The organism is Yoonia sp. JB2-21, assembly GCF_055693545.1.
Genome location: NZ_JBVFUC010000001.1, coordinates 2137611 through 2251584 on the forward strand (window position 1 = coordinate 2137611; position 113974 = coordinate 2251584).

A 113974-nucleotide genomic window follows, 5' to 3' on the forward strand; every position below is an offset into this window, starting at 1 on the left:
TTCCAGCAGTTGCAACGCGATGTGTTTGGCGATGTAGCCCGTGGCCCCGGTCAGTAGGACGGTCTTTGGCATGGGGTGCTCCTGCTAGGTTCTCTTTGGACCTAGCAGGCCAAATACCAAATGCAACTTAGTCGAGCAGACGTCGCGCGATCACTTGCGCCTGAATTTCGGCGGCACCCTCAAAGATGTTCAGGATACGCGCATCGCATAGGATGCGGCTGACCTTGTATTCCAGCGCAAACCCATTGCCGCCGTGGATTTGCAATGCGTTATCTGCGCACGCCCAAGCGATCCGCGCACCCAGCAGCTTGGCCATCCCCGCCTCTAGGTCGCAACGGCGATCGTTGTCTTTTTCATGCGCGCTGAAATAGGTCAGTTGGCGGGCGACCATGATTTCCACCGCCATCATCGCAAGCTTGCCGGCCACACGGGGGAAGTCGATCAGCGATTTGCCGAACTGCTTGCGGTCTTGGGCATATTGCATCCCCACATCCAGCGCAGATTGCGCAACACCAACCGCACGGGCGGCGGTTTGGATACGCGCGCTCTCAAATGTTTGCATCAGTTGCTTGAACCCTTTGCCGGTTTCGCCACCAAGCAGATTCTCGCCCTTGATTGCAAAACCATCAAACGCCAGTTCGTATTCTTTCATCCCGCGATAGCCTAAAACCTCGATCTCCCCGCCAGTCATGCCGGGGGTGGGGAAGGGGTTCTCTTCGGTGCCGGGCGTTTTCTCAGCGAGGAACATCGACAGGCCGCGATAATCCGTTGTGTCGGGGTCGGTCCGGGCCAGCATCGTCATGATGTGCGTGCGGGTCGCGTGGGTGATCCAGGTTTTGTTGCCCGTGACTTCCCAATCGTCGCCTTTCTTGACGGCGCGGGTGCGCAAGCTGCCAAGGTCGGAACCTGTGTTTGGTTCGGTGAACACGGCCGTTGGCAGGACTTCAGCAGAGGCCAGACCGGGCAGCCATTTTTGTTTTTGCTCCTCGGTCCCGCCGCAGAGGATCAGTTCTGCGGCAATCTCGGACCGTGTGCCAAGGGAGCCAACACCGATATAACCGCGCGACAGTTCTTCGGACACCACACACATGGACGCTTTGGACAGGCCAAAGCCGCCGTATTCTTCGGGGATCGTTAGGCCAAAGACACCCAGTTCGGCCATCTCGTCGATGATTTCCAGCGGGATCAACTCATCCTTGAGGTGCCAGTCATGGGCGTCGGGTTCCACGCGTTCAATGCTGAAGCGGCGGAACTGTTCGCGGATCATTTCCAGTTCTTCGTCCAGACCGGACGCGCCAACAGTGATGTTCGCAGATTGCTCTTGCATGAGCTCGCACAGGCGCATGCGGGCGGCTTGCGTGTTGCCGGACTGCGTCAGCGTCATCACGGCAGGCTGCATCAGGGCGCGCATATCATCTTGGGTCAGGCCGATATCTTGCAGGCGCATAATTTCGCCCTGGCTCATCGGGATGCCGCCATAGATCTGCCAGAGGTATTCGCCGAAAGCGATCTGGTGGATCAACTGTTCCACTTCGCCAAACTTGCCATCGGCGTCCAAACGCGCCGCCCAGTCCTGCATTTGGTGCAGCGATTGGGCGTAGGTTGCAAGCCAGGCAAAGCCGTGTGCGGCGGTCTGGTTTTCCTCGATCAATTTGCCAGAGACACGCGCGCCATCGGTCACAGTCGCGCGTACCGCATCTTTTGCACGGGCAAGGACATCGTCGACCGCAGGCAAAGACGCGGCAGTAAGCGCCAGCAGATCAGCCAGAACAGGGGTTTGGTTCAACGTCATATCCTGACCATCATGCGCCATTTCGCGACTCCTATCAATTTGCAGGTGCAGAGATAAGTTGTTTGCAAGTGCAGCGCAATAAATATTCGTGTGAATATCGTATGGCGCACAAAAGTGTCGCATCGAAATATTGACTGGCATGCGCGCGTCAATGGCGTAAGACAAGATATGCCAGAGTTTTCACCCCTCGTTACCCCTGCGATTTTCGCCTTTGCCATCGCGGTGACATTGCTGGGTGGCTTTGTGAAAGGCGCTGTCGGTTTTGCCATGCCACTGATCATGATTTCCGGGATGGGGATATTGATCCCGCCGGAACTGGTTGTTGCGGGGATTGTCATCCCGATCGTGATTGCCAACGGGTTGCAGGTGGCGCGATCGGGCCTTGGGAACGCGCAGGCCGCGTTGAAAGAGCATTGGCGCTATACGCTGGTGGTCTGTGTGATGATTCTTGTGGCGGCCCAATTCGTGCGAAGCATCCCAAGCAACCTCATGTTTGTGGTTCTGGGCGTGCCTGTTGTCGCATTGTGCGTCATTCAATTGATCGGCTGGCGGCCACAGATCACACCGCGTTGGCGGCGCCCGTTTGAGTGGGGCGCAGGGACGCTTGCCGGCACGTTGGGTGGCTTGGCAGGCACATGGGGCCCGCCCACCGTGCTATACCTGCTGGCCCTGAACACCCCGCGCGCGCAGCAGATGTCGGTGCAGGGTGTGATCTATGGGCTGGGCTCTGTGATGCTGCTGGTTGGGCATTTGCAGTCCGGCATCCTGAATGCGCAGACATGGACGTTCTCAGCCGCACTTGTTGTGCCTGCCTTGCTTGGCATGTGGTTGGGGTTTCGGTTGGGCGACCGCTTTGATCAAGAACGTTTTCGCAAGGTAACCCTGTGGGTGCTGATTATCGCAGGTGTCAATCTGATCCGGCGCGGTGTGATGGGTTAGGACAGCAAGTCTTCGTAGTTGCAGACACTTGCAAGTTCCGGCAGCACCCGCGGATCAACTACTTCGAAACTGACCGCGAAGAGCTGCGCGCCATCTGAAAATGCGGTCATCGTCCAGCTGCCACGGACCAATTCATATCTGTGATCGAACGAGTAAAACGTCAAAGACGGATTGCTTCCGTTGATCCTTGTCTGAAACTGCTGTTGCGTGGCGCCGGTTGGTCCCATCGGGGGATGGGTGACAACCATTGTGACGGCTCCGATCCCTTGGGTCGCTAGTGACTGCGATTTGATCCCAAACCCAAGACCCATCACCGCCGGAACCTGATGCCCGCGCGTGGCAAAAGGGGGCTCGTCCAAAATGATATTAGTTGTGCCTGCCAGTGTATCGGGCGCGGGCGCAGTCGCCATGTCATCTGGGGGGCAAATCAACCCCGCTTCGATCGACAAGATCAGATCTGACTTCGTGATTTCAGCGCGCGCAGAATGCGGCATGCAGAGACAGATAAGAAAGAGCGCACGGTAGACCATGCGCTCTATATTAGTGGTTCTTGCGATCAACTAAACCCAAATCTCGATCACGATGTCGGTGATGGGCATTTACCCGATGGCTGCCGCTTTCACATCGTCGTCAATGAAAGGGACATATTTTTCAAAGTTATCGGAGAACATCGTCACCAGCTTTTCGGCCTGCGCGTCGTAACCCGCCTTGTCGGCCCACGTATCGCGCGGGTTCAACAAGCCATCATCGACGCCATCTACTGAAACGGGGACTTCGAAACCAAAATGTGGGTCCTTGCGGAATGTGCTTTCGATCAATGTGCCGTCCAAAGCAGCGGACAGCAGCGCACGTGTTGCCTTGATCGGCATCCGCGACCCAGTGCCATAGGCGCCGCCTGTCCAGCCAGTGTTGACCAGCCAGCAAGTTGCACCGTGGCTTGCGATTTTGGTGCGCAGCAGGTTGCCATAGACCTCCGGCCGTCGCGGCATGAAGGGTGCGCCAAAGCAGGTGCTGAACGTGGGTTCTGGTTCAGTCACCCCACGTTCTGTGCCGGCCACCTTAGAGGTAAAGCCAGACAGGAAGTGATACATTGCCTGCGCCGGTGTCAGGCGGGCAATGGGTGGAAGCACACCAAAGGCATCGCAGGTCAGCATGATGATGTTCTTGGGGTGCCCGCCCAGCGCGCTGTCCGACGCGTTTGAGATGTAGTTGAGCGGGTATGCGCAACGCATGTTCGCGGTCAGACTGTCGTCTTCGAAGTCCAGTTCCAGCGTTTCAGGATCGAAGACCATATTCTCGATCACGGTGTGCGGCATTTCGCAGGTCGCGTAAATTTCCGGCTCCGCCTCTGGGTCCAGCCCAATGGTCTTGGCATAGCAACCGCCTTCGAAGTTGAAGGTGCCGCGATCAGACCAGCCATGTTCGTCGTCGCCGATCAACACGCGGGTTGGGTCAGCGGACAATGTGGTTTTACCTGTGCCGGACAGACCAAAGAAGACCGCCGTATCAACCGGGTTGCCCGGCGCGTGATTGGCCGAACAGTGCATCGGCATGATGCCCTTTTCAGGCAACAGGTAGTTGAGCAGCGTGAAGACGGACTTCTTGTTCTCGCCCGCGTACTCGGTCCCGCCAATCAGGATCAGTTTCTTCTCAAAATTCATGGCGATCACGGTTTCGGACCGGCAGCCATGCTTGGCAGGGTCCGCTTTGAAGGTCGGGCAGTTGATCACCGTGAAATCGGGTGTGAACGTCTCAAGCTCAGACGCATCCGGCCGGCGCAGCATGTGACGGATGAACAAGCCGTGCCATGTCAGCTCGGTCACGACGCGGACATCCAGACGATGCGCAGGGTCAGCGCCACCAAACAGGTCTTGGACGTTATATGTTCCGCCTTTCATATGCGCCAGCATATCTGTGTAAAGCACATCGAAATGTGCGGGCTCCATCGGCGGGTTGTTGTCCCACCAGATCGTATCGACGACATCGTCGGTTTTGACGACAAATTTGTCTTTCGGCGACCGGCCCGTGTGCTTGCCGGTCGAGACGAGGAAGGTGCCGCCCTTGCCTGTCACACCCTCACCGGCTGCGACAGCGGCATCATGCAGTTCAGCCTCAGAGCGGTTGTAATAGACATAACCCAGCCCTGTGATGCCTTGATCCTCAAGTTTCATCGATGGGTTGACCGTACCGTGGTCCATGGGTTCGCTCCTTTTTGAAGTGGCCGTCGTGGCCGGCGATAACCTTCCATAACACCAAGCTTTCAAGGGCCGATACCCCAGTAACCCGTAGTTAGCGCAACCATTTTCATGTTAGCGCAACCAACATGCCGTATGGTGAAACGAGCGCTCCGAATTTCGGGCAAGCTGACAAAATTAACCCAATTAAGGCGAATGTGTGGCGATATCAGAGTTAACTATTGATTCGTCTCAATAAAACAGTGAAAACCTAGTCTCAGCGCCAACAAGAGCGTCGGTACAGCGAATGAAGGGGCTCTTTGATGTCCAGAATTGCACTTGTCGATGATGACAGGAACATCCTTATGTCCGTTTCGATGACCCTCGAAGCGGAAGGCTTTGAGGTTGAGACTTACAATGATGGGCTCTCTGCGCTTGAAGCGTTCAACAAACGCATGCCGGATATGGCCGTCTTGGACATTAAAATGCCACGGATGGACGGCATGGATCTGCTCCAGCGTCTGCGCCAAAAGACCTCCATGCCCGTTATTTTCCTGACGTCTAAGGATGACGAAATCGACGAAGTCCTCGGTTTGCGTATGGGTGCGGATGATTACGTAAAAAAGCCATTTTCACAGCGTCTATTGGTCGAACGGATCAGGGCACTCTTGCGTCGTCAAGATGCGCTGGCCGGTGAAGAGATTGAAGAGACCGAGGATACCAAAGTGATGGTCCGCGGTGAGTTGGTAATGGACCCGCTGCGCCATGCAGTGAAGTGGAAAGGGAAAGACGTATCCCTTACAGTGACCGAATTCTTGTTGTTGCAGGCGCTTGCGCAGCGGCCCGGCTTTGTCAAAAGCCGCGATCAGCTGATGGATGTGGCCTATGATGATCAAGTGTACGTGGACGATCGTACGATCGATAGCCACATCAAACGGCTGCGTAAGAAGATGCGTAACACTGACAATGAGTTTTCCGCAATCGAGACCCTTTACGGCATCGGGTACCGCTACAACGAAGAGTAGCAAGGCATGAGTGCCGCCCCAAAGATTGACGTCCGCGACCTCAAGTCCGTGCGCGCAGCAGCGCGCACGCCCGATCTTGTTTTGGGTGATGATTGGGTCGACCCAGATCTTGTGACCGACGATATCGACGTCGAAGAAGTCCCGGGCGGTCGCCTTTTCGCGCTCAGGCGGTCACCGATTGCCCGCAAGATCGTTACTTTCAATCTGATCGCGCTGATCCTGTTGATTTCCGGTGTGCTTTACCTCAGCCCGTCGCGTGACAGTCTCGCGTTTCAGCGTGCGAACGGTTTGGTCAACGAAGCGCAATTGATTGCTGATGTATTTGAGGCCCAGTTGCCGACCGTTGCGCCCGTCAATCTGGTCACGGCTGATGGGATCAATCCGACCGCGACCCTTGAAGGTCTGAACCTGCGCGGCGGTGTCGAAGTGTCGGTCTTTGCCCCCGATACCACATTGGTAGCGCGTGCCACCGGTGGCTTGAACGAAAGCCAAATCGCAGATCTTGAGGCCCAAACAGGCGGCACGGTGATTTTGGATTTTCTCGTTTCACTTTGGGACGGAATGGTCAGCTTGGGCACATTCGGAGAAGAGCAGCTAAGCGAAGAGCAGGCCTTGATCCAGCTTTCGCAGGAAAACGTGCGCCAGGCGGTCACCGAGGGGACGCAGCTCGAGGCGTCTGAGATCGAGGGTGCCACCAGTTTTGTGGTCACCACACCAATCATGCGCAATGGCGTTGCGGTCGGCGTGATCGCCGTGACAACGGCGGCTGGTGAAGTTGATAGCCTCGTCCGGCGCGAGCGCGAGCAGTTCTTGCGCCTGTTCTTTGTTGGTGTGCTGGTCAGTATTGGCCTTAGCCTTGTGCTGGCTTCAACGATTGCCAATCCGTTGGCCAGACTGGCAACAGCCGCTGAGGCGAGCCAGGAAAAGAATGCGCGCAAGATGTCACCCGGACGGGTCCGCATTCCTGACCTCAGTGGACGGCCGGATGAAATCGGACGTTTGTCCGCCGCATTGCGCAGCATGGTTGCGGCCTTGTATGAACGGATCGAGGGTAATGAACAGTTCGCCGCTGACGTTGCCCACGAAATCAAGAACCCTTTGGCCTCGTTGCGCTCAGCCGTTGGGACTATGCGCGTTGCGAAAAGGGACGATCAACGCGAGCGTTTGCTTGAGGTGATTGAGCATGATGTCAAACGGCTTGATCGTCTTGTGAGCGATATCTCCAACGCCTCTCGCCTCGACAGTGAACTGGTCAAGGAAGAAGAGGAAACCTTCGATCTGATCAACATGCTGGGCAACATTGCAGAGTTTCTGGGTAAAGACGCCAAGCAGCGCGGCGTGGACTTTGTGGCAGATCTGCCCGAAGAGCCGATCCATGTCCAAGGTCTTGAAGGGCGGATGGCGCAGGTATTTGTAAACCTGATCACAAACGCGATTTCCTTTTGTGACAGGGGTGACGCGATCAGGGTTTGGGCGCGCACACGACAAAACCGTGTTCTGGTCGTGGTCGAGGACACGGGCCCCGGCATACCCGACGATGCGTTGACCAAGATTTTCCAGCGTTTCTATTCCGAACGACCTGAAGGCCAGTTCGGTAACAATTCCGGCCTTGGGCTGGCGATCTCGAAGCAGATTGTCGAAGCACATGCAGGTGTCATCTGGGCCGAGAATATTCGCCCGACAGATGCCGATCCAACGTCAGAGCCGCTTGGCGCGCGCTTTGTTGTTGGCCTGCCAATCTAGGGGCGTGGCGTGATAGCGTCGGACACCATGCATGCGACCTGCGTGGCATGGCAGGGCCGCGCAGCATTGATCGTAGGCGCATCAGGTTCCGGAAAATCATCACTGGGTTTGTCGCTGATGGCACTGGGGTGCACGTTGGTCGCCGACGATGGTGTCCGTCTGAGTGCGCATGATGGGGAACTGACAGCGCACTGTCCGGACACAATCGCCGGCTTGATAGAGGCGCGGCGGGTTGGGATATTAAACGCAAGCTACGACATGCAGGCCAGGGTTGTACTGGTTGTCGATCTGGATCGCCCAGAGGCAGAGCGTTTGCCACCCCAGCGCCTTTTCACGGCTTTGGGATGTGATGTGCCCTTGATCTACAGGGTCGATGCGCCACATTTTGCAGCGGCAATTCTGCAAATCCTCAAAGCGGGCTGGAGTGACAGATGACCAAGGCAGGTCGGGACCCTTCAAGATCAGCACCGGCCGTGGTGTTGGTAACGGGTCCGTCCGGTGCCGGTCGCACAACCGCAATCAATGCATTGGAAGACCTGGGCTATGAGGTGATTGATAATCTGCCACTCTCCCTGCTGCCGCGCTTGTTGGATGGTCCGCCGCCCGCGCGACCTTTGGCGCTGGGTGTTGATGTGCGCAACCGTGATTTTGGGACCAACGCGCTGATTGCAACGATTGACAGGCTGACAGAGCAAAGCGGCTTGATGGCGCAGGTTTTGTACATGGACGCCGCCGAAGAAGATCTGTTGCGGCGGTATTCCGAAACGCGGCGCAGACACCCGCTTGCACCTGCCGGGCCACCTTTGGCCGGCATTTCAGCCGAGCGCGAGCTGCTGATCCCGATCCGTGCGCGGGCTGATGTCTTGATCGACACCACAGGTATGTCGCCACACGATGCCAAAGCAGAGGTCGCGCAATGGTTCGGCACAGGCGAAAATCATCAACTTGGTGTCACGCTGCATTCCTTTTCCTACAAGCGCGGGCTGCCGCGCGGCATGGATATCGTGATGGACTGCCGGTTCTTGCAGAACCCGCATTGGGAAGAAGATCTGCGCAAACTGGACGGGCGCGATCCGGCAGTCGCCGCTTATGTCGCCGCCGATCCCCGGTTCGATCTCGTTCTTTGAGCGGGTCAAGTCGCTGGTGGATCTGTTGCTGCCCGCCCACATGGATGAAGGCAAAGCGCATCTTTCGATCGGCTTTGGGTGTACTGGAGGGCAACACCGTTCGGTTGCCCTGACGGAACGTATGGCGGAATCTCTTGCGCAAGATGGGTGGCATGTGTCTAAACGACACCGCGAATTAGAGCGACGTGAAGTGCAATCGAGTAAGGAACAAGTGGTTTGATCGGTATCGTCATCGTGGCCCATGGTGGATTGGCGCAGGAATATCGCGCGGCGGTGGAACATGTTGTTGGTCCTCAGCCCGGTATGATCAGCATCGCGATAGAGCCCGAAGATGACCGCGCGACCAAGCAGACGGAAATCTGCGATGCCGCTGATCGTGTTGATACCGGCGATGGCGTTGTGATTGTGACAGACATGTTTGGCGGATCGCCAACCAACCTGTCACTACGTGCCTGCAGCCCGGACAACCGCCGCATTCTTTATGGTGCAAACCTGCCCATGCTGATCAAACTAGCCAAATCCCGCAATGGCACGGTCCCGGACGCCGTTGAGGCGGCGATCATCGCTGCGCATAAGTACATCAACAGCCACAATGGTGGCTTGCCGCAATGACAACCAAACGTCTGGAAATTCAGAATATCAAGGGACTGCATGCGCGCGCTTCGGCAAAACTGGTTGAAGTGGTCGAGAGCTTTGACGCAGCTGCGATTGTCAGCAAAGATGGCGAAAGCACGAGTGGTGATAGCATCATGGGGCTTTTAATGTTGGCAGCTTCCATTGGAACCTTTATTGACGTTGAAACAAAGGGCTCTCAGGCCGCAGAGCTTGCTGCGGCCATCGAAAATCTCGTCGCTGATAAATTTGGTGAAGGCGACTGATGTGCAAGCGGATCGAATAGGACAAGCGCATTGACCGAAACGACCCCCAAAGCCTCTGTCAGTGCCGTGACCCCAGAGACCCCGCCGCGTGTCTATGATCGTGGCGCGCTGACCTATTCCAACACATTCGACAGCCCCGTTAAGCGGACCATCATCAAGACCATCGAATGGTTTTCCGGCAAGATTCATATCATCCGTATGATCCGCAAGTTTGAAAAACGCGGAAAATTTCATGGTCAGGCATTTTGGCGTGGCGCACTGGATGTGATGGGTATCGATCTGATCACCCCACAAGAACAGCTTGACCGGATCCCCAAAACGGGCCCTGTCGTCGTGGTAGCCAATCACCCGCACGGGATGGTTGATGGCATGGTCATGGCTGACCTAATCGGCCGGGTCCGCACAGATTATCGCATCCTGACGCGCGCCTTTCTGACAGATATTGATGAAGATGCAGGTAATTTCCTGATCCCTGTGCCTTTCCCACATGAAGAAGACGCGCAGGCAAAGATGGTTGAAATGCGCAAGGCCGCGATGGCCCATCTGAAAGATGGTGGCGTGATCGCTATTTTCCCGTCGGGTGTTGTGGCGTCCTCCAATTCGCTCTTTGGTCCGATGATAGAGGATGAATGGAACCTCTTTACCGCCAAGATGATCCGTATGTCCGGCGCGCGCGTCGTTCCATTGTTTTTCCCCGGTGCCAACTCCCGTTGGTATCAAATGGCCAACCAGATTTCAGCGACGTTGCGCCAGAGCCTGTTAATCCATGAGATTGTGAATGCCTGCGGACGGCCGCAAAAGCCGGTCGTAGGTCATCCCTTCGACGAAGAAGAAGTCAAAGAGCGCCTGAAGGATCAGCGTGCCTGCATGGATTGGATGCGTGAGGAGACGCTGAAGTTGCGGGAGTAACCCGCAACTACGCGCTCTCTGGAACTATACCAGCTGCCAACGCCCTTATCCAAAGTCAGGCTCGACCGTTCCCGGAAAACGCTCATCAAGATTGTTGCCAATCGCGCCGTCCGGATTGCCGCGTACATAGAGACGCGTCGGGCCATCAACGCCGTGATAACCGGGGATCTCAATAAGCCCATTGATCATCAGCAGGGCAAGATCGCGGGTTGGATAGGTGCGCCCGTTCGCGAGGTCGAATTCCTGAAATGGACTATCGTACTTTTGATACCACAGCGAACGATAGCGACGGGCGTCGACGATTTCGCTGACAAGTGGGCTGACGATAACTTCCGCAAAGAACGCCATACCGTTGCCCTCGAACCGGGCTGAATCGGTGATGGCATAGCCCTCAATACCTGCAAAGTTGTCAGTGCTGGAAAGTGCACCAACAAGCCGCGCGAGTTGGCTGGTCAATGTGCCGACCAGTCCGCCGCGGACTTTCTCGGGCGCTTCGGACGCATCATCAAGTGCTGGAAACACGATTTGACTGGTGAAGATCATGCCGACGATGGGACCAAGGAGAAATGCAACGGCCGTGAAGAACCAAAGGTACCACGGCAGGTCGACATCAACATCGACCTGATCGGCGTTGGTGATCAGCGTGCTTGATGATCGTCGGAAGCTGAGCGTGATGGGGCCGGTAAAGGTAATGTCCGCGCCGCTTTTTTCGGCACGGCCATCCACATCAATCACACCATCGCCCATTGTCAGGCTGAGGCTTTGGATCTCTGCGCCATCAACGGATTGCCCAACTTGGGCGGCGGCACCTGCGGCAAGTGAGAGGTTGAGGAATGTCTCGCTATACCCAATACCCAGCTCGTTGCCCGATCTGACGGGCGATGTGGTCAGGCCGGGTGCCAACGCTGTGCCGGGCGCCGCCACGAATGCTGCGATGCAAGGCGCAGAACTTGCGTCTCCGGGCAGGAGCTGCGGCAAGGTGGCGTAGTCTTCGGGGTCGGGTGGGGTGGCCGCATCGGGAAATAGTGCCACACCCGCCGCGTCGATCAGATCTTCGAAAAGCGGAAGCTGAAAATCCGCCAAAATGGCTTGCAACTGCGGTGCGCCAATCAAAAGATTGATGAAAGGAGCCAGTTCGTCAGGGATCACAGGTGGTTCGGCCCCGGATGCCTGAAAGCCGATGATAGGGACTGCGTCTGCATCGTTGGTCACCGTTAAATCAAGACGAAGCCCGAGGTCGAGTGGGCGTGTCTCAAGAACCGGGCCGTCTGGGTCGCCAGCCGCGCGAAGCTCCAGCGTACCGACAAGACGCAAAAGCGGCTGAAAGGGTGCATCGACGGTTGTCAGAACCGGGCGATCGAGTGCCGCAGACACATGACGAAGGCCCACATCCGGGTAGGGGAGATCGCCAAGATCGGCGCGCGTTGCGATGCTGCCTTGTTCATGTGCCTCGCCGATAATTTCGTCGAGAAACGGAATAGTAATAAAGAACCCAATAAGGGCGTTGCCAATATCCATGATAAAATTCCTTCTTAAAATAACAGAAGTATATCACAGAATCAGTTGAATTTCACCGTCCTTGTCCCCGTGGCATTTGCTGAACCGGGCTTGTCGCTGTTTGCGGTCGTCTAGCGCGTTGGCACTGGCACATCGCCGCGGTAGTCATAGAAGCCGCGCTGCGACTTCCGGCCCAACCATCCGGCTTCCACATATTTGGTCAGCAAGGGGCAGGGGCGGTATTTGGTGTCGGCTAGGCCATCATGCAAAACATTCATGATCGCGAGGCAGGTATCGAGACCGATAAAATCCGCCAGTTCCAGCGGGCCCATAGGGTGATTTGCACCCAGTTTCAGGGACGTATCAATCGACTGTACCGACCCCACGCCTTCGTACAGCGTATAGATCGCCTCGTTGATCATTGGCATCAGGATACGGTTCACGATGAATGCTGGAAAATCCTCTGCCGTGGCCGACGTCTTGCCCAAGCGTTCGACAACTGCGTGACACGCTTTGAAGGTCGGTTCATCCGTGGCAATGCCGCGGATCAATTCGACCAGCTGCATGATCGGCACCGGGTTCATGAAGTGGAAGCCCATGAACTTTTCGGGCCGGTCTGTGCGTGATGCCAACCGGGTGATCGAAATCGACGATGTGTTCGAGGTCAGGATCGTATCGGGCTTAAGATACGGTACCAAATCTTCGAAAATCGCGGTCTTGATCGTTTCACGCTCTGTTGCGGCCTCGATGATCAAATCCGTCTTACCAAGATCGGTCAGGGTCTGCGTTGTGCCAATACGCTTCAATGCATCGGCCTTTTGCGTGGCGGTGATCAGGTCTTTGCTGACTTGCCGATCCAAATTCCGATCGATCAAGGCAATGGCGGCGTCCAGCGCATCCTGGCTGATGTCAGTCAGCAGCACCTGATAGTCGGCGAGGGCAAAAACATGCGCGATCCCGTTTCCCATCTGGCCAGCGCCTACGATGCCTACTTGTTCAATTGCCATGATCAGCCCCTTGTCGGTTTGCTGCACCATAGGCCTCTGCGGGGGGCGGCATCAAGGCGGGGTTTTGCGTAAAAATTTTAACGAATATGCGCATTAGCGAATTGGCAAAGGATTTCGACGAGATCTGCGTCTTGGGTGAGTAGATTAAAGGGGTCAAAGCCATGAAACATGAGAAAATCGAAACGGGTGATTTGTCGTATTCGCCGTGTCGCTATGGAAATTCGCGGATGCTGTTTCGCGGGCCGCGCAAGCGCCTGGATCTTCCGTATCTCGCGTTCATTGGCGGAACAGAAACATATGGCAAGTTCATTGAAAAGCCGTTTCCAACACTTGTTGAAAAGGCAATGCGCCAGACCTGCGTCAACTTTGGGTGCGTGAATGGCGGCATTGACGCCTTTGTGAACGATCCAACCGTCATGGGTATCTGTGCCGAGGCTGACTTGACGGTGGTGCAGGTTATGGGCGCGAACTATCTGTCAAATCGCTTCTATTCGGTCCATCCGCGCCGAAATGACCGTTTTTTGCGCGCATCAACCGTGTTGCAGGCGATTTATCCGGACGTCGATTTTTCAGAGTTTTCCTTCACTCGCCACATGCTCAGCGCGCTCCATACCAAATCAATCGAACGGTTTGAAACCGTGGTCAGCGAATTGCGAGAGGCCTGGCTTGCCCGGATGCGCAATATGCTGGGGCAAATCGGTGATCGCACCATCTTGCTGTGGTTTTCTGAGGATGAGTTGAGCGATGAACACTGGTCAAAGCGACCAAATCAATTGCAGGTTGATCCCCTGTTCATCACCGAAGCGATGATCGAGGAGTTGCGCCCTCTAGTCAAAGGTGTCGTCGTCGCGAATCCGTCTGACAGTGCAAGGGCGCAGGGGACGCAAGGTATGTATTTTCCCACATCTCAGGAAAAAGCAGCGTCCGAAATGTTGGGTGTGGATTGTCATGCAGAGGCGAGCGCTGCGCTTATTCCCAAGCTTCGCGATACGCTCTATGAGATATGAAAAGGCCCGCGCTGGTGCGCGGGCCCCTCAAATTGTCATTTGGTCCAGATCAGAGCTTGCTGGTCAGTTCCGGCACCGCATCAAAGAGGTCTGCAACCAATCCGTAGTCAGCAACCTGAAAAATTGGCGCTTCTTCGTCTTTGTTGATGGCGACGATGATCTTGCTGTCTTTCATGCCGGCCAGGTGCTGGATCGCACCTGAAATGCCAACCGCGACATAAAGATCCGGCGCAACCACCTTACCCGTCTGACCAACCTGCCAATCGTTTGGCGCATAGCCGCTGTCGACAGCGGCGCGAGACGCACCAACAGCCGCATTCAGCTTGTCGGCAAGTGTTTCGATCAGTGCAAAGTCTTCTTCGGACCCGACACCACGACCGCCGGACACCACCACACCGGCAGATGTCAGCTCTGGACGGTCTGACGCGGCAACTTTGTCTTCGACCCATTCGGATAGACCGGGATCACCGGCTGCACCGATGCTTTCCACGGCGGCAGAGCCACCCATTTCAGCGGCGTCGAAACCCGCTGTCCGGATTGTCATCACCTTCTTTGCATCAGCCGATTTCACGGTCTGGATCGCGTTACCCGCATAGATTGGACGCTCGAATGTTTCTGCGTCAACGATCGCCGTGACTTCCGAAATGACCATTGCGTCCAAAAGGGCTGCCACACGTGGCATCACGTTCTTGGCGTCTGTTGTCCCCGGTGCTGCGATATGATCGTAGTCGCCAGCAAGTGAGACAATCAGGTCCGCAGTTGGTTCTGCCAAACGATGACCAAGGGCCGCATCTTCGGCGCAAAGCACCTTGGACACCCCCGCAATTGTCGCGGCTTCATCTGCTGCCGCTTTGGCAGAGGCACCGGCACATAGAACAGTAACGTCGCCCAACGCTTGCGCCGCAGTGACCGCTTTTGCTGTTGCATCAACAGCCAATGCGCCGTCAGTTACTTCACCAATGAGAAGAACAGCCATTATACAGCCCCCGCTTCTTTAAGTTTCTCGACCAGTTCGTCAACGGATCCGACCATGATACCGGCCTTGCGGGCCTCTGGCTCTGTTGTGCTGACGATGCTTAGGCGTGGTGCGACATCAACGCCGTAGTCGGCGGGTGTCTTTTCATCCAAAGGCTTTTTCTTGGCCTTCATGATGTTGGGCAAGGATGCATAGCGTGGCTCGTTCAGTCGCAGGTCAACGGTGATGATCGTTGGCATCTTTACTTTGATCGTTTGCAGGCCGCCGTCCACTTCGCGTGTGACGGTCGCGCTGTCGCCGTCGATGTCGACTTCGGATGCGAATGTGGCCTGTGACCACCCCAACAGGGCAGATGTCATCTGACCGGTCGCGTTCATGTCATTGTCAATCGCTTGCTTGCCGCAAAGGACCAGACCCGGCGCCTCTTCTTTGACGATAGCGGCCAGGATTTTTGCAACAGCCAGTGGTTCGATGTCGTTATGTACGTCATCTGTGGCCACAACCAAGATTGCGCGATCAGCACCCATAGCAAGGGCCGTTCGCAGTGTTTCCTGGCTTTGCTTCACGCCGATTGATACAGCGACGACTTCTTCGACTTTGCCTGCTTCGCGTAAGCGGATCGCTTCTTCCACTGCAATTTCGTCGAATGGGTTCATCGACATTTTGACATTGGCGAGATCAACACCGGAACCATCCGCTTTGACGCGAACCTTCACGTTGTAGTCGATCACGCGCTTGACGGGTACGAGGACCTTCATCTGCGTTCTTCTCCTAAGAATCTGATCAATTAACTTCTCAGATTGTTGTTATCCTGCGCGGGCGCGCGAAAACAGTGTAAAATCGACGCGCCCATGTCTGGGGACGCCACGTTCTTGACGTGCGCGTCAGGTGCGCGTTTCAGTTTGATCCGGGTTTGCCCTGGTTAGCGGTTCGCGCCCGGCACCCACAGCACGTCATCTTTGCCATTGTCATTGGCGATGCGTGAGGCTTGAAAACACCAGTCCGACAAGCGGTTGAGGTATTTCACTGCCGCCGGGTTCACCGATTCCATCGTCGCCAACTCTACCGTCAGACGTTCGGCGCGACGCGATACTGTGCGGCACAGGTGCAGATGGGCCGCTAAAGCCGATCCGCCCGGCAGGATAAAGCTGCGTAGGGGTTCAACTGCCTTGGTCATTTCGTCGATCTGGCCTTCAAGCCGTTCAACCTGCGCATCGGTCATGCGCAGCACCGGGTATTCGGCCTCTCCATCTTTTTCCATGTCCGGGCGGCACAGGTCCGCGCCCAGATCAAAGAGGTCATTTTGGATCATGGCAAGCTGCGCATCCATGTCACCTGTCGCATGTAGGCGCGCCAAACCAACGGTCGCGTTCGTTTCGTCAACGGTGCCATAGGACGTCACCCGCAAGGAATGCTTTGCCACGCGGCTGCCGTTGCCAAGGGCGGTTTCGCCCGCGTCACCGGTCTTTGTGTAGATTTTGTTGAGAACAACCATAGGTCAGCTTCCTTCACCGCGTAGATAGACAAACAGAACGATCATGATGACGGCAAAGAGTTGTGCGCCAATCCGCCAGCGCATGATCTTGTTGGCATTTTTGCGATTATATTCGCCCCCTTTACCAAAACTGCCCATGCCCCACATCAGGACACCAAGCACAACCAGTACAGAAATTGTCATCAGCCAAAAAAGCGGGTCGTCTGCCATGTCTCGATGTCCTTTAAACTTGTCCTCCGCGATGTAGCAGGGACAGCGGCGAAGGAAACCCTCAGGCCCGCAAAATCACAGCGTCGAGCAGTCGCGTCGGCAATATGCGCCGCAGGAAACCCATTAGATAGGTCGGCGTCGTGACGTAGTAGCGTGGTTTTGGTCGGGGTGATGTCAGCGCGTGAAGCAGTTTCTTGGTCACGGCAAAGGGGGAAGTTCAAACCTGTCGGGGCCGCTGCTTTCGTATAGTCGCTTGCGCAGTTCGGGGTATTGAGCGACCCGCGCAGAGTTTTCCCAATCAATCCATTTTTCAAACTGTGGGATCGCGTTTTGGCGGATATTGGATGTCACTGGCCCCGGCTCTATTAGGATCACCTTGATGGGTGTGTCGCTCATCTCGATCCGCAAAACATCGGTCAGTCCCTCAAGCGCATATTTTGTCGAAACATAAGCCCCACGCCACATCATCGGGATAAAGCCAAGCACGGATGAACAATTGACGATCCGCCCATGCCCCTGTGCCCGCATCACCGGGATCACAAGGCGGGTCAGTTCGTGCCAGCCAAAGACGTTGGTTTCGAAAATGTCGCGCAAAGCTGCGACAGGTAGGTCTTCGACCGCGCCGGGGCAGGCGTAGGCCCCGTTGTTGTAAAGCGCGTCCAGTGTGCCGCCCGTCGCCTCAAGCGTTTCTGCCAATCCGGTCACGATGCTGTCGGGGTCGGTGTAGTCGATGCGCGGGCTCTCGAACCCTTCTGATCGCAAGCGGTGGCAGTCTTGTTCTTTGCGGCAGCTTGCAAAAACGCGCCAACCTGCATCGCGCAAGCCTCGTGCGGCATCAAGACCAATGCCAGAGGATGCGCCGGTGATAAGAATAGTTTTTTGTGTCATAAGCCCTGTCTGCACTGGACAGGGCCTATGTGGCAAGCGTGCTTAGCTGTCAGACAGCAGCCGTGCAGCCATCCAGCCAATCTGACTACCGTCAGTCAGGCGAATTTGTGCCCAACCATCATCATTGGTCGCCACAAGCTCTGCCGCTGTTCCTTGCGCCAATGTATCCAGCACCGAATGGTTTGTACCTGGGCCTTCGCGCAGGTTCACCCGTGTGCCCGCAACATACACCACAGTAAATGCAGGCTCTTCGATCTCGACTGGTGCTGCGGTTTGTTCGACCTGTTCAATCACGACAGCTTCCGCGGTGACGGTCGCAACCGCTGGCAGTGCCTCTGTTTCGACAGTGTTGAACGCGGCATTTGTGACCAAAGGCGCGGCGATTGGGCGTAGCTCAGCGGTCTGTTGATCCGTTAACTTCGCAAACGGCGCTCGCGAAATAACTTCGCGTTCACGCGGCGTAAAGTCAGCGCCCCCTGACATTTCGTAAAAGACCCAAAACAGCAGAAAGCTACTGGCGGTTATCAGTTTTGGCATGTGGCAGTCCCCCCGGACAAAGAAATCGTTAACTTAGCAGCACAAATACTGAACAATACCTGACGTCGCAGCGCACGGGGAATATTCCCCGCTTTACGCCAGAATCGCTCATCGTTACACCATAGCACATGAGTGATGAGACAGATACCGATCTTGGCCCAAACGACGTCACAGAGTCGCTCCGGCGCGCCATTGGCGACCGGTATCTGACCTATGCGCTGTCCACGATCATGCACCGCGCGCTGCCTGATGCGCGCGATGGGCTTAAGCCAGTTCATCGTCGGATACTTTATGCGATGTCGCGGCTGCGTCTGTCGCCGACGGGCGGTTTTCTGAAGTCTGCGAAGATCAGCGGCGATACGATGGGCGACTTCCACCCGCATGGTGATGCTGCGATCTATGATGCGATGGCGCGTTTGGCGCAGGATTTCAACGTCCGTTATCCGCTGGTGGATGGCCAAGGTAACTTTGGCAATATCGACGGCGATAACCCTGCTGCGTCCCGTTACACGGAGGCACGGATGACCGCCGCCGCCGAGGCGTTGCTTGAGGGCTTGTCCGAGGACAGCGTCGATTTCCGCGACAACTACGATGGGCGGCTGACCGAGCCGGCAGTCTTGCCGGCCACATTCCCGAACCTTCTTGCCAATGGGTCCAGCGGGATTGCCGTGGGGATGGCCACGAACATCCCGCCGCATAATCTGCATGAACTGATTGATGCCTGCCTGCATCTGATCAAAACGCCGGATGCACGCGACGATACGCTGCTGAACTACATCCCCGGTCCCGATTTCCCGACCGGCGGCGTGATCGTGGAACCGGCTGACAATATAGCCGAAGCCTACCGCACAGGACGCGGCGCGTTCCGTCTGCGCGCTAAATGGGAGGTTGAGGATCTTGGCCGCGGCACATGGCAGGTTGTTGTGACCGAGATCCCCTATCAGGTGCAAAAGTCCAAGCTGATTGAAAAGCTGGCCGAGGTGATCCAGCTTAAGAAAGTGCCCTTGCTCGCTGACGTGCGCGATGAAAGCGCCGACGATATCCGCGTTGTGCTGGAACCGCGCGCCAAAACTGTCGATCCAGAGGTCATGATGGGGATGCTGTTCCGCAACTCTGATCTGGAGACGCGGTTTAGCCTGAACATGAATGTGTTGATTGACGGGCTGACGCCGAAGGTCTGTTCGCTCAAAGAAGTGCTGCGCGCGTTTCTTGATCACCGCCGCGACGTGCTGGTGCGGCGCAGCAAGTACCGGCTGGAAAAGATTGACCACCGGCTTGAGGTTCTTGAAGGGTTCATCATCGCCTTCCTGCATCTGGACCGCGTCATTGATATCATCCGCTACGACGACGACCCCAAGCAGGCCTTGATGGTCGAGGACTGGGCGCAAGAACATGTGCGCGCAACGTCAGAAGCTGACTATCGTTCGCCCATCGTGCCGGGCGCTGATCCAGAGGTGTCGCTGTCTGAAATCCAGGCCGAAGCGATCCTGAACATGCGCCTGCGGTCCTTGCGCCGTCTGGAAGAGCTGGAATTGATCGCTGAGCGTGACGCCTTGATGGAGGAGCGCGCGGATATCGAGGATTTGCTGGAAAGCGACGATCTGCAATGGGCCAAGATAGCCGAGCAGTTGCGCGAAACCCGCAAGGTGTTTGGCCGCGACAGTGCGGGCGGCGCGCGGCGCACGCAATTCGCCGAGGCCGCCGAAGTGGTCGAGGTCCCGCTTGAGGCGATGATCGAGCGTGAACCGATTACGGTCGTTTGCTCGCAAATGGGTTGGGTCCGGGCAATGACCGGGCATATCGACCTGACGCGAGAGTTGAAGTTCAAGGATGGTGACGGCCCGCGTTTCATCTTCCATGCGGAAACCACCGACAAACTGCTGGTCTTTGGGGCCAATGGTCGTTTCTACACAGTTGGCGCTACCAATCTGCCCGGCGGGCGCGGCATGGGAGAGCCGCTGCGTTTGATGGTTGATTTACCCAATGACGTCGAAATCGTGGATTTCCTGATCCACAAGCCGGGTGAAAAGCTGCTGGTCGCGTCTGCGGAAGGCAACGGGTTTGTCGTGCCAGAGGAAGAGGTCGTTGCCCAAACCCGGAGCGGCAAACAGGTCTTGAATGTCAAAGACACTGTCGCAAAGGTCTGTCACCGCGTCGTTGGTGACCACGTTGCCGTTGTTTCTGAGAACGCCAAGTTCCTTGTGTTTGAGTTGGGTGAATTGCCCGAAATGAACCGGGGCAAAGGCGTGCGTATTCAGAAATACAAGAAAGCGGCCGGTCGGCAAGGCATGCTGGAACTTGACGGTGGTCTGTCCGATATCACGACTTTCACGTGGGATGAGGGCCTGTCATGGCCAATGGGCGGGGGCAAAACCCGCACTGAACCCGATATGACCGAATGGAAAGGCGCACGTGCCGGTGTGGGTAAACGTCCGCCCTATGGGTTCCCAAAGAATAATCGCTTTAGCTGACCATCGTTGAAACGGTGCGCCCGGCGCAAGACACCCCAAGGGCCGATCAGAGCCCGCCGTTATTTCATTGATCGCGACAGTAAAATTGCTTCGGACAGTCAAAGTGCGGACCCCGCGCACCTTTGACTGGATGCTTTAGCTTTTATGGCTCCCATCAGCTGGCCGCTTCAAGAATACTGGCCCAAACGGGACATGCACCCTAGTGGGCGCAAAGGTCGGCTTTGGGGGCAAAGCGGGCCTATGCACGCGCTGCCTGGCTGAGCAACCATCGAGACGCGGACATAGCTGCGGTTCAACATACCGGCATCGGTGTCAGATCTTTGCGCTTCGTTATGGCATTGAAGTACACCGGTCAGAGAACTTGCGGGGATTTCTCAGCTTTCGCAGTAAGTGCAATTGCTGGGGTGAACGTCTGTGATTGTCGTTTCTCGCAAGCGCTCTACAAGACTTGCCTCAATGTCCTGGAGAACTTCGGAGACCCGTGCTTGCAGGCCCGTTTCGACGCTACAATGCGAGGGCTCTGCATCGCCAGTGCTTCCTGCCACGAGCCTTTCGTCCAAGGCCAAATAGACATCTGCAAGTGTGATGTTGTCGGCAGATCTGGCAAGCTGCCACCCACCGGCATGTCCCTTTTCTGAAGACAAGAGACCCGCTTGACGAAGTTTCCCGAGCACACGCCGAACAACAACTGGATTGGTCCCTGCATGGTCAGCGATGTCGGAAGACGTGCGCACACGACCCGGTTCGCCTGCCATATGGCTGAGGGTATGCAGGGCGAGTGACAGACGGCTGTTTCGTTTCATCGGCGGCGTTCCTTCAAGTTGGATATCAATGTAACAATAGATGTTGCATTCGTCTAGTAACTGAGTAAGTTGCGTGACTGTTGCCGTCCTTGCAGGAGATCAAACATGTCAGACACGCGCCTCCCCGTTACCGTCCTCTCTGGATTTCTTGGGGCGGGTAAAACAACGCTTCTGAACCGGGTGTTGAATAACCGTGAAGGTCGCCGGGTTGCGGTCATTGTCAATGACATGTCCGAGGTGAACATCGACGCTGATCTCGTGCGGGCAGACACGGAGCTGAGCCGCACCGAAGAGACGCTTGTGGAGATGTCGAACGGCTGCATCTGCTGTACATTGCGTGACGATCTGTTGGATGAGGTGCGAAGGTTGGCAGCGGAGAGCCGCTTCGATTACCTGCTCATTGAATCCACCGGGATTTCTGAACCGCTTCCCGTCGCCGCCACTTTCGACTTTCGCAACGCAGTCGGCGACAGCCTGTTAGACGTGTCCCGACTGGATACAATGGTAACGGTTGTCGACGCGGTGAACCTGCTGAACGATTACTCCAGTCATGATTTCCTGAAAGATCGTGGTGAGACGCTGGGCGAAGAGGATGACCGGACGCTTGTCAATCTACTGGTCGAGCAAATTGAATTCGCCGATGTGGTTATCCTGAACAAAGTGACCGATGCAGGGCCAGAGCGTACGGACGCCGCGCGCAAGATCATCCGCAGTTTGAACGCCGACGCCAAGATCATCGAAACGGACCATTCCGATGTCGCTGCCGACGCGATCCTTGATACTGGTATGTTCGATTTCGAGAAGGCGCATGAGTATCCGATGTGGGCGAAGGAGCTTTATGGCTTTGCCGATCATACGCCAGAGACCGAAGAGTATGGCGTCGCGTCTTTCGTCTATCGTGCCCGGTTGCCGTTCATTCCAGAGAAGATACTGAGCGTCCTGAACGATGAGTTGCCCGGCGTTATACGTGCAAAGGGGCACTTCTGGATATCAACCAGACCCGTTTGGGTGGCCGAGTTCTCGCTTGCAGGAGCCTTATCGAGCGTCAAGCCGCTTGGCACCTGGTGGGCTTCGGTGCCGAAAGAGAATTGGCCCGATCATGAAAGCGCGCGAAACTACATGCAGCAACACTGGCAAGAACCATGGGGTGACCGGCGGCAGGAGATTGTGTTCATTGGCACCGGTATTGACTGGCCGTCCCTTAAGGCGCGGCTGGATGCGTGCCTGGTACCTGTCACTGCGACAAGTGGGCCAGATGATTTGCCAAACTATCCTGATCCGTTTCCAGCATGGCGACGGCAGGAAGAAGCGGCATGACGATTGCGCGTGCCCTGGTCAGGAATGCGGCAATTGGCGTTGCCGTTGGTGATAAGCCCGAAGACCTCAGGACATTTCAGCAACCCGGTTGCGCTGCTGCGATCTGGCGCAGGCAACCGATGCCCAAGTTCCAGAGCTGGATCAATGCTCTCGACCCATCCATGCTGCCACAAGGACGGATTGTCTTGCGACCCAATGCGGTGCCGTCTGCGCTCAAAGTGCTTTGCGATGTGGCAGAAACGCCAGACTGCGGCGAACGCGATCAACTCATCGGTGATGTCAGCGCTTTGGCCCGGATGTTCACCGAACTGATGAACACGCCCTATCTCCGCTTGCGTCTTCAAGCCGTCACAACAAATGCCTGTCGTAAATTCCATATCGACGCGATCAAAGCACGGCTTGTCTGCACGTATCGAGGTCGGGGAACGCAATACGGGATTTCAACTGACGGCCGGGATCCTGCGCGTGTCTTCTCAGTCGCAACTGGTGCGCCGATCCTTTTGCGGGGTACGCTTTGGCCCGAGAAACCGGCGTCAGGTCTGTTGCATCGCTCACCTCCCATCGAAGGCACGGGAGAGACACGTCTCGTACTCGTCTTAGATGTCGTTGATCGCCCGGAGGGTGAGATTTGACCCGCAACCTCGGATCGACCTCCCTTAATCGTAAACGCCGCGCCGCTGATCCTATGCGTAGCTACGATGCTTTGCCCGCGCCACTTAGAAACTGGCTTGCGCAAGCGACGCTTCCTTGGTCCCCCACCTCAGCCCGCCGTGTATGGAACCGTGCATGTGCGAAGGGTCTCAGTCCCGAAGAAGCACTCACCTTTTTGTCGCAAGCGGAAGCCCGCACCTTGGCGCGCGACCGCTTCGCCAACACCAACCATCTGCCAACACAGTTCTGAAGGAACCTTTATGTCGATATTCACCCGCATGACTGCCGCCGTGCTCATCGCGCTTGGCACCGCTACGCCTGCCGCTGCGCAGGACGATACGCTTACCATTTCCGTCACCTTTGGCCCCACGGCCGAGGTGCCGGACCCGCGCGCTGGTTATAACGGCTGGATGTCCAACCAGACCGGCGTCACGGAAACGCTGATGGGTATTGACTATGATCTGAACCTTTATCCGCGCTTGGCCGAAGCGATCGAGCAGGCTGGACCCACAACCTGGCGCGTGTCTCTGCGCGAGGGGCTGACATTCCACGATGGCACACCCGTGACCGCGCAAGCTGTTATTGATGCAATTGCCCCGATCTCTGACGAGAATGATCCTGCATTCAACAAGCGCATTGCGGGTGTTCTTGATCTTGCAGGCATGTCTGCGGATGGTGACCGTGTTGTGGTTTTTGAGACCAACAGCCCAAATGCCGCATTCCAATGGAGCCTGTCTGATCCCGGTGTCGCGATACTTGGCACGCCGTCAGAGGCCTTCCCGATCAACGCAACAGGCCCTTACATTTTCCGCGAGGCCGTTCCCGAACAGTCGTATCGTGTTGAGGCAAACGCCGACTATCGCATGGGCGAACCGGGCTTTGACGAAGTGCGCGTTGTCGCCTCGCCTGACCCGGCCACAGCTTCCTTGGCTTTTGAAGCTGGTGACGTCGATATGGTGATCAACTACCCCGAGACGGATTTTGCGCGCATCCAAGAAACAGGCGCACAAGGCTTCACGGCACCGACAGCGCGGCTCTATTTCTATTCGATGAACGCGGCCTCTGGACCGCTGGCCAACCCGTTGATCCGACAGGCCGTTTCTCTGGCGATTGACCGGGATGGCATCGTCGAGGCTGTTCTTTCCGGCGTTGGCGGTGTGCCTGCGGGCACTATTTACCCAGCAGGTAAAAGTTGGGCTGCTGATATCGCGCCGACCTATGATCCTGTACGGGCGGAGGAACTGCTGGCTGAAGCTGGAGCGATCAAACAGGGCGGGACGTGGATGCTTGATGGCGCACCGCTTGAGATCGAGATCCTGACCTATTCCTCTCGCGCGGCACTCCCTCCTACGGCGGAGATTACACAAGCCTTCCTGCAACAGATCGGCATCACAGCGTCGGTGCGCGTGGGTGAGTACGGCGCAAGCAACGATGCGCTGAAGGCCGGCGACGGTGACATGTTCCTACAAGCATGGGTGATGCTGCCACAGGGCGATCCTGCCTCGATCCTGGGTTTCTTGTTGGCCAGCGACGGCGGCTCGAACGCTGGGAACTATGCCAATCCAGCGCTTGACGCCCTTCTGGTCAAAGGACAAACCACGTTCGAACAAGCCGAGCGCGAACGGATTTACGATGAGGTTCAGCAGATCATTGCCACCGATGTTGCGCTTATCCCCGTGTTTCATGTCAGCCAAGCCGTTGTGGCGCGTGCCGGTCTGACCGGCTATCAGGTCCACCCGACCGAGACCTACTGGATCACGCACGAGACACGCTTCGCCGAATGACACTTCACGCCCACGGGCTGAGCGCAGAGCGTTCGGGCCAGATCATACTTCATCCCACGAATGTGGACTTTAAGCCCGGCGAACGCGTCGGGCTTGTAGGTCGCTCAGGGTCCGGCAAGTCGACCCTTGGGCATGAACTGGTGGACGCGTTGCGCGCGCGAGGGGTCAGCGTGTCCCATGTCCCGCAAAGCCCGGATGAAGCGCTCGATCCGCTCCGGTCGATGATGTTTCATTGGCAGGAAGCAGAGCGGGCCTTGGGGCTTGCTCCGGACGCTATGCGCCGCGAGATGCTGTTCAAAGCCCTTCAGATCGAGCAAGGAGACTTACGCAAGCGCCCCTGGGGCTGGAGCCGCGGGATGCAGCAGCGCTTTGTCATTGCAATGGCTTTGTTTGGCGCGCCGGACCTGCTGGTTATGGACGAACCGACGTCAGCGCTGGACCCGGTGGTGGCAGCCGGGACCATGGACTTGCTTGATGAATGTCTCACAGACCGACAAACCGCTCTCCTGCTGATCACGCATGATCTGGGGCTTGCTGCGCGCCGCGTATCCAGACTAATGGTGATGGAGGCAGGGCGCATTGTTGAGGATGCACCGACCCGACAGTTTCTCGCATCACCCGAAACACGAGCAGCAAAAGCCCTTTGCGCGCACCGGAATTGGCTGGAACTGCCATGCTGACGGTCGACAATATCTCTGTCAGACGCGGCGTTTCAACGGCGCTCCAGCAGGTCTCTTTCTCACTCGAAGCCGGACGCACACTTGCGGTGGTCGGGGAAAGCGGTGCGGGCAAGTCCACCCTTATAGGCGCAATCCTCGGGCTGGTCCGCTGTTCAGCGGGTAGCGTGTCTTGGAATGGCGCGCCGGTTTCGCTGTGCCGCCCCGCGCTCGTGATGCAGGAACCGCGCGCGGCTTTTAATCCGCGCCTGGAGCTGCGCCGCTCCGTTATGGAACCGGTTGTCGCGCACCAGCTGGCGGTGAACGCAACTCAAGTGGAAAAGCTGTGCACGGCCCTCGAAGTGCAACCTGACCTGCTGGACCGTCGTCCTGATCAGGTCTCCATCGGGCAGGTGCAACGCGTGGGCATTCTTCGCGCTCTGATCGCCGCCCCGCCATTGATTTTGTTTGATGAGCCGCTGTCAGCCCTTGATGCAGTCACGCAAAAGCACACCGCGCGCCTGATTGCTGACATGCAGGCACAGAAGGGGTTTGCAGCGCTGATTGTGACACACGATCTGGGGTACGCGGCGGCTTTTGCCGATGAGATTGCCGTGCTGCGGGCAGGTCAAATTGAAGAATTGGCGTCCGCATCAGCCTTTGTCGACGCACCGCAGACGGCGTATGGGCGAACGCTCCGCGATGCCGCATTTGCCCTCGGCGCGCTGGAGCATGTGGCATGATTGGTGTTTTCGCCGGTCTTATACTACGCGCAATGGTCGTTCTAACGGGGGCGGCTTTGGCGACATTCGCACTATTGTGGCACGCGCCGGGCGATCCTGCTTTAGCGATTGCAGAAGCACGGTATGGCCAGAACGTGTCCAAAGAAGTTCTGGATTTCATCCGTGCCGAGGCCGGATTTGACGACGGGTTCTGGACCGCGTTCTGGGCTTGGCTCGCCCCCCTCATGCAGGGTGATTTCGGGCAGTCCTCTGTCAACGGGCGTGACGTCTGGCCTGACCTCGTGACAGCCATGTCCTACACATTCCCGCTTGCGCTTGTCAGTCTTGGGATCGGTCTTGCTGTCTCGGTGCCCCTCGCTCTGATCGCCACGCGCAGACCCGGCAGTTGGCTGGATCGTGGAGCCGTTGCTCTCGCCTCAGTCGGCGTTGCGATCCCAGCGTTTTGGCTGGGACTGCTGTTGATCCTGCTCTTTGCCGTACAGCTTGGCTGGTTGCCCGCCATGGGGGCCGAGACGACCACGCATAGCTTCCTGCCCGCAATGACGCTGGGGTTCGGTGTTGCGGCCTCGCTGACACGTATCATCCGCTCGGGCATCCTCGAGGCGCGGGGACAGCCGTTCCTGCCCGCCTTCTCCCGGCGCGGGATCACCGGGCGCGACATCGCCCGTGATCATGTTGCCCCCCACGCCGCTGTACCGGTTGTCACGGTCCTTGGACTGGAACTCGCCTTTCTGCTCGAAGGGTTGGTCGTCGTTGAGGTGATCTTTGCGCGCCCCGGTCTCGGAAGCTTTCTCGTCAATGCAATTTTTGCCCGCGACTTCCCGAAAGTGCAGGCTGTCGTGATCCTGACCGCGGTGATCTTCGTGGTGGTGAACCTGACGATCGACCTGATCTACCGCAGCCTTGATCCACGGGTGAGTGAACACAATGCGTAGCGTCTATGTTCTGGTCATCGTTTGCCTGTTGCTTGCGGTATTCGGCCCGATGCTCGCGCCCCATGATCCGACGGCTATCAACATTCCCAACCGGCTAAGCCCACCCGGCGGCGAATGGCTGCTTGGCACGGATGCACTGGGCCGTGACATTCTCTCAAGGCTTCTGCACGGTGCGCGCTGGTCGCTTGGTCTGGCTTTTTTGGTTTCACTGCTGGGGCTGATCATCGGTACAACGATTGGCCTGATCGCGGCCCAGGGGGGCGGTTGGCCGACTGGATTGCCATGCGCATGACGGACACGTTTCTAGCCTTCCCAGAGCTGATCGCGGCTGTGGTGATCGCAGGCGTCCTCGGGGCAAGCACGGGCTCGCTCATCTTTGCGCTCACGGTTACAGGTTGGATGCGCTACGCCCGCGTGGCCCGCGGCATTGGTCTCTCCGTTGGCAACAGGGGCTATGTCGTGCAGGCGCGGCTTGCGGGTCTTTCGCCGCTTTCCATTGCGCGCTGGCACTATCTGCCGTCGCTGCTGCCATCGCTTACGGTGGTCTGGACCGGGATGCTCGCTCGCGCAATTCTGGGCATTTCCACCCTTGGCTTTCTGGGCTTCGGCGTGCAGCCTCCGATGCCGGAATGGGGGACGATGTTATTGGATGCGCGAATTCACATGCGTTCCACCCCATTGCAGATGATCTGGCCCGGACTTTGTGTGGTGATCTCAGTTCTCGCGATTAATCTGGCCGGAGATGTACTGCGCGATGCGCTCGCCGAGCAGGAAGCAAAAACGTGACGCAGCCTGACAATCCATCGTTTGGGATCATGCTGCGTCTCCTGTCGGGTATCTTGTTCACCGGCATGGTCGTCTGCGTGAAGGCGCTGAGCGATGCCGTACCGCTTGGTCAGATCGTATTCTTCCGATCCTTCTTCGCGCTGATCCCGCTGGTGATCTTTCTTATGGTGCGTCATGAGTTCCCCGGGGGGCTGCGCACGACCCGCCCCATCGGTCATCTGGTGCGCTCTTTCTTTGGCGCCGCGGCGATGTTTACGTCGTTCGCCTCGGTTGCCCTCTTGCCTCTGGCTGAAGCAGTCCTTCTCGCACAACTCGCGCCTGTCCTAACGGCAATCACTGCTGTGATCGTTCTGTCTGAAGGGCTTACAAGATGGCGCGTGCTCGGGCTCGCCTTCGGGCTGGCTGGTGTGCTCGTCCTTGTCTGGCCTGACATTGGCGGTGGCATGGTCGATGCGCAACGACTGCTTGGGATTGGTCTGGGACTTTTAACGGCGCTCTTGACCGCCTTCGCTCTGATCATGGTCCGTAGTCTCACTCGGACAGAAAGCCCCGGGGCAATTGCATTCTACTTCGTGGTCGCGTCCATGGCGGGTGGTATAGTGACCCTGCCTTGGGGCTGGGCGCTCCCGGACGGTCAAACGCTGATGCTGCTGGTGCTTGCGGGCCTCTTCGGCGGTTTCGCGCATATCGCAATGACGCTCTCTTTTCGCTACGCCGAAGCGTCCAGACTTGCGCCTTTCGAGTACGTCGCCCTTCTTTGGCCAGTTCTTGCGGATTTGCTCATCTTCGGCCTGCCGTTGGCAACAAGTTTTATATTGGCCTTGCCGCTCGTGGTGATTGGTGCAGCGATTGCAGCGTTAGAGAAAAAAGCAACACCACGCAGCGACTGAAAAGCGGGGGGCATTCATGTTTCACATATCTGACTAAAATTGTCAGATTGACATATCCGAGTAAATTACTCAGTTTACCCCAGACAGCCAGCCACCGAATCTGGGGCAAGCCAAACACCCAGAACCCTGAAGGGGGTGGACTGATGAAGCTCGCCTATGCACATGCTGAAAACACGGGATCGGATTGGCGGGGAACCTTCTATGTTGCTTTCAAGTCGGGTTTTCCAAGCGCCTTCAACATCGAGTGGCTTATCGACAAGGCCGAACGCGGTGAATGGGGTGGGCTATGGTGGTGAGCGTTGCCAGAGAACTCTCTGTCCGTCTCGAGGATACTCTGCCGGTATATGAGGCGACCGACCTCACTAATGGCGGCGACCTTGCTAAAATCAAATTGGAAGATCAGCTTTATACACTTCGCATTACCCGTGCAGGCAAGCTGATCCTGACGAAATGAACGCGATGGTTCCTCATCGTGTTGGTGCGCCTGTCTCTTGGTGGGTTGGCGCAAGACTTTGGCCTCGTACTCAAACGCATGACCATCAAGGCCAAGCAACCGGTCTCAAAACCAACAACACTTCACTGAAGAGGACAATATTTATGAAAATTTTCACCCTTGCCACGTGTGCTTTGGCTCTTGGCCTTGGCACCGCAGCCATGGCGGACGGACATGCCGACAAAGCGGCAGTGCTCGACACCTATGCCGACATCGCAGAAGCCAACTATACAGACAGCCTGATCACCGCGCAGCGTCTTGAAGCAGCGGTGGATGCGCTATTGGCAAATCCTTCGGCTGAAGCTCTGGAAGCCGCTAAGTCAGCTTGGTTGGCCGCCCGCGTGCCTTATCAGCAAAGCGAGGTCTTTCGCTTTGGCAACGCCATCGTCGATGACTGGGAAGGCAAGGTAAATGCCTGGCCGCTGGATGAAGGTTTGATTGACTACGTGGATGCGTCCTACGGCGGTCCGACCGATGAAAATGAAGCTGCAGTGTTGAACATCATCGCCAATGCCAACTTTACGCTTTCTGGCGAAACCGTTGATGCGTCGACCATTACGCCCGCTTTGTTGGAAGACACGCTTCAAGAAGCGGATGGCGTCGAGGCGAATGTGGCAACCGGCTACCACGCCATCGAGTTCCTGCTGTGGGGGCAAGACCTGAACGGCCACGGTGCCGGGGCGGGCGACCGTCCTTGGACCGACTACGCGGTGGATGACGCGTGCACCGGCGGCAACTGCGATCGTCGCGGTGAATACCTGAAAGCTGCAACCGATCTTTTGGTTTCAGACCTTGAATGGATGGTGTCGCAGTGGGGCGAAGGTGGCGCAGCGCGGGCTGACGTTATGGCAGATGCCGATGCGGGCATTGCCGCCATCCTGACGGGTATGGGGTCATTGTCCTACGGTGAAACCGCCGGTGAACGAATGCGCCTTGGTGTGATGTTGAACGACCCGGAGGAAGAGCATTCCTGCTTTGCCGACAACACGCACAACGACCACTTCTTCAACGGTGTTGGCATTCAGTCTGTTTACCTGGGCCACTATACCCGGATCGACGGCAGCGTTGTCGAGGGTCCATCCCTTTCCGATCTGGTCGCGTCACTGGATGCTGATCTTGATGCTGAAATGCAAACCAAGCTCTCGGCGGCGGTTCTGGCACTCGGGCGGATCAAGACCGCAGCAGAGGCCGGGTTCAGCTACGACATGATGCTGGAGCGTGGAAACGAAGCGGGCGAAGCCCTGATCATGGGCGGTGTGAACGGATTGATCGACCAAACCCGTAGCATCGAGCGTGTGGTGGCAGCCCTCGGCACGTCCATTGAGGTCGAAGGGTCCGACAGCCTCGATGATCCCGACGCCGTGTTCCAATAAAGCCAACAAGGGTTCGCCGCCATGATCATATGTCATTGCCAAAATATCTCCGATCACGACATTCACTCGGCCATCGACTGGATGAGAGCGGCGGACCCAGAAACCCTCATCACCCCAGGCAAGATCTATCGCGCTTTGGGCAAAGCCGCCGATTGTGGCGGGTGTGTTCCCTTGTTCCTTGGAACAATGCGCCAGAACCCAAATCTGGAAATCCCAAATCTTCAACCCATGCAACTTCGCGATACCTGCGAAGCCACACAGGAAACCAAAAATGAACGGCGACAAACAAGTAATTCAGTACCTTAACGACGCATTACGTAGCGAATTGACTGCCGTCAGCCAGTATTGGTTGCACTACCGGATGCAGGAAGACTGGGGCCTTGGCCATATGGCCAAAAAGTCCCGTGAAGAAAGTATCGAAGAGATGAACCACGCGGACAAACTGATCGCGCGCATCCTGTTTCTGGGCGGTCACCCTAATCTGCAAAAGCTAGATCCGCTGCGGATCGGGCAGACGCCCAAAGAGACACTTGAATGCGATCTGGCCGCCGAGCATGGCGCGCGCGAGCTGTACACCAAGGCGTACAAGCATTGTGAAAGTGTCGGCGATTTTGTCACCAAAGGCATTTTCGAAGAACTGCTGAATGATGAGGAAGGTCACATTGACTTTCTTGAAACACAACTCGATCTGGTCGCGAAACTCGGTGAAGAAAAATATGCACAGCTCAACGCATCAAAAATGGATGAAGCCGAGTAAACTTGGGCTCTGCGCCATTGTCCTGGGGTCTGCCCTTGTGGCGGGCCCCCTTGATGAACCGCATCTGAACATCATCCCGCGCACCGACGCTGAAGCAACCCGTGTTGCGATGGTGACGGCCTTGGCCACCGAATTTGATGCAGCGCAGCCCTTTGAGAAGAACGCCGCCGGGGCTGCAACAGTGCGGGCCATGGCCACCGCAAACGCGTTTTCCCAGCCATCGGGCAACATCGCGTTTGAGGATGAACTGACCTTTAAGGTGGGGAACGGGTTGTTCCGCAAGTTGTGGGTTTCATCCCCGTCATCGACGTTGGCGTCCGATGGGTTGGGCCCCCTTTACAACGCCCGATCCTGCCAGCGCTGCCACATCAAGGACGGCCGTGGACATCCACCGGAGGGCTCTGACGACAACGCCATCTCGATGTTCCTGCGCTTATCCATACCGGCAGATTACTCGGCTATGACCAAAGAGATCGAAGGCTATCTCGCAACATTGCCCGATCCAACCTACGGCACACAGTTGCAGGACTTTAGTGTGGCCGGGCACCCTGCGGAATACAGCCTTGAGGTTGAGTACGAAGAAATCGAAGTACCGCTTTCCGGCGGCGAAACCGCCTATCTGCGCAGCCCGACATATCACGCTGCCGATCTTGGTTACGGGCCGCTGCATCCAGATGCCATGCTCAGCCCCCGCGTCGCACCACAAATGATCGGGCTTGGCTTGCTCGAAGCAATTCCCGCCGCAAATATTATGGATTTGGCGGACCCCGATGACGCAGACAGCGATGGTATATCCGGCCGCCCGAACATCGTCTGGTCCATTGAGTACGACCAACCCATGCTGGGGCGCTTTGGCCTCAAGGCGGGCAGTCCCACGGTGCGCGAGCAATCCGCTGGGGCCTTTGCAGGTGATATCGGCATCTCTAACCCTCTGTTCCCCACTGCTTGGGGCGAGTGCACCCAAGTGCAGTCTACGTGTCGGGCGGCCCCACATGGCGACGGTGACGACCGCGAATTTGAGATCGACGCCGAAGGGTTGGAATTGGTAACTTTCTATAGTCGTAATCTGGGCGTTCCTGCGCGCCGGGATGTGGATGATCCGGAAGTCCTGCGCGGTAAGGAAGTGTTCTACTCAACAGGCTGTACCTCCTGCCACCAGCCGTCTTTTGTGACCCACCGCCTCGAAGGTCAGCCCGAACAGAGTTTCCAGCTGATCTGGCCCTACACCGACATGCTGCTTCATGACATGGGACCGGGGTTAGCAGATAATCGGCCAGAGGCACGGGCGACTGGCACCGAATGGCGGACGCCGCCTTTGTGGGGTGTCGGTTTGACCGAGCAGGTTTCGGGACATAGCTATTTTCTACACGATGGTCGCGCACGGTCTCTCTTGGAAGCCATGCTCTGGCATGGGGGAGAAGCGCAGGCCCAAAGGGATGCGGTGGTCGAAATGTCACCTGCTGACCGCGAGGCTTTGATTAGATTTGTGGAGAGCTTGTAATGCGCCGATTGCTCATCGCCCTTGTTTTCTTCTCACTACCTGCACAGGCAGATGTGCCGGATGTGCGTGCGATTATTGAGAACCATGTTATGCCGCGCTACCAAATCCTTGTCGCCGAAACAAATGACCTCGCCGAGATCGCATCACAGGACTGCGCATATCAAAACCAAGATCTGATTGCCGCCTTCCATGACGCGTTCGACGCATGGGTGCGCGTCAGCCATCTACGCTTCGGCCCCTCCGAGCAGGATGATCGTGCCTTTGCTTTGGCATTTTGGCCGGACCCGAGGGGATCAACACCACGCGCACTCGGCACGCTGATCGCCGAGCAAGACCCAGCGGTATCAAGCCCCGAAGGTTTTGGCGCGATCTCAATCGCGGCGCGTGGTTTCTATGCGCTGGAGTTCTTGCTGTTTGATGCACAATTCCTCGATCCGGAAAACGCCGACTACCACTGTGCCTTGGTAAGGGCGGTGACGGATGATATTGCCATGAACTCCGCCGCAATCCTTGCAGGTTGGGACGCGGGATATGCTGATTTGATGTCGGACCCCGGGAACGATACCTACCAAACGCCCCAAGAGGCTGCTCAGCAACTTTTCACCGCGCTTTCTACCGGCTTGGAATTTACGTCGCAGGCACGGGTCGGCCGCCCAATGGGAACCTTTGACCGACCGCGTCCAAACCGCGCCGAGGTCTGGAGGTCAGGGCGATCATTGCGTCATGTCATTCTGGCCCTGACGGCGACGCGCGAGTTGGCTTTACTGATGTCGAACGGCGACGAGGCGCTCGACGCAGCCTATGGGGTGGCGATCCAACAGGCGAACAGCCTCAACGACCCCGTCTTTGCCGCGGTCGTAGATCCTCAAGGACGCTTTCGGGTCGAGGTGCTTCAACAAAGCATTGATGCAATCCGAAGTATCCTTGCTGAAGAAGTTGGGCCTTCTTTGGGAATTGCCGCCGGTTTCAACTCTTTGGATGGTGACTGATGGCAACGCGGCGCGCATTCATCGCGGGACTGTTGTCCACCGGGTTGGCGCCCAAGCCATCTTGGGCCGAAGCAGGAAGCCCGGCGTATTTGTCCGCCGCGATGAAACCGGATGGCCGCTTCGTTCTTTGTGGACTAAGCGAAAGCGGCGCGATCACTTTTGAAATCCCTCTCCCATCACGAGGCCATGCAGCTGCCGCGCATCCGTTGCGTCCAGAAGCTGTGGCCTTTGCGAGACGTCCGGGGACCTACGCCATCGTTCTTGACTGTCGAAATAGCGCAGTAAGGGCAATACTGGAGGCACCCCCGGGGCGGCATTTTTACGGGCACGGGACGTTCTCTTCTGACGGTGAACTCCTGTTCACCACAGAGAATGACTATGAGGCAGCGGCAGGTGTCATCGGCGTTTGGGATGCGCGCAGTAATTACCAGCGTATCGGCGAGTTCTTATCCGGCGGGTTGGGCCCGCACGATATCAAGCTGATGCCTGACAGAGACACTCTTGTTGTCGCCAACGGCGGGATCGAAACGCATCCGGACACTGGACGCACCAAGTTGAACCTACCCACTATGCGCTCGAACCTGAGCTATTTGACGCTGGATGGGTCAGTTGAAGCGCAAATACATCTGGGTGCGGCGCATCAGCGGAATTCCATACGGCATCTGGCTGTCTCGGATAGTGGCGATGTCGCATTTGCGATGCAATGGCAGGGTGACTTGAACACAGACCTCCCGCTTCTTGGCGTGCATCATGGCGATACAGAACGTTTGGAGTTGTTAGAGGAAGCATCGGTTAGGGCGATGCAGGGATATCTTGGCAGCATCGCTTTCAACAGCAGCACCAGTCAGATCGCTACGACATCTCCTCGAAGCGGGCTTGTCCAGTTTTTTGGGCAAGATGGCTTGAACCACAGTTCCCATCTGGCTGATGTTTGTGGCGTCGCTGCGAGCCGAGCAGGTTTCATTGTTACAACTGGTACAGGGGAAATCCGCGAAACCACAAACGTCGAAACCAAGCACCAGATGGCTTGGGACAATCATCTGATCGCAATCTGAGGCCGCCAGAGCTGCGGTTGTGCTACAGGGCCACTTTTCCACGACCAATGTCTGCTTGGCGTGCTCTGCGGCCACTTGTGTAATTTGCAGCATTTCGGAGACATGGGCCCAGCACCCACAGTCGCCACATAGACCCGCTTTGGAAGATTGTCTGTCTTCCGATAGGTCTCCGCTGCTTTGTTCGGCGGAGCGGACAGGCACCGTATCCGTTCGGTTCCTCCCTTCCAAACCAATCACCAGCGACACGTTGGCAGAGAGTTTTCATCGTCTGAGGCCAATCTGCCTTCAAGAGCCGACCGACCGCGGCCGTGTTGCATGTGCATTCAGCCGCACTGGGCCCAAAGTGACCGATGCCACTTGCCATTGGTTTGTTAACTGCTGGCACCAGTACCTGCAGCGGAATAGCGATTGACCTCAATTCTTAGTTGGGTCAGCATGGAAGTGTCAGGGGCGCCGCAAGGCTGAGATGCACCCTTTGAACCTGAACCGGATAATGCCGGCGGAGGGAGGCACCATCGGACCCTGAGGGGTTTGGCGCGTCTTTCCGTTTTTGTGAAAAGGAAAGAACGCATGACACCCAATGCTGCTTTTGATGCCTTGCGTGTGCAGGCGCCATTGGTCCATTGCATCACCAACTATGTTGCCATGAACATTGCGGCGAATGTGACCTTGGCCGCGGGCGCGTCACCGGCGATGATCCATGCGCCCGAGGAGGTAGCGGATTTTGTGCCCGTCTGTGGCGCGCTGACGGTGAATATCGGCACCCTATCCGCCCCATGGCTGGAAAGCATGAAAGTAGCTGTCGCCGCGGCGGGCGCGGCCAACGTGCCGTGGGTACTGGACCCGGTTGCTCATTTCGCGACGCCGTACCGGGCCCGCGCCGCGCAGGAGCTGCTGGCGCTGCGCCCGGCGGTTGTGCGGGGCAATGCGTCCGAGATTGTGGCCCTTGCGGGCGGGGTTGGGTCCGGCAAGGGGGCCGATAGCGGTGACAGTGTCGCCGATGCGCAGAGCTTGGGCGTGGGCCTTGCCCGCAGCCAGACCTGTGTCGTGGCGGTTTCGGGGCCTGTAGATTTCATCACTGACGGCACCCGAAGTGCGACGGTTACCGGTGGCTCAGATTTGATGCCCAAGGTCACGGCGCTGGGCTGTTCGCTTACGGCGCTGGTCGGGGCCTATGCCGCTGTGGCGCCGCGCCTTGAGGCGACGCTTGCTGCGTTTGTCCATTTTGCCGAAGCGGGCGCGCGGGCGGGTGCCCAGGCGCGGGGGCCCGGCAGTTTTGAGGTGGCGTTCCTCGATGCGCTGCATACGCTTCAGCCGGGTGATCTGGACGAGGGGCGTGTGTCATGGTTGTAACGCCCGAGCGCCTGCGGCTCTACCTTGTCACCGACCCGCGCCGTTGTCCGGGCCCGCACTTGATTGAGACTGTGGCCGCTGCGGTTCGCGGTGGCGTGACATTCGTTCAGTTGCGCGACAAAGACGCCTCAACCCGCGATCGTATCGCGGTGGCGCGCGCCCTCAAAACCGTGCTTGCCGATACCGGTGTCCCGCTGGTCATCAACGATGATCTGGACGCGGCATTGGAAGCTGACGTGGACGGCGTCCACATTGGCCAAGACGACGTAAGCCCCGTGGTGGCGCGTCAGCGGCTGGGGTGCGGCAAGATCATCGGGCTGTCCTGTGAGGAGCCCGCGCAGGTTGCGGCGGCGGGCGCGGATCGTGCCGACTATCTCGGCCTTGGGACCGTCTTTCCGACCTCAACCAAAGCGGACCACAAGCCGACGGTTGGGATGGCTGGCCTGTCCGAAATGGTGCGTCTGGCGCAGGTTCCGACCGTGGCCATTGGCGGGTTGAACACGGCGCATGCGACAGATGTGCTCAGGACCGGATGTGATGGCATCGCAGTTGTATCCGCGATTTGCGGTCAGCCTGATCCGGAACATGCGGCGCGCGCGCTTGGCCGCGCCTTGCAGTCTGGGAATGAGGCTTCGATATGATCGGGAATGTATTGACTATAGCAGGCTCTGACCCGTCGGGCGGTGCAGGGATCCAAGCCGATCTTAAGGCCTTTGCGGCCAATGGGGTCTACGGGATGGCGGCGATCACAGCGCTGACCGCGCAGAATACGCAAGGGGTAAGCGGGGTCGAGCTTGTCCCGCCGGCGTTTGTGCGGGCGCAAATTGAGACTGTGTTTGCTGATGTGCGCGTTGATGCCGTTAAGATCGGGATGATCGCGACGGCCGAGATAGCGCGCGCGGTGGCCGATGCCTTGTCAGGCCATGCAGGCATTCCCATTGTGTTGGACCCGGTGATGGTCGCAAAGGGCGGCGCGCCTTTATTGCAAGACGATGCGATGGAGGCCCTGCGCACCGCCCTTGTGCCCTTGGCGACAGTCTTGACCCCGAACTTGCCCGAGGCCGCACGGTTGTTGCAACTGCCAGAAGCGCGCGACCGCAATGCGATGGCGCGGCAGGCTCGCGCGCTTGCCGACTTGGGCCCGCGTGTCGCGCTTGTCAAAGGGGGCCATCTCGTGGGTCGCGAAAGTCCCGATGTCTTGTGGGATGGTACCACGCTTCATTGGTTTGAGGGCGCGCGCACTGACACCAAGAATACCCATGGAACCGGCTGCACCTTGTCATCGACGATTGCAGCGCAGCTTGCCCAGGGTCTGACGCCAAGCGCTGCCGTGGCGCGCGCCAAGCAGTACGTGTCCGGCGCGATTGCAGCGGCGGACCTGCAGACGGTCGGGCAGGGCCATGGCCCCGTTCATCATTTCTACGAGCTTTGGAAGGATAAAACATGAGCAAAGCACTCAGCGAACAGACCGTCCTCGTCACCGGTGCCGGGCGGGGCTTGGGCGCCGCCATCGCAAGCGCTTTCGCCCGCGAAGGTGCCAAGGTGGTGATCAACTACCGCAACAGTCAGGTTGCGGCTGAAAATCTCGCGGCTGGCCTTGGGAAACATGCGGTAGCCTTGCAAGCCGATGTGCAAGACGCGGGCGCGGTGGCGCAGATGGTCAAAAAGGCCGAAGCACATTTCGGACCCATCACCACCGTCATCCACAATGCATTGGCCGACTACAGCTTTAACGGCGATGACCGATCCCCCATCGCGGCGCTGACAGCCGCAGAGATGCTGTCGCAGCACAGTACCGCTGTTCTTGGGGCATTGAACGTCATTCAGGCCACGACGCCAGCGATGGCAAGAGCCGGTTTTGGACGGATCGTCACCATCGGTACGAACCTCGTCCAGAATCCGGTGGTGCCATACCATGACTACACCTTTGCCAAGGCGGCCTTGCTTGCATTGACGCGCACGACCGCCGCCGAATTGGGCCCGAAGGGTATCACTGTAAATATGGTCTCAGGTGGTTTGCTGAGGACCACCGACGCCAGCGCCGCGACCCCGGAAGAGGTTTTTGACTATATCGCGGGCGTCACCCCGCTGCGGTCGGTCACTACACCACAAGAGGCGGCGGACGCCGTTCTTTTCTTTGCGAGTCCTTGGGCCCGAGCGGTGACTGGTCAGAACCTCCTGGTCGATGGTGGTCTCGTGTTTGGATGAGACGGGCAGAAGCAGCCATTCAAAGCCGAAGCGTCAATTGCCGCTACTCCAGCTGCGTTGCGCCATACGGTATTTCACCTATGCAGGGGTCTTTACGTTGCGTGTGCGCGCAGCAAAAAATCCGGCCTCACAGGTTGGGCGTCTTCGACACCTTCGCTGCGATCCGAGCGACGGCCTGCTCTGCGAATTGGCTGAATTTGGGTCAGTGTTGTGACGTGAAGATCAGACATATCTGGCGTTCAACACAAGGGTCGGAAGATTGGAGAGGTCTGTTTCCGGATGCACTCAGATCCATCATAAGGCGAAGCCTACCCTGTTCTGCAATCATTGAGAGAATCACGCCGCCCCGCTAGAATGTTTCGACTATCGCAACAATCTGCCGTGATTGCTCGGTTTTACCTAGCCGTTACATGGCTGTCACATCGCTGCAAAAAAGCGTGTCTAGCGTCCGGCAAGTTGCGAACCACCAGCAAGGAGCCAGTGTGATGAAAGACCAGAATACTTACGATCTATCATGGGATGATTGGGACGAACTGCAACGCCCTGCACCCGAACAGACCGATTTTGATGCTGTTGTCGAAGCTGCGATTTCGCGTCGCGGTTTTCTGACCGGCGTGGTGGCCTACGGCTCAGGCGCCGCGGTGATGGGGACCGGTTTGCTGTCCGGTACATCCGCCAAGGCGCAAACCGCCAGCCGCTTTGGTTTCACCCCGATCCCGGTCCAGACGGACGGGACGGTGCATGTACCAGAGGGCTATACCTGGGCACCTGTGGCACGTTGGGGTGATCCGCTGTTCTCGGACGCCGAGGCGCTGAGCCAGGACACAGGTGTTAGTGTCGCAAGCTCTGATCGTGTGTTTGGTGAAAACACCGACGGTATGGAGGCCTTTGTCGTGGGCAACCGTCAGGTCATCGCAGTGAACCATGAATATGTGAACACCAAGGTCAACCTGCCAATGAATGAAGAGGGTGCCGTGACCAGCGCTGACGACGTGCTGACATTGCAGAACATGCAAGGTGTGACCGTCATGGAAGTCGCTGAAGGGCCCGATGGCTGGGGTATTGTCGTCGATAGTGAGCTGAACCGTCGCATCACACAGAATACGCCCATGGAATTGCGTGGTCCTGCCGCCGGTCACCCGTTGCTGCAAACAGCGGCTGATCCTGCGGGAACAACTGTTTTGGGTACAATGAACAACTGTGGTGCAGGCAAAACGCCGTGGGGCACGTACCTGACCTGCGAAGAAAACTTCAACGGTTATTTTGGATCGACAGATGATGCTTTTGCGCTGCCCGAGGATTATGCCCGCTATGGTATCGGCCTTGAAGGGCGCTATGCCTATGAAACCTACGATGCCCGCTTTGACGTGAGCCAAAACCCCAATGAGCCGCACCGCTTTGGCTATATCGTGGAAATTGACCCAACCGATCCCACCTCGACACCGATCAAGCACACCGCGCTGGGCCGTTTCAAGCATGAAAATGCAGCGACTGTGATCGCGCCGGATGGCCGCGTGGTTGTCTATATGGGCGACGACGAACGGGGCGAGTTCATGTATAAATACGTCTCCAATGGCGTCTACACGCCCGGCGGACCGACGTCCGACCTCTTGGATGACGGTCAGCTTTATGTGGCCAAGTTCAACACAGATACCACCGGCGAATGGGTCGCGCTGACACCTGAGGCGACGGCGATGGATGCGGCAGAAATCGCGATTTACACCCGCATGGCGGCGTCCAAAGTGGGTGCGACAACCATGGATCGCCCGGAATGGGTGGCGGTGAACCCGGTCGCGGTTGAGGGTTATTGCTGCCTGACCAACAACTCGCGCCGCGCGCCTGACTTCACCAACGCGGGCGGTGATCCGGCCTATGCTGTTCACAACTCGCCCAACCCGCGCAACGAAAACCGCTATGGTCAGATTGTGCGTTGGCGGCCCGCGAATGACGACCACGCGTCGGATAATTTCACATGGGATTTGTATGTGATGGCGGGCAATCCGACCGTACATGATGATATCTATGCGGGTTCGTCGAACGTGAACGAAGGTAACCTCTTTAACTCACCTGATGGGATGATGTTCGATAGCACTGGTTTGCTGTGGATCCAGACCGATGGCGATGACAGCAACGAAGAGGACTTCGTCGGCATGGGGAACAATCAGATGCTTGCGGGTGATCCAGTCACAGGCCAGATTGAGCGGTTCCTGACCGGGCCAAAAGGGTCGGAGGTCACCGGACTGACTTGGTCTGCCGATAAACGCACGATGTTTGTGGGTATCCAGCACCCTGCCGCACCTTTCCCCGATGGCGACGGGATGCTGCCACGCTCATCCATCATCGCAGTGAAACGCAGCGATGGTGCGATGGTGGGCTAACAGCTACTTTGAAGACGTATGAAAGGCGGGCCGCATTGGTCCGCCTTTCGCTATTCAATTGGCAAGCGACGTCCTAACCAAAGTCGACGTTGTCGATGCAAGAAAAGCCTGACATCGCGAACATGTCGATGAACATCGTGTCAAACTCGGCCCGATCGTCTGTCGAGAAAGTGCCATCCGGTGTGGCGATTGTGCCTTCAAATGCCGTGACGATGTTCAGGTCTGCACCGTCATCCATTGCCTGCATGTCGCCAAAGTCAAACCGGTCAAAGATGCCTTCAAACATCGTGGACAGGTCAACAGGTGCTGGCGTGGGGGCTGCACCCTCCAATGACCCGCCACTGGCCGCTTCGGTCACGGTCTCATCATCATTGGTGGCCGTGCCGCCCGCGGTAAAGTTGCCCTCGCCGTCAACCTCCACGCTCGGGCCGTCGGGACCGGAGGTTGCGGTGACAGTTCCGCTGCTGGTTGTCGTGCCAGTTGTGACAACGGGCACCTCATCTTCTACATCATCAGTGGGAGGGACGGGGGCGGGCTCCTCTACCGCTACATCATCTTGCACTGGCGCGGCTGCGACAACGGGTGCCTCTTCTACAACCGGCTCTTCCTCAGTAGATGCCGGCGCGACGACGGGCCCGTCATTTTCGGACAGGACCAACTGCATACCCTCCTGCTCTGGGGTGTCACTGACGGCGTCCGTACGACCAAAGTTCTGCGTGATCATTACACCATCATAGCCCTGAAAGTCGCCTGTTTCGACGCCGATCCCGATGTCTTCCAGGTCGGGGTTCAGAATGTTGGCGCGGTGGCCGGGGCTGTTCATCAGGCTTTCGTGGATGTCGGCCACGTCGTCGGCGATGCCCGGGGCACCACGTTCACTTTGCCAGCCGATGTTTTCGGCAGTACGCCAGCTGCCCTCCAAACTATAGTCCGAGGCATCAATGCGGTCGTTCGAACTCGATCCGCCGACGCCAGTGTGGCTAAAGATATCGTTATCGAGCATCCAACGGCTGTGATCCTCGCTGGATGCGTTCAGGTCATTGTTAATGGCCAATGGATCGAGACCGCGTGAGGTGCGTTCTTCGTTGATCAAGTCCAGCATTAGCAGTTCGACTTCATTTGCTCGACTCATATTGCTTCCTTTTTCGTTACGCTATGCGTCAAGACGCAGTTAAGTGGTCCGCCAAACGCAGGTTTGGCAGTTAGGTAAGCCCCGAATTGAGTGGGTAGGGCCCGTTCACGACAAACCCTGTTTGGGTCGGTGGGTTGCCGTTGGGCGGACCCTAAAATCCGTGCGCGGCGCGGTTCAAATCACGAACAGCCCCAAAGGGACATCCGGCGGTGATTGGCCGGAATGCCAAATTGGACGGGCATAAATCCTCTTGTCCGACCTTCCGTGCTAGCGATGCTGATCAACCAAAATAGGGTTGCCATCTGGGTCCATCACAACAAAGCTGGCCGGGCCAGTGGTGGCCTCATCGGCTTGCGTCACAAAAGTGATACCCGCTGCCTTCAGCTTTTGCTGAAGAACCCGGACGTCGTCAAACTCATCAAGCTCCTGAATGCTTTGATCCCAGCCGGGGTTAAACGTCAGCGTGTTGGCGTCAAGCATCCCCGCAAAAAGCCCGATCACGGTTTCGCCGTTGCGCAGGATCAGCCATCCTTGTGTTTCGTCGCCACCAAAAGGCTCAAAGCCAAGTTTGGCGTAAAATGCTTTTGAGACCGCAATGTCGTTGACCTTGAGGCTGAGTGAAAATGCTCCTAGTTTCATCTATTCATCCTTTCAAATCCGGGGCTAAGCATACCACAAGCGGTCCCGTTGACGAAGTGTCGGCCTGCGGCAGAGATGAAAAATCGGTGATGGCACCTAAAGCGATCACCGACCCCTTGATTTCCACCGCGTTTCCCAATACATCGCCCGCGATGTTGGACCGGGCCGCTTGTGGCCCCTCAGAATTAAGGGCCCTGCAAAATGGCAAAGGAAAAGTTTGAACGTAATAAGCCGCACGTGAACATTGGCACGATTGGCCACGTTGACCACGGCAAGACGACACTGACAGCGGCGATCACGAAGTACTTTGGTGACTTCCAGGCCTATGACCAGATCGACGGCGCGCCCGAGGAAAAGGCCCGTGGGATCACGATCTCGACCGCGCACGTTGAGTATGAGACAGAAGCACGTCACTACGCCCACGTCGACTGCCCCGGCCACGCCGACTACGTCAAGAACATGATCACCGGTGCGGCGCAAATGGACGGCGCGATCCTGGTTGTGAACGCTGCTGACGGCCCGATGCCACAGACCCGCGAGCACATCCTTTTGGGCCGTCAGGTGGGCATCCCTTACATGGTTGTCTACATGAACAAGGTCGATCAGGTGGACGATGAAGAGCTCTTGGAACTGGTGGAAATGGAAATCCGCGAGCTTCTGTCCTCTTACGAATACCCTGGCGACGACATTCCCGTGATCCCTGGTTCGGCCCTGGCCGCGATGGAAGAGCGTGATGACAACATCGGTAAGGAATCCATCGAAAAGCTGATGGCGGCTGTTGATGAATACATCCCAACACCGGCCCGTGCGGTTGACCTGCCGTTCCTGATGCCGATCGAGGACGTCTTCTCGATCTCTGGCCGTGGTACTGTTGTGACCGGCCGTGTTGAGCGTGGCGTGATCAACGTGGGCGACGAGATCGAAATCGTTGGTATCCGCGACACATCCAAGACGACCTGCACAGGCGTCGAGATGTTCCGCAAGCTGCTGGACAGCGGTGAAGCTGGCGACAACATCGGTGCGCTTCTGCGCGGTGTTGACCGTGAAGGCGTTGAGCGTGGCCAGATCCTGTGTAAGCCAGGTTCCGTGAAGCCACACACCAAGTTCGAAGCCGAAGCCTATATCCTGACCAAGGAAGAGGGTGGCCGTCACACGCCATTCTTTGCCAACTACCGTCCACAGTTCTACTTCCGTACGACTGACGTGACCGGCACGGTTGAGCTGCCCGCGGGCACAGAAATGGTGATGCCGGGCGACAACCTGAAGTTCAACGTCGAGCTGATCGCACCGATTGCGATGGAAGACGGGCTGCGCTTCGCCATCCGCGAAGGCGGCCGCACCGTGGGTGCGGGCGTTGTGTCCAAGATCGTTGAGTAATCACGACCTATCAAAGACGTAAGGTGGATCATGATCCACCTTACACCAAAGGCCGGCGCAGAAATGCGGCGGCCTTTTGGTTTGGCGACGATGTCTCAGTTCAGTGCCAAAGACTTGTTTGCGATAGCTGTACGAAGAACAGCGAGCCTCTCGGTCGAGACGCCTGAAATTGGGCCGAGTACCACAATTACTATTTTCAGTTCAGATGATTGAAGTATGTATCGGCTAGCTAAGTTTGAGAGGGTCTGGTGACAAAGGGTTTTAGAAAAATCAAAAATTGGCTCAAATTGAATGGCCGTAGGTTTTCTCGATACGCGAGGATATATTTTGACCAGTTGAGTGGGATGAACAAGCCACGTGTCTCGGATCGCGGTGTCTTGCCGATTTTTCTGATTTCGTTCAACCGTGGCGAAGTTCTTAAGCAGAGTATCGCGTTCTTTGAACGGCAAAACCGCGAAGTCCAGATCCTGGTGAATGACTTTGGTAGCGATGATCCGGACACTCTTGAAATACTTGATGATTTGGAAGCACAGGGTGTTCAAGTCTTTCGGAGGGAAAAGATCAAGACCCCCGATGATCTCAACTCTGTTGATGATGTAGTTCAGGAATTCATCACCAAAACAAATCATAAAGGTCGATATGGGGTGAGCGATTGCGACATTTGGTTTGACCAATCGTCTCCGGACAGTCTGGACGTATACGAAAGACTATTAGACTGTTTGCCAAGTGTTGATTGTGTAGGTCCTATGTTGCGTATTTCAGATATTCCGCACGACTATCCGTTATACGCACATGTCATGAACCGCCACATTGCCCAGTTTTGGCGGCATAAGCCGCTTTGGCTGAATGTTCACCAAAAAAGAATACCCTGTTTACCCTGCCTGATTGATACCACATTTGCAATCCACAGGGAGGGCAGTCACTTTCGACGTTTGAAGGAAGGTCTCAGGGTTTATCAGCCTTATGACGCGACGCATATTGATTGGTATCTCAGGGGTAATGAGTTTTGGGACTCTCAGTATTCCAAGTCTTCGAACGCTGACATTGCACATTGGAACAATGAAAAGTTCCAAGAATCCAAGCGAGATACTGATCTGATTTATGACAGCTTTTTTGACGTCAGTTGGGACGCGACCACCGGCGAAACGATCAAACGCTCATTGAGGTAGATGACCCATACAGGCTCGGGTGCTTTTGCGATTCACAGTCTGCACAAATTTCCGGCCTTTTACTGTTGATCAGGTCATTCGGGCTATAGATCTGAGAACCCGCAGACTGATTCACTGATTTCTCGTCAAACTAAGTCACAACTCTCTCTTGAATTTACCTATCGTTAACCAAGAAGGTTGCGCCTTAAATGGCGAGATTCAGTGCCGCCGCGCGACAACAGGGAATAGCGCAGCCTTTGAGCGGTCAAGCACTGACGATATGCCAAGAGAAAGTGGGACAGATGGCACATAAAATTGTCGTCGGCCTTGATGGGCATAGTTCGGGCTCCAAAGCTTTGGACTATGCGCAGAACATGGCAAAGCAGATCGGAGCTTGCGAGCTTTTGGTCGTCTACGTAATCGAATGGTCGCCCTTTTCATTCCAGACTGCAGAGGAAAATGCGCAGCGTCACAAGCGCCGTGAAGAAGAGATCACCATCGCGCAAGATCGGGTCTTGGATCCGGCACTGGCGCAAATCAAAGATGCGGGCCTCACCGCAAGTGGCATCGTGCGTCACGGCAATGTCGCTGACACCTTGGATGCCATCGCAAAGGAACAGGGCGCGGATCAGATCGTTGTTGGCCGCTCGGCTGAAGGTGGGATGACAACACGGATCTTTGGCAGCTCAACGGCCAATTTGGTCATGAACGCATCGGTGCCTGTCACCGTGATCGCTTAGGGGGCATCACTATGAATACTTTAACGAAACGCTTGGCTACTGCCGGTGCTGCATGCGCCGCTGCTGGTCCGGCACTCGCCCAAGAGGCGATGACACTTGATGAAAAGGTGAATGCAGGTTTTGCATCTGCCACCGGTTGGTTTGTAAGTTTCATTTTTGCGCCACTGCCATTTCAGATCAATGGATCCGACTTTCCATGGATTGTGATGTGGTTGGTTATCGGTGCGACTGTCTTTACCGTCTATTTTGCGGCTGTGCAGTTCCGCTTTTTTGGTCACGCGATCAGTCTGGTAAAAGGTGACTATTCCGATCCCAATGATGCAGGCGAAGTGAGCCACTTTCAGGCGCTGGCGACGGCCCTGTCGGGTACCGTTGGCCTTGGTAACATTGCGGGTGTTGCCGTGGCGGTCGGTATTGGTGGACCGGGGGCCACGTTCTGGATGATCCTTGCGGGCCTGCTGGGGATGGCATCCAAATTCACTGAATGCACCTTGGGCGTGAAATATCGCAATGAATACCCTGATGGCACAGTTTCTGGTGGCCCGATGTACTATATCTCAAAGGGTTTTGATGAATTGGGTTTGCCGGGCGGGAAAATCCTTGCCGTATTGTTCTCAGTCTTTTGTATCCTTGGGGCCTTGGGCGGCGGGAACATGTTCCAGGCCAATCAGGCACATGCGCAGATCACGCAGATCACCGGTGACTTCCCCGGCTGGATCACTGGCCTTGTGTTTGCCGCCGTGGTGTTCGCCGTTATCGTCGGCGGGATCAAATCAATTGCCAAAGTGACCGAGAAAGTCGTCCCCTTCATGGGCATTCTCTATGTTGGTGCGGCCATTGTCGTGCTGATTGTGAACTACGACATGATCGGCTGGGCCTTTGGGCAGATCTTTGCAGGTGCGTTTACGGGCCTTGGTGTTGCCGGCGGTTTGGTCGGTGCGTTGATCCAGGGCTTCAAGCGTGCGGCCTTCTCGAACGAGGCGGGCGTGGGTTCTGCGGCGATTGCGCACTCTGCGGTGAAAACCAAAGAGCCGATCACCGAAGGGTTCGTATCCTTGCTGGAGCCGCTGATCGACACTGTTGTGATCTGTACGATGACCGCTTTGGTCATCATCATCTCGCAACAGCTGATTATTGATGAAGCGACAGGCAACTACATGCTGAATGAGGCGGGCAGTGCCATTGCAACGGTTGATGGCAACGGCGGTGTTGCACTGACATCAGCAGCCTTTGGTTCGGCGATCAGTTGGTTCCCGTTTGTCTTGGCAATCGCGGTGATCCTGTTTGCCTTCTCGACCATGATCTCCTGGTCGTATTATGGGCTGAAGGCGTGGACCTACCTGTTTGGCGAAGGCAAGGTGACAGAGCTGATCTTCAAGATCATCTTCTGCATCTTCATTGTCATCGGTGCCGCAGCCAGTCTTGGACCTGTCATCGACTTTTCGGATGCTGCGATCTTTGCGATGGCGGTGGTCAACATCTTCTGCCTGTACTTCCTGATGAAAGTGGTGCGGGCAGAGTTGAACTCTTACAGCGCACGTCTGAAGTCTGGAGAGATCAAGAAGTTCAAGCACTGATATAGGTGCCACATGAACGACGAAAGGCCGCCTTTCAGGGGCGGCCTTTTGGTTTGCAGGGGGCGCACCATTGATTTGCCAAACGGCTACGGTATCAGTGAGCAAAAAGGAGCCAACATGCCGTTCCCTAAACCGGATACCCTCCACCCCGTCACTTTTCCCGATGGCACGGTCCATAAAGGCAATGTGTTTCTCAAGGTCGCGATCAAGCATCCAAATTGGGAAGTGGGTGACTACACCTATGCCAATGACTTCAATCCGCCTGAAAACCCCGATGAGTGGGCTGGGCGCTTGGCCCCCTATCTTTTCCCAATGGCAAAGGATCGTGTGATCGTCGGTAAGTTTGGCCAGATCGCAGACGGGGTCAGGTTCATCACGGATGGGGCTAATCATGCCCGCGAGGGTTTCTCGACCTTTCCTTTTGCGATCCATGACCCTGAAAGGTTTTTGGGGTATCCAGCAACGCTGCGTGCGGGACGCGACATTGTCGTCGGTCACGATGTCTGGATTGGGGCCGGTGCGCGCATCATGGCAGGTGCTCAGATTGGCAATGGGGTGATTATCGGCGCGGGGTCTGTCGTAACGGGGTATGTCCCGGACTATGCCATTGTCGCGGGCAACCGTGCTGAAATTCAACGTATGCGCTTTGCCCCCGACGTTATCGCGAAGCTGAATGACATTGCGTGGTGGGACTGGGATATCGTGCGTATTTTGGCTAATGAAACCGCGATTGTCGGTCGGGATATTGATGCTTTGCTGGCGGCGGCGACCTAGGGTCCTTCTGGCAATCCCAACGCCGCATCTGCCTTGCTTGTGGTTTCATGCATCCAGCGTTTCAAATCCGCGCGCAGTGCTTCCAGTTGCGCCGGGTCCATCTTGCGCGGGATGTCATCTGGATACCGCCGAAAGACATATGCCCCTTTGCCAAAAGCCCTTGGCACCAGCATCTGATCCCAAGATTGTAACCGGCGTGATTTTGTCGTCGAAAATGCATAACAAAACACTGGCAGCCCTGTCGTGCGCGCCCAATCAAGCGGTGCATCTTTGAGTTGCAGCGCTGGCCCCAGCGGTCCGTCGCCCGTCATGCCAATGCTAACGCCTTCCTTGACCCGCTTGAGGATGGTCCGCGATGCCGCGCGGTTCGCGGTCTTGCGTGACATCTGGATAGGTTGCAGGCCCGCGCGCCTTTGCAACGCGCCGGACACCCGGCCAATGGGCGATTTGTCATAGAGGCTCGATAGCGGACCATCGCTGACCGGCCAATGCAAAGCACCCATGACGGACCGACTATGCCACATGACCAATAGCACCGGGCCCTTGGCGAGGGCGGCTTGCAGATCTTCCAGCCCTTCGACCTGCCAATCTGTCGTTCGGTTGCAAAATGCCAGATAGCGCCCGGCCAATCCTGCCAACACAGTCGCAAGGAACTCTGATTTCTCGATCTGTTTGCGCAGTGACATGAAGGGCAGGGGCCTTTGGTTTTGAATGACATTCCTGTTGTCGCATGTCTGCATCTGAACACAAGTGTCGTGCGACTTTGGTTGTTGCTACTCTGGCCGGTGGCAAACAGCTTCGATGTTGTTGCCGTCGGGGTCCAAGACAAACGCCCCATAGTAGTGTTCATGATAGTGCGGGCGCAGGCCGGGTTTGCCGTTGTCAGTGCCGCCAGCGTCGATGGCTGCCGCATAGAATGCATCAACATGGTTCCGGCTGCCGGCCTTGAATGCGAAATGGACGGGTGGTTTCTGCGGCCCGCTTTCGTCGATCCAAAAGCAGGGGGTGTCGATGCCAAAGCCACCAACCTTCACGCCGCCGGTATGTTCTGGCGGCACAAGATGCAGAAAGGATGCGCCAAGCGGTGCGAGGGCTTTCTCATAGAACGCTTTGGCCCGTTCAAAGTCGGAAACACTCAATCCGGAATGATCGATCATGGTTTGTCCTGCCGTAAATTTGGACGATGACAAAAAGCGTAGGGTCTGGACGTAGGACAGTCAAATTGCGGATAACCGACCTTCCCTCTTGATCCTGCTTTGGTTTCGGACTAACCCGAGACCCGGTCGTAGGGGTATAGCTCAGTTGGTAGAGCGGCGGTCTCCAAAACCGTAGGTCCCGGGTTCAAGTCCTGGTGCCCCTGCCAGACCAGATCGTAGGCATGAATGGCCAGAGGATCGAACCAATCTCATGACAACTGATCCTTTGACCGTCACATTCCATGTGGGTGCGCATAAGACTGCGACATCGCATTTGCAGCGCTCGTTGAAGCGGGCGAGTGAAGCCCTCGCGGGGCAGGGCGTTCAATACTACGGCCCTGACTATTTCCGTTTGCCGGGGCGGACAATTCAGGCGCTGTTTGGATTTCGCCCCGGTTTGGTTGATGGTGGTGCCAAGCGGCCTGCCGCGGAACAGCTTGCGCTGATGCGCAAGACCGCCAATCGGTTGGTGCTGAGCGAAGAAAACTTTATCGGCCCGTTGAACCAGCCACACGGGCGTGGGACAAAACGGCGCTACAAGTCTGCGGGCAACCGGCTGGCGGCGCTTTCGGACGCCATTGGTCAGCGCGTCGATGTGTTTGTTGCGGTGCGCCGTCCGACGGCTTTCATCAATTCGGCCTATTGTCAGATGCTTCTAGGTGGGCGCGCCCAGCCCGTAGAAGTCTTTCAAAGACGCAACCCGTTAAGCAGCGTGAACTGGGTTGATGTGATCACACGCTTGCGCACCAGTTCGGGCGTCGGGATGCTGACCGTTTGGCAGTACGAACATTACGCCGATCTGTTCCCTGACATCGTCAGCGGCTTGGTTGGCAGCGATGCTGCGCCTCTGGTCGTTCCGCGTCCGCGCCATATCAACCGCGGCCTTTCGACAGCTGCGGTCAACGACGTTCTGTCGCAAGCCAAAGATGGTGCTTGTGAAAAGATTGCCTCTGCGGCGCGGCAGGCGATGCCGGTCGAAGACGGATATGTGCCTTTCGACGGGTTTGCCCCCGAAGAACACGCCATCGGGGATGCGGCTTATGCAACGCAACTCAAGGCGATTGCTCAAATGGACGGTGTGACGGTGCTGCGTCCCAATGCGCTGTGACGTCGTGTTGATGTAGCAATGGGTCTTGCGGGCTTGAATTTGTCTGGCAGAGGCCGTAAGTCGACCTTGTTTCGACAAAGGACGCTGCACCATGGCCATCGCCAACCCCATCAAGTTCTTCCAAGAAGTCCGCGCAGAGATTTCAAAGGTCGTCTGGCCCACCCGCCGAGAGGTGATCATGACCACGATCATGGTGTTTATCATGGCCGCTTTGACTGCGATCTTCTTCTTTTTGGTCGACCTTTTGATCCGCACAGGGTTGAACGGTGTGCTCAGCTACTTTGGCAGCTAATGCGCCAGATTTGCCGCCTGCCTCTTGAAAACCTCAGGGCACGGCGGTAATAGCCAATAACTTCCGAAAATGGCGTGCAGCGAATCGAGCGGCACGCCGCTTTTATTTTCGGGACTGGCGGTTTCGGCCTTCGGTCTTAAATGAAATTCGGCCCACTGGGCCATATGACGACAAGGTGCTCTGACAGATGGCCAAACGTTGGTATTCGGTAAGTGTCCTCTCAAACTTTGAGAAGAAGATTGCAGAGGCGATCCGTCAAAAGGCGGAAGAGCAGGGTCTGGACGATCAAATCGACGAAGTGCTGGTGCCGACCGAGGAAGTCATCGAAATCCGCCGCAACAAGAAAGTGACCGCCGAGCGGCGCTTTATGCCCGGTTACGTTCTGGTCCACATGGATATGTCGGACGAGGGGTATCACCTGATCAACTCCATCAACCGCGTCACAGGGTTCTTGGGCCCTCAAGGTCGCCCAATGCCAATGCGTGACGCCGAAGTGCAGGCCATCCTTGGTCGTGTTCAAGAAGGTGAAGATGCGCCACGCACGCTTATCCACTTTGAGATCGGCGAGAAGGTTAAGGTCAACGACGGTCCGTTTGAGGACTTTGACGGTCTGGTCGAAGAAGTCGACGATGAGAACCAGCGCTTGAAGGTGACAGTGTCTATCTTTGGCAGGGCCACACCGGTAGAGCTGGAATTCACGCAAGTGTCTAAGCAGGGCTAAGTCGACCGGCCGCATTTGGCGGTTGGTGCGATACGACGGAAGTTTGGATTTTGTTCAACCACAACAATATCGAAACGCTTCGTATCTTCGCCACGCTTTTGCTGGTGAGCTACCATGCAATCGGGTATTCGCCACTGACAGGTCTTCAAGTGGATGGAGCCCATCCACTCAGATTGTTTGCTGACTTTTTTGTTGATGTCCGTATGCCCGTGTTCGCCTTTATCTCGGGTTGGGTGTTTGCCTATCGTCCTGTCTCGGCCGACCAGATCAAGACGTTCTATTCGGGAAAAATACGCCGACTGATTGTTCCAGGTCTGATTGCGGCAAGCCTAATGTTGGTCATGACCCGGTTTGTATCAACGCAAGCCTTTGATGGTGATGTCGACCTCTTCAGTACGCTTACGCTATCGTCGTTTCATTTTTGGTTTCTGCAGGTCATTTTCATTCTTCTGGTCTGTATGGGTACGATCGAGGCTGTCATCGGCCGCGTGCTTGGGCCGGTTGCGTTACTGGTGCTGATCGCGGTCATCCTGCTGGCGCCGTCTGTTTCCAATCCATATTTTGAATTGCTTCAAATGCAGTATCTGGCACCATTTTTCCTGTTCGGCATCTTTTGCCACCGCAACATAGCAATGCTTGCGCGCCAATATGGGGTCGTCATCAGCGTTGCCGCGGTATGTTGTATCATCGGCCTGGGCTTGAATGTTCAGGAGTATCTTGCAAGCGGACAGTTCTCGCTTGAGCGGCGAGACCTTCAAAGCGCGCTTGCGTCATTTGGGCTAATCGTGCTGTTGCTGGGCTTTCTGCCGACGGTACCCGCTTTCGCGGCCTTTGGAAGCTTCAGCTTCACAATTTATCTGTATCACGTGTTCGGAACGTCAGGTGGCCGTCGCATCGGCAACCTGCTCGGTATCGAAGACACATCTGCCCTTTTTGTATTATCGCTTTGCTTTGGGGTTCTTGTGCCACTTGTCATGCACTTTGTGTTGATCAGATTTCCGCGACTGAAACTGATGTTTTTGGGGCAAAAGATGACCCCGCAGTCACAGAAGCAGACTTGAAAAAACATCACAAAGGTCTTGCTTTACTGACGTTGCGGTTGTAGGCGCGGGCGTGCTGTAAATACAGCATCCATGTGGGAGGCGAGGCGCACGCGTGCGCCAGACCGGACCACACAACGAAAAGCCCCGCGGTCGCGACCAAGGGGCGTTGCAAAAGGAATAGGCTTATGGCCAAGAAAATTATGGGTACGCTCAAGCTGCAGGTTCCTGCAGGCGCTGCTAACCCTTCCCCACCTGTCGGTCCTGCGCTGGGTCAGCGCGGCATCAACATCATGGAATTCTGCAAAGCGTTCAACGCCAAGACAGAAGACATGGAAAAGAACGCCCCATGCCCAACCGTGATTACCTACTATCAGGACAAGTCGTTCTCGATGGAAATCAAGACGCCACCTGCGTCTTACTACATCAAGAAGGCCGCCAAGCTGAAGTCCGGCAGCCAGACACCTGGCAAGTCTGTTGCCGGTTCGATCACGGGCAAGCAGGTCCGTGAAATTGCAGAAGCCAAAATGAAAGACCTCAATGCGACGTCTATCGAAGGCGCAATGCTGATCATCGCGGGTTCTGCTCGCTCTATGGGCATCGAGGTGAAGTAATGGCAAAGTTCGGTAAGCGTACAACTGCGGCCCGCGCCGCATTCGAAGGCAAGAACAACGTCACTGTTGGTGAAGCCGCATCTTTGGTCAAAGACAACGCCAAGGCGAAGTTCGATGAATCCATCGAAATCGCGATGACGTTGGGTGTTGACCCACGTCACGCCGACCAAATGGTCCGTGGCACGGTTTCCTTGCCCCACGGCACAGGTAAAACAGTCCGCGTTGCTGTGTTCGCCCGTGGTGAAAAGGCAGAAGAAGCCAAAGCAGCCGGTGCAGACATCGTTGGTGCAGAAGACCTGATGGAAACTGTTCAGGGCGGCACGATCGACTTTGATCGTTGCATTGCGACACCTGACATGATGGCCGTTGTTGGCCGTCTGGGTAAGGTTCTTGGCCCGCGCAACCTGATGCCAAACCCACGTGTTGGTACCGTGACGATGGACGTCAAAGAAGCGGTGGAAGCAGCCAAGGGCGGTCAGGTACAGTTCAAGGCGGAAAAAGCTGGTGTGGTTCACGCCGGTATCGGCAAAGCCTCTTTCTCTGCCAAGCAGATTGAAGAGAACATGCTGGCATTCGTCGACGCGGTTGGCAAAGCCAAGCCAGCTGGCGCCAAAGGTACCTATATGAAAAAGATCGCCGTCAGCTCCACAATGGGCCCGGGCGTGTCGATTGACGTGTCTTCGGCAACTGGCAACGAATAAAGCGCCAAGCGCTTTGCTATGCAGTTTTCGGCAGGTCCCTCACGGGGCCTGCCGTTTCATTTTGATCTGCTGCTTGCGTTTGCTGAAGGTATTTCAGAAAATCTTCCTCGGATAGCGGACGCGAATAGGCGTAGCCCTGGAATAGTTCACAGCCCAGCCTGCGAATGACGGAAATGTCGGCGTGTGTTTCAACCCCTTCCGCCAAAACCTCGATCCCGAGTGCGCGGGTCATGTCCAGAATTGCTGACACAACCTTACGTTTGATTGGGTCGTTGATGGCGGCTTGAATGAGGTGGCGATCAATCTTGAGCCGATCTGGCCGCACCTTGAGCAGACCTGTGATGGACGCCCGCCCGCTTCCGAAGTCATCGGTTTCGATTTGAACGCCGAGGTTGCGTAGGTTTGTCAGCGTGTCGTCAACTGCCGATTCTTGCTGCAGTTCGTCAAAGCTAATGGTTTCCAGAAGTTCGATTGCCAGTTTGCATTCTCGGTTTGTCCAGAATGCATTGATGTCATCAAGCAGTTTTGGGTCGATCAGACGCCCAACGCTCAGGTTCACCGAAATTGATGGAAGAAGGCCTTGTGCGGCGACCTTATCAGAAAACTGTAGTGCTTGTCGCATCATGCTACGGTCAATGGCTGCCACAAGCCCCAACTCAGCCGCGACATCAAGAAAGACGCCCGGCGGCAATAGCCCGTGTTCGGGATGCTGCCAACGGGCCAAGGCCTCGGCCCCGATCACGGCGCCTGTTTCGGCGTGAATCTGTGGTTGATAGAAAGGAACGATTTCTCCGTTCTCAATCGCGTTGGGAATTTCGCTGGCGAGTTTGCGTCGCGACGCGATTTCAGACAGCATGACCGAAGTCAGTTCGCGCACACAGCGGCGACCGCCGCGCTTTGCCTCGTAAAGTGCGATATCGGCGTTCGCAACCAGCTGCTGCGGTGTCATACCGCCGCCAGTGCCATAAGCGATACCCACACTTGCACCGATCGTGACCTCTTGTCGTTCGGCAACGATTGGCTGGTCCATGGCTTCAATCACGTCGTCGGCAATCCAGCGTGCGGTGTCACGGTCTGCGTTGTCGGCCAGTACAATGACAAATTCATCGCCGCCCACGCGGTACACAGGACCGGTGCCACTGGCCCGCTGCCGCATCCGTTCGGCGGCAGCCATCAAAACGCAATCTCCGGCAGGATGGCCCAGCGTATCGTTCACCCATTTGAACCGATCCAGATCGACGTGAATAAGAATGACATCGTTGCCTGTTACGCCCAGCACCTCGTTCAGATCCCGCTCGAATGCGCGCCGATTGAGAAGCCCGGTCAGGCTGTCCTCATTCGCGCTGCGTTCAAGGGCGCGCCGCATATCGTTGAGTTCACTATTGCGTTCAGCGAGGGCTGCGTTGGTCTCAAGCAGTCGCTGCATCGACTCTTTCTCTTGTGTGATGTTGTGCCCGGTGCCCCGATAACCGACGAAGCGGCCAGTGTCGTCAAACAACGGTTGCCCGGCAATACGGACCCAAAGTTCGCTGCCATCGTTGGGCCGGGTGATCGGATATTCAAAATTTCGGAACGGGCGGTGTGCATCCAGATCAGCCAAATGCGCCCGCCATAGCGGATCGTTGGCCTTGCCTTGGCCGACGGCGTCGCGCCGTGTACCCATCAGTTGTGCAGGGTCCATTTTTGTGACGTCCATCAAGACACTGGAAAAATACGTGAACCGGTGTTCCGCATCGGTTTCCCAAAACCAATCAGAAGCGATCCCTGCAAAATCTTCAAGATTGCGGAACTTATTGTGAGACTGCGATGTCATGGACGCAGGCTATGCCAAAAGCATTGAACAACAGGTTAGCGCCAGACCGTTCTTTTCGAGCGGGACCAAATCATGGGACTTGGCATTTGGGTCAAGGAAGACTAATTGACTGCAAGGGCCCTGGCGATTGATCTCGTGGGGGCTCTTATTCGTCCGAGACGGTGGGTTGGCCTCATGCCAGTAATTCCTGCCTGAGACGGGATAGACCAGATACCCCAGGGGCTCTCCTCTGTTTTCTCTGGCTCACCCCCGTAAACACACGGACTGTAGACTGTTGAGCGGCATCAGCCGTTTGACAAAAGTAGAGCCGGTGCCGGGCCTGATCCGGTACCACAATTGGAGTAAAACTGTGGATAGAGCACAAAAAGAACAGCTGGTCGAAGACCTCGGCCAGATCTTTGAAAGCTCTGGCGTTGTAGTGGTTGCCCACTACGAAGGCATGACAGTTGCTGAAATGCAGGATCTGCGCGCGCACATGCGTGAAGCGGGCGGTGCTGTACGCGTAACCAAGAACAAGCTCGCCAAAATCGCCCTCGAGGGCAAGCCATGCGCAAGCATTGCCGAATATCTCGAAGGCATGACTGTACTCGCTTACTCTGAAGACCCTGTCGCTGCGGCGAAGGTTGTCGACAAGTACGCCAAAGAGAATGACAAACTGGTCATCCTCGGCGGTGCTATGGGCGAGACAGCACTGGACGTCGCTGGTGTGAAAGCGGTTGCCGGTATGCCATCACGCGAGGAGCTTATTGCTTCTATCGTGGGCTGCATCGGTGCACCTGCAAGCAACATCGCCGGGGCCATTGGCGCGCCTGCTTCGAACATCGCAAGCGTTCTCTCAACCATCGAAGAGAAAGCTGCATAAAGCATCTGAATTGACTTGGGGGTGTCATCCCCACGTTGGAACACACATAACTGAAACGGAAAGCATAAAATGGCTGATCTGAAAAAACTTGCTGAAGAGATCGTTGGTCTGACCCTTCTCGAAGCACAAGAACTGAAAACCATCCTCAAGGACGAGTATGGCATTGAACCTGCTGCTGGCGGCGCAGTCATGATGGCTGGCCCTGCTGACGGTGGTGGCGAAGCTGCTGCTGAGAAGACAGAATTCGACGTCGTTCTCAAGAATGCTGGCGCATCCAAAATCAACGTCATCAAAGAAGTCCGCGGCATCACAGGTCTTGGCCTGAAAGAAGCCAAAGACCTCGTCGAAGCTGGTGGCAAGATCAAAGAAGGCGCTGCAAAAGCAGAAGCTGAAGAGATCAAAGCCAAGCTGGAAGCAGCTGGCGCAGAGGTCGAACTGGCCTAAGCCAGATCGGTTTGATCAAAAAGAGCCGGGTCGCGTCAGTGGCCCGGTTTTTTTGTGTCTGATGGGTGGGGGACGCAACGGTCGGTGGGGGTGTCAGGTGCGTTTTGAGACAAACCTGCGTGACAGACCTTAACGCCTAAGTTTCGCGGCGTTTTGTGGCGTACACATGGCGTATGTATTGCGTACATAAGCTGTACATACAGATGTACGCGATTGGGTAGTTTAACGGTGCGTGCGGGGGAGAGGGGTTAAAGAAGTGTTGAGGTGGATGTTACAGCGTTGTGCTCGCCGGGCCAATCTTCGGTCTTATCCCAAACCTACTGGTAATGCGTTCGCAGTACATTTTACAACTATAACCTAAAGTTGAGCGCAACAACTGCTAATTTTTTAGATCTCTGGCACGCCGCTTCAATCGCCGTCTTCGCGCCTTTTCACCGGCCCGTTTGGTGTACTCATTATCTCTTTTGCACTCGGACTGATGGTATTCATTGCCCATTGACCATCTGATTTCGCGGTCGCCATGCTCCAGCTTAACGCCTCGGTATTCCGGCCCGTACTCGGCTGCCCATTCGGCTTTGAATTTTTGCATGGTCTTCCACTCATGTTCCTCCAAATTCTTGTCCTCATAACCAGCTTGCCATGGTTTGCGACCGTATGCGTCCCATCCATCGCTTCCTCCGCCATCAAAGCCTACGAGAGTTGTGCCGCCTCCATGGATGTGCCGGGGGTCTGGCATGAGCAAATAGCCATCTCCCAGCTTGCGCCAATGCGTCGAGCGAAGCCGATCTTCCGGGAAGAGCCATTCCTTGTTTGGCGCGGCGATGTATCTGAAGGCGCTTTTCTTGGTGATGTAGTTTATCTCTACGACTTCTTCTTCCGACAGGTATCTGTGGTGCTGAATGCTCATCACATTGAATACCGCGGCTGGCCGAAAGAATTTTGGATTTGGTCTCAGTTTTAGTGGGTCTTGAAAGGGATCGCGCACCCACGCTAGGTTTGTCAAAACAAGTAGTTTGTCCGGTGAAAGTGGGAAATAGGTGTGTGTGGCTGCCATCCGAATATCTGGATCATTGAAACCTTGACACCATTTTGATCCTGGGAAGCACTCGCGGTTGTAGGCAACCACTGGATGATCTGAGATGATAAACTTGGTTGGAGATTTACTTGCGTCAGCGATTTGCCAAATCGCTTCGCCCCAGATGTTACAGAAAATGTTCTGAATGCGCTGCATTTGATCAAGCGTTTGGTTCTTGTTGGTTCCACCGAAAACGTATCGCAGCCACCCAAGCCCCTTAGGTGTACGCAACTTTTGCACGCTCATATACGGAAGCAGCGTGTTAAAGGCATCGCTAGACCGTGAATTGAACTCAAAGCTTGCGAAATGTTCGACTGCTGAAGGTGCCGCATTGTCAAAGTACCCGAAAAAGAACCTTTCTATGTCCCGGTTTTCGATACTGCCCCACTTCGTGGTATACAGATCATCTTGGGCAAAGCATTTGGCGGGCCCCCAGTGCAGTTGGTCGCGCCGGGTGTATGTGTAACCATTTACGGACCTCTTCTCAGGTCGGAGGTCTAAATACCATTGCTTGTGCTGGTCCTTCGGCAGAAAGCGCTTCTGGTACCATTCAGGTACGTAGTGGTTATGCTTGTAGTCTTGTGACATGGGATGCTCTTATGCGCCTATATGCAGTATCAATCCAACATCAAAAGTTCTTAATAGGTTCCCCATCCTGCAAACCGCAGCACTGCCTGCGCCACTGGCCTCGACGGTTGCGCAGCTCCATGAGATAGTCTCATACAATCACACCCCTAAAAACCCATTGATTTTCCTTAAAACCCTTGAACTTTACCCGAATCTCTCTTACTTGGTCGGTTCTGGTCGGCGCAGCATTCGGAAATAGCAAAACTTACTCATTTGAAACTTATCTTTCAAAGCGCCTGTTTTCGCGCGTTTTGACAGGTAAGTTGGTCGTTTCGGGAGAGGTGTTTGGGATACACCTCAGGTATTGAAACGATCCTCACCGTAAATCGGACGCGTTTTGGTATCCCAGCCAAAGCGCGTTTACGACATTATGGAGACCCGGCTCACATGGCTTCAACCTTCCTTGGTCAGAAACGTCTACGCAAGTACTATGGTAAAATCCGTGAAGTACTTGAAATGCCGAACCTTATTGAGGTTCAGAAATCCTCTTATGATTTGTTCCTGCGCTCTGGCGACAGTGATACACCGCTTGACGGTGAAGGCATCAAAGGTGTCTTCCAGTCGGTGTTCCCGATCAAGGATTTCAACGAAACCGCCGTGCTTGAGTTCGTCAAGTACGAGTTGGAAAAGCCAAAGTACGATGTTGAGGAATGTCAGCAGCGTGACATGACCTACAGCGCGCCGCTGAAGGTGACCCTTCGTCTGATCGTGTTTGAAGTTGACGAAGACACAGGTGCCAAGTCCGTCAAGGACATCAAAGAACAAGACGTGTTCATGGGCGATATGCCTTTGATGACGCCGAACGGCACCTTTGTCGTCAACGGCACTGAGCGCGTGATCGTATCCCAGATGCACCGCTCCCCAGGCGTGTTCTTTGATCACGATAAGGGCAAAACCCATTCTTCCGGTAAACTGCTGTTTGCCTGCCGCATTATCCCATACCGCGGCAGCTGGCTGGACTTTGAATTTGACGCCAAGGACCTCGTGTTCTGCCGGATCGACCGTCGTCGTAAACTGCCTGTGACCACCCTGCTTTATGCGCTGGGTCTTGATCAGGAAGGCATCATGAATGCCTACTACAACACGGTTGACTACAAGTTGGACAAGAAGGGCAAGGCTTGGACCACCAAGTTCTTCCCAGAGCGCGTGCGTGGTACACGTCCGACCCATGATCTGGTTGATGCCAAGACCGGTGAAGTCATCGCCAAAGCGGGTGAGAAGGTTACACCACGTTCCGTCAAGAAGTTGATCGACGCGGGCGAAGTGACAGAGTTGTCTGTCCCTTACGAGAACATTCTGGGCAAGTTTGTGTCCGAGGACATCATCAACGAAGAAACCGGCGCGATCTATGTCGAAGCTGGTGATGAGCTGACGCTTGAGATGGACAAAGATGGCGAAGTCATCGGTGGTACACTCAAGGATCTGGTTGATGCGGGCATCAAGACAATCCCCGTGCTGGATATCGATAACGTCACAGTGGGCGCTTACATGCGCAACACAATGGCGTCGGACAAGAACATGAACCGCGAAACGGCCCTCATGGATATCTACCGCGTCATGCGTCCGGGCGAGCCACCGACCGTTGATTCAGCGTCGGCCCTGTTCGATACGCTATTCTTTGATAGCGAGCGTTATGACCTGTCCGCCGTTGGTCGCGTGAAAATGAACATGCGTCTTGATCTGGATGCCGAAGACACAATGCGTACCCTGCGCAAGGAAGACATCGTCGCCTGTATCAAGGCGCTGGTCGAACTGCGTGATGGCAAGGGCGATGTTGATGACATCGACCACCTTGGTAACCGTCGTGTCCGTTCTGTCGGTGAACTGATGGAAAACCAGTATCGCGTTGGTCTGTTGCGTATGGAGCGCGCGATCAAAGAGCGTATGTCATCGGTTGAGATCGACACTGTGATGCCGCAGGACCTGATCAACGCCAAGCCTGCTGCCGCAGCCGTGCGTGAATTCTTTGGTTCGTCCCAGCTGTCACAGTTCATGGACCAAACCAACCCGCTGTCCGAAGTGACGCACAAGCGCCGCTTGTCCGCACTTGGGCCCGGCGGTCTGACACGTGAGCGTGCAGGCTTTGAGGTGCGCGACGTGCACCCAACCCACTACGGTCGTATGTGCCCGATTGAGACACCGGAAGGGCCAAACATTGGCCTGATCAACTCACTGGCCACGTTCGCCCGCGTGAACAAATACGGCTTCATCGAAACACCATACCGCAAGGTCACAGACGGCAAGGTCACTGATGAAGTGTCCTACATGTCCGCGACCGAAGAAATGCGTCACACAGTGGCGCAGGCCAACGCCAATATGGGCGAAGACGGCACGTTCAATAACGAGTTGGTCTCAACCCGTAAGAACGGTGACTACACGCTGTCCCCACGTGAAAACGTGGATCTGATCGACGTGTCGCCAAAGCAACTGGTGTCTGTTGCGGCGTCCTTGATCCCGTTCCTTGAAAACGACGATGCGAACCGGGCCTTGATGGGTTCGAACATGCAGCGTCAGGCGGTTCCACTGCTTCAGGCCGAGGCCCCATTGGTGGGGACCGGTATCGAGGAAGTTGTGGCGCGCGACTCAGGTGCGGCCATCATGGCGAAACGTGCCGGGATCATTGACCAGGTCGATGCCCAGCGTATCGTGATCCGTGCAACCGAAGATCTGGAGCTGGGCGACGCGGGCGTCGACATTTACCGCATGCGCAAGTTCCAGCGTTCGAACCAGAACACCTGCATCAACCAGCGTCCGCTGGTGAAGGTGGGTGACAAGGTGCAAAAGGGCCAGGTTGTGGCTGATGGCCCATCCACCGACATCGGTGAATTGGCTCTTGGTAAAAACGTGGTCGTCGCGTTCATGCCGTGGAATGGCTATAACTACGAAGATTCCATCCTGATCTCTGAGCGTATTGTGCGCGACGACGTCTTCACCTCGATCCACATCGAGGAATTTGAAGTCGCTGCCCGTGACACCAAGCTTGGGCCAGAGGAAATCACACGCGATATTCCAAACGTCGGCGAGGAAGCCCTGCGCAACCTCGACGAAGCGGGTATCGTCTATATCGGTGCCGAAGTGGGCCCCGCAGATATCCTTGTCGGTAAGATCACACCGAAGGGCGAGAGCCCGATGACGCCGGAAGAAAAGCTCTTGCGCGCCATCTTTGGTGAAAAAGCATCCGATGTGCGTGACACATCCTTGCGTCTGCCACCTGGTGACTTTGGTACGGTCGTAGAGGTCCGCGTCTTTAACCGCCACGGCGTGGAAAAAGATGAACGTGCCTTGCAGATCGAGCGTGAAGAGGTTGAACGCCTTGCCCGTGACCGCGACGATGAGTTGGTCATTCTTGACCGTAACATCTATGCGCGTCTTTGGGACATCATCAGCGGCAAAAAGGCAGCCAAGGGGCCGAAGGGCTTTAAGTCCGGTTCTATCGTCTCAGAGGAAAGCGTTTCCGAACTGACACGCGGCCAGTGGTGGCAGTTGGCAATGGCTGACGAAGATGATGCCAAGATCGTCGAAGCACTCAACGAACAGTACGAAATCCAGAAGCGTGCCATGGATGCCCGTTTCGAGGACAAAGTCGAGAAAGTGCGTCGCGGCGATGATCTGCCCCCGGGTGTGATGAAGATGGTCAAAGTCTTCGTGGCTGTGAAGCGCAAGCTGCAGCCCGGCGATAAAATGGCCGGCCGTCACGGCAACAAAGGTGTTATTTCCAAGGTTGTTCCCATGGAAGACATGCCGTTCCTTGCAGACGGTACACCGGTTGACTTCTGTCTGAACCCGCTGGGCGTGCCATCGCGTATGAACGTCGGTCAGATTCTGGAAACTCACATGGGCTGGGCTGCACGTGGCCTTGGCATTCAGATTGACGACGCGCTGGGTGAATACCGCCGCTCGGGTGATCTGACACCTGTGCGTGACGCGATGAAGATCGTCTATGGCGACAACGTCTATGACGAAGGCATCGCTGGCATGGACGAGGACGAGCTGGTTGAAGCAGCGGGCAACGTTGTGAACGGTGTACCAATTGCGACACCTGTTTTTGACGGCGCGAAAGAGGCTGACGTGAACGACGCGCTGGTGCGTGCCGGGTTCGACACCTCTGGTCAGTCGGTTCTGTTTGACGGTCGTACTGGTGAGCAGTTTAGTCGCAAGGTCACAGTAGGCGTGAAATACCTGCTGAAATTGCACCACCTTGTCGACGACAAAATTCACGCACGCTCCACCGGGCCTTACAGCCTTGTCACGCAGCAACCACTTGGCGGTAAAGCCCAGTTCGGTGGTCAGCGTTTCGGGGAAATGGAAGTCTGGGCATTGGAAGCATATGGCGCGGCTTACACCTTGCAGGAAATGCTGACTGTGAAGTCGGATGACGTGGCAGGGCGGACGAAAGTCTATGAAAGCATCGTCAAAGGCGAGGACAACTTCGAGGCCGGCGTGCCAGAGTCGTTCAACGTGCTTGTGAAAGAAGTCCGGGGCCTCGGCCTCAACATGGAACTCCTGGATGCGGAGGATGAAGAGTGATGTCATTCGTTTACCCCCCGAAATCTCTGACGGCGTTCTCCAAGTTGGTTCTAAAGAACTTTCTGCCAGCGATTTTGATTGGCGATCTGTAGACTTGGCTGATCCGTACGCTGTTAACGAAGAGAACATCCGAACTACCTCGATTGGCAAAGCTAAAGTAAATGACCGAACCGTCAGAGTGATTTTGGGTTTCGATCAAAACGAGAATGTGCCTTTGTTTTCTGTCACTTATTATGGTGATGGTATGAACCACTTAGGCTTTTGCTCATTTAATTTTGCGGAGGTTCAAAAATGAACCAGGAACTGACAAACAACCCGTTTAACCCGCTCACACCGGCGAAAACGTTTGACGAAATCAAGGTCTCCTTGGCCTCACCAGAGCGGATTCTGTCGTGGTCCTTTGGTGAGATCAAGAAGCCGGAGACCATCAACTACCGGACGTTCAAGCCAGAGCGTGACGGCCTGTTCTGCGCACGTATCTTTGGCCCGATCAAAGACTATGAATGCCTGTGCGGTAAATATAAGCGCATGAAGTATCGCGGCGTTGTCTGCGAGAAATGCGGTGTAGAAGTTACGCTGCAAAAAGTGCGTCGTGAGCGTATGGGCCACATTGAACTGGCCGCCCCCGTTGCGCACATCTGGTTCCTCAAGTCGCTGCCATCCCGCATCGGCCTGATGCTGGACATGACGCTGCGTGATCTGGAGCGCATCCTGTATTTTGAAAACTACGTGGTGATCGAGCCCGGCCTGACGGATCTGACCTACGGCCAGTTGATGACCGAGGAAGAGTTCAACGACGCGCAAGACCTTTACGGCATGGATGCATTCCAAGCCAATATCGGTGCTGAAGCGATCCGCGAAATGCTGTCCCAGATCGACCTTGAGTCCGAGGCAGAGCAGTTGCGCGCTGACCTCAAAGAGGCCACAGGCGAGTTGAAGCCTAAGAAGATCATCAAGCGTTTGAAGATCGTCGAAAGCTTCCTTGAAAGTGGCAACCGCCCCGAGTGGATGGTTCTGACTGTGATCCCTGTGATCCCACCAGAACTGCGCCCACTGGTTCCATTGGACGGCGGCCGTTTCGCGACGTCTGACCTGAACGATCTGTATCGTCGTGTGATCAACCGCAACAACCGTCTCAAGCGTCTGATCGAACTGCGCGCACCTGACATTATCGTCCGCAACGAAAAGCGGATGTTGCAGGAATCTGTCGATGCACTGTTCGACAACGGCCGTCGTGGCCGCGTAATCACCGGCGCCAACAAGCGTCCGTTGAAATCGCTGTCTGACATGTTGAAGGGCAAGCAGGGTCGCTTCCGTCAGAACCTTTTGGGTAAGCGCGTCGACTTTTCCGGTCGTTCGGTCATTGTGACCGGTCCAGAGTTGAAGCTGCACCAATGTGGTTTGCCGAAAAAGATGGCGCTCGAACTCTTCAAGCCGTTCATCTATTCGCGTCTTGAAGCCAAAGGTCTGTCTTCCACCGTGAAGCAAGCCAAGAAACTGGTCGAAAAAGAGCGTCCAGAGGTTTGGGATATCTTGGATGAGGTGATCCGCGAACACCCTGTCATGCTGAACCGTGCGCCAACACTGCACCGTTTGGGTATTCAGGCGTTCGAACCTGTCTTGATTGAAGGTAAAGCGATCCAGTTGCACCCGCTTGTCTGTTCTGCGTTCAACGCCGACTTTGACGGTGACCAGATGGCGGTTCACGTCCCTCTGAGCCTTGAGGCACAGTTGGAAGCCCGCGTTCTGATGATGTCCACGAACAACGTCTTGTCGCCCTCCAACGGTGCGCCAATCATCGTGCCATCGCAGGATATGATCTTGGGTCTCTACTACACCACCATCATGCGTGATGGCATGAAGGGTGAGGGCATGAACTTCAGCGATATTGAAGAAGTTGAACATGCGCTGACCGCTGGTGAGGTGCACCTGCACGCCAAGATCAATGCGCGCATGACGCAGATCGACGATGAAGGTAACGAAGTGCAGATGCGCTTTGAAACAACGCCGGGCCGTTTGCGCCTTGGTGCGTTGCTGCCGTTGAACGCCAAAGCGCCATTTGCCTTGGTCAACCGTTTGCTGCGCAAGAAAGAAGTGCAGCAGGTTATCGACACTGTTTACCGCTACTGCGGTCAGAAAGAGTCTGTCATCTTCTGTGACCAGATCATGACCATGGGCTTCCGCGAAGCGTTCAAGGCGGGCATTTCGTTCGGTAAGGACGATATGGTTGTGCCCGATACCAAATGGGACCTCGTGAACGAGACGCGCGAGCAGGTGAAAGACTTTGAACAGCAGTACATGGACGGCCTGATCACTCAGGGCGAAAAGTACAACAAAGTTGTCGATGCCTGGTCAAAGTCGAACGACAAAGTCACCGATGCGATGATGGCCACGATTGGTACAACGCCAACGATGGAAGACGGCTCTCAGGGTGAACCGAACTCGGTTTACATGATGGCCCACTCCGGTGCGCGTGGCTCGGTCACACAGATGAAACAGCTGGGCGGGATGCGCGGCCTGATGGCCAAGCCGAACGGCGAAATCATCGAAACGCCGATCATCTCGAACTTTAAGGAAGGTCTGACCGTTCTTGAATACTTCAACTCCACCCACGGCGCCCGGAAGGGTCTGTCGGATACGGCGTTGAAGACGGCGAACTCTGGTTACCTGACACGTCGTCTGGTGGACGTCGCCCAAGACTGCATCGTCCGAGAGGTCGATTGCGGAACAGAGCGCGCGATCACGGCTGAGGCTGCGGTCAACGACGGTGAGGTTGTGGCTTCACTGGCCGAGCGTGTGCTGGGCCGTGTCTCTGCTGATGATGTCATCAAGCCGGGCACGGATGAGGTGATTGTCGAGGCAGGTGAGCTGATCGACGAACGCAAAGCCGACATGATCGACGTGGCAGGCATCGGCAAGATGCGCATCCGCTCACCGCTGACATGTGAAAGCGAAGATGGTGTCTGTGCGATGTGCTACGGTCGTGATTTGGCCCGCGGTACCCGCGTGAACATTGGTGAGGCTGTTGGCATCATTGCCGCGCAGTCCATCGGCGAACCGGGCACACAGCTGACCATGCGGACATTCCACATTGGTGGTGTTGCCCAAGGTGGCCAGCAATCGTTCCAAGAGGCATCACAGCCCGGCAAGGTGCGTTTCGACAACGAAAACCTGCTGGAAAATGCCGCTGGCGAAATGGTTGTCATGGGTCGCAACATGACCCTGTCGATCATGGATGCAGATGAGAACGAGCTTGCCAGCCATAAGGTTGGTTACGGTTCAAAGGTCTTTGTCAAAGACGGGCAGGACATCCTGCGCGGTGACAAAATGTTCGAATGGGATCCATATACCCTGCCGATCATCGCCGAACAGTCCGGTACAGCCAAATACGTCGATCTGGTCAACGGGATCGCAGTCCGTGAAGACACAGATGATGCAACGGGTATGACCCAGCGCATCGTGTCTGACTGGCGTGCGGCACCCAAAGGCAATGAGCTTGCACCAAAGATCATCGTGCTGGGCAAGGATGGCGAAGCTGCGGTCAAGGAAGATGGCAATCCTGTTGCCTATCCGATGTCCGTGGATGCGGTTCTGTCCGTTGAAGACGGCGAAGAGATCAAAGCCGGTGACGTTGTCGCGCGTATCCCACGTGAGGGTGCCAAGACAAAAGACATTACCGGTGGTCTGCCACGAGTGGCCGAACTCTTTGAGGCGCGTCGTCCGAAAGATCACGCAATCATCGCTGAAATTGATGGCTACGTGCGCTTTGGCAAGGACTATAAGAACAAGCGTCGCATCGCGATTGAATCCTCTGATGATGCAGAGGTGAAGGTCGAATACATGGTGCCCAAGGGTAAGCACATTCCGGTTGCGGAAGGTGATTTTGTCCAGCAGGGCGACTATATCATGGATGGTAACCCAGCCCCGCACGATATTCTTGCGGTTATGGGGGTCGAGGCGCTTGCGGACTATATGATCGACGAAGTGCAGGACGTTTATCGCCTGCAGGGTGTGAAGATCAACGACAAGCACATCGAAGTCATCGTGCGTCAGATGCTCCAGAAGTGGGAGATTCAGGACAGTGGTGACACCGTTCTGCTGAAAGGCGAGAACGTCGATAAGGCCGAGTTTGATGAAGCCAACGCCAAGGCACTTGCGCGCGGCGACCGCCCTGCGCAGGGTGAGCCGATCTTGTTGGGTATCACCAAAGCGTCGTTGCAGACACGTTCGTTTATCTCGGCTGCATCGTTCCAAGAAACGACACGCGTTCTGACCGAAGCGTCCGTGCAAGGTAAGCGTGACAAGCTGATCGGTCTGAAAGAGAACGTCATCGTGGGCCGTCTAATCCCCGCCGGGACAGGTGGTGCGACACAGCAGGTGCGCCGCGTGGCCCAAGATCGCGACAACGTCGTGATCGAAGCGCGCCGTGAAGAGGCTGAGGAAGCTGCACGTTTGGCCGCGCCGATGGAGATGGCAGATGCGACGGCTGACGATCAGGTCTTTAGCGATGTGGTTGAAACGCCAGAAAGTGAATAACGCTTAAGCGCAGCTTGATACGAATTGAAAAGTGCCCCCACATAAGTGGGGGCCTTTTTTGTTTGGGGGATGAATGGCGACTTTGAGCCGATTGTGTTGAAAAACTCGGTTTGAGAAGCGCGATGATGTGAGTGTTTATTGTGGCTGGCGTCGATCTTATGTCATCGCGGGGCGCATTGGGCGCAGTTTGGCGAGTTTGCGGAGGTTTTGGGCGGTTGCGGCGAGGAGGAATTCGTCTTTCGCACCGTTTGGTCCGCGCAGACGCAGGCGGTCGAGCCGCATGATCTTCTTGAGATGGGCGAAGAGCATTTCGACCTTCTTTCGTCGTCTGCTGGCTTCGGCATATGCGTCTGTCTTGGCGATCTCGCGTGCCTTGTCACGCGCCGCCTCATGGACATGCCGTGAGACAATGCGGGCATCTTTGTTGGGCGTGCAGCGTTCTTTGAGGGCGCAGGTGGAGCAGTGTGTCTTGCTGGCGTAGTACCGTTTGATGCCATCCTTACTAACGCCGGTGCGCGGGGTGCGCATCTTACGCCAGTACTTCTTGAGGGGTTTGCCACCAGGGCAGGTGTATTCGTCTGTGGCTGGATCGTAGCGGAACTCGAGATTAGTGAATGTCCCGTCTTTGCGATCTGATTTGTCGATCACTGGAACGTGCGGTTCAATGTCTTGATCGACCAGCCAACCCAGCATGTTGCCTGAACCATAGGCGGTGTCCGCTGCCAGCCGGTCTGGAAAAAGATCGAACCTGTCTCGCGTGCGGGTCAGCATTGTTTGGGTTGCCCCAACCTCAGCCGGACGGATGGCGCGGGTCGCCTCGACATCCAGAATGATCGCATGGTCAGTATCGATCAGATAATTGGTCGAATAGGCAAAGAATGCTGGTCCTTTCAACGCACCTGTCCACTGGCTGGCGGGATCAGAGAAGGATGTGAACTTTGGTGTCGTATCGCTTGCGGCACCAAATGCGGCGTCATCCAATGTCTCAAGATATTCCCGCACGGCTCGCGGAACGACCGCCGGGTCGATCTGCGCGGCCTCCCATTCCGCCTTTGACGCTGAGTATTGCTTGTTGGCATCGGCCTGGATGATGCTGGCATCTATCGCAAAGGTCTCGCCGCCAACCAAACCCTCAGCCATGCAGCGCTCCACGACCGTCTCAAATAGATGGCGGAACAGATCGCAGTCACGGAACCGTCCATGCCGGTTCTTGGAGAAGGTTGAATGATCGGGGATCGAATCTGACAGATCGAGTTTGCAGAACCAGCGATATGCGAGGTTCAGATGCACCTCTTCGCAGAGCCGACGCTCGGACCGGATGCCAAAGCAGTATCCAACCAGCAGCATGCGGATCATCAATTCCGGATCAATCGATGGGCGGCCTGTGTGGCTGTAGAAATCCGTCAGATGGGCGCGAATGCTGCTGAGATCAACGAACCGATCAATCGCACGCAGCAGGTGATCTTGCGGGACGTGATCTTCAAGCGAGAACTCATAGAACAAGGCCGCCTGCGCTTCCTGCTTCGGTCCCATCATCGCAATCAACCTCCAGTATGAATACCGAAATTGAATCAGCGATCAGCTCGCCAAACAAGCAGAGTTTTTCAACACAATCAGCCCAAACCGACCGATCCTCTTAGAAATAGAAAACCGCAGCTTCATTGACCTTTTTGGTTTTTGGGCCCGTGCTGCCCTCCAGACCGCAACTCAGCGAATGGGTTGTGTGATTGCGCTGAGACATTTCGTTGAGACCTGAAGACTCTCCCAAGATCGGTGGTGACGACCATGCTACACGTCAATTTCGTTACCGACTGCGCACGAACGCACATGACAGCCTCAGTAACCCAAACAATAGGTATTCCGCGAAGCCTCAGGTGCCGATCAAAAGCCGACTGATAGTAGCTTAGTGTCTGAGGAAACGCGCTTTTTTGCCCCTGCCGCCCAACCAATTGAAAGCACAGTTGGTCTTCGGAGCGTCTTTGGAGAAAAGCTTGAAACTGACCTAGAGCCCAATATCCACCAAGATCATTATATCTGCTTACAAAGCTGTCCAGCAGATCATTACATACGCCTTGCAGCGCTATTCGCCGTCCCATCGGGAACTCCACATTCTATGAAAATGGCAATTGGCCGAGCGGCCGATGCCCCGGCGTTCTGAGGCGCAGGGATTATCACTAAGAGCATTTACTGCGAATGGCAACTAAGTCCGCAAACCGACCATCGCCAACCTACCTACCGAACCGGTTATAACCACACGCCAAGCGCGGTTTCCAGCCGGATCACGCTCTGCCAGTGTTTCCGCTATCCTTGTACCTGAACCACCGTTTGCGTTGGGAACGGAATATCGACGCCTGCGTCGTCCAGCGCCTCTTTCACCTGCCGTTTCATATCGGCCTGAAAGGGGAAATAGTCGGCGCTGTTGCACCAGACCCGCACCAGAAAATCGACCGAACTGTCGCCAAGGTTATTCACCTGAATGAACGGCTCTGGCTCAGCCCTTGCGCGGGGATCGGCCATAATGGTGGCCCGGATCGTGTCTTCTGCCGCCTTGAGGTTCGCGCCGTAGCCCACGCCAAACACCCATTCTGCCCGGCGCGTGTCATAGCTGGAATAGTTGATGATCGTGTTGCCCCAGACCTGAGAGTTTGGGATGATGATCTGTACATTGCTGACGGCAGCAAGCTCTGTGTAGTTCAGCGTGATGTCCTTGACCGTGCCCATTTGCCCGTTCACCTCAACAAAATCGCTGATTTTGATGGGGCGGAAGAAGACGATCATCACACCGGCGGCGACGTTCGACAGTGTGCCTTGCAAGGCCAGACCAATCGCCAGACCTGCCGCACCGATGACTGCGACAACGGATGTGGTTTGCACACCAAAGGTGTTGAGTACGAAGAGGAACGCAAAGCCGATGACGACGTAGCGGGCGACATTGCCAAGGAAGTTGAACAGGGTGATATCAAGGTGGGCGTGCTTGCCGCCCAGTCCCACCAATCTGCGACGGACCCAGCCACCCAATAAAAACCCGATGAACAGGATCGCGAGTGCAGCAGCGACGCTGCCCACCGCAGAGGCCAAAAACTCAAGCGTCAGAAGGTCCGCGACAGACTTCCCATCCCAGATCACGGTATTCAGTAGTGCGTCCAATTTAGCCCCCGGCGAGTTGATCCAGTTTCGCGCCCAGTTGCGCGTCGAGCGCGCTTAGGCCACCTGCATCATGCGTCGTCAAGGTGACTTCGACGGTTTTGTAGACGTTGGACCATTCGGGGTGGTGGTTCAGCTTTTCGGCATGAAGTGCGGCGCGGGTCATAAAGCCGAAGGCCTCCACAAAGTTGGCAAAGACGAATTTCTTGTAAATCGCCTCGCGCCCATCCACGCGCGTCCATCCATTCGCCAAAAGCGGGTCGATCTGGGCGGCGTGTTCTGCGTCGGTCAATTTATCGGTCATTGGTGATCCTCCATATCGGTTTTGCGGAATGGGCCGTAGCTGGTCAGCACTTCGATTTCATTGTCGATCGCATCGCGCTCGGCCTCCAGATAGCGCGCCACGGCGTCCTTGAACCCCGCATCCCCGAACCAATGCAGTGAATGGGTGGCCACGGGCAGATAGCCGCGCGCGAGCTTGTGTTCGCCCTGCGCGCCTGCCTCGACCTTGGCCAGCCCGTGCCGGATCGCGTAGTCGATTGCACGGTAATAGCAGACCTCAAAATGCAGGCAGGGGTGGTGTTCGGTGCAGCCCCAATAGCGGCCGTAAAGCGTATCGCGTCCGATGAAGTTTAGCGCACCCGCCACAGGCCGCCCATCACGGATCGCCAGCACCATCAACATATCATCGCGCATGGTTTGCTGTGCAAAGTGAAAGAAATTCCGCGTCAGATAGGGCGTGCCCCATTTGCGGTTCCCGGTGTCTTGGTAGAAAATCCAGAACGCATCCCAGTGTTCTTCCTTGATCTGATCGCCCGTCAGTTCGACAATCTCGCCGCCAAAGTTGTTGGCCTGCGCGCGTTCCTTGCGCATGTTCTTGCGCTTGCGGCTCGATAGCGACCCAAGGAAAGCGTCGAAATCAGCGTACCCGTCGTTGACCCAGTGAAATTGCTGCCCAATCCGGGTCAGTAACCCCATTTCGGCACCGGCAATGGATTCGGCCTCTGTGCAGAAGGTCGCATGGACCGACGAGATTTCGTTGTCAGCCGCGATCTGCACCGCCCCTTGGATCAGCGCAGACATGCCGGTGACTTCATGCCCCGGTTTGGTTAAGAACCGCCGCCCAGTGGCAGGTGTGAACGGCACCGCGATTTGCAGTTTTGGATAGTAACGCCCGCCCGCATTTTCATAGGCATGCGCCCAGTTGTGATCAAAGATGTATTCGCCCTGGGAATGCCCCTTGGCATAGAGCGGGGCAACGGCGATCAACGTGTCACCTTGTTTGGCTGTCACATAGCGGGGCTGCCATCCCGTGCCGGGCCCAACCGACCCGCTGTCTTCCAGCGCCTTCAAAAACCGATGCGTCGTGAAGGGATCATTGGGTCGCCCATCAACGGCCTCGGGGCAGGCGCATGCATCCCAATCGGCCGCGTCAATCGCGTTGATGCTGGGGTGTGCGGTGATTTCGATGGGTGCGTCGCTCATGGGATGCAACTTGGGTGCATCAGCTGCGGCGTCAAGCCAAGTATCCCTCAAAGGTGACATTATCGACAATCCGCCGCGCATCGGCTTCGGCTTTGGCAGAGCGGATGGTCCACGTCAGAATATGGGCGCCTTGTGCTTTCAATTCCGCGACGCGCGGGCGGTCCAGATCGGTAGATTCATGGCTGATGAAACACGATCCGGTGCGGTCATAGTCGGGTATCTCGCGCAAGACGTCCCGGACGTGATCCGGGACCTCTGGCCAGAATTGTGCCTGATAGCTGGACGTTACGATGCCACGTGGGATGTGCGGTGCGAGTTCCGCGCAGGCAGCAACCGCGTGCGGGTTGAACGACATCAAGGCGACATCGCCTTTGTAGTCTTGCAGCGCCGCACAGGTCGCCTTTTCCAAGGGACCTATGTTCGGGCCCATCGCCCCATCTTGATCCTTGATCTCGATCAGCAGGGGAACTTGGCCCGCGACCCTATCCAGAACCGTCTCCAGCGCTGGTATCGTGCCACCGTCATCGGTCAGAGGGATCGCCTCAAGCTCGGCCCGTGTGCGGTTTCGCACCGGTCCCGTCTGATCCGTCAACCGATCCAGCAGATCATCGTGAAAGACCATCGCGTGCCCGTCGCTGGTCAGTTGCACGTCCATCTCGATCCCATAGCCTGCGTCCAACGCGGCCTGGATTGATTTCACGCTATTCTCGACCCGCCCCGCCTTGCGGTCATGCAAGGCGCGGTGGGTGATGGGGCGGGCAAAGAACGACGGCGGCAGGGTCATTTGATTTGAAAGATCGCTTCGATCTCAACCGCGACACCAAGCGGCAGGCTGGCGGCGCTCACGGCTGCACGCGCATGCCGTCCTGCATCACCCAAGGCCGCGACGAAAAAGTCGGATGCGCCGTTGATGACCTGCGGCTGTTGCGTGAAATCAGCGGTGGAATTCACAAAGCCGGTCAGCTTCACAACACGCACCAGACGGTCCATATCGCCATCACAGGCGATCTTCAGTTGGGTCAGCAGTGAAATAGCGCAGAGCTTTGCAGCCGCGGCCCCTTGCTCAACCGTGAAATCAGCGCCGAGGACACCGGTGACCAGCCCATTGTCATCCTGAGAAATCTGGCCCGACACATAGACCATTTCACCGACCGTCACGAAGGGTAGGTAGTTTCCCTTGGCCTTGGGGGCCGCACCCATGTCGGGCAAAGTCACGCCCAATTCAGCCAGTTTGCTTTCAATCACGCTCATCGCTGTTCTCCCATCAATTGCCCGGACGCTAGCGGGCAAAAGGGGTATGCGCAATCACGACTCGCGGAAGGCTTTGGCAAAATAGTCGGCCAGTGGTTTGAGCAGGTAATCCATTGGGCTACGGTCCGCTGTGCGCACGAATGCCTCGACCGGCATACCGGGGATCAGCGTCATATCAGCAGGTAAACGGTCGATCTGCCCCTCCGAAAGCTGCACTTCAGCACGATAATAGGACTGGCCCGAGTTTTCATTTTGGAACGCATCCGCAGATACCAGCGTCACCTGTCCCTGCAATTCTGGCGTGCGCCGCTGGTCAAACGCCGGAAAGCGCAGGGTAACGTCTTGGCCGACGAAAATCTGATCAACATCGATGATTTCCACTTGCGTGGCGATGACAAGCGGGCGGTCCTGCGGGATCAAAAACAAAACCGGATCGGCAGGTCGGATCACTGATTGCTCGGCAAAAACCTGTAGCCCATAAACGATACCAGAGACCGGCGCACGAATATCCAGTCTATCCAGCTGGCGACGCAGGTTGCGGCGATTTTCAGACAACTCCAGTTGGTTAAACTGCAAGTCACGCAAACTGGTAATGGCTTCTTCACGGCGTGTCGACGAGAGCCCAAGGATTTGCAACTCGATCTCAGTCATGCGCTCCGCTGCCTGGGCTGCTTGGGCGGTCAGTTCACCCACGGTGCCCAGCAAGCTGGCCTCTTCACGCTGAAGTGCCAGAACCCGGCTGGCTTGGGCAAGGCCGCGATCCAGCAGGCTTTGTTGATCTGCCAGCTCTTGCGCGATCAACTCACGTTGCGTGCCGAGCGCGTCCTGCTGCGCGTTGATCCCGGTCAATTGGCTGGCGATTTGCGCGCGTTGCTGTGTCAACTGTTCGACGGCACTGCGTTCGGTTTCCAACCGCGCCCGAAAAAGGCGTTCCTGACCATCCATCAGTGTTTGAACATCTGCCGTTTCCTCGTCCAACAAAATATCGCTGAAGGTCAGGGATGACGCATCATCCCGTTCCGCCTCCAATCGTGCGCGACGGGCGAGAATTTCAAAAAGCTGGCCTTCGACAATCGCGAGTTCTGATTGCAAAGTGGTCGCATCAAGACGCAACAATAGATCACCGGCCTGCACCGTATCGCCTTCATCCACTATGATTTCTTCGACAACACCACCGTCGGGGTGCTGGACGACTTGTCTGTTCCTGTCCACCTCAATCTGACCCGATGTAATCACCGCACCAGATATCTGGGCCATGACGGCCCAGGTGCCAAATCCACCGACCAGAATAAATAAAGTCAAACCGCCAACCACGAGGTGTTTGCGCGCCGACCAGCGCTCTGTTGTTTCAGCGCTCATGATACACCGCCTGCTTTGCCCGAACTGCGTTTGATGTCACCATGGTTTTTGACCATCTCAGCCAGCACTTCGTCTTTGGGGCCAAAGGCACGTCGTGCCCCGCCTTCAATCACCAAGAGTAAATCGCACTCCTGAATGGCCGAGGGACGATGCGCCATGATGAACACGATCTTCTTGTCATCTTTCAGCGCTTTGATGGCTTTGTTCAGAGCCATAGACCCATCGTTGTCGAGGTTTGAATTGGGTTCATCCAACACAATCACAACCGGATCACCATAGAGCGCGCGCGCCAATCCAATCCGCTGGATTTGCCCACCAGATAGCCGCCCACTATTGGCCGAGACGCGGGTGTCGTATCCGTCTGGCAGCTTCAGGATCATTTCGTGGGCAGCGGCGGTTTTTGCTGCGGCGACGACTTTTGCGTCATCGGGCTGCATCGTCATCCGCGCGATGTTTTCCTTGATGGTTCCGTCAAACAGTTGCACGCGCTGCGGCAGATAACCCACGTGTTCGCCCAGAACGTCCGGATCGTACTGATCCAGTGCTGCCCCATCCAAACGAACTTTGCCGCCTGCGGGCTGCCACACACCTGTCAGCACCCGCGCAAGGCTGGATTTACCGGCCCCTGATGTGCCAATCACGCCGACGGCTGCTCCGGGCTTTACCTCAAAGCTGATTAACCGCAATGACGCTTGCTTTTCACCCGGTGGCAGGACGGTTACCTGATCAGCAACCAGATACGCTCTTGGTCGCGGCAAGGTCATGCGTTTTTCCTCGACCGGGATGTTGCCCAGCAGGACTGCCAGATTTTGCCAACCCTCACGCCCACGCTGGAACATGGCCCACTGACCGACCAGCATCTCAATCGGGGCCAAGGCGCGACCCAGCAGAATGGACCCCGCGATCATGGCTCCCGGCGAAAGCTGGTTCGTTAGCACCAGATAGGCGCCAAGCCCCAGCATCGCGGATTGCAGGAACATCCGAAAGGCCTTGGTCAAAGCCGTAAAGGTACCCGCTGCGTCAGCAGCATCAATTGTTGTATCCAGCGAAGTTCCACGCGCCACCTGCCAGCGATCAAACGCAGCCCCACGCATGCCAAGCGAATGGACCATTTCGCTTTCGTCGCGGATATGGGCACCCAGCCGTTCTGACGCGAAAATGGCCGCATTAGCGGCTTGTTGGGGTTTACGCGTCACGATTTGATTAAGTATTGCGACGACCAACAAGATGGCTGCGCCACCGACAGCCAAGATGCCCATTAAGGGGTGGAAAATGAATATCCCGAAAAAGAACAAAGGCACCCAAGGCAGATCGAACAGCGCCATCAGCGCAGGCGATGTGATCAGGCGCTGCACGGATTCCAGATCACGTAGGCCCGTGGCCGCTTGATGCGGTGCACGGCTCAGCGTTGTGGCTTGCAGGACCGCACCAAACACCCGCCGGTCAAGCCGCGCTTGAAACCGCGCGCCGACCCGTCCCATGACGCGGCCGCGCACGTAGTCCAAAATCCCCATAACGCCGTAGAGGAACGCAACCAGAACTGACAATGCCAGCAAGGTCTCAAACGAACGTGAACTCAGCACCCTGTCGTAAAGGTTCAGCATATAGAGTGGACCGGTCAGCATCAGCAGGTTCACAAAGAAGCTGAAAATCCCGACCACCCAATAAAGGGGCCGGCTTTCGCGCCTGGTCTGCACAAGTTCGGCGTGACCTCTGGCTGTTAACTCGTCAGACATCGTTTGATATGCCCCTTTCCATCCCCGTGTATTGTTGCAGCACAGCTTAACCCAAACTGCGCGAGAGTGAACGCATATATCACTTTCATCGGAAACTGGATAAATGATTGATCTGGAGCACTAATGTGCGCAATGATGCCGATCTCATGAGACGGAAATTATCGCATATTTGTGCCATCGCCAGTCTTGTTCCCGTGGCGGGCTTGGCTGGACCATTTGACGGGGTCTACAAGCAAACCGCTAACGCCGAATGCAGTTTGATCGGCGTTGATGGCGGATCGCTGAAGATCGAGAATAACATTTTCTATGGGGTTGAGGTCGAATGTCGCATGACCAGTCCCGTTGATATCGTCGATATGGATGCCACGCTTTACGAAATGCAATGCTCTGGTGAAGGCGAGACATGGACAGAACGGGCCATGCTGATGCCGGATGCAGAGAAAACCGGGCTTTATATGGTGTGGAGCGGCTATGCGTTCCGCTATGATCGCTGCGAAGATCCCGGATCGTAGAGGGTTTATTCCGTCAGGATACTGTCCAGCAGGTTCAGGATATCCTGCGCGGGCGCTTGTCCGCCTTCACTTTGCAAGACACCCGTTGATGCAGGTGCCTGCGGGACGATCATCGGCAATGCCGTTGGTTGCTGTCCTTCCAGAACCCGCACCATCGTTTCACGCCAGATGGTTGCAGGAAGTCCGCCTCCGGTCACGCCGGTAAGGCGCGAATTGTCATCATAACCCATCCAGACACCCGTCACGTAGTCCCCTGTAAAGCCGATGAACCATGCGTCGCGTGATCCTTGCGTGGTCCCGGTTTTGCCCGCGATGGGCCAGCCATCGATGCGTGCGCGCTGCCCGGTACCCTCATCGACAACTTTTGTCATCATCCATGTCAGTTGGCGGGCGGCGTCTTCGCGGATAATCCGTTCGCCGATGCCCACATCGCGCGCATCCATAAGGGAGTCGTCGTCACCCAAAAAGCGCAGGTCGGTCAAGCCATAGGGGGTGACCTGTGATCCACCGTTCAAGATGCCGGCAAAAGCGCCGGTCATGTCCAGCAACGTGCTCTCTGACACGCCAAGTGCGAGGGCAGGGCCTGCGGCAAGGTCGCCCTGCACGCCAAAGCCGTTTGCGACATCGCTCACCAAACCGCGGCCGACTTCTTCAGATACAAGGATCGCGGGGATGTTCCGGCTTGTTGCCAGCGCATCAACCATCGGAATCGGCCCCACGAATGCACGGTCATAGTTTTCCGGACACCAAGAGGCGGACCCACGTCGTTCCCAACAGGTCGGCGCATCGTCGATCATATCGTAGGGTGACATGCCCAGATCGAGAGCGGCGGCATAGATGAAAGGCTTAAACGCTGATCCGGTCTGACGCAGCGCTTGGGTGGCGCGGTTAAATGCGCCTGTGGCGCTGATGTTGCGCCCGCCAACCATCGCGCGCACAGCGCCATCTGCGGACATCACAACGATCGCGGCCTGTGCCTCGGATCCTTCGCGCACGTCATTTTCAAAGACCGAGATCAGCGCCTCTTCCGCAGCGGTCTGGATACGTTGATCAAGTGTCGTGCGGATGACGACATCCTCGGTTGTATCGCGGGTAAAGAATTCGGGGCCACTATCCATGACCCAATCCGCAAAAACCCGCCAGAGCTTGCGCGCGCGGCATCAGACAATGTTGCCGGGTTTGAGCGGGCTTCACTGGCCTCCGTGGCCGTCAGGTAGCCTTGGTCCTCCATCAGACCAATGACAACGGATCCCCGGTTTTGCGCACGCTCAAGGCTGCGGGTGGGTGCATTGGCGGACGGCGCTGTCAGCAAGCCGGCGAGCATGGCTGCCTGGGCAGGGTTCACTTCTGCCGCAGAAATCCCGAAATAGCGCTGTGCGGCGGCTTCAAATCCGCGACTGCCTGCGCCAAGATACGCCCGGTTCAGATAGATCGTGAGGATTTCTTCCTTGGTATAGGCAATCTCCATGCCGACGGCGAAAACGGCCTCGCGCGCTTTGCGCCAAAGAGAGCCTTGCCGACAGTCGTTTTCGTAAGCCCGTTCGCTTTCCCATTTGTTTGGGTCGAAGGGAACGCCAAGGCACAGCAGTTTCGCTGTTTGCTGTGTCAGCGTCGATCCGCCGTTGCCCGACAAGGGTCCGCGTCCCGCGCGCAGGTTAATGCGCACCGCAGAGGCGATACCGCGCGGCGAGATACCAAAGTGGCGATAGAATCGCTTGTCCTCTGTTGCGACAACAGCGTTGTGCAGATGGGGGGATACGGTTTCGGTCGTGACCATCCCGCCAAACTGATCGCCCCGCCATGCGAACACATCGCCCGTCAGGTCGGTCATGGTGACGGACCCTCGGGTGCGGCCGTCAATCAATTCGGCCATCGCCGGCATTTTGGACGCAAAGTAGAAAGAGAATCCGCCGATAATCAGCGCTGTGATCAGGCCAATCCGCCATGTGAACGCCCAGAACAGGCGGAAAAACCAGATGAACGGAGTCAAGATCCACCCGATCACACCGCGGGGTGCCGCCTTCTTTGGTGCAGCCTTGCGGCGCGCCGCAGGCTTGGCGGTCTTTTTCTTGGACGCAGCCTTTTTTGGGGCTGCTGGTTTTTTCGCATAGCGCTTGTCAGCCACCAAAGGGGGCTTTTTGCCGTTTCCGCTCATGATCCGCTCGATTGACTGTTTCGTCTGATTTTCGACGACTATAGCGGGTCCTTTCGCAAATGTAGACCCGCGATGAGTCGCGAATATATCCTTTTTGATATGCCTAATAATTAGGCGATGAGATTAATTTGTGCAAAAATTGTGCAAAAGAGTCGATTAACAGGTAGTGAATGGGGTGCGGCAATCTTGTCGGGCCGAGGTTCTAGCGCTCTGTAACAGCGTGCAAGCGGGCGACGATGTATCCGGCGTCTGCAAGAGAATTTGCAAGGGGAAGAACGTGAAACTCATCATTGCAACAATCAAACCGTTCAAGCTGGAGGAGGTCCGCGAAGCACTGACCACCGTCGGCGTGCGCGGCATGATGGTGTCCGAAATCAAAGGCTTTGGCTCACAGTCTGGTCACACTGAAATCTATCGCGGCGCAGAGTATGCCGTGAACTTCGTGCCAAAGGTCAAGCTCGAGATCGTCGTGCAGGACAGCATGGCAGATCAGGTCGTATCGACCATCGCAACCACCGCCAAAACCGAGAAGATCGGTGATGGCAAGATTTTCGTTCTCGACGTTGAAAGTGCGCTGCGCGTGCGGACCGGCGAGACCAATGATGATGCGCTTTGAACGCGGAACGAGGGACAGATTTATGAAACTAACGAAGTATCTTTCTGTTGGGGCCGCGCTGACGCTGCTGCCAACATTCGCGCTGGCACAGGATGCCGCGCCGAGCTTTGACGAGATCGGCCCATACCTGATGACCACATTGCTGTTCTTGATTGGCGGCTTTCTTGTGTTCTGGATGGCTGCGGGTTTCGCCATGCTGGAAGCAGGGCTTGTACGGTCCAAGAACGTCACAACGCAGCTGACCAAGAACATCGCTCTCTATTCGCTGTCGGCCATCATGTATTGGTTGGTTGGCTTTAATCTGATGTATCCGGGCGACGCGTGGATCATCCCCGGTTGGTTTGGCACATTCGCGCCAACATCGCTTGAGCCTGTTGGCCTTGCAGCCGCTGATGCCGCACTTGACTATGCGTCTGTTGCCTCTGACTTCTTCTTTCAGTTGATGTTCTGCGCAACGACAGCTTCGATCGTCTCGGGTACTTTGGCTGAGCGTATCAAGCTGTGGCCCTTCCTGATCTTTGTCGTCATCCTGACGGGTCTGATCTACCCAATCGGTGCGTCCTGGCAGTGGGGCGGCGGCTGGTTGTCTGAAATGGGCTTTTATGACTTCGCTGGTTCAACTGTTGTGCACGCAGCTGGTGGTTTCGCAGCGCTCGCAGGTGCGATCATCCTTGGTGCCCGTATCGGCAAGTACAAAGACGGCCGCGTGGTCCCGATGCCGGGTTCAAACCTTGCGCTTGCCACATTGGGTACATTCATCCTGTGGCTGGGTTGGTTTGGCTTTAACGGTGGGTCGCAGCTGGCTGCAGGCACTGTGGGCGACATCACAGACATCGGTCGTATCTTTGCAAACACCAACATGGCGGCAGCAGCCGGTGCTGTTGCAGCACTGATCATGACCAACGTGATGTACAAAAAGCCTGATTTGACCATGGTCCTGAACGGCGCTCTTGCCGGTCTGGTATCGATCACAGCCAGCCCGCTTGAGCCCACGCTCTTTGGTGCGCTCTGGATTGGTGCGGTCGGTGGTATCATCGTGGTCTTCGCAGTGCCGTTCTTTGACAAGCTCAAGATTGATGACGTCGTCGGCGCCATCTCGGTTCACCTTGTTGCAGGCTTCTGGGGTACAATTGTTGTGCCGGTCTATGCAGGCGCAGACAGCAACTTTGTGACCCAATTCATCGGGTTTATCGCCATCGGTGGTTTCACTTTTGTCGTCAGCTTGGTGGCTTGGATCATCCTGAAGGGCATCATGGGCATTCGGGTTTCCGAGCAGGCCGAGATTGACGGGCTGGACGTGTCAGAGTTGGGTATGGAAGCTTATCCAGAATTTGCAAAAGGCTGATCTCCCTCCGATCAGTATTTGCGACAAACCCGGGCGTGCGCGCCCGGGTTTTTTTATGCTTAAGGTGGATCATGATCCACCTTACCTGACAGAATGGCGATTTCTTCGATCAAAGTCTCATCTGACGCAAGAAATTGTCGCAAGATGAACTCCATCTGACCTATTCTGCGATACGCTTGCAATGCATTCGGACATATCTTCTGGTTAACACGAATCCTCTACTTTTCGGAGCCATACCATGATCCAGACACCCTATCTTTTGTTCCTCGGCGATGCCCCGGATCAGCTTGCGGCGAAAGTCGCGCAAGGTATCAAGGACTGGCGTCCTGAGAACGCAGTTGGCCAGTTCCGCATGGATGGATGTGGTGCCAACCTTGGTATCACAGACATGACATTGGAAGATGCACGCGCGGCCGGCGCGAAAACGCTTGTGATCGGCGTGGCCAACCGTGGCGGCTATATCTCGAAGGCGTGGAAAGAGGTCTTGGTCAAAGCGTTGCAGATGGGGTTTGATATCGCATCCGGCCTGCACAACCTGCTGCGCGACGAAGATGAGCTGGTCGCTGCCGCCCGTGTGAGCGGCCGCACGCTGTTTGATGTGCGGATCCCATCCGTCGCCTACCCCATCGCCAACGGTAAGAAGCGGACCGGCAAACGGTGTCTCGCGATTGGGACCGATTGCTCTGTTGGCAAGATGTATACCGGTCTGGCGATGGATGCCGAGATGCACAGACGCGGGATGAAGTCGACCTTCCGCCCAACCGGTCAGACAGGTATCCTGATCACGGGGGGTGGCGTGCCGCTGGATGCTGTGATCGCCGATTTCATGGCAGGCGCAGTCGAATATCTGACCCCCGACAATGATGCCGACCACTGGGATCACATTGAAGGACAAGGCAGCCTGTTCCATGTCTCTTATTCCGGCGTGACGATGGCACTGATCCACGGGGGGCAGCCTGATGCGCTTGTTCTGGCGCATGAACCGACGCGCACGCACATGCGCGGGTTGCCGGACTATGACTTGCCCAGTTTAGAAGTCTTGCGTGATACAGCGCTGCCGATCGCTCGCGTTGCAAACCCGCATTGCCAAATTGTTGGTATTTCGGTCAACACACAGCATTTGGCCGAGGATGAGGCACTGTCCTATATGGCAGAGGTCGAAAAGCGGATGGGGTTGCCCACGATTGATACTTTCCGTCAGGGCGCTGGACGCCTCGTGGATGCACTTGCAGATTTGTAAGCGTGTTGGCCTAAGTTGATTTTGCGCCTCCGGCGGAGGTGGTTTTGAACATGAAAAGAGAGTGATGCATATTTCTGTCTCCCGCGATGTCTTTCAATTGGCGCAAGCATTCACAATCAGCCGTGGTTCACGCACACAGGCCGAAGTGCTGACTGTGACGGTCACGGACGACGGTGCGCACGGCAAAGGGGAATGCGTACCCTATGCAAGATACGGTGAGACACTGGACAGCGTCACCGCGCAAATCGAGGGCTTTCAGGGCAGCTGGGCAGAACTGCATAGCGCACTTCCGGCAGGTGCTGCACGCAATGCGCTTGATTGTGCCCTTTGGGATCGTGCTGCAAAGAAGGGGGCAAGCGAGTGTGGGATCTGTTGGGGCTGCCCACACCAAGTCCGGAGATCACGGCCTACACCCTTTCGCTGGATACGCCAGCAGTCATGGAACAGCAGGCAACCGCAAATGCCCATCGTCCACTATTGAAGATCAAGCTGGGCACGCCTGATGACATGGCCCGTCTTGAGGCGGTTCGCCGCGGTGCGCATGACGTCCCGATTATTGTTGATGCCAATGAAGGGTGGACGGCCGACGTCTATGCCGAACTGGCCCCCCACTTGATCAGGCTTGGTGTGCTGATGGTTGAACAGCCTCTGCCAGCGGGGGACGATGATCTTTTGGCCCAGATTGCACGTCCGTTGCCAGTGTGCGCAGACGAAAGCTGCCATGATCGCGCGAGCCTTGCCGCGCTGCGTGGCAAATACGATATGGTGAACATCAAGCTGGACAAAGCCGGCGGTCTGACCGAGGCGCTGGCACTCAAGGCACAGGCCAAGGCGGAAGGCTATGGCGTGATGGTTGGCTGTATGGTCGGATCTTCGCTTGCGATGGCACCTGCGACGATCCTCGCACAAGGTGTGGCATTCACGGACCTTGACGGACCACTGTTATTGGCCGAAGACCGTGATGAACCACTATTATTTGATGAACACGGCGTGCACCCGCCCGCCACTGCACTTTGGGGATGACCATGCGCACAGTCTATATCAACGGCGAGTACCTGCCCGAGAAAGAAGCCAAAGTATCAATCTTTGATCGGGGCTTTCTGATGGCGGATGGCGTCTATGAAGTGACGTCAGTTCTTGATGGCAAGCTGATCGACTTTGCAGGCCATGCAAAACGACTGGAGCGGTCTTTGAACGAGTTGAACATGCCGCACCCAGAGGTGCTGCCTGACTTGTTGGAGGTCCACCGAGAGCTGGTGCGTCTGAACGGTATCGAAGAAGGGATGATCTATTTGCAGATCACGCGTGGTGCGCCCGATGACCGTGATTTTGTGTTTCCTGATCCCGAGACCACGACCCCCACAGTCGTGCTATTCACTCAGAACAAGCCCGGCCTTGCCAACAGCCCTGCGGCCAAGAAGGGGATCAAAGTGATCTCTATCGAAGATCAGCGCTGGGCGCGCCGTGATATCAAGACGGTGCAATTGTTGTTTCCGTCGATGGGCAAGATGATGGCCAAAGCAGCCGGTGTTGATGACGCCTGGATGGTTGAGGATGGGGCCGTGACCGAAGGCACCTCGAACAACGCCTACATCATCAAGGGTAACACGATCATCACTCGGCATCTTGGCAATGAGATATTGCACGGCATCACCCGTGCCGCTGTCCTCCGCTTTGCCAAAGAGGCGCAGATGAAGGTCGAAGAGCGCAGCTTTACCATTGCCGAAGCACAGGAAGCAGATGAGGCGTTCATTACGTCGGCCAGCATGTTCGTGATGCCGGTGGTTGAGGTGGACGGGGCGGCTGTTGGTACTGGGATGCCGGGGCCGGTGGCCGCACGCCTGCGCGAGATCTACCTCGATGAAAGCAGGAAGGTCGCCGTATAAGGTCACTTCGCGGGTTCGACTGACGGCTATCGCAAAAAGAGAACAACAGAATTGGTAATCGGTGGTGCCCTCACAACATCTGGCGCGCCAGTCAGGCAGGGCAGGCCTGCGTTCCCACTGGTGTTTCAGCCGCAAATTTAAGCAGCGGTCATATTTCGATTAATGAACGGGCGAATTCGACACTTCCCAGTTGTTTGTCATGTTTATTGGTGAACAGTAACCAGAATAATTCTGTTTAATGTCCCGGTTGCGCCACAATGCCGCCTCATACCTAAGCAAAACGTAGCCTCAAGGTGTACGATTTTTTTGGGTAACGAGCTTTTAATTCAGTCGATGTGAACCGAGGCGATTTGATATGCCTGGTTGGTGCTTAAGGAAAATGAAAATGACGAAGATACCTTTTTTGAAGGGCAGTAGTGCACTTCAGAGTCTCGCAGTGGTTGCAGCACTTATGCTTCCCGCGGCAACTGTCGCACAGGAAATCACGTTGAGAGCTCAGGATGGCTCGATTGATATCACCGGTGAGTTCGTGAGCTTTGGCGAAAATATCTACATTATCAGAACAGCGCTTGGTGAGTTGCGCCTGTCTGCCGAGCGTGTGAGCTGCGAAGGTGCCGCATGCCCGGTATTTGAGGCCGTGGAAGCAGACGTTACGTTTGCGGGTTCGGACACAGTGGGTGTTGGTGTGATGCCGTTGCTGCTAGAAGGCTACGCCGGCTTCCTCGATGCTGAATCGACAGCAGTTGCAACGGGTCGTGGCAACGAAGTTGTCGCAAGCTTCGTCGCAGATGGCGGTTTTGGCGAAGATATGGGTACATATCTTGTCAACTCAACGACATCCGGGACCGGCTTCTCGGCTCTGCGTGATCGCAGTGCACAGATCGCCATGTCATCACGCCGTATCCTTCCAAACGAAGCCCGCACACTGAGCGGTGAGGGTGCCGGCAATATGGTCAGCCCCGAACAAGAGCACATCGTTGCTATCGACTCTATTGTTGTGATCACGCATCCGGACAACCCTGTCCGCCGTGCCAGCATCGAGGATGTTGCCGGGATCTACGCAGGTCGGATCACGAACTGGTCGGAACTGGGTGGTCCAAATCTGCCGATCAAAGTGATTGACCGTCCAGAAGGCGGCGGTACCAAGACTATCTTTGCTGACCGTGTTTTGGGTGGCCAGGGCAATGTCACATCGAACGCGGTTGTCGCAAATGACAACACCGAAGTAGCGCGTATGGTCAATGATGATGTTGGTGCCATTGGTTACACTGGCTTTGCATTCCAGCGTGGCGCGCGGCCAATGACATTGGTCAATGAATGCGGTCTGGCGATGACGCCGGATGCCTTCTCGGCCCGTACGGAAGAGTATTCCTTGCAGCGTCGTCTGTATCTCTACAACCGCGGTGATGACACTTCACAAGCTGCGCAGGACTTTATCGACTATGCAAAGTCTTCTGCAGCGGACCAGGTGATTGTCAAAGCTGGTTTCATCGATCTCGGCGTTGATCGCCGCTCTCAGCCACTTGAAAGCGAACGTGGTCAGCAGTTGCTGGACCCGGCGGTTGATAACTTTGAAGGCGCAGTGATGCGGGAAATGCTGTCGACGATGGTTGACTATGATCGCCTTTCAACCACCTTCCGTTTCCGCACTGGTTCGTCCCAGTTGGACGAACGTGCGATCATCGATATGGCGCGTCTGGTTGAATACCTTGAAGATCAACCCAGCGGTACAAAAGTCATGATCGTGGGCTTCACGGACTCTGTCGGTGCCTTTGAAAGCAACCGGGTTCTGGGGGAAGGCCGTGCCGAACAAGTCCGGCAAGAGCTTGCCGCGTTTGCAGGAAACCGGATCAACGGTGTTGAACTGCTGACTGCTTCATATGGTGAGGTCGCACCGTCTGCTTGTAACATCTCTGATACTGGTCGCGCGATTAACCGCCGTGTTGAGGTCTGGATTCAGGCTGCGGGTTGATCCCTGTGCGCGCGGGCTCTGCCTTGATTAGCATGTCCCGCGCGACGCCTCATTTGACCCTTTCCGACCAAGATCTAGGCCGGATCCGCCATATCTTCTTGCTCAAAAGGTAAACAAGATGCCCAATAAATTTTCCACCCTCCGCCCCCTCGCCATTGCGCTTGCTACAGCACTTTGTGCTGGCCCCGCACTGGCGCAATCCACCAGCGATGACACCGTTTCGCTTCTGCAAGACTTCGGTAGCGCCGAACGTATCCAACGTGCAGGGTCTTTGCGGATGCTAAGCCAGCGTATTTCTGCAACAGCCTGTAACCACGTTGCCGGTATCGGCGTCGAAGATGCGAGCAAATATCTCGCACGGTCCATCCGTGACTATCGCCGCATCCTTGCCGGCCTTGAAAACGGTGACGACGGTTTAGGCCTCTACGGGCCCGAACAGGACCGTAACGTGCTTCGGGATGTTGCAGCACTCAATACCCTTTGGGAGCCGCTGAACGAGACGTTCTCAAACACTGAACCTGCGAATCTTGACCGCGACAATATTGTTGAGCTTGCACAAACGGTGCCGCAGATGCTTGACACCTCCAAGGCACTCTTGGGGTTTGTTGTGGCCGAATATTCCGATCCAACGCAGATGCTACAGGCCGACGCGGTTCTTTTGCAAATTGCAGAGCGCCAGCGCATGCTGGAACAAGAGATCGCGAATGCCACCTGCCTGATTGGGGAAGGTATCTCGGTTGATACTGCGCGTGAAACGCTTTCAGCCGCTATTCCACAGTATGAAGTGTCGCTTGCCGCCCTGCGGACTGGTATGCCCGAAGCAGGTGTTGCACCACCGCCCACGAAGGCGATTGATCTTTGGCTTGGCGATATCGAAGAACGCTGGACATTGGCGCGTCCGACGCTTGAAGCCGTCGCAGCGAGTGGAGCTGCATCACCAGAGGAGCGTTTGTTTATCTTTGAAGAAATGAACAAACTGACTTGGATGATGAACGTGACTGTTGGTCAATACACTGAAGCCAGCAAGCTGAAATACAACCTGGTACGTCAGTAAGCATTGCACGCTTAGTGAAAAGCCACCCGATCCGCGACTGGATCGGGTGGCTTTTCTACGCCTGTTTTGGCGATGTCTTGTCGGTCCGTTTTCAGCCTTCAGCCTGGGCCTGCAGTTGCTCTGCGCGCTCTGGGCTTATTCCGAGCAAATCTTCAATTCGATGCAGCAGCTGATCCTCTTCATCACGCTTGATGCCATCCGCAAAGACGACTTGCCACAGCGCAACCAAGGTTGCCTCTTTTTCTTCTGTGCTGATCGCATGGCTGAGGATGGTAGCGATTTCCTTGGTGCGCGGGATTTCACGTTCGAGCAGTTCGCATTCCGCACGCATTTTTGCAGCCTCAATCGGGTTGAGGTCGTGTCGTTTGGCTAAGATCTGGTCGATCCGGGCGATCTCTTCGAATAAATACGCATCATCAGCCTTTGCTGCGCGCACCAACAAGGCACCCATCGCATGTTGCGCGTCAGCGTCAGGGAGTGGTGTATGGTACCCGGCGGGGTTCCCGAAAAAGGCGGTCAGGCGTTCGAGCATGGCAGGCTCCTATCCGTGGCTGTCTTTGAAGGCTTCTTTTGCGGCGGGTGATGCATCGGTCTGATACTTCTCTTTCCATTCCGCAAATGGCATCCCGTAGAACGCCTCGCGCCCCTCGTCTTTGTTCATCTCGATCCCCCGCTCATTGGCGGCTTCCTGATACCAGCGCGACAGGCAGTTCCGGCAGAACCCCGCCAGATTCATCATGTCAATGTTCTGCGCGTCTGTCCGGTCTTCCATCAAGTGCTTTTGCAACCGGCGAAAGGCGGCAGCTTCCAGTTCAATCCGTGTTTGGTCGTCCATGGCGTGTCCTCTCAAAGACCCGATTGGGCCAATACATCTGATAATAGGGGCGCAAGTCTGTTTGCCCAAAGGGTTTGTCCGGCCTCATCTGCAATTAAGTCCTGACGCAGTTCAATCAGCACATTTGGACGTCCATATTGCAACGCGTGCCTGTCGACGGCGTCGCCCGGAAGATGCCCGGCGTAGGGTTGGTTGTCACCGGTGCACCAGCCTTTGGCGCGGCAGGCTTCCATCAGTGGTATGGCCAGTCTGGCGTCATCTGCATAAAGGATGCCGATCTCCCACGGGCGCGGGGTCCGTCCATTCAGGCGCGGGGTAAAGCTATGGACAGCACAGATCACCGGATCGCGCATTTTGTTTGCTAGGTCCGCATAGGCCGCATGATACGGACGGTGGAGCCTACGCACACGTTCTTCTATTTCGGCGTCGTCTGCGTGGCGGTTCCCCGGAATAATCGAACCGTCATAAAGACGCATCATGATGGTCGGATCATCCTCGCCCCGGTTTGGATCGCAGACCAATCGAGAGAAGCGCGACAGGATCGCAGGGCTATCGAGTGCCTGCGCCAGTCGGTGCGTGACGCCCGCAGCCCCGATATCGTAAGCGATGTGACGGGCCATATCGGCAGCGGGCAGGCCAAGATCACCGTTGTGAACCCAATCCGGGATGATATTGGTTGCGTGGTCGCATGTCACAAGCCACCGTCCCGGCCGTTCTGCGCCTACGATTTCAAATGGTTCGTCGGTCATTGTCGTGTCATTCCTTTGACACAGCCTTTAGGCTAAAGCCGGATCCAAGAAAAGCGTGATTGCCGTAGTCTGCCGCCCCGTTCCAACGAATGGTGCTTGCAGCAATCCACTTGTTTGAAATTGCTGGTGGTCAGAGTTGTGAAGGGAATGGAATTGCGCAATAAGGGCGCGACCCAAGCTGTTACCGCTAACGTCGCAGCGCGAAGATGATCCGCATGAAGGAAATGACATGAGACGCCACCGCAATGTAAAAATTGTTGCCACACTTGGCCCCGCATCAAATGACTATGAGATGATCCGGGCGCTGCATGAAGCAGGCGCAGACGTCTTTCGTTTAAACATGTCCCACGGCGACCATGCAGAGATTAAAGTCCGTCACAAGATTATTCGGCAGGTCGAAAAGGACCTCAATAGCCCGATCTCCATTCTCGCTGATTTGCAGGGGCCAAAGCTGCGCGTTGGCGTCTTTGCGAACGGCGAAGAAGAGTTGGAACCTGGTGCGCCATTCCGGCTTGATCTTGATGATGCCGAAGGTGATGTGAACCGGGTCAAACTGCCCCACAAAGAAATTTTTGATGCGTTGGAACCTGGTGCGCACCTGTTGGTCAATGATGGCAAGATCAAGCTGCGGGTCAAAGACTGTGGCGCTGATTTCGCCAACTGTGAAGTGATTGTCGGTGGGACGATTTCAAACCGCAAAGGTGTGAACGTACCGGATGTGACATTGCCAGTAGCCGCGCTGTCCCCCAAAGACCGCAAGGATCTGGAATTTGTTTGTGAATTGGGTGTCGACTGGCTGGCTCTGTCATTTGTGCAACGCGCTGCGGACGTGGAAGACGCGCGCAAACTGGCCAAAGGCCGCGCGGCGATCCTGTCCAAGATCGAAAAGCCCAATGCGGTGAAATCTTTTGACGAAATCCTCAAAGTTTCTGACGGAATCATGGTTGCCCGTGGTGATCTGGGTGTCGAACTGCCCGTCCAGAACGTGCCGCCAATCCAGAAACAACTGGTGCGCAAATGCCGTGCGGCGGCCAAGCCTGTGATCGTGGCCACGCAAATGCTGGAATCCATGATCGACTCGCCCATGCCAACGCGTGCCGAGGTCTCTGACGTGGCGACAGCGATCTATGAAGGCGCAGACGCGATTATGCTTTCTGCGGAATCCGCCGCCGGATCCTATCCGATCGAAGCGGTTACCACGATGAACAATGTGGCAGGTGAGGTCGAAGCAGACCCGACCTATACCGACATCATCGAGGCATCGCGCAAAGCCGACGGGATCACCGTTGCGGACGGTATCGTTTCTGCCGCACGCGAGATTGCCGAAACGACGGACGTCAAAGCTATCTGCTGTTTTTCGCAATCGGGCACGACGGCGCTGCTGGTGTCACGCGAACGCCCGCGCGTGCCGATCATTGCGCTGACCAATCATATCGAGACAGCGCGGCGGTTGTGCCTGTCTTGGGGCACAAACTGTGTTGTCACTGGGCGGGTTGATCGGTTTAAGGACGCCGTGATTGCGGCAGTGCGTGCCGCCAAAGACCAAGAACTCGCCGGAGAGGACGATATGGTCGTTGTCACCGCGGGTGTGCCGTTCAACACGCCGGGCTCCACGAACATTTTGCGCGTCGCACCTTGCGCAGAACGTTTGATTTACGCCGCCGATCAAGAGTAAGGTCGCGCGGGGGCGCAAAGCAGGACAACACCAATGGATTTCGACCTGATTTTCGTGATTGGCATCGCGTTGCTCGCCTTTTCATTGCCCGCATTGGTCAGTGCCTATTCCGACCGGCGGTGGCCCAAGATGGCCATCGTGATGATCCTGTTTGGTGGTGGGGCGATTGCCTATGCGATGCAGGAAAACCCCGACGTCTATAGCCTGGCCACGATTGGCGACACGATCATCACGGTTATCGGGCGTTACTTGGGCTAAACGTCTTGCATCAAAACCGGATGGGGCCTATAGAGCGGCCTTCACCCGCGCGTCCGGCCTATATGGCATGCCGAGGCAGCGCGTTTCGACCGACTTACAATAGGAGACGGAAATGCCGAAGATGAAGACAAAATCGAGCTGCAAAAAGCGGTTCAAGGTGACGGCCTCTGGTCGTGTCGTGGCGGCCCAGGCGGGCAAGCAGCACGGTATGATCAAGCGTTCCAACAAATTCCTCCGCAATGCCCGTGGCACAACCACACTTTGCAAAGCTGACGAAGGTATCATCAAACCGATGATGCCTTACGCACGTTAATTAGAGGGATTTGAGATATGCGCGTTAAAGGTGGAACCGTCACGCACCGTCGTCACAAAAAAGTACTCGACGCTGCCAAAGGTTATTATGATCGTCGCTCCAAGACCTTCAAGGTCGCGGCACAGGCGGTCGACAAAGCCAACCAATATGCAACCCGTGACCGGCACAATCGCAAGCGCAACTTCCGCGCTTTGTGGATTCAGCGGATCAACGCAGGTGTGCGTTCGGTTGATGAGACACTGAACTATTCCAAGTTCATCAATGGCCTGACACTGGCCGGGATCGAAGTAGACCGTAAGGTTCTGGCCGATCTCGCCGTGAACGAGCCTGAGGCATTTGCTGCTGTTGTGGGCAAAGCCAAGGATGCGCTGGCCGCTTAAGCCACGCACCAGACTGAATTTGAAAGGCCGCGCAGGACACCGCGCGGCCTTTTTCTTTGGGGGCAATTGCGGTTTATTGCATTTAAACGACAGGGGGCGCTTTGCGGGACTAAGTTGACTTTCGTTTTAGTCGTGTCGGACACCACATCGAAAAACCGCCCGGCCGCGTCCGGGCATCGCCCGACCTCCCCCCGGAGGGCGATTTTGCAGCGTTTCAACATACTTGAAGGTCGAGGTCATTGAAATGCGTTGCCAAGCCGTGATGTTGGTGCCCTCCAGGTCGGGCGATACCCGAACGGGGCCTGCGTTACACTTTGGGCTCTTCGCGGCCATTAGACCGGGTGCAGCATATCCTGGCAACAGATCGCATTGCCGTCGCAGGGACGGCCCATTTCCGACCTTCGGTTGATCGAAAATCTTGTGTATTGACTCCCTAAAGAAGACGTTCGTGCAACGCGCAGCGTTTTGTTATCATTGAGGAGTGTTGGACGAGGTTCAGGAAGCCGCTGCGTTAGGACGCGAGTTGAGACCAAACACTACGTGAACAGGCGCTCAGAAAGCTGATCCAGTCTAACTTCATTATCACCCCACCCGTAAGAAAGAGGCGGCCCGCAAGGGGCCACCTCACCGCTGCGAAAATCAAATGATGGTCTTCGGCTCGAGATCCACTGACCAAAGTTCCACGTCTGCGCTGTCCATAAGCCGGACGGTCATGACACCCGTATCGGCGGCGATATCGACTTTGCCAAAGAATTGCAGGCCGTCACTGGGCGGTAAGTTTGCTTGTCCCTCCTCCGGGTGCTTTGCGAAACGCACTTCGGGACCAAACGTATTGTCGTAGACCGAGGGTCCGAAAGTGCCGGCATGCAATGGGCCAGAAACGAATTCCCAGAATGGTGCAAAATCCTGAAATACGCCGCGATCAGGCGAATAGTGATGCGCTGCGGTGTAATGCACATCTGCTGTCAGCCAGACGGTATTGGCGATGTCTGCGGTTTTGATGAACGACAAGACTGCGGCGATGTCGTTTTCGCGTCCCAAAACTGGGCCATCTCCGTTAGAGGAGTTCTCCATGTTGGTGTCACCGTCGCGTACCATCATGCCGATGGGCATGTCAGAGGCGATAACTTTCCACGTTGCCGCGGAATTGACCATCTCACGCTTCAGCCACGCCAGCTGTTCGGCGCCCAAGAAAGGCGTGCCCTTGGTTTCAGTATTTGGCGTGTTGTCGCCGCGATAGGTGCGCATGTCGATGACAAAGATATCCAACAACGGACCATAGGACACTTTGCGATAAATCCGATTGGGCTCTGACAGAACCTGCCGTGTTGGCATCATTTCGTGGAATGCACGGGCCGCACGCGCCGCGAGCACTTGCATCGATTTCTCCGTATAGCGGTCGTCGGCAGTCAGTACTTCGTTGGGGTACCAGTTGTTCGTGACTTCATGATCGTCCCACTGCGAAATCATGGGCACGGCTGCATTGAAGGCCTGTACGTTCTTATCCATGTAGTTATACAAATGCTGGCCACGGAATTCGTCTAATGTCTCTGCAACTTTGGTTTTGGCCGGAGTGACGATGTTTTTCCAAACAGTGCCATCGTCCAAAGCGACCTCTTCCTGAAGCGGACCGTCGGCATAGACGGTGTCACCTGAATGCAGGAAGAAATCGGGCGCATGATCCTTCATCGTGGTGTAGGTGGTCATGCCGCCGCGATCTTCGTCGATACCCCATCCTTGCCCGGCAGTGTCGCCTGACCAAACAAAGCTCACATCACGGTTGCCCATTGGGGCGGTGCGGAACATGCCTGTTATGGGTTCTGAAAGCGTGCCATCGGCCAGGTCAGACATTGTCACGCGATAAAAGATGTCCTGATCACTGGGCAACCCGGTGAGAGCCAGTTTGCCCGTGTAATCGGTGGGTGTGCCAACGGCTAAGTCGGGGACTGCATGTGCGTCTGACATGCTTTCGGTTGTTGCCCATTCGACAAGCATCTTGGCTTCGCGGTCAGCGCGGCTCCAGATAACGGCGCCATCATGGGCGACATCGCCAGACATAATGCCATGAGTGATCAAGGGACGCGATTGTGCCCGCGAAAGTGACGGCATAGCAACGCCGGCAGTCAGCGCGGCAGTGCCCATAAGAGTTTGGCGGCGAGTAAAGGATATACGTGGCATGGATAGCTGCTCCTAAATGAGTTGGATATCCAAGATTTAATCGACGAGAGTATCAGCTTGCTAACAGCGTTGTGACAGATTCAAGAATTTAGAAAAGCGTCAAGTTTTGGCTGCCTGCGTGCGCCCAAAATGTTTGCTTTGAGGACAATCGGACCTTCACCCTGCGTCAATTTTTGACAGATCTGCTCGGTATCACGGCCCAAAGCTGACCTCTAGGACGCAGTTGATATTCTGTGATGCGGCGCGCTGAACCGGTCATCAGCTGCTAGTGCATACCGATATGCGTTCGCCAACTTGAGCGACGTTCAATAACATTGACGGGTATCAAATTTGAAGCTAATTATGAACATAGTTCAATTATGGGGCATGATCGTTTCCCAGAACTAAATCTAACAAGCCGCCTGTTGGTGGCTACATTTAACTTATTGCTCCACTGGTCGACCTTGTGATTGTGCAAGGTCTGCAATCAGACCGCCTGGTGGCACCATCAATAGGGAACAGTACCTTGGAAGCTCTTTTTGCCCTTGCCATCTTTCTAGTCTTCGCGATCCCAGTAGCAGTGATCTATCTATTGATCTCGAACGCCAGACTACGTGCGCGCGTGGCAGCACTAGAAAAGAGCAGTTCAAGTGATGTTGTGGAAGAGAAGGTTACGGCGCGCTCTGAACCAAAAAACTTGCCTGCTAAGCCTCTGGCATCGCCTCAACCCGTGACTGTCGCACCTAAAGCCCTGAAGCCAGAATCCAAAGACCCAGTTGAAGGGCCCCCAAAAGCCATTGTGATGACACGCAACAACTTTGGATTGCTGATCACATGGATCATGCAGAATTGGTTCTACGCTGTTTCTGCTTTGTCACTCGCGCTCGCGGGTATTTTTCTTGTGCTTTACGGCGTGGAACAGGGTCTATTGCCTCCGTTTGTACGCATAGCTGCCGCCTTTGCCTTTGGTACCGCGTTGATTGGTGCTGGAGAATACATTCGCCGGCGTTATGGCGACGATGAAGGCAGTAGCACCGCCTACTTGCCATCAACCTTTTCCGGAGCTGGGATCGTTACGTTGTTCGGCGCCGTGCTGGCAGCACGCCTGCTGTATGGATTTATCGGGCCGGAATTGGCGCTTGTTGGCATGGCGCTTGTTGGCACAATGGCGCTAGTGTTGGGTTGGTTTTATGGACCACTGCTTGCAGGTGTTGGCGTGATTGGCGCAATGGCGGCACCGTTCATTGTTGGCGGTTCATCTGACGACCCCAGTTGGCTATTGGCTTATTTTGCGATTGTGGCTGTCGTTGGACTTGCCATTGATACGCTACGCCGATGGGCCTGGGTGTCAGTGATTGCCCTGGTGATGGGCTTTGGCGCTGGCGCGTTATTGGTGCTTGAAGCCGGTTGGCAGGCTCAGCCCTTTTTTGTCATGTACTGCGCTGTATTGGTTGTAGCAGCGATTGCGATACCGGTCAGAGCATTGACACCAGATCATGGCGGTACACCACTCAGTTTGGCACTGTTTGCGCGTGTCAAGGGTGACGCGTGGCCCGACTTTCCTACGCGACTTGCCGGTGGTGCCATGCTCGCGGCAAGCATATTGATCGTGCTGACGGTGTTTGAAACAGCCCGCGCGGATCTGTTTTGGATCGGGGTGATCGTGTTGGCGGGATTGGTTATGGCCTTGTTGATCTGGGCGCGTGACGCTTCCGCTTTGACCGATCTTGCGGCGTTACCAGCGGCAGCGCTTATCATTGTCGTGGCTGGCGGAGAACGACTTTGGAAGGCGCAGGTAAGTGCAGCCATGGAACCCGAAGCTGCGATGCCCCTGATGGCAAGCATATTGGTTCTCATCGGTGTGACCGTGTCAGTTGTGGCGGCATGGCGGTCGCTGCGCGGCGGGCCGGCGCAATTCTTTGTGGCGATCAGTGCGGCACTATTCGCGCCCGGACTAGCGATTGTCATCGAGGTTTTCTGGAACCCGATCACACCGCTTGGTACCTACACTTGGGCGCTTCATGCTATGGCAATCGGTGCCGCGATGGTCGTGATGGCGGAACGTTTTGCGCGCGCGGACGGGCCAGATGAACGACAGCGGATGTCGTTTGCAGTTTTGTCTGCACTTGCTTGCATCGCGTTTGGCGTTGTCATTGTGTTTACGACATCGGCACTGACGACCGCACTGGCGATCACAGTCGTGGCTGCAGCGTGGCTGGATCGACAATTCAATTTGCCGCTCATGGGGCTCTATATTTTGGCGGGGATCGCGACGATCGGCTATCGTCTGGTTGTTGACCCTGGCCTTGAATGGGCTGCTGATGCGCACATCTTTGAAATGTTGCTCTCACATGGCGGGTCTGTGTTGGCATTTGCAGTTTCTTGGGCCTTTGTGAAGACGGCCAAACGCCCGCGATCCGAGGTTCTACTCGAAAGTGCGGTGTTTTCTTCATCGGCGATCTTGCTATCGCTGCTACTTTATAGGGCTATTCTTTATTGGAGCGGCGAAGTTGCGACAATAAGCCATTGGTCCGTCGGCATCAGTGCTACGATTTGGATAGCGCTTGGACTGACGCAATTGCGCAGGCTTGAGATTGGCGGAGCGCTGTTAGTCTTGCGAAAGATACTAGGGGTGGGCTTCTTGTTAATTGGCGCGCTGCAACTGGGGCTGATAGTTTCGGTGCTTAACCCCGTGTTCGACGTCTTTGGCAATCCGGTTTTGGGGCCACGCTTGTTGAACACTTTGACCCCAGCCTATTTGTTGCCAGCGGTGATACTCGCATTGGGCTATAAGTGGCTTCGCGGCTTGCCAAGTATCTTGAGGATCAGTTTTGCGGCAGTCTCAGTGGGGCTCGTTGCCCTTTGGCTAGGCCTCACGATAAGGCACTTTTGGCGCGGTTCAAATGGGATGAGCTTGCCGGGGATTGGTCAACCAGAACTCTACAGCTACACATTGGCACTGCTCGTTGTAGGTGCTGGTCTATTTTACCAATCGCTCGCGCGCTCCAGCGTGCCATTGCGCAAAGCAGGGCTTGTCGTGATCGGGCTGGCTGTTGCTAAGGTCTTCGTGATTGATATCAGCGGGCTGGGTGGCCTGATCCGCGTATTCTCTTTGATGTTCCTGGGTTTGGCTCTCGCCGGGTTGGCATGGCTTAACCGTTGGGCAGCAGAGCGCAACAAGGGACCAGAAGAAACTGAGGTGGCTTGAGAAATCGGCCCATTGCTGCCTTTCACCCGACACAACCCTCGCTGCGGTGCGGTCCGTCAGACCAGACTTTCGCCGCAGGTCCGAAATCGAGCTTTCGGCGAACTGGTAGTCTGCGGGACAAAGCACCACTTCGCTGCATATCGGATCATCGGCTGCTTTCGCCCTAACTTTTAATGGTGCTGGTGTCTTTGATCAGTATCCTGAGCGCAGTCTCAAGGACACCTGCAACGACATCATTGGGAACACCCTCCCTTTGCATACGCATTGCACCACCGTGCTGCGTATCAACGAATAATGCAGCGACGTCCGCTGGGATATCCGTGAATTCACCGCGGGATTTCGAACGCTCGACCCACGCCTCGAGGGAATGTAAAAGATCATGTCGAACAGTGTTTAGCTTGTCACAAGTGGACGGGCCAAATTGCTGAGATTGCGCTCGCATCATCACAAACAAGCATCCGTTCGGAATGCCAAGAGTCCTGTGATCTTGAGTCATGTAACCTATAAGGGCGCCTATTGTGTCTGCCGCCGGCTGATCAATCTCAAGAATGTCGATCATAGGCTGAATGGCCAGGCTGTGATACACTTCTAGAACACTTCTCTTGAGCCCGTCGTCACTTCCGAATTCGCGATAGACGCCTGGTTTGGACGTTCCTGTTAGGGTGCAAATGTCGTTGATCGAAACATTCACTGGCCCCTTTGACCAGTACTCGAATAAAGCGGCTTGCAAGACCTGATCCCGGTCTAACGTCTTTGGACGACCCCGTGCGGGAGCGGGCCTTTCTTTCATTATCGTACCTTTTAGTATCTTAATGTTGACCAGACCTTTTCATACCTATAAGTACATTAATAATTATGCAGATGCCAACCCTGAAGGAAACACCATGCCGAAAGATCCCATTGGAGTACTTGGCCGATTGAATGCGGCTGGCTTGATGTTGATTACACCGGAATTCTACAAGCTTCGCTCTATGCGTGCGAAGGGTGCAGGCAAGATCCATCATGACCCTGCAAACTTCACGATGAAGCCTGCTTTCATGCAGCTGGATGGTTTGAAAGTTCGTTACGCTACAGGTGGCAATGCAGACGGACCGACAGTCCTATTCCTCAGCCCACTTCCACAAAGTATCCTGTGTTACGATGCAACGTGGTCAGCACTTTCGGCCACCGCCAATCTGGTTGCGTTGGATTTGCCGGGGTTTGGGCGGAGTGAGGGGGACGTGAGCCGTATGACGTTTGCCGCGCAAAGTGCGTTTTTGCAGAAGTTTGTTGGCGAGCTTGGACTGTCGGACTTCCATATTGTTGCGCCAGATGTGGGTATGCCCGTGGCGCTCCACTATGTCTTGCATCGCGACCACAAGGCCAAAAGCATTTTGGTAGGCGCTGGCCCAAGCGTTCAACCGTCGGCAGATTGCAGCCTTGTCAGAAAGTTGATTGGTTCAAGCTTTTGGCGCACGATATTCACAGCAACGGGCGCACCCGCGTTCATCGGTGGCGCAAATCAGTTAGCGTATTTGCACTATAGTCCGTCCGCCGAAGAGGTTACTGACTATGTCGCATCTTATTCCGGTCGGGTTGGTCCGGTTACGAAATGGTTCAAAGGGTATCCCGAAGGGTGCAAGGACATTGATCCACATCTCGCGACCCTAGATCTGCCTGTCCATGTTTTATGGGGCGAACAAGACGCGTTTTTGAAAGCCGACAACGCCGAAGAGCTGCATGCACGACTGCCAAAAAGCGCGTTGACCATTTTCAAGAATTCCGGCCACTTTTTCTATCAGGACAAGAGCGACGAGTTTACCGAGCTTCTGCGGTCATGGATTGGTGGTGGCTATGATCTTAGCTAGGCCAAACTAACACTCGCCTAAAGTGCAGCATGCGAGGCGTTCGGCTCCCAACGGACGTTCGCCGCGGGATGCGTTGCCGCCGCATGGGATCTGTAACGCTGATATTTGATAGCAATGCAGATCGGCGCATATCAAAGTCTCGGTTCGCCAAACTGCTGGCAAATGGAACCTAAATCGGGAGAAAGCGACAAGCGCTTCTTCCCATCTCCGACATAGGGAAAAATTGATGTCTACTCTAAGAAACTCAACCTTGCTCATGGTATTTTTAACCCTCTTGGGATGCACTGTACCTACGACTGACAGTTTGCTTAGTCCGAACGAGTTTAATTTCAGGACGACGGATGCATTTTTCACTGAAGTGGTCGGGGTATACAATCCGATAGGGTTCTCTAGAGCGGAGGTGATCTCCGCGATCGATGAGCCGTGTGATACACCAGAGATTGTTGAATATCAGGAAGAAAGTCTGTCAAACGGCCTCGTTGCATTCTCTGCGTCCTGTGCCGCGGACACAGGTTTCTATTCGTCGTCTTACTTGGTTTCAAAGGACAGTAACGGATGGATTTCGATACAAGAAAGCACATCTGGTTTCGAGCTTTAAAATTTGCTGCCACAAAGTACTTCATTTGCCACAACAAGATATGGTCGAGCTTTAAGAATGGGGCCAATCTCGTCGCACGTCGCCCATCTGTATGACAAGCGCTTTGTGCAACAGAGTTTATGCATTGGATCGTCAATAGCCATTCTAAAGGACAGTCATCAATGAACCCGCAGACCACATTAAACCCTGCGCATCTGATAAAAGATGAGCAGGACCTAAGACGCACATTTTCTGCCACACATGATATCGCGGTCAAGAAGTGTCTCAATCATGTGGACGATCACGCGCGGGCCTTCATTGAACGGTCGCCCTTTGTGTGTATCGGCACGCAATCCCAAGAAGGCTCTGCCGATGTTAGCCCCAGAGGGGACCCGTGTGGTTTCGTTAAGATATTGAATGATAGGACTTTACTGATCCCCGATCGTCCCGGAAATAATCGCCTTGATACGCTCACAAATATTCTAACCAACCGAAGCGTAGGCCTGTTGTTCATGGTACCAGGCTTTGATGACACGATGCGGGTCAACGGAACGGCAGAGCTGACACGCGACCCTGATTTGCTTGCCCTCATGGCGGTCAATGAACGTGTTCCGGGGCTTGCGATTGTCGTTCACGTGCATGAGGTTTTTATCCATTGCGCCAAGGCGTTCAGACGCGCAAAGCTCTGGGATCATGATCAGCGTCAGGACAGGCGCGAATTTCCGTCGCTCATGAAGATCATCTTGGATCAGACGACAGGCGCACCGGACGATGCAAAAGAAATGGAAGAGCTGGATCGTGGGTTGGAGAAGGAATATCGGCAGACAATGTATTAGACGCAGCGGGTCAAAGCCCGTGTTGGTCCGCGTTCAGCAGTAACCTGACAAGGGCGGGCTGCGATCTTATTCCTGTTTTGTCATAGATCCGCTGCAGATGCGTTTTCGCGGTATTGCGGCTGATGCCAAGCGTTGCTGCTGCTGATCCGATATCCTTGCCATCTACCAAGTACCGGATCAGGCGTTTTTGCGCATCGGACAGGCGATAGACGTTTGCCGCGATGTCCAGTTTCCGATCAAGCCGCACCGGATCATCGAACGTGATCAATAGCTTGCCATCACGCAGGATCGCCCAACAAATCTGGGCCAGTCCGGTGGCATCCTGCCCGATCGCAATGGCCCGCGTTGCGATCTCACCCTGGGCACAGAGCGTTGTGCGGTCACGGATCGACGCGATCCAGGCCAGCGCGTTCAGCAGCTCTGTTTGAACGTTGGGGCTCGCGAAATGCAGATGTTTGTTTTGCACGGTAATCAGAGGATGGCCCGCCAAACAAATTCGCGCAGCCTCGTTCATCTCTAATAGGCGCGCAGTTTCATCAACTTCGACGCTGGGCACATGTTTGTCGTCGACCTGAAACTCGCTTTCGACCAGACAGGCAATTTTCCATGCGCCGTTTACCTTGTGTAGGATTTTGAGTTGATGATAGCGCCCCGCCATCTCGCTTGGGATACTGGTTGCATCGCCGATCTGATCATAAGTGACCCACGCCATTTTATCGCTAATGACAACATTCATGTTCTCTTTTCGTGGCGCAGTTGGTTCGCGTAGTTCGGGGTTTGCCGTCATGATGCGCTGCATCTGGGCGCGCACCTGTGGACCGGACACAACAGTTACACCTGCGCCCACATGGGCGTTGACGCGTTGAATGCCTCGCCCGTCACACCATTGGCTGGTCCAAGCCTCGTAATCGCGTTTGATGTAAGCGTGCGTCTCTGCATCGATGACGGTCAGAATAGCTTTGCGGTCGTCTTCGGGGCCTTCCAATTGATCTATGCTTTCTTGATACTGATTATGGTCGACTGCCAGAGTTTCGCTGACACTTCCATTCTTAGCCTGCATGGACCGGTTTCATAGTCAATTGTCGACCCACGCTGTTACTTTATGTGTGCCTTGAAACCATTATTGGCGAAAGCCAACTCATCCAAAGCGTCGCGCTTCTCAGCCAGGAAGCCGCTATTCGTCAACCGCGCAGCACTTAACATTTTGGGCTCACTGCCGACCTCGGCGCATGCGCAGCATTTGAGCTGTTCTGACGCCATACCTCGTTGAGAACGGCCCATTGCTGCCATTGCACATATCTGTCTTCAATCGGATGCGTGCGTTACGTCGCGCGGACTGAGTGAAGCCGACATTTGGGGCCGGCGATCTTCAGCGACGGTCTTCGCAAACGATATTGTGCTCCCCGGTCGGCAAGTCGTGAAAACGCTAAATGAAACCCAAAGTGGCGGCCGACTCGGCTATCTGCAGACCGCGGTAAATATGGCAGAGTTCAAGAAGCGTTATCGCTCGATTTCCTAGTCCAGAAAATTTGGCTCTATCCACTAGTCCGACGTGAAAGCAGACGTTCACCAGATTGCGAACAAGTGACGCTTTGGGCTGATTGTGTTGAAAAACTCGGTTTGAGAAGCGCGATGATGTGAGTGTTTATTGTGGCTGGCGTCGATCTTATGTCATCGCGGGGCGCATTGGGCGCAGTTTGGCGAGTTTGCGGAGGTTTTGGGCGGTTGCGGCGAGGAGGAATTCGTCTTTCGCACCGTTTGGTCCGCGCAGACGCAGGCGGTCGAGCCGCATGATCTTCTTGAGATGGGCGAAGAGCATTTCGACCTTCTTTCGTCGTCTGCTGGCTTCGGCATATGCGTCTGTCTTGGCGATCTCGCGTGCCTTGTCACGCGCCGCCTCATGGACATGCCGTGAGACAATGCGGGCATCTTTGTTGGGCGTGCAGCGTTCTTTGAGGGCGCAGGTGGAGCAGTGTGTCTTGCTGGCGTAGTACCGTTTGATGCCATCCTTACTAACGCCGGTGCGCGGGGTGCGCATCTTACGCCAGTACTTCTTGAGGGGTTTGCCACCAGGGCAGGTGTATTCGTCTGTGGCTGGATCGTAGCGGAACTCGAGATTAGTGAATGTCCCGTCTTTGCGATCTGATTTGTCGATCACTGGAACGTGCGGTTCAATGTCTTGATCGACCAGCCAACCCAGCATGTTGCCTGAACCATAGGCGGTGTCCGCTGCCAGCCGGTCTGGAAAAAGATCGAACCTGTCTCGCGTGCGGGTCAGCATTGTTTGGGTTGCCCCAACCTCAGCCGGACGGATGGCGCGGGTCGCCTCGACATCCAGAATGATCGCATGGTCAGTATCGATCAGATAATTGGTCGAATAGGCAAAGAATGCTGGTCCTTTCAACGCACCTGTCCACTGGCTGGCGGGATCAGAGAAGGATGTGAACTTTGGTGTCGTATCGCTTGCGGCACCAAATGCGGCGTCATCCAATGTCTCAAGATATTCCCGCACGGCTCGCGGAACGACCGCCGGGTCGATCTGCGCGGCCTCCCATTCCGCCTTTGACGCTGAGTATTGCTTGTTGGCATCGGCCTGGATGATGCTGGCATCTATCGCAAAGGTCTCGCCGCCAACCAAACCCTCAGCCATGCAGCGCTCCACGACCGTCTCAAATAGATGGCGGAACAGATCGCAGTCACGGAACCGTCCATGCCGGTTCTTGGAGAAGGTTGAATGATCGGGGATCGAATCTGACAGATCGAGTTTGCAGAACCAGCGATATGCGAGGTTCAGATGCACCTCTTCGCAGAGCCGACGCTCGGACCGGATGCCAAAGCAGTATCCAACCAGCAGCATGCGGATCATCAATTCCGGATCAATCGATGGGCGGCCTGTGTGGCTGTAGAAATCCGTCAGATGGGCGCGAATGCTGCTGAGATCAACGAACCGATCAATCGCACGCAGCAGGTGATCTTGCGGGACGTGATCTTCAAGCGAGAACTCATAGAACAAGGCCGCCTGCGCTTCCTGCTTCGGTCCCATCATCGCAATCAACCTCCAGTATGAATACCGAAATTGAATCAGCGATCAGCTCGCCAAACAAGCAGAGTTTTTCAACACAATCGGCTCAAACCGGACCTTCGTCCCTCACCGCACCCTTCACCTTTCGGCAAACCCTTCCGCACTACTCTCCCCTTCAGGATGTCCGCCCAACCGTGGGGCATTCTCGACGCGCCACACACTAGATCAGGTTTCGTTACGGGTCGCAGACCACCCCCAACGGGGTGCAGACCCGGCGATTGCTCCGAAAGGTCGCTTCACCGTATCTTTCGGATCCAGAGACCGTTGCAGACGGGCCCGTCCTATCTTGATCTTTGATATATGACTGAAAGCACCCAATGCTTGGCCGCCCTTGACGGGCCGCCGGGCCATCAGTGCTGCGGACCCTGACTGCGATGGGCGATTGTCCCGTCGATCCATCGCAGCATTTTCGCCCGCCTGCGTTCGTTGGCGGCGTTGAAAATCCGGTCGCTGATGTGGGTTGTGGCAAAGAACGCGGGCGAGCCGAGCCCGTCGATGATCACCAGATGTGGCGTCTGGCCACCCGTGACCAGCGCATTCATCGGGGTTACGTCCTCCCAATCGACGTGAACACGTGACAGGGTATCAAACATGGCATCAGCGTCTGCGCGCAACGCATGTAAGACGGCCAGCGGTGTTTCATCGGACTGCAAGACCGTGATCAACTGTGGCGCAAGACCACCATCTGGTCCGTTCAAACGCGCGACGATCATCCCCGGCCCCAGCGACGTGTCGCAGAAACCAAACTGTCGCACCAGCCTGTCGCAATGACCGCCGTTGTATGCCAACGCGGTGATGTACTCGGAAATTTCGCGCTGCCATACCCGCATTTGTTTGAACCGTCGTACGGATGGGCGGCGCAGGTTGTGCACCTTGTTGGATGGCTTCATCACCTTGATAAGCTGGTGTTCAAAATCAGGGTGTTGATAAATCCAATGTTCGCGCCCCGCGGCAAGGGGCTCGACGCCTGAGAGGTCAATCATGTCGGTTGGCATCGTCACTCTGCTTGGTTACGCGTCCTCATCAGAAGTAGCGGCCGGGCTTCTGACTGTCCAGAAGTCTGCAACGACTTGCATGGCGCAGGGCCAACGGGTAGCAGAACACCAAGCAAAAAACGGACGTGCGCAATGGATGACCTGAAACAGAAATACCTTGGCCTGATCGCTGACGCTGCCGATGAGGCCGCAATCGAAGACCTGCGCGTGCAGGCCGTCGGCAAAAAGGGCGAGATTAGCCTGCAGATGCGCGCGTTGGGCAAGATGACGCCCGAGGAACGGCAGGTCGCGGGCCCCGCGCTGAATGCGCTGAAGGATGAGATCAATTCCGCGTTGTCGGCCAAGAAGATGGCCCTTGCCGATGCGGCCCTTGACGCGCGGCTAAGGGATGAGTGGCTTGACGTGACCCTGCCGTCGCGTGGGCGCCGTCAGGGCACGATCCACCCGATCAGCCAGGTGACCGAAGAAGTGACCGCGATCTTTGCTGACATGGGGTTCCGCGTGGCCGAAGGTCCGCAGATCGAAAGCGATTGGTACAACTTCGACGCGCTCAACATCCCCGGCCACCACCCGGCGCGGGCCGAGATGGATACGTTTTACACCCACCGCAAGCCGGGCGATAACCGCCCGCCGCATGTGCTGCGCACGCATACCAGCCCGGTGCAAATCCGCTCGATGGAGGCCACGGGCGCGCCCACGCGGATCATCTGTCCCGGTCGCGTGTACCGCGCCGATTACGACCAGACGCACACGCCGATGTTCCATCAGGTCGAAGGGCTGGCGATCGACAAAGATATCAGCATGGCGAACCTGAAATGGGTGCTGGAAGAATTCGTAAAAAGCTACTTCGAGGTCGACAATGTCGACATCCGCTTCCGCGCGTCCCACTTCCCCTTCACCGAGCCTTCGGCCGAGGTCGATATCCGCTGTTCATGGGAAGGCGGCACGCTGAAAGTGGGCGAGGGCGACGATTGGCTTGAGATTTTGGGCTCCGGCATGGTGCACCCCAAAGTGCTGCAAGCAGGCGGGATCGACCCGGCGGAATGGCAAGGCTTTGCCTTTGGCATGGGCATCGACCGGATCGCGATGCTGAAATACGGGATCCCGGATTTGCGCGCGTTCTTTGACAGCGATCTGCGGTGGCTGCGGCACTATGGGTTCGCGGCGCTGGATCAGCCGACGTTGCATGGTGGGTTGAGTAGGTAGGATGTGGAGCTTTCTGTCAGCTGTATTAGCCGCTTTTACCGCGCTCTGGATTGCCCGAGTAGTTTATCCTTGGCAAAAAGAACAAGATCGCAAACTGAAAGTTGATGAGGAAAAACGCAAGGCTGTCGCGAACCTTATCCATGCACTTGAAGAATTTATGGCCGTTCTCACAAACGCCGCGTTGGTACGTGTGGATGTTGTCCCAGATACCACGCAACAGCGCATTGATGTTCAAAAGGCGCTGTCCCTTCTGAGGGCGTACGGTGAAATAGAAACAGTTGAAAGTGCGATAGCATTTGAAAAAGCGATTAGAAGTTATCGACAATGTTTGATAGTCGAAAAGCCTTTGCGATTAGAATGCGAGCCGCATGCAACACGACCAAACGCGGTGAAGAGAACGCCAGAGTATAAGTCAGCGCAAGATGACCGGGCCGAGGCGTATCGTGCAATCGAGACAGCGCGCAGCCTATTCTTTGACGAAGCTGGGAAAATGCTGGGGGTGACATTGTCGCAGCAGAAACTCGTTGATGCTTCGGACGATCAAGACGCCGACCAATAGAAAAGGTGTGGGTTTGCACTCATCCTATTGCTTCAAACCACTGTAGGATGGGTGAAACCCACGCGCAAAAGGCCCACCATGACCAGTGATACCGAAGACCTGCAAGACACATACCCCGGCGCGGGCACGTTCAAGTTTGGCGATAGCGCGGCACTCTGCCAGCACCTGATCGCCCTTGTCCGCCAAGGTAAAAAGACGGCGACCTGCGGCGCACTCTCGAACTTCGAAGGCGAGCCTGAGGCGATGCCGGTCGTGGGCCGCTGCGATATTGCGGCGAACTGGGACGGCACGCCTGCATTGGTCATTCGCACAACCGCCGTGCAGGAAATCCGCTATTGCGACGTCACCGAAGAGATGGCGATCGCCGAGGGCGAAAACGACACGTTGCTGGGCTGGCGCAAGGATCATAAAGCGTTCTTCAAACGCAACGGTGAATTCCACCCCGAAATGATGCTGGTCTTTGAACATTTCGAACTGGTCGAAGACCTCTCTGGGCGCGAGCTTTGAATGCGTCTGTACGTTACGCTTCTGATCCTTGTAATCGTCGGCGCGCATATCGCGATGTGGACGTCCGACATGCCGCGTGATCTGGCCCTGCGTCTGACGCTGATCAATGCAGCAGGGTGGGCGGTGATCCTGATCCCGGCTTGGCTGGTCTCAAAATGGGCGGCGGCACATCAGCGCAAGGGCTAGATCACGGCCGGCCCTGACACCTCTTTCCCCTTTGCGTCTAATCCGTTAAGCCCAATCCAACAGATTTAACCCGCAGGATGGACCCATGAAATTCACGCTTTCCTGGCTGAAACACCACCTTGAAACCGACGCATCGGTTGCTGACATCGCCGAGGCCCTGACCGACCTCGGGCTTGAAGTAGAAGGCATCGAAAACCCCGCTGAACGCTTGGCGGACTTCAAGATCGGCAAGGTGCTGACCGCGGAGAAGCACCCCGACGCCGACAAGCTGAAGGTCTGTCAGGTCGACACTGCCGATGGCCCGACCCAGATCATTTGTGGTGCGCCGAATGCCCGTGCCGGTATCACCGTCGTCATCGCCAGCCCCGGCATCTATGTGCCCGGCATTGATACCACTATTGGTGTGGGCAAGATCCGCGGGATTGAAAGCTACGGCATGATGTGTTCCGAGCGCGAGATGGAGCTGTCAGACGAACATGACGGCATCATTGAGTTGCCCTCTGGCGAGGTTGGCCAGCGCTTTACCGATTGGTTGGCCAAAAACAAGCCCGCGCAAGTGGATCCGGTTATCGAGATTGCGATCACACCAAACCGCCCGGACGCGCTGGGCGTGTGTGGTGTCGCCCGTGATCTGGCTGCGCGCGGTTTGGGAACACTGAAATCAGTGACGGTTGACCCAGTGCCTGCCACCTTCAAGGCAGATATGAATGTGTCCATTGATGACGATACGGTTGATGGGTGCCCGATTTTCTGTGGTCGTTTGATTAGGGGTGTCAAGAATGGGCCAAGCCCCGAGTGGCTGCAAACGCAATTGCGTGCCATTGGGCTGCGTCCGATCAGCTTTTTGGTCGATGTGACCAACTGGTTCACTTATGATCTGAACCGCCCGCTGCACGTCTTTGATGCCGATCAGGTGACGGGCAACCTGCGTGTGCACCGTGCCGATGGCGGTGAAGTGATCACCGCGCTCGACGACAAGGAATATACGCTGCAAGCCGGTCAGATGGTCATTTCCGACGATAAAGGCCCAGAGAGCATTGCCGGGATCATGGGCGGAGCCGAGACAGGCTGCACCGAAGAGACTGTGAACGTCTTTGTCGAAAGCGCCTATTGGGACCCGGTTCAGATCGCCTACACAGGGCGCGCGCTGAAAATCAATTCCGACGCGCGCTATCGCTTTGAACGCGGCGTTGATCCGTCCTTCACCCCCGAAGGGTTGGAACATGCCGTGCGCATGATCGTGGATCATGCGGGGGGCGAGGCGTCTGAATTGATCCAGGCTGGTGTCGTACCTGATACATCGCGGGCCTATGAATTGGACGCCAAGCGCGTGATCTCGCTGGTGGGCATGGACATCCCGGAGGCCACACAACGTGAAACCCTGACCGCCCTTGGGTTCACGATGAAAGGCAATATGGCCCATGTGCCGTCATGGCGCCCTGACGTTCAGGGACAGGCTGATCTGGTGGAAGAGGTCGCGCGCATTGCGTCCCTGACCAAGCTGCAAGGCAAGCCATTGGCCCGCATAGATGCTGGTGTGCCCAAACCGATCCTGACCGCCGGCCAGTCGCGTCAGCAGGCGGCCCGCCGTACCGCTGCCGCATTGGGGTACAATGAATGCGTGACCTATAGCTTCGTTGATGCCGAAGCTGCCAAGCTCTTCGGCGGCGGTGATGATACGACCATGCTGGAAAACCCCATCAGTTCGGAAATGTCGCATATGCGGCCCAATCTGCTGCCCGGTTTGCTGCGGGCCGCTGCCCGCAATCAGGCGCGGGGTTTCATGGATATGGCGCTGTTTGAGGTTGGCGCTGGCTTCCACGGCGGTGAGCCGGGTGAACAGCATATGCTGGTGTCTGGCGTCTTGATCGGGCGGACCGGACCCAAGGATGTGCATGGCACGTCGCGTCCCGTCGATCTGTATGATGCTAAAGCAGATGCAGAGGCTGTTCTGGCCGCCATTGGCGCGCCTGGGAAGGTGCAGGTTCTGCGCGGTGCATCTGATTGGTGGCATCCGGGGCGACACGGCAAGATTTGTCTGGGGCCGAAAAAGGTGCTGGGTATTTTTGGCGAATTGCACCCCAAGGTCCTGCGCGAGATGGATATCAAAGGGCCGGCCGTGGCCTTTACGATCTGGCCAGATGAGGTGCCGACGCCCAAGAACAAGACAGCCGCCCGTAGCGCGCTGGCCGCGACCGACCTGCAGGCGGTTGAACGTGATTTTGCCTTTGTCGTTGATGCCGATGTTGAGGCGCTGGCCCTGGTCAATGCCGCCGCCGGTGCCGATAAGGCGCTGATCGCAGAGGTGCGCGTCTTTGACGAATTCATCGGTGGCAGCTTGGGCGAGGGTAAGAAGTCGCTGGCCGTGACTGTGCGCCTGCAACCGACGGACGCGACGCTGAAAGACGCCGATATCGAAGCGGTCAGCGCCAAGATCGTCGAAAAGGTAGCAAAGGCTACAGGCGGTGCGTTGCGGGGATAATGGTCTGCTGCTTTCATTGAACGAAGGACGTTAAAGATGAAGACCGTCAATCTTGCAGACAAGCTGAGCCAAGTCTCGGATCATTGGGATCCGCATGTGATCGCGGACTACAACAACAACGACGTCATGGTCGTGAAATTTGTGGGCGAGTTCCCGTTCCATCAGCACCCGACAACGGATGATTTCTTTTTCGTGCTCGAAGGCGAGATGCAGATGGATATCGAAGGAGAGCCATCGCGTACTGTGAAAGCGGGCGAACTTTTTGTCGTGCCCAAGGGCGTTGTGCATCGGCCAAGAGCAGACAAGGAAGTTAAGGTTCTGCTAATCGAACCCAAGGGCGAACCAAACTCTGGTGACGCTGACCGCGTTCCAGCCCCAAAACCACGGCTATGACGCGCGGTTGATAGGTACCTCATTAGGTCTATTTTCCTATATAACTGAATTGAAGGAGCCGACCCATGACGCTGAAAATTTACCTCTCTGGCGAAATCCACACCGATTGGCGCGATCAGATCACGATGGGGGCGTCCGGCCTTGATGTGGTCTTTGACAGCCCCGTGACCGATCACGCGGCCTCTGACGATTGCGGCGTGGCGATCATGGGGGCGGAGCCGAATAAGTTCTGGCATGACAACAAGGGCGCCAACCTGAACGCGATCCGCACGCGTCACGGGATTGAACACGCTGATATCGTCGTCGTGCGCTTTGGTGAAAAATACAAGCAATGGAACGCGGCCTTTGACGCGGGTTATGCTGCAGCCCTTGGCAAGTCACTGATCGTGATGCATGGACCAGAGCATCAGCACCCGCTCAAAGAGGTGGACGCTGCAGCACTGGCCGTTGTGGAAGAGCCGCAACAGGTTGTTCAAATCCTGCAATATGTGCTGAACGGAACTTTACCCGCCTAATGCGCTGGCCAATTCGTGCAGTGTCTTTATGTTGGTCACTGCACCAAGATTGGTGCCAATCCAATGACAGCGAAGGTGAACGAAATTGATCATGCAAAGCAAAGCATTGGCCGCCCTTGCGTCAATTTTCCTTGTCATGGGATGCGCGAATATTGCGGCGGACCGTGCGGTCGTGAACGTGGCAGATACTGGTGAGTTGCTGAAGCTGCGATCCGGCCCCGGCCTTGGCTTCAACATCATCCTGGGGCTGCCGGATGGGACGTTGGTGAACCGCCGCACATGCGTCACAGAAGTTGGACAGCTCTGGTGCGAGGTTTCTCTTGCTGATGCCCCACAAATTACCGGCTATGTTTCCGCCGACTATTTGTCTGCGAACTGACAGTCCAGACCAAATTTGTGGCGATGGTTGGCGCGTCTGAGCGAATAAGATTGGCTTTTCCGCGCAGCAGAAGACATTCAGCCGCGCGGAAAAATTGTGCTGACTATGACGGATCAGGGATCCGTTTTGCCTTTGCGACAGCGGGGCGCGCAAAGAACCGCTCAACATAGGCCGGGACGTTCTTGAGGTCGTGATAGCCCACCACATCTTTCGTCCCGTAGTATTCGAGCGCATTGAGCCACGGTGCGATGGCCATATCCGCGATGGAATAGTCGCCAGCGATCCAGTCCTTGCCTTCAAGTTCTTTGTCGACAACGGCAAGAAGGCGGATCGCCTCGTGGCGGTAGCGTTCGCGCGGGCGGGGGTCTTCTATGTCCTTACCGGCAAATTTGTAGAAAAAGCCCATCTGCCCAAGCATCGGACCCAAACCACCCATCTGGAACATCAGCCATTGAGTAATTTTTGCTTTCTCCGCTGCGTTTGTCCCAATGAATTTTCCTGATTTTTCAGCGAGGTAGAGGAGAATGGCGCCGCTTTCAAAAATCCCGATTGGCCCGTTGGGTCCACCGGGATCAATGATTGCGGGGATTTTGTTGTTGGGGTTCAAGGACAGAAAAGCATCGCTTTTCACATCCGCATCACTGAGCGTCACAAGGTGTGGTTCATAGGCGAGACCCATTTCCTCAAGTGCGATGGACACCTTTACGCCGTTGGGCGTCGGGTAGGAATAAAGTTGGATGACCGAGGGGTCCTTGGCAGGCCACCGTGATGTGACAGGGAAGGCGGATAGGTCAGCCATGATGCGACCTCCTTTTGCATGATTTCGATCTTCGGAACTTAAGGGGAAAAGCGTGCAATAAAACCCGTAGCACTGTTGGTTAATTTAGGATTAACTGTGCGCACTCGCGCAGTAGGCAAAGAGATCTACGCGCAGCCAACTAAATGTGGGGACACTATGCTAAACGAATTCAAAGACTTCATCGCCAAGGGCAACGTCATGGACATGGCCGTCGGTATTATTATCGGCGCCGCCTTTACTGCAATCGTGACATCGCTTGTCGGTGATCTGATCAATCCAATCATCGGCCTTGTGTCGGGTGGCATTGATTTCACCAATAACTATGCCGTTCTTGGTGGTGAGGTGCCTGAGGGCGCATCGCTTGAGGCCGCCCGCGAGGCCGGCGCATCAATCTTCGCTTATGGTGCTTTCATCATGGCGATCATCAACTTCCTGATCATCGCATTTGTGGTGTTCATGCTGGTTCGCTACGTCAACAAGATCAAAGACGCTGCGGCCAAGGCAGAAGAGGAAGCACCGGAAGAGGAAAAGGGTCCAACAGCAGAAGACTTGCTGGCAGAGATCCGCGATGCGCTAAAAGCAAACGCCTAATCATCGTAGGAAACAGACGAAAAGGCGCGCTGGTTCAGCGCGTCTTTTTGTTTGGCTAAACCTCAGTTGTTTTGCTTGATAGGAAGGCCGCGATCGCGTCGGTAACGACAGTGGGACATTCCAATGGCGAGGTATGCCCCGCCTTTGGGATTTCGATCAATTGCGAACCGCGCATCGCCTGCTGGATCTTCTTTGCATAGGCGGGCGGCGTCGGGATATCCTCTTCGCCGACCATGATAAGCGTCTGCGGTGGCGCCTCCAACGCGCGGAGATGGTCCAAGACATCATCACGATCAAAGATCGCCCGTCCGAAGTGACGGATGGATGTCTTGTCCAGGCCCCCAATATAGGTTTTCCAGCTTTGGAACTCGGTGCGCCGTGCCGGGTCGGTTCTGAATGCTTTTCCGAAGAGGAGCGGCAGAACCTTTCCAAGCAATGGTTTGATGCCCACCAGCCGTACAAAGAATAGCAGCTGGTTGTACTGCTTCAGGCTGGATGGTGCTTCTGCTTCGGCGCCCGTATCGATCAAGATCAGTTTGCCGATCAAATCAGGGCGCCTCAGCAGCAGCCGCATGCCGACATAGCCGCCTGTGGACATGCCAGCAAAATGGACCGGAGCATCACAAAGTGCCTCAATCAACTGGGCTGCATCATCAACAAGGTCATACATGTCGAATGGGGCGTCGCAACGCCCACTTTCCCCATGCCCCCGGTGATCGAACGCAATGACCCGATAGGTTTTGCTAAGCGCCTCTATCTGCGCCGCAAACATCTTATGGCTCATCAGATATCCGTGTGAGAGCACAATCGTCTCTGGACCAGAACCAGCGGATTGGTAGTGTATCGCGCGTCCATTGATGTCGAGTGTGGGCATGGTGCGTGGCGTCCCATCATTGCATGACGGAACGCTATAGATCACGATCTATTGCAGCAACCTTTATGCCCTAAGCGCCAGCGTTGGCGCAATCACATCGATCCCAAGTGCTTTGCCAACTGCATAGTAGGTCAATTGCCCGGCATGGACGTTCAGCCCATTTAGCAGGTGCGGATCATCTTCGCAGGCTTGCCGCCAACCCTTGTCTGCCAGGGACAGCATGAAGGGCATCGTGGCATTGCCAAGCGCAATCGTTGATGTGCGCGCGACAGCACCCGGCATGTTGGCGACGCAATAGTGCATGATCCCATCCACATCGTAGATCGGGTCTTCGTGGGTGGTTGCCTTGGATGTTTCAAAACAACCGCCCTGATCGATGGCAACATCAACGAGGGCCGCACCGGGTTTAAGCTCGGATAATTGCGCCTTGGAGATCAGTTTGGGGGCCGCCGCACCGGGGATCAGGACGGCACCGATGATCAAATCTGCCGCCCGCGCGAGTTCGATTGTGTTGCCTGCACTGGCA

Annotated in this window: 109 protein-coding genes, 1 tRNA gene, 4 pseudogenes and 1 riboswitch (2 of these 115 only partly in view); of the genes and pseudogenes, 74 read left to right on the plus strand and 40 right to left on the minus strand. The window is 56.0% G+C overall.

What is annotated here, in order from left to right; all coding sequences use genetic code 11:
* Window positions 1–72, minus strand: the 5' portion of a protein-coding gene (locus tag ACZ1G5_RS10650) for an SDR family oxidoreductase (RefSeq protein ID WP_472732813.1). It extends 957 nt beyond the left edge of the window; 72 of the gene's 1029 nt are visible here — the first part of the coding sequence; the start codon lies at window positions 70–72; its stop codon lies beyond the left edge, outside the window.
* Between the two features lie 55 nt (window positions 73–127).
* A complete protein-coding gene (locus ACZ1G5_RS10655; RefSeq protein ID WP_472732814.1) occupies window positions 128–1813 on the minus strand; it encodes an acyl-CoA dehydrogenase family protein in 1686 nt (561 codons plus the stop codon).
* 147 nt (window positions 1814–1960) lie between these two features.
* Here ACZ1G5_RS10655 and ACZ1G5_RS10660 point away from each other — a divergent pair, with 147 nt between their 5' ends.
* Window positions 1961–2731: a sulfite exporter TauE/SafE family protein gene (locus ACZ1G5_RS10660; RefSeq protein ID WP_472732815.1), complete on the plus strand. Its 771-nt coding sequence runs from the start codon at window positions 1961–1963 to the stop codon at window positions 2729–2731.
* On the opposite strand, the gene ACZ1G5_RS10665 is transcribed toward ACZ1G5_RS10660, so the two are convergent.
* A complete protein-coding gene (locus ACZ1G5_RS10665; protein ID WP_472732816.1) occupies window positions 2728–3225 on the minus strand; it encodes a DUF3859 domain-containing protein in 498 nt (165 codons plus the stop codon). The two genes, ACZ1G5_RS10660 and ACZ1G5_RS10665, sit on opposite strands and share 4 nt — an antisense overlap.
* 105 nt (window positions 3226–3330) lie before the next feature.
* Complete coding sequence (locus ACZ1G5_RS10670) at window positions 3331–4929, minus strand: phosphoenolpyruvate carboxykinase (RefSeq protein ID WP_472732817.1); 1599 nt, start codon at window positions 4927–4929, stop codon at window positions 3331–3333.
* A 299-nt stretch (window positions 4930–5228) separates the two neighbouring features.
* Between ACZ1G5_RS10670 and ACZ1G5_RS10675 the strand changes: the two genes are divergently transcribed.
* The 7 genes and pseudogenes from ACZ1G5_RS10675 to ACZ1G5_RS10705 all read left to right on the plus strand — a co-directional run bounded on the left by ACZ1G5_RS10675 (window position 5229) and on the right by ACZ1G5_RS10705 (window position 10587).
* Window positions 5229–5930 carry a response regulator transcription factor gene (locus tag ACZ1G5_RS10675; protein ID WP_472732818.1) on the plus strand — a complete coding sequence of 234 codons (702 nt, stop codon included), beginning with the start codon at window positions 5229–5231 and terminating at the stop codon, window positions 5928–5930.
* Window positions 5931–5936: 6 nt separating this feature from the next.
* Entirely contained in the window at window positions 5937–7673 is a 1737-nt protein-coding gene (locus ACZ1G5_RS10680) for a sensor N-terminal transmembrane domain-containing protein (protein ID WP_472732819.1), read from the plus strand.
* Window positions 7674–7682: 9 nt separating this feature from the next.
* Complete coding sequence (locus tag ACZ1G5_RS10685; RefSeq protein WP_472732820.1) at window positions 7683–8108, plus strand: HPr kinase/phosphorylase; 426 nt, start codon at window positions 7683–7685, stop codon at window positions 8106–8108.
* A pseudogene (gene rapZ, locus ACZ1G5_RS10690) lies at window positions 8105–9020 on the plus strand (RNase adapter RapZ). The gene ACZ1G5_RS10685 and the pseudogene rapZ overlap by 4 nt, the downstream one beginning before the upstream one ends.
* Entirely contained in the window at window positions 9017–9412 is a 396-nt protein-coding gene (locus ACZ1G5_RS10695) for a PTS sugar transporter subunit IIA (protein WP_472732821.1), read from the plus strand. The pseudogene rapZ and the gene ACZ1G5_RS10695 overlap by 4 nt, the downstream one beginning before the upstream one ends.
* Window positions 9409–9678: an HPr family phosphocarrier protein gene (locus ACZ1G5_RS10700; RefSeq protein WP_472732822.1), complete on the plus strand. Its 270-nt coding sequence runs from the start codon at window positions 9409–9411 to the stop codon at window positions 9676–9678. The genes ACZ1G5_RS10695 and ACZ1G5_RS10700 overlap by 4 nt, the downstream gene beginning before the upstream one ends.
* Before the next feature lie 66 nt (window positions 9679–9744).
* Window positions 9745–10587: a lysophospholipid acyltransferase family protein gene (locus ACZ1G5_RS10705; RefSeq protein WP_472734319.1), complete on the plus strand. Its 843-nt coding sequence runs from the start codon at window positions 9745–9747 to the stop codon at window positions 10585–10587.
* A gap of 45 nt (window positions 10588–10632) precedes the next feature.
* Here ACZ1G5_RS10705 and ACZ1G5_RS10710 read toward each other — a convergent pair whose 3' ends face one another.
* Entirely contained in the window at window positions 10633–12105 is a 1473-nt protein-coding gene (locus ACZ1G5_RS10710; protein ID WP_472732823.1) for a hypothetical protein, read from the minus strand.
* A 110-nt stretch (window positions 12106–12215) separates the two neighbouring features.
* The gene (locus ACZ1G5_RS10715) at window positions 12216–13091 is read right to left on the minus strand and encodes a 3-hydroxybutyryl-CoA dehydrogenase (protein ID WP_472732824.1); all 876 of its coding nucleotides are present in this window, start codon (window positions 13089–13091) and stop codon (window positions 12216–12218) included.
* A gap of 161 nt (window positions 13092–13252) precedes the next feature.
* Here ACZ1G5_RS10715 and ACZ1G5_RS10720 point away from each other — a divergent pair, with 161 nt between their 5' ends.
* Window positions 13253–14098, plus strand: a complete 846-nt coding sequence (locus tag ACZ1G5_RS10720) for a DUF6473 family protein (RefSeq protein WP_472732825.1) — start codon at window positions 13253–13255, stop codon at window positions 14096–14098.
* 49 nt (window positions 14099–14147) lie between these two features.
* Here the strand turns inward: ACZ1G5_RS10720 and ACZ1G5_RS10725 are convergent, their stop codons facing one another.
* From ACZ1G5_RS10725 to ACZ1G5_RS10750, 6 genes and pseudogenes are all read right to left on the minus strand, one after another.
* On the minus strand, window positions 14148–15074 hold the full coding sequence (locus ACZ1G5_RS10725; protein WP_472732826.1) for an electron transfer flavoprotein subunit alpha/FixB family protein: 927 nt from the start codon (window positions 15072–15074) through the stop codon (window positions 14148–14150).
* Window positions 15074–15832 (minus strand): electron transfer flavoprotein subunit beta/FixA family protein, encoded by a 759-nt coding sequence (locus tag ACZ1G5_RS10730; protein ID WP_472732827.1) that lies wholly within the window; start codon window positions 15830–15832, stop codon window positions 15074–15076. The genes ACZ1G5_RS10725 and ACZ1G5_RS10730 overlap by 1 nt, the downstream gene beginning before the upstream one ends.
* Before the next feature lie 164 nt (window positions 15833–15996).
* Complete coding sequence (locus ACZ1G5_RS10735) at window positions 15997–16569, minus strand: cob(I)yrinic acid a,c-diamide adenosyltransferase (protein WP_472732828.1); 573 nt, start codon at window positions 16567–16569, stop codon at window positions 15997–15999.
* Between the two features lie 3 nt (window positions 16570–16572).
* A complete protein-coding gene (locus tag ACZ1G5_RS10740; RefSeq protein ID WP_472732829.1) occupies window positions 16573–16779 on the minus strand; it encodes a twin transmembrane helix small protein in 207 nt (68 codons plus the stop codon).
* 61 nt (window positions 16780–16840) lie between these two features.
* A pseudogene (locus ACZ1G5_RS10745) lies at window positions 16841–17667 on the minus strand (SDR family NAD(P)-dependent oxidoreductase).
* Window positions 17668–17709: 42 nt separating this feature from the next.
* Entirely contained in the window at window positions 17710–18204 is a 495-nt protein-coding gene (locus tag ACZ1G5_RS10750; RefSeq protein ID WP_472732830.1) for an SH3 domain-containing protein, read from the minus strand.
* A gap of 128 nt (window positions 18205–18332) precedes the next feature.
* Between ACZ1G5_RS10750 and ACZ1G5_RS10755 the strand changes: the two genes are divergently transcribed.
* Entirely contained in the window at window positions 18333–20675 is a 2343-nt protein-coding gene (locus ACZ1G5_RS10755) for a DNA topoisomerase IV subunit A (RefSeq protein WP_472732831.1), read from the plus strand.
* Between the two features lie 374 nt (window positions 20676–21049).
* On the opposite strand, the gene ACZ1G5_RS10760 is transcribed toward ACZ1G5_RS10755, so the two are convergent.
* The gene (locus ACZ1G5_RS10760; RefSeq protein WP_472732832.1) at window positions 21050–21478 is read right to left on the minus strand and encodes an Rrf2 family transcriptional regulator; all 429 of its coding nucleotides are present in this window, start codon (window positions 21476–21478) and stop codon (window positions 21050–21052) included.
* A gap of 105 nt (window positions 21479–21583) precedes the next feature.
* Here ACZ1G5_RS10760 and ACZ1G5_RS10765 point away from each other — a divergent pair, with 105 nt between their 5' ends.
* From ACZ1G5_RS10765 to ACZ1G5_RS10870, 22 genes are all read left to right on the plus strand, one after another.
* On the plus strand, window positions 21584–22795 hold the full coding sequence (locus tag ACZ1G5_RS10765; RefSeq protein WP_472732833.1) for a GTP-binding protein: 1212 nt from the start codon (window positions 21584–21586) through the stop codon (window positions 22793–22795).
* A complete protein-coding gene (locus tag ACZ1G5_RS10770; protein ID WP_472732834.1) occupies window positions 22792–23427 on the plus strand; it encodes a DUF1826 domain-containing protein in 636 nt (211 codons plus the stop codon). Before ACZ1G5_RS10765 ends, ACZ1G5_RS10770 begins: the two co-directional genes overlap by 4 nt.
* A complete protein-coding gene (locus tag ACZ1G5_RS10775) occupies window positions 23424–23696 on the plus strand; it encodes a DUF6525 family protein (RefSeq protein WP_472732835.1) in 273 nt (90 codons plus the stop codon). The genes ACZ1G5_RS10770 and ACZ1G5_RS10775 overlap by 4 nt, the downstream gene beginning before the upstream one ends.
* 10 nt (window positions 23697–23706) lie before the next feature.
* On the plus strand, window positions 23707–25230 hold the full coding sequence (locus ACZ1G5_RS10780; protein WP_472732836.1) for an ABC transporter substrate-binding protein: 1524 nt from the start codon (window positions 23707–23709) through the stop codon (window positions 25228–25230).
* Window positions 25227–25910, plus strand: a complete 684-nt coding sequence (locus tag ACZ1G5_RS10785; RefSeq protein ID WP_472732837.1) for an ATP-binding cassette domain-containing protein — start codon at window positions 25227–25229, stop codon at window positions 25908–25910. The genes ACZ1G5_RS10780 and ACZ1G5_RS10785 overlap by 4 nt, the downstream gene beginning before the upstream one ends.
* Complete coding sequence (locus tag ACZ1G5_RS10790) at window positions 25889–26629, plus strand: ABC transporter ATP-binding protein (protein ID WP_472732838.1); 741 nt, start codon at window positions 25889–25891, stop codon at window positions 26627–26629. Before ACZ1G5_RS10785 ends, ACZ1G5_RS10790 begins: the two co-directional genes overlap by 22 nt.
* Window positions 26626–27564: an ABC transporter permease gene (locus ACZ1G5_RS10795; RefSeq protein ID WP_472732839.1), complete on the plus strand. Its 939-nt coding sequence runs from the start codon at window positions 26626–26628 to the stop codon at window positions 27562–27564. The genes ACZ1G5_RS10790 and ACZ1G5_RS10795 overlap by 4 nt, the downstream gene beginning before the upstream one ends.
* The gene (locus tag ACZ1G5_RS10800) at window positions 27557–27856 is read left to right on the plus strand and encodes a hypothetical protein (protein WP_472732840.1); all 300 of its coding nucleotides are present in this window, start codon (window positions 27557–27559) and stop codon (window positions 27854–27856) included. The genes ACZ1G5_RS10795 and ACZ1G5_RS10800 overlap by 8 nt, the downstream gene beginning before the upstream one ends.
* Window positions 27829–28350, plus strand: a complete 522-nt coding sequence (locus ACZ1G5_RS10805; protein WP_472732841.1) for an ABC transporter permease — start codon at window positions 27829–27831, stop codon at window positions 28348–28350. The genes ACZ1G5_RS10800 and ACZ1G5_RS10805 overlap by 28 nt, the downstream gene beginning before the upstream one ends.
* Window positions 28347–29240, plus strand: a complete 894-nt coding sequence (locus tag ACZ1G5_RS10810) for a DMT family transporter (protein WP_472732842.1) — start codon at window positions 28347–28349, stop codon at window positions 29238–29240. The genes ACZ1G5_RS10805 and ACZ1G5_RS10810 overlap by 4 nt, the downstream gene beginning before the upstream one ends.
* A gap of 143 nt (window positions 29241–29383) precedes the next feature.
* Window positions 29384–29536: a hypothetical protein gene (locus ACZ1G5_RS10815; RefSeq protein ID WP_472732843.1), complete on the plus strand. Its 153-nt coding sequence runs from the start codon at window positions 29384–29386 to the stop codon at window positions 29534–29536.
* The gene (hemP, locus tag ACZ1G5_RS10820) at window positions 29527–29694 is read left to right on the plus strand and encodes a hemin uptake protein HemP (RefSeq protein WP_472732844.1); all 168 of its coding nucleotides are present in this window, start codon (window positions 29527–29529) and stop codon (window positions 29692–29694) included. Before ACZ1G5_RS10815 ends, hemP begins: the two co-directional genes overlap by 10 nt.
* Before the next feature lie 143 nt (window positions 29695–29837).
* Window positions 29838–31106: an imelysin family protein gene (locus ACZ1G5_RS10825; protein ID WP_472732845.1), complete on the plus strand. Its 1269-nt coding sequence runs from the start codon at window positions 29838–29840 to the stop codon at window positions 31104–31106.
* Between the two features lie 21 nt (window positions 31107–31127).
* On the plus strand, window positions 31128–31412 hold the full coding sequence (locus tag ACZ1G5_RS10830; protein WP_472732846.1) for a (2Fe-2S)-binding protein: 285 nt from the start codon (window positions 31128–31130) through the stop codon (window positions 31410–31412).
* Entirely contained in the window at window positions 31378–31863 is a 486-nt protein-coding gene (bfr, locus tag ACZ1G5_RS10835) for a bacterioferritin (protein ID WP_472732847.1), read from the plus strand. Before ACZ1G5_RS10830 ends, bfr begins: the two co-directional genes overlap by 35 nt.
* Window positions 31850–33364: a di-heme oxidoreductase family protein gene (locus ACZ1G5_RS10840; protein ID WP_472732848.1), complete on the plus strand. Its 1515-nt coding sequence runs from the start codon at window positions 31850–31852 to the stop codon at window positions 33362–33364. The genes bfr and ACZ1G5_RS10840 overlap by 14 nt, the downstream gene beginning before the upstream one ends.
* Window positions 33364–34353, plus strand: coding sequence for an imelysin family protein (locus ACZ1G5_RS10845; RefSeq protein ID WP_472732849.1), 990 nt, complete (start codon window positions 33364–33366; stop codon window positions 34351–34353). The genes ACZ1G5_RS10840 and ACZ1G5_RS10845 overlap by 1 nt, the downstream gene beginning before the upstream one ends.
* Window positions 34353–35408 (plus strand): DUF1513 domain-containing protein, encoded by a 1056-nt coding sequence (locus ACZ1G5_RS10850; RefSeq protein ID WP_472732850.1) that lies wholly within the window; start codon window positions 34353–34355, stop codon window positions 35406–35408. Before ACZ1G5_RS10845 ends, ACZ1G5_RS10850 begins: the two co-directional genes overlap by 1 nt.
* Before the next feature lie 436 nt (window positions 35409–35844).
* Window positions 35845–35933: riboswitch (TPP riboswitch) on the plus strand.
* A 45-nt stretch (window positions 35934–35978) separates the two neighbouring features.
* A complete protein-coding gene (gene thiM / locus ACZ1G5_RS10855; protein WP_472732851.1) occupies window positions 35979–36761 on the plus strand; it encodes a hydroxyethylthiazole kinase in 783 nt (260 codons plus the stop codon).
* Window positions 36752–37402: a thiamine phosphate synthase gene (gene thiE, locus ACZ1G5_RS10860; protein WP_472732852.1), complete on the plus strand. Its 651-nt coding sequence runs from the start codon at window positions 36752–36754 to the stop codon at window positions 37400–37402. Before thiM ends, thiE begins: the two co-directional genes overlap by 10 nt.
* The gene (gene thiD, locus ACZ1G5_RS10865; protein WP_472732853.1) at window positions 37399–38208 is read left to right on the plus strand and encodes a bifunctional hydroxymethylpyrimidine kinase/phosphomethylpyrimidine kinase; all 810 of its coding nucleotides are present in this window, start codon (window positions 37399–37401) and stop codon (window positions 38206–38208) included. Before thiE ends, thiD begins: the two co-directional genes overlap by 4 nt.
* Window positions 38205–38969 (plus strand): 3-oxoacyl-ACP reductase, encoded by a 765-nt coding sequence (locus ACZ1G5_RS10870; RefSeq protein WP_472732854.1) that lies wholly within the window; start codon window positions 38205–38207, stop codon window positions 38967–38969. Before thiD ends, ACZ1G5_RS10870 begins: the two co-directional genes overlap by 4 nt.
* A gap of 92 nt (window positions 38970–39061) precedes the next feature.
* Here the strand turns inward: ACZ1G5_RS10870 and ACZ1G5_RS10875 are convergent, their stop codons facing one another.
* Complete coding sequence (locus ACZ1G5_RS10875) at window positions 39062–39199, minus strand: hypothetical protein (RefSeq protein WP_472732855.1); 138 nt, start codon at window positions 39197–39199, stop codon at window positions 39062–39064.
* Between the two features lie 255 nt (window positions 39200–39454).
* On the opposite strand from ACZ1G5_RS10875, the gene ACZ1G5_RS10880 reads away from it, so the two are divergent.
* Window positions 39455–41347: a PhoX family protein gene (locus ACZ1G5_RS10880; RefSeq protein ID WP_472732856.1), complete on the plus strand. Its 1893-nt coding sequence runs from the start codon at window positions 39455–39457 to the stop codon at window positions 41345–41347.
* Window positions 41348–41420: 73 nt separating this feature from the next.
* On the opposite strand, the gene ACZ1G5_RS10885 is transcribed toward ACZ1G5_RS10880, so the two are convergent.
* Window positions 41421–42479, minus strand: coding sequence for a CAP domain-containing protein (locus ACZ1G5_RS10885; RefSeq protein WP_472732857.1), 1059 nt, complete (start codon window positions 42477–42479; stop codon window positions 41421–41423).
* A gap of 267 nt (window positions 42480–42746) precedes the next feature.
* The gene (locus tag ACZ1G5_RS10890; protein WP_472732858.1) at window positions 42747–43118 is read right to left on the minus strand and encodes a VOC family protein; all 372 of its coding nucleotides are present in this window, start codon (window positions 43116–43118) and stop codon (window positions 42747–42749) included.
* Window positions 43119–43319: 201 nt separating this feature from the next.
* Here ACZ1G5_RS10890 and tuf point away from each other — a divergent pair, with 201 nt between their 5' ends.
* The 5 genes from tuf to ACZ1G5_RS10915 all read left to right on the plus strand — a co-directional run bounded on the left by tuf (window position 43320) and on the right by ACZ1G5_RS10915 (window position 48734).
* Window positions 43320–44495 carry an elongation factor Tu gene (tuf, locus tag ACZ1G5_RS10895; RefSeq protein WP_472732182.1) on the plus strand — a complete coding sequence of 392 codons (1176 nt, stop codon included), beginning with the start codon at window positions 43320–43322 and terminating at the stop codon, window positions 44493–44495.
* 344 nt (window positions 44496–44839) lie between these two features.
* Window positions 44840–45664 (plus strand): hypothetical protein, encoded by an 825-nt coding sequence (locus ACZ1G5_RS10900; RefSeq protein ID WP_472732859.1) that lies wholly within the window; start codon window positions 44840–44842, stop codon window positions 45662–45664.
* Between the two features lie 281 nt (window positions 45665–45945).
* The gene (locus ACZ1G5_RS10905) at window positions 45946–46383 is read left to right on the plus strand and encodes a universal stress protein (RefSeq protein ID WP_472732860.1); all 438 of its coding nucleotides are present in this window, start codon (window positions 45946–45948) and stop codon (window positions 46381–46383) included.
* Window positions 46384–46394: 11 nt separating this feature from the next.
* Window positions 46395–47960 carry an alanine/glycine:cation symporter family protein gene (locus tag ACZ1G5_RS10910; RefSeq protein ID WP_472732861.1) on the plus strand — a complete coding sequence of 522 codons (1566 nt, stop codon included), beginning with the start codon at window positions 46395–46397 and terminating at the stop codon, window positions 47958–47960.
* Window positions 47961–48077: 117 nt separating this feature from the next.
* The gene (locus ACZ1G5_RS10915; protein WP_472732862.1) at window positions 48078–48734 is read left to right on the plus strand and encodes a CatB-related O-acetyltransferase; all 657 of its coding nucleotides are present in this window, start codon (window positions 48078–48080) and stop codon (window positions 48732–48734) included.
* Here ACZ1G5_RS10915 and ACZ1G5_RS10920 read toward each other — a convergent pair.
* Both ACZ1G5_RS10920 and ACZ1G5_RS10925 read right to left on the minus strand, forming a co-directional pair.
* The gene (locus ACZ1G5_RS10920; RefSeq protein ID WP_472732863.1) at window positions 48731–49420 is read right to left on the minus strand and encodes a lysophospholipid acyltransferase family protein; all 690 of its coding nucleotides are present in this window, start codon (window positions 49418–49420) and stop codon (window positions 48731–48733) included. The two genes, ACZ1G5_RS10915 and ACZ1G5_RS10920, sit on opposite strands and share 4 nt — an antisense overlap.
* An 87-nt stretch (window positions 49421–49507) precedes the next feature.
* Window positions 49508–49891, minus strand: a complete 384-nt coding sequence (locus ACZ1G5_RS10925) for a VOC family protein (protein WP_472732864.1) — start codon at window positions 49889–49891, stop codon at window positions 49508–49510.
* Between the two features lie 130 nt (window positions 49892–50021).
* Here ACZ1G5_RS10925 and ACZ1G5_RS10930 point away from each other — a divergent pair.
* From ACZ1G5_RS10930 to rplA, 7 genes are all read left to right on the plus strand, one after another.
* Window positions 50022–50097, plus strand: a tRNA-Trp gene (locus ACZ1G5_RS10930).
* 44 nt (window positions 50098–50141) lie between these two features.
* Entirely contained in the window at window positions 50142–51038 is an 897-nt protein-coding gene (locus ACZ1G5_RS10935; RefSeq protein ID WP_472732865.1) for a hypothetical protein, read from the plus strand.
* A 91-nt stretch (window positions 51039–51129) separates the two neighbouring features.
* Complete coding sequence (secE, locus tag ACZ1G5_RS10940) at window positions 51130–51330, plus strand: preprotein translocase subunit SecE (RefSeq protein WP_472732866.1); 201 nt, start codon at window positions 51130–51132, stop codon at window positions 51328–51330.
* A gap of 187 nt (window positions 51331–51517) precedes the next feature.
* A complete protein-coding gene (nusG, locus tag ACZ1G5_RS10945) occupies window positions 51518–52051 on the plus strand; it encodes a transcription termination/antitermination protein NusG (RefSeq protein ID WP_472732867.1) in 534 nt (177 codons plus the stop codon).
* A 50-nt stretch (window positions 52052–52101) separates the two neighbouring features.
* The gene (locus ACZ1G5_RS10950; protein ID WP_472732868.1) at window positions 52102–53112 is read left to right on the plus strand and encodes an acyltransferase family protein; all 1011 of its coding nucleotides are present in this window, start codon (window positions 52102–52104) and stop codon (window positions 53110–53112) included.
* A 167-nt stretch (window positions 53113–53279) separates the two neighbouring features.
* Entirely contained in the window at window positions 53280–53705 is a 426-nt protein-coding gene (rplK, locus tag ACZ1G5_RS10955) for a 50S ribosomal protein L11 (RefSeq protein WP_472732869.1), read from the plus strand.
* Window positions 53705–54406, plus strand: coding sequence for a 50S ribosomal protein L1 (gene rplA, locus ACZ1G5_RS10960; protein WP_472732870.1), 702 nt, complete (start codon window positions 53705–53707; stop codon window positions 54404–54406). The genes rplK and rplA overlap by 1 nt, the downstream gene beginning before the upstream one ends.
* A 16-nt stretch (window positions 54407–54422) precedes the next feature.
* On the opposite strand, the gene ACZ1G5_RS10965 is transcribed toward rplA, so the two are convergent.
* Window positions 54423–56219 carry a putative bifunctional diguanylate cyclase/phosphodiesterase gene (locus tag ACZ1G5_RS10965; protein ID WP_472732871.1) on the minus strand — a complete coding sequence of 599 codons (1797 nt, stop codon included), beginning with the start codon at window positions 56217–56219 and terminating at the stop codon, window positions 54423–54425.
* A gap of 349 nt (window positions 56220–56568) precedes the next feature.
* Here ACZ1G5_RS10965 and rplJ point away from each other — a divergent pair, with 349 nt between their 5' ends.
* Complete coding sequence (gene rplJ, locus ACZ1G5_RS10970) at window positions 56569–57081, plus strand: 50S ribosomal protein L10 (RefSeq protein WP_472732872.1); 513 nt, start codon at window positions 56569–56571, stop codon at window positions 57079–57081.
* Window positions 57082–57150: 69 nt separating this feature from the next.
* Window positions 57151–57525, plus strand: a complete 375-nt coding sequence (rplL, locus tag ACZ1G5_RS10975) for a 50S ribosomal protein L7/L12 (RefSeq protein WP_472732873.1) — start codon at window positions 57151–57153, stop codon at window positions 57523–57525.
* A 379-nt stretch (window positions 57526–57904) separates the two neighbouring features.
* On the opposite strand, the gene ACZ1G5_RS10980 is transcribed toward rplL, so the two are convergent.
* Entirely contained in the window at window positions 57905–59188 is a 1284-nt protein-coding gene (locus ACZ1G5_RS10980) for a DUF4238 domain-containing protein (protein ID WP_472732874.1), read from the minus strand.
* A gap of 426 nt (window positions 59189–59614) precedes the next feature.
* On the opposite strand from ACZ1G5_RS10980, the gene rpoB reads away from it, so the two are divergent.
* Genes rpoB through rpoC form a run of 3 tightly spaced genes read left to right on the plus strand, consistent with a single transcriptional unit; the run spans window position 59615 to window position 68290 of the window.
* Window positions 59615–63754: a DNA-directed RNA polymerase subunit beta gene (gene rpoB, locus ACZ1G5_RS10985; protein ID WP_472732875.1), complete on the plus strand. Its 4140-nt coding sequence runs from the start codon at window positions 59615–59617 to the stop codon at window positions 63752–63754.
* A complete protein-coding gene (locus tag ACZ1G5_RS10990; protein WP_472732876.1) occupies window positions 63744–64049 on the plus strand; it encodes a hypothetical protein in 306 nt (101 codons plus the stop codon). The genes rpoB and ACZ1G5_RS10990 overlap by 11 nt, the downstream gene beginning before the upstream one ends.
* Entirely contained in the window at window positions 64046–68290 is a 4245-nt protein-coding gene (gene rpoC, locus ACZ1G5_RS10995; RefSeq protein ID WP_472732877.1) for a DNA-directed RNA polymerase subunit beta', read from the plus strand. The genes ACZ1G5_RS10990 and rpoC overlap by 4 nt, the downstream gene beginning before the upstream one ends.
* A gap of 156 nt (window positions 68291–68446) precedes the next feature.
* On the opposite strand, the gene ACZ1G5_RS11000 is transcribed toward rpoC, so the two are convergent.
* The 8 genes from ACZ1G5_RS11000 to ACZ1G5_RS11035 form a co-directional block, all read right to left on the minus strand.
* Window positions 68447–69826 carry an IS1182 family transposase gene (locus ACZ1G5_RS11000; RefSeq protein WP_472731407.1) on the minus strand — a complete coding sequence of 460 codons (1380 nt, stop codon included), beginning with the start codon at window positions 69824–69826 and terminating at the stop codon, window positions 68447–68449.
* Window positions 69827–70591: 765 nt separating this feature from the next.
* A complete protein-coding gene (locus tag ACZ1G5_RS11005) occupies window positions 70592–71437 on the minus strand; it encodes a mechanosensitive ion channel family protein (RefSeq protein WP_472732878.1) in 846 nt (281 codons plus the stop codon).
* Window position 71438: 1 nt separating this feature from the next.
* Window positions 71439–71738: a 4a-hydroxytetrahydrobiopterin dehydratase gene (locus ACZ1G5_RS11010; protein ID WP_472732879.1), complete on the minus strand. Its 300-nt coding sequence runs from the start codon at window positions 71736–71738 to the stop codon at window positions 71439–71441.
* Entirely contained in the window at window positions 71735–72919 is a 1185-nt protein-coding gene (locus tag ACZ1G5_RS11015) for a GNAT family N-acetyltransferase (RefSeq protein ID WP_472732880.1), read from the minus strand. Before ACZ1G5_RS11015 ends, ACZ1G5_RS11010 begins: the two co-directional genes overlap by 4 nt.
* A gap of 31 nt (window positions 72920–72950) precedes the next feature.
* On the minus strand, window positions 72951–73703 hold the full coding sequence (locus tag ACZ1G5_RS11020; protein WP_472732881.1) for a glycerophosphodiester phosphodiesterase family protein: 753 nt from the start codon (window positions 73701–73703) through the stop codon (window positions 72951–72953).
* Complete coding sequence (locus tag ACZ1G5_RS11025) at window positions 73700–74170, minus strand: RidA family protein (RefSeq protein WP_472732882.1); 471 nt, start codon at window positions 74168–74170, stop codon at window positions 73700–73702. The genes ACZ1G5_RS11020 and ACZ1G5_RS11025 overlap by 4 nt, the downstream gene beginning before the upstream one ends.
* Before the next feature lie 54 nt (window positions 74171–74224).
* On the minus strand, window positions 74225–75529 hold the full coding sequence (locus ACZ1G5_RS11030) for an HlyD family type I secretion periplasmic adaptor subunit (protein WP_472732883.1): 1305 nt from the start codon (window positions 75527–75529) through the stop codon (window positions 74225–74227).
* Window positions 75526–77265, minus strand: a complete 1740-nt coding sequence (locus ACZ1G5_RS11035) for a type I secretion system permease/ATPase (protein WP_472732884.1) — start codon at window positions 77263–77265, stop codon at window positions 75526–75528. The genes ACZ1G5_RS11030 and ACZ1G5_RS11035 overlap by 4 nt, the downstream gene beginning before the upstream one ends.
* Window positions 77266–77411: 146 nt before the next feature.
* Between ACZ1G5_RS11035 and ACZ1G5_RS11040 the strand changes: the two genes are divergently transcribed.
* Window positions 77412–77777: a hypothetical protein gene (locus tag ACZ1G5_RS11040; RefSeq protein ID WP_472732885.1), complete on the plus strand. Its 366-nt coding sequence runs from the start codon at window positions 77412–77414 to the stop codon at window positions 77775–77777.
* Between the two features lie 5 nt (window positions 77778–77782).
* Here ACZ1G5_RS11040 and ACZ1G5_RS11045 read toward each other — a convergent pair.
* Window positions 77783–79932, minus strand: a pseudogene (locus ACZ1G5_RS11045) (transglycosylase domain-containing protein).
* A 277-nt stretch (window positions 79933–80209) separates the two neighbouring features.
* On the opposite strand from ACZ1G5_RS11045, the gene ACZ1G5_RS11050 reads away from it, so the two are divergent.
* The 7 genes and pseudogenes from ACZ1G5_RS11050 to ACZ1G5_RS11080 all read left to right on the plus strand — a co-directional run bounded on the left by ACZ1G5_RS11050 (window position 80210) and on the right by ACZ1G5_RS11080 (window position 88045).
* A complete protein-coding gene (locus tag ACZ1G5_RS11050) occupies window positions 80210–80548 on the plus strand; it encodes a P-II family nitrogen regulator (protein ID WP_306165334.1) in 339 nt (112 codons plus the stop codon).
* Window positions 80549–80570: 22 nt separating this feature from the next.
* Window positions 80571–81893: an ammonium transporter gene (gene amt, locus ACZ1G5_RS11055; protein WP_472732886.1), complete on the plus strand. Its 1323-nt coding sequence runs from the start codon at window positions 80571–80573 to the stop codon at window positions 81891–81893.
* Between the two features lie 238 nt (window positions 81894–82131).
* Entirely contained in the window at window positions 82132–83133 is a 1002-nt protein-coding gene (gene dgcN / locus ACZ1G5_RS11060) for an N-acetyltransferase DgcN (protein WP_472732887.1), read from the plus strand.
* Between the two features lie 64 nt (window positions 83134–83197).
* Window positions 83198–84156 (plus strand): annotated as a pseudogene (dgcA, locus tag ACZ1G5_RS11065) (N-acetyl-D-Glu racemase DgcA).
* Window positions 84153–85019 (plus strand): D-amino-acid transaminase, encoded by an 867-nt coding sequence (locus ACZ1G5_RS11070; protein WP_472732888.1) that lies wholly within the window; start codon window positions 84153–84155, stop codon window positions 85017–85019. The pseudogene dgcA and the gene ACZ1G5_RS11070 overlap by 4 nt, the downstream one beginning before the upstream one ends.
* A 385-nt stretch (window positions 85020–85404) precedes the next feature.
* The gene (locus ACZ1G5_RS11075) at window positions 85405–86991 is read left to right on the plus strand and encodes a phosphate ABC transporter substrate-binding/OmpA family protein (protein ID WP_472732889.1); all 1587 of its coding nucleotides are present in this window, start codon (window positions 85405–85407) and stop codon (window positions 86989–86991) included.
* Window positions 86992–87109: 118 nt separating this feature from the next.
* Window positions 87110–88045 (plus strand): type IV pili methyl-accepting chemotaxis transducer N-terminal domain-containing protein, encoded by a 936-nt coding sequence (locus ACZ1G5_RS11080; protein ID WP_472732890.1) that lies wholly within the window; start codon window positions 87110–87112, stop codon window positions 88043–88045.
* Between the two features lie 91 nt (window positions 88046–88136).
* Here ACZ1G5_RS11080 and ACZ1G5_RS11085 read toward each other — a convergent pair whose 3' ends face one another.
* From ACZ1G5_RS11085 to ACZ1G5_RS11095, 3 genes are all read right to left on the minus strand, one after another.
* Window positions 88137–88496 carry a tellurite resistance TerB family protein gene (locus ACZ1G5_RS11085; protein ID WP_472732891.1) on the minus strand — a complete coding sequence of 120 codons (360 nt, stop codon included), beginning with the start codon at window positions 88494–88496 and terminating at the stop codon, window positions 88137–88139.
* Between the two features lie 90 nt (window positions 88497–88586).
* Window positions 88587–88880 carry a DUF1244 domain-containing protein gene (locus ACZ1G5_RS11090; RefSeq protein WP_472732892.1) on the minus strand — a complete coding sequence of 98 codons (294 nt, stop codon included), beginning with the start codon at window positions 88878–88880 and terminating at the stop codon, window positions 88587–88589.
* An 11-nt stretch (window positions 88881–88891) separates the two neighbouring features.
* Entirely contained in the window at window positions 88892–89629 is a 738-nt protein-coding gene (locus ACZ1G5_RS11095; RefSeq protein ID WP_472732893.1) for an N-formylglutamate amidohydrolase, read from the minus strand.
* Between the two features lie 229 nt (window positions 89630–89858).
* Between ACZ1G5_RS11095 and pyk the strand changes: the two genes are divergently transcribed.
* From pyk to rplT, 4 genes are all read left to right on the plus strand, one after another.
* Window positions 89859–91304, plus strand: a complete 1446-nt coding sequence (gene pyk / locus ACZ1G5_RS11100) for a pyruvate kinase (protein ID WP_472732894.1) — start codon at window positions 89859–89861, stop codon at window positions 91302–91304.
* Between the two features lie 33 nt (window positions 91305–91337).
* A complete protein-coding gene (locus tag ACZ1G5_RS11105) occupies window positions 91338–91562 on the plus strand; it encodes a hypothetical protein (protein WP_472732895.1) in 225 nt (74 codons plus the stop codon).
* A gap of 112 nt (window positions 91563–91674) precedes the next feature.
* Complete coding sequence (rpmI, locus tag ACZ1G5_RS11110) at window positions 91675–91875, plus strand: 50S ribosomal protein L35 (protein ID WP_165195989.1); 201 nt, start codon at window positions 91675–91677, stop codon at window positions 91873–91875.
* 17 nt (window positions 91876–91892) lie between these two features.
* Window positions 91893–92255 carry a 50S ribosomal protein L20 gene (rplT, locus tag ACZ1G5_RS11115; RefSeq protein ID WP_055297200.1) on the plus strand — a complete coding sequence of 121 codons (363 nt, stop codon included), beginning with the start codon at window positions 91893–91895 and terminating at the stop codon, window positions 92253–92255.
* A gap of 639 nt (window positions 92256–92894) precedes the next feature.
* Here the strand turns inward: rplT and ACZ1G5_RS11120 are convergent.
* Window positions 92895–94433, minus strand: coding sequence for an alkaline phosphatase D family protein (locus ACZ1G5_RS11120; protein ID WP_472732896.1), 1539 nt, complete (start codon window positions 94431–94433; stop codon window positions 92895–92897).
* Window positions 94434–95142: 709 nt separating this feature from the next.
* On the opposite strand from ACZ1G5_RS11120, the gene ACZ1G5_RS11125 reads away from it, so the two are divergent.
* Window positions 95143–97620 carry a DUF2339 domain-containing protein gene (locus ACZ1G5_RS11125; RefSeq protein WP_472732897.1) on the plus strand — a complete coding sequence of 826 codons (2478 nt, stop codon included), beginning with the start codon at window positions 95143–95145 and terminating at the stop codon, window positions 97618–97620.
* Window positions 97621–97783: 163 nt separating this feature from the next.
* On the opposite strand, the gene ACZ1G5_RS11130 is transcribed toward ACZ1G5_RS11125, so the two are convergent.
* Complete coding sequence (locus ACZ1G5_RS11130; protein ID WP_472732898.1) at window positions 97784–98410, minus strand: TetR/AcrR family transcriptional regulator; 627 nt, start codon at window positions 98408–98410, stop codon at window positions 97784–97786.
* 94 nt (window positions 98411–98504) lie between these two features.
* Here ACZ1G5_RS11130 and ACZ1G5_RS11135 point away from each other — a divergent pair, with 94 nt between their 5' ends.
* Both ACZ1G5_RS11135 and ACZ1G5_RS11140 read left to right on the plus strand, forming a co-directional pair.
* Window positions 98505–99467, plus strand: a complete 963-nt coding sequence (locus ACZ1G5_RS11135) for an alpha/beta fold hydrolase (RefSeq protein ID WP_472732899.1) — start codon at window positions 98505–98507, stop codon at window positions 99465–99467.
* Between the two features lie 759 nt (window positions 99468–100226).
* On the plus strand, window positions 100227–100880 hold the full coding sequence (locus ACZ1G5_RS11140; RefSeq protein WP_472732900.1) for a pyridoxamine 5'-phosphate oxidase family protein: 654 nt from the start codon (window positions 100227–100229) through the stop codon (window positions 100878–100880).
* A 10-nt stretch (window positions 100881–100890) separates the two neighbouring features.
* On the opposite strand, the gene ACZ1G5_RS11145 is transcribed toward ACZ1G5_RS11140, so the two are convergent.
* From ACZ1G5_RS11145 to ACZ1G5_RS11155, 3 genes are all read right to left on the minus strand, one after another.
* Window positions 100891–101940 carry a LuxR C-terminal-related transcriptional regulator gene (locus ACZ1G5_RS11145; RefSeq protein WP_472732901.1) on the minus strand — a complete coding sequence of 350 codons (1050 nt, stop codon included), beginning with the start codon at window positions 101938–101940 and terminating at the stop codon, window positions 100891–100893.
* A gap of 606 nt (window positions 101941–102546) precedes the next feature.
* Window positions 102547–103926: an IS1182 family transposase gene (locus ACZ1G5_RS11150; protein WP_472731407.1), complete on the minus strand. Its 1380-nt coding sequence runs from the start codon at window positions 103924–103926 to the stop codon at window positions 102547–102549.
* A gap of 386 nt (window positions 103927–104312) precedes the next feature.
* Window positions 104313–104945, minus strand: a complete 633-nt coding sequence (locus ACZ1G5_RS11155; RefSeq protein WP_472732902.1) for a YrbL family protein — start codon at window positions 104943–104945, stop codon at window positions 104313–104315.
* Between the two features lie 144 nt (window positions 104946–105089).
* Here ACZ1G5_RS11155 and pheS point away from each other — a divergent pair, with 144 nt between their 5' ends.
* From pheS to ACZ1G5_RS11195, 8 genes are all read left to right on the plus strand, one after another.
* On the plus strand, window positions 105090–106163 hold the full coding sequence (gene pheS, locus ACZ1G5_RS11160) for a phenylalanine--tRNA ligase subunit alpha (RefSeq protein WP_472732903.1): 1074 nt from the start codon (window positions 105090–105092) through the stop codon (window positions 106161–106163).
* Window position 106164: 1 nt separating this feature from the next.
* Window positions 106165–106722 (plus strand): hypothetical protein, encoded by a 558-nt coding sequence (locus tag ACZ1G5_RS11165; protein ID WP_472732904.1) that lies wholly within the window; start codon window positions 106165–106167, stop codon window positions 106720–106722.
* A gap of 78 nt (window positions 106723–106800) precedes the next feature.
* Window positions 106801–107229 carry an ASCH domain-containing protein gene (locus tag ACZ1G5_RS11170; RefSeq protein ID WP_472732905.1) on the plus strand — a complete coding sequence of 143 codons (429 nt, stop codon included), beginning with the start codon at window positions 106801–106803 and terminating at the stop codon, window positions 107227–107229.
* Complete coding sequence (locus tag ACZ1G5_RS11175) at window positions 107230–107415, plus strand: phenylalanyl-tRNA synthetase subunit beta (RefSeq protein ID WP_472732906.1); 186 nt, start codon at window positions 107230–107232, stop codon at window positions 107413–107415.
* Between the two features lie 85 nt (window positions 107416–107500).
* Entirely contained in the window at window positions 107501–109897 is a 2397-nt protein-coding gene (gene pheT, locus ACZ1G5_RS11180) for a phenylalanine--tRNA ligase subunit beta (protein WP_472732907.1), read from the plus strand.
* 36 nt (window positions 109898–109933) lie between these two features.
* On the plus strand, window positions 109934–110290 hold the full coding sequence (locus tag ACZ1G5_RS11185) for a cupin domain-containing protein (RefSeq protein ID WP_472732908.1): 357 nt from the start codon (window positions 109934–109936) through the stop codon (window positions 110288–110290).
* A gap of 65 nt (window positions 110291–110355) precedes the next feature.
* Window positions 110356–110805 carry a YtoQ family protein gene (locus ACZ1G5_RS11190; RefSeq protein WP_472732909.1) on the plus strand — a complete coding sequence of 150 codons (450 nt, stop codon included), beginning with the start codon at window positions 110356–110358 and terminating at the stop codon, window positions 110803–110805.
* Between the two features lie 91 nt (window positions 110806–110896).
* A complete protein-coding gene (locus ACZ1G5_RS11195) occupies window positions 110897–111184 on the plus strand; it encodes an SH3 domain-containing protein (protein WP_472732910.1) in 288 nt (95 codons plus the stop codon).
* A 103-nt stretch (window positions 111185–111287) separates the two neighbouring features.
* Here ACZ1G5_RS11195 and ACZ1G5_RS11200 read toward each other — a convergent pair whose 3' ends face one another.
* Window positions 111288–111983, minus strand: a complete 696-nt coding sequence (locus ACZ1G5_RS11200; RefSeq protein WP_472732911.1) for a glutathione S-transferase family protein — start codon at window positions 111981–111983, stop codon at window positions 111288–111290.
* Window positions 111984–112139: 156 nt separating this feature from the next.
* On the opposite strand from ACZ1G5_RS11200, the gene mscL reads away from it, so the two are divergent.
* On the plus strand, window positions 112140–112574 hold the full coding sequence (gene mscL / locus ACZ1G5_RS11205; RefSeq protein WP_472732912.1) for a large conductance mechanosensitive channel protein MscL: 435 nt from the start codon (window positions 112140–112142) through the stop codon (window positions 112572–112574).
* 55 nt (window positions 112575–112629) lie between these two features.
* Here the strand turns inward: mscL and ACZ1G5_RS11210 are convergent, their stop codons facing one another.
* Together ACZ1G5_RS11210 and ald are read right to left on the minus strand one after the other, a co-directional pair.
* On the minus strand, window positions 112630–113493 hold the full coding sequence (locus ACZ1G5_RS11210; protein WP_472732913.1) for an alpha/beta fold hydrolase: 864 nt from the start codon (window positions 113491–113493) through the stop codon (window positions 112630–112632).
* Window positions 113494–113511: 18 nt separating this feature from the next.
* On the minus strand, window positions 113512–113974 hold the final stretch of the coding sequence (gene ald, locus ACZ1G5_RS11215) for an alanine dehydrogenase (protein WP_472732914.1). The gene runs 656 nt beyond the window's last position; 463 of the gene's 1119 nt are visible here — the last part of the coding sequence; its start codon lies off the right edge, out of view; it ends in the stop codon at window positions 113512–113514.

Coding starts and splice junctions, on each gene's coding strand:
- rpmI (WP_165195989.1), top strand. CDS start 91,675: ATGCCGAAGATGAAGACAAAATCGAGCTGCAAAAAGCGGTTCAAGGTG.
- ACZ1G5_RS11200 (WP_472732911.1), bottom strand. CDS start 111,983: ATGGCTGACCTATCCGCCTTCCCTGTCACATCACGGTGGCCTGCCAAG.
- ACZ1G5_RS11185 (WP_472732908.1), top strand. CDS start 109,934: ATGAAGACCGTCAATCTTGCAGACAAGCTGAGCCAAGTCTCGGATCAT.
- ACZ1G5_RS11150 (WP_472731407.1), bottom strand. CDS start 103,926: ATGATGGGACCGAAGCAGGAAGCGCAGGCGGCCTTGTTCTATGAGTTC.
- amt (WP_472732886.1), top strand. CDS start 80,571: ATGAAACTAACGAAGTATCTTTCTGTTGGGGCCGCGCTGACGCTGCTG.
- pyk (WP_472732894.1), top strand. CDS start 89,859: ATGAGACGCCACCGCAATGTAAAAATTGTTGCCACACTTGGCCCCGCA.
- ACZ1G5_RS11040 (WP_472732885.1), top strand. CDS start 77,412: ATGAGACGGAAATTATCGCATATTTGTGCCATCGCCAGTCTTGTTCCC.
- ACZ1G5_RS10815 (WP_472732843.1), top strand. CDS start 29,384: ATGAAGCTCGCCTATGCACATGCTGAAAACACGGGATCGGATTGGCGG.
- ACZ1G5_RS10875 (WP_472732855.1), bottom strand. CDS start 39,199: ATGTCTGATCTTCACGTCACAACACTGACCCAAATTCAGCCAATTCGC.
- thiM (WP_472732851.1), top strand. CDS start 35,979: ATGACACCCAATGCTGCTTTTGATGCCTTGCGTGTGCAGGCGCCATTG.
- ACZ1G5_RS10795 (WP_472732839.1), top strand. CDS start 26,626: ATGATTGGTGTTTTCGCCGGTCTTATACTACGCGCAATGGTCGTTCTA.
- ACZ1G5_RS10870 (WP_472732854.1), top strand. CDS start 38,205: ATGAGCAAAGCACTCAGCGAACAGACCGTCCTCGTCACCGGTGCCGGG.
- ACZ1G5_RS11190 (WP_472732909.1), top strand. CDS start 110,356: ATGACGCTGAAAATTTACCTCTCTGGCGAAATCCACACCGATTGGCGC.
- ACZ1G5_RS10905 (WP_472732860.1), top strand. CDS start 45,946: ATGGCACATAAAATTGTCGTCGGCCTTGATGGGCATAGTTCGGGCTCC.
- ACZ1G5_RS11020 (WP_472732881.1), bottom strand. CDS start 73,703: ATGACCCTGCCGCCGTCGTTCTTTGCCCGCCCCATCACCCACCGCGCC.
- ACZ1G5_RS11010 (WP_472732879.1), bottom strand. CDS start 71,738: ATGACCGATAAATTGACCGACGCAGAACACGCCGCCCAGATCGACCCG.
- tuf (WP_472732182.1), top strand. CDS start 43,320: ATGGCAAAGGAAAAGTTTGAACGTAATAAGCCGCACGTGAACATTGGC.
- bfr (WP_472732847.1), top strand. CDS start 31,378: ATGAACGGCGACAAACAAGTAATTCAGTACCTTAACGACGCATTACGT.
- ACZ1G5_RS10880 (WP_472732856.1), top strand. CDS start 39,455: ATGAAAGACCAGAATACTTACGATCTATCATGGGATGATTGGGACGAA.
- ACZ1G5_RS11165 (WP_472732904.1), top strand. CDS start 106,165: ATGTGGAGCTTTCTGTCAGCTGTATTAGCCGCTTTTACCGCGCTCTGG.
- ACZ1G5_RS10915 (WP_472732862.1), top strand. CDS start 48,078: ATGCCGTTCCCTAAACCGGATACCCTCCACCCCGTCACTTTTCCCGAT.
- ACZ1G5_RS10845 (WP_472732849.1), top strand. CDS start 33,364: ATGCGCCGATTGCTCATCGCCCTTGTTTTCTTCTCACTACCTGCACAG.
- ACZ1G5_RS11175 (WP_472732906.1), top strand. CDS start 107,230: ATGCGTCTGTACGTTACGCTTCTGATCCTTGTAATCGTCGGCGCGCAT.
- ACZ1G5_RS11090 (WP_472732892.1), bottom strand. CDS start 88,880: ATGGACGACCAAACACGGATTGAACTGGAAGCTGCCGCCTTTCGCCGG.
- hemP (WP_472732844.1), top strand. CDS start 29,527: ATGGTGGTGAGCGTTGCCAGAGAACTCTCTGTCCGTCTCGAGGATACT.
- ACZ1G5_RS11130 (WP_472732898.1), bottom strand. CDS start 98,410: ATGAAAGAAAGGCCCGCTCCCGCACGGGGTCGTCCAAAGACGTTAGAC.
- rplK (WP_472732869.1), top strand. CDS start 53,280: ATGGCCAAGAAAATTATGGGTACGCTCAAGCTGCAGGTTCCTGCAGGC.
- ACZ1G5_RS11155 (WP_472732902.1), bottom strand. CDS start 104,945: ATGATTGACCTCTCAGGCGTCGAGCCCCTTGCCGCGGGGCGCGAACAT.
- ACZ1G5_RS10670 (WP_472732817.1), bottom strand. CDS start 4,929: ATGGACCACGGTACGGTCAACCCATCGATGAAACTTGAGGATCAAGGC.
- mscL (WP_472732912.1), top strand. CDS start 112,140: ATGCTAAACGAATTCAAAGACTTCATCGCCAAGGGCAACGTCATGGAC.
- ACZ1G5_RS10850 (WP_472732850.1), top strand. CDS start 34,353: ATGGCAACGCGGCGCGCATTCATCGCGGGACTGTTGTCCACCGGGTTG.
- ACZ1G5_RS10935 (WP_472732865.1), top strand. CDS start 50,142: ATGACAACTGATCCTTTGACCGTCACATTCCATGTGGGTGCGCATAAG.
- ACZ1G5_RS11135 (WP_472732899.1), top strand. CDS start 98,505: ATGCCGAAAGATCCCATTGGAGTACTTGGCCGATTGAATGCGGCTGGC.
- ACZ1G5_RS10710 (WP_472732823.1), bottom strand. CDS start 12,105: ATGGATATTGGCAACGCCCTTATTGGGTTCTTTATTACTATTCCGTTT.
- ACZ1G5_RS11105 (WP_472732895.1), top strand. CDS start 91,338: ATGGATTTCGACCTGATTTTCGTGATTGGCATCGCGTTGCTCGCCTTT.
- ACZ1G5_RS11030 (WP_472732883.1), bottom strand. CDS start 75,529: ATGAGCGCTGAAACAACAGAGCGCTGGTCGGCGCGCAAACACCTCGTG.
- ACZ1G5_RS11080 (WP_472732890.1), top strand. CDS start 87,110: ATGCCCAATAAATTTTCCACCCTCCGCCCCCTCGCCATTGCGCTTGCT.
- ACZ1G5_RS11095 (WP_472732893.1), bottom strand. CDS start 89,629: ATGACCGACGAACCATTTGAAATCGTAGGCGCAGAACGGCCGGGACGG.
- secE (WP_472732866.1), top strand. CDS start 51,130: ATGGCCATCGCCAACCCCATCAAGTTCTTCCAAGAAGTCCGCGCAGAG.
- ACZ1G5_RS11195 (WP_472732910.1), top strand. CDS start 110,897: ATGCAAAGCAAAGCATTGGCCGCCCTTGCGTCAATTTTCCTTGTCATG.
- ACZ1G5_RS11000 (WP_472731407.1), bottom strand. CDS start 69,826: ATGATGGGACCGAAGCAGGAAGCGCAGGCGGCCTTGTTCTATGAGTTC.
- rplL (WP_472732873.1), top strand. CDS start 57,151: ATGGCTGATCTGAAAAAACTTGCTGAAGAGATCGTTGGTCTGACCCTT.
- thiD (WP_472732853.1), top strand. CDS start 37,399: ATGATCGGGAATGTATTGACTATAGCAGGCTCTGACCCGTCGGGCGGT.
- ACZ1G5_RS10990 (WP_472732876.1), top strand. CDS start 63,744: ATGAAGAGTGATGTCATTCGTTTACCCCCCGAAATCTCTGACGGCGTT.
- ACZ1G5_RS10890 (WP_472732858.1), bottom strand. CDS start 43,118: ATGAAACTAGGAGCATTTTCACTCAGCCTCAAGGTCAACGACATTGCG.
- ACZ1G5_RS10740 (WP_472732829.1), bottom strand. CDS start 16,779: ATGGCAGACGACCCGCTTTTTTGGCTGATGACAATTTCTGTACTGGTT.
- ACZ1G5_RS10910 (WP_472732861.1), top strand. CDS start 46,395: ATGAATACTTTAACGAAACGCTTGGCTACTGCCGGTGCTGCATGCGCC.
- ACZ1G5_RS10765 (WP_472732833.1), top strand. CDS start 21,584: ATGTCAGACACGCGCCTCCCCGTTACCGTCCTCTCTGGATTTCTTGGG.
- ACZ1G5_RS10720 (WP_472732825.1), top strand. CDS start 13,253: ATGAAACATGAGAAAATCGAAACGGGTGATTTGTCGTATTCGCCGTGT.
- pheS (WP_472732903.1), top strand. CDS start 105,090: ATGGATGACCTGAAACAGAAATACCTTGGCCTGATCGCTGACGCTGCC.
- ACZ1G5_RS10965 (WP_472732871.1), bottom strand. CDS start 56,219: ATGACATCGCAGTCTCACAATAAGTTCCGCAATCTTGAAGATTTTGCA.
- ACZ1G5_RS11075 (WP_472732889.1), top strand. CDS start 85,405: ATGACGAAGATACCTTTTTTGAAGGGCAGTAGTGCACTTCAGAGTCTC.
- ACZ1G5_RS10830 (WP_472732846.1), top strand. CDS start 31,128: ATGATCATATGTCATTGCCAAAATATCTCCGATCACGACATTCACTCG.
- ACZ1G5_RS10920 (WP_472732863.1), bottom strand. CDS start 49,420: ATGTCACTGCGCAAACAGATCGAGAAATCAGAGTTCCTTGCGACTGTG.
- ACZ1G5_RS10665 (WP_472732816.1), bottom strand. CDS start 3,225: ATGCCGCATTCTGCGCGCGCTGAAATCACGAAGTCAGATCTGATCTTG.
- ACZ1G5_RS10725 (WP_472732826.1), bottom strand. CDS start 15,074: ATGGCTGTTCTTCTCATTGGTGAAGTAACTGACGGCGCATTGGCTGTT.
- ACZ1G5_RS11070 (WP_472732888.1), top strand. CDS start 84,153: ATGACCATGCGCACAGTCTATATCAACGGCGAGTACCTGCCCGAGAAA.
- ACZ1G5_RS10825 (WP_472732845.1), top strand. CDS start 29,838: ATGAAAATTTTCACCCTTGCCACGTGTGCTTTGGCTCTTGGCCTTGGC.
- ACZ1G5_RS10655 (WP_472732814.1), bottom strand. CDS start 1,813: ATGGCGCATGATGGTCAGGATATGACGTTGAACCAAACCCCTGTTCTG.
- ACZ1G5_RS10800 (WP_472732840.1), top strand. CDS start 27,557: ATGCGTAGCGTCTATGTTCTGGTCATCGTTTGCCTGTTGCTTGCGGTA.
- ACZ1G5_RS10735 (WP_472732828.1), bottom strand. CDS start 16,569: ATGGTTGTTCTCAACAAAATCTACACAAAGACCGGTGACGCGGGCGAA.
- rpoB (WP_472732875.1), top strand. CDS start 59,615: ATGGCTTCAACCTTCCTTGGTCAGAAACGTCTACGCAAGTACTATGGT.
- thiE (WP_472732852.1), top strand. CDS start 36,752: ATGGTTGTAACGCCCGAGCGCCTGCGGCTCTACCTTGTCACCGACCCG.
- ACZ1G5_RS11120 (WP_472732896.1), bottom strand. CDS start 94,433: ATGCCACGTATATCCTTTACTCGCCGCCAAACTCTTATGGGCACTGCC.
- ACZ1G5_RS10925 (WP_472732864.1), bottom strand. CDS start 49,891: ATGATCGATCATTCCGGATTGAGTGTTTCCGACTTTGAACGGGCCAAA.
- ACZ1G5_RS10755 (WP_472732831.1), top strand. CDS start 18,333: ATGAGTGATGAGACAGATACCGATCTTGGCCCAAACGACGTCACAGAG.
- rpoC (WP_472732877.1), top strand. CDS start 64,046: ATGAACCAGGAACTGACAAACAACCCGTTTAACCCGCTCACACCGGCG.
- ACZ1G5_RS10680 (WP_472732819.1), top strand. CDS start 5,937: ATGAGTGCCGCCCCAAAGATTGACGTCCGCGACCTCAAGTCCGTGCGC.
- ACZ1G5_RS11015 (WP_472732880.1), bottom strand. CDS start 72,919: ATGAGCGACGCACCCATCGAAATCACCGCACACCCCAGCATCAACGCG.
- rplT (WP_055297200.1), top strand. CDS start 91,893: ATGCGCGTTAAAGGTGGAACCGTCACGCACCGTCGTCACAAAAAAGTA.
- ACZ1G5_RS10715 (WP_472732824.1), bottom strand. CDS start 13,091: ATGGCAATTGAACAAGTAGGCATCGTAGGCGCTGGCCAGATGGGAAAC.
- ACZ1G5_RS10885 (WP_472732857.1), bottom strand. CDS start 42,479: ATGAGTCGAGCAAATGAAGTCGAACTGCTAATGCTGGACTTGATCAAC.
- ACZ1G5_RS10750 (WP_472732830.1), bottom strand. CDS start 18,204: ATGCCAAAACTGATAACCGCCAGTAGCTTTCTGCTGTTTTGGGTCTTT.
- ACZ1G5_RS10675 (WP_472732818.1), top strand. CDS start 5,229: ATGTCCAGAATTGCACTTGTCGATGATGACAGGAACATCCTTATGTCC.
- pheT (WP_472732907.1), top strand. CDS start 107,501: ATGAAATTCACGCTTTCCTGGCTGAAACACCACCTTGAAACCGACGCA.
- ACZ1G5_RS10900 (WP_472732859.1), top strand. CDS start 44,840: ATGAACAAGCCACGTGTCTCGGATCGCGGTGTCTTGCCGATTTTTCTG.
- ACZ1G5_RS11170 (WP_472732905.1), top strand. CDS start 106,801: ATGACCAGTGATACCGAAGACCTGCAAGACACATACCCCGGCGCGGGC.
- nusG (WP_472732867.1), top strand. CDS start 51,518: ATGGCCAAACGTTGGTATTCGGTAAGTGTCCTCTCAAACTTTGAGAAG.
- ACZ1G5_RS10780 (WP_472732836.1), top strand. CDS start 23,707: ATGTCGATATTCACCCGCATGACTGCCGCCGTGCTCATCGCGCTTGGC.
- rplA (WP_472732870.1), top strand. CDS start 53,705: ATGGCAAAGTTCGGTAAGCGTACAACTGCGGCCCGCGCCGCATTCGAA.
- ACZ1G5_RS11085 (WP_472732891.1), bottom strand. CDS start 88,496: ATGGGTGCCTTGTTGGTGCGCGCAGCAAAGGCTGATGATGCGTATTTA.
- ACZ1G5_RS10770 (WP_472732834.1), top strand. CDS start 22,792: ATGACGATTGCGCGTGCCCTGGTCAGGAATGCGGCAATTGGCGTTGCC.
- dgcN (WP_472732887.1), top strand. CDS start 82,132: ATGATCCAGACACCCTATCTTTTGTTCCTCGGCGATGCCCCGGATCAG.
- ACZ1G5_RS11145 (WP_472732901.1), bottom strand. CDS start 101,940: ATGCAGGCTAAGAATGGAAGTGTCAGCGAAACTCTGGCAGTCGACCAT.
- ACZ1G5_RS11025 (WP_472732882.1), bottom strand. CDS start 74,170: ATGAGCGTGATTGAAAGCAAACTGGCTGAATTGGGCGTGACTTTGCCC.
- ACZ1G5_RS10980 (WP_472732874.1), bottom strand. CDS start 59,188: ATGTCACAAGACTACAAGCATAACCACTACGTACCTGAATGGTACCAG.
- ACZ1G5_RS10730 (WP_472732827.1), bottom strand. CDS start 15,832: ATGAAGGTCCTCGTACCCGTCAAGCGCGTGATCGACTACAACGTGAAG.
- ACZ1G5_RS10700 (WP_472732822.1), top strand. CDS start 9,409: ATGACAACCAAACGTCTGGAAATTCAGAATATCAAGGGACTGCATGCG.
- ACZ1G5_RS10840 (WP_472732848.1), top strand. CDS start 31,850: ATGAAGCCGAGTAAACTTGGGCTCTGCGCCATTGTCCTGGGGTCTGCC.
- ACZ1G5_RS10660 (WP_472732815.1), top strand. CDS start 1,961: ATGCCAGAGTTTTCACCCCTCGTTACCCCTGCGATTTTCGCCTTTGCC.
- ACZ1G5_RS11140 (WP_472732900.1), top strand. CDS start 100,227: ATGAACCCGCAGACCACATTAAACCCTGCGCATCTGATAAAAGATGAG.
- ACZ1G5_RS10785 (WP_472732837.1), top strand. CDS start 25,227: ATGACACTTCACGCCCACGGGCTGAGCGCAGAGCGTTCGGGCCAGATC.
- ACZ1G5_RS11035 (WP_472732884.1), bottom strand. CDS start 77,265: ATGTCTGACGAGTTAACAGCCAGAGGTCACGCCGAACTTGTGCAGACC.
- ACZ1G5_RS10760 (WP_472732832.1), bottom strand. CDS start 21,478: ATGAAACGAAACAGCCGTCTGTCACTCGCCCTGCATACCCTCAGCCAT.